The 115,343-nt window shown below is 56.1% G+C and carries 98 protein-coding genes and 7 pseudogenes (1 of these 105 only partly in view); 52 read left to right on the forward strand and 53 right to left on the reverse strand.

What is annotated here, in order from left to right; translation table 11 throughout:
* From ACOERD_RS12350 to ACOERD_RS12360, 3 genes are all read right to left on the reverse strand, one after another.
* A protein-coding gene (locus ACOERD_RS12350) for a LysR substrate-binding domain-containing protein (RefSeq protein ID WP_419739216.1) crosses the window boundary here: on the reverse strand, positions 1–431 show its 5' portion. The gene continues 73 nt to the left of window position 1, outside the view; 431 of the gene's 504 nt are visible here — the first part of the coding sequence; the start codon lies at positions 429–431; its stop codon lies off the left edge, out of view.
* Positions 428–736 (reverse strand): hypothetical protein, encoded by a 309-nt coding sequence (locus ACOERD_RS12355; protein ID WP_419739217.1) that lies wholly within the window; start codon positions 734–736, stop codon positions 428–430. The genes ACOERD_RS12350 and ACOERD_RS12355 overlap by 4 nt, the downstream gene beginning before the upstream one ends.
* Before the next feature lie 216 nt (positions 737–952).
* Positions 953–1,624 (reverse strand): recombinase family protein, encoded by a 672-nt coding sequence (locus ACOERD_RS12360; RefSeq protein WP_419739218.1) that lies wholly within the window; start codon positions 1,622–1,624, stop codon positions 953–955.
* 93 nt (positions 1,625–1,717) lie between these two features.
* Between ACOERD_RS12360 and ACOERD_RS12365 the strand changes: the two genes are divergently transcribed.
* From ACOERD_RS12365 to istB (ACOERD_RS12405), 9 genes and pseudogenes are all read left to right on the forward strand, one after another.
* Positions 1,718–2,416 (forward strand): hypothetical protein, encoded by a 699-nt coding sequence (locus ACOERD_RS12365; protein WP_419739219.1) that lies wholly within the window; start codon positions 1,718–1,720, stop codon positions 2,414–2,416.
* Positions 2,417–2,472: 56 nt separating this feature from the next.
* Entirely contained in the window at positions 2,473–3,729 is a 1,257-nt protein-coding gene (locus ACOERD_RS12370) for a hypothetical protein (protein ID WP_419739220.1), read from the forward strand.
* An 84-nt stretch (positions 3,730–3,813) separates the two neighbouring features.
* Positions 3,814–7,941 carry a hypothetical protein gene (locus ACOERD_RS12375; RefSeq protein WP_419739221.1) on the forward strand — a complete coding sequence of 1,376 codons (4,128 nt, stop codon included), beginning with the start codon at positions 3,814–3,816 and terminating at the stop codon, positions 7,939–7,941.
* Between the two features lie 544 nt (positions 7,942–8,485).
* Positions 8,486–9,913 (forward strand): TolC family protein, encoded by a 1,428-nt coding sequence (locus tag ACOERD_RS12380; protein WP_419739222.1) that lies wholly within the window; start codon positions 8,486–8,488, stop codon positions 9,911–9,913.
* Entirely contained in the window at positions 9,910–12,072 is a 2,163-nt protein-coding gene (locus tag ACOERD_RS12385) for an ATP-binding cassette domain-containing protein (RefSeq protein ID WP_419739223.1), read from the forward strand. The genes ACOERD_RS12380 and ACOERD_RS12385 overlap by 4 nt, the downstream gene beginning before the upstream one ends.
* Before the next feature lie 21 nt (positions 12,073–12,093).
* Complete coding sequence (locus ACOERD_RS12390; RefSeq protein WP_419739224.1) at positions 12,094–13,269, forward strand: HlyD family efflux transporter periplasmic adaptor subunit; 1,176 nt, start codon at positions 12,094–12,096, stop codon at positions 13,267–13,269.
* 423 nt (positions 13,270–13,692) lie between these two features.
* Positions 13,693–14,274 (forward strand): annotated as a pseudogene (locus ACOERD_RS12395) (IS6 family transposase); the annotation flags it as partial.
* 107 nt (positions 14,275–14,381) lie between these two features.
* A pseudogene (istA, locus tag ACOERD_RS12400) lies at positions 14,382–15,933 on the forward strand (IS21 family transposase).
* A gap of 24 nt (positions 15,934–15,957) precedes the next feature.
* The gene (istB, locus tag ACOERD_RS12405; protein ID WP_419739225.1) at positions 15,958–16,692 is read left to right on the forward strand and encodes an IS21-like element helper ATPase IstB; all 735 of its coding nucleotides are present in this window, start codon (positions 15,958–15,960) and stop codon (positions 16,690–16,692) included.
* 54 nt (positions 16,693–16,746) lie between these two features.
* Here istB (ACOERD_RS12405) and ACOERD_RS12410 read toward each other — a convergent pair whose 3' ends face one another.
* Positions 16,747–16,944: a hypothetical protein gene (locus tag ACOERD_RS12410; protein WP_419739226.1), complete on the reverse strand. Its 198-nt coding sequence runs from the start codon at positions 16,942–16,944 to the stop codon at positions 16,747–16,749.
* Between ACOERD_RS12410 and ACOERD_RS12415 the strand changes: the two genes are divergently transcribed.
* Together ACOERD_RS12415 and ACOERD_RS12420 are read left to right on the forward strand one after the other, a co-directional pair.
* Entirely contained in the window at positions 16,937–18,679 is a 1,743-nt protein-coding gene (locus ACOERD_RS12415) for an IS1634 family transposase (protein WP_419737624.1), read from the forward strand. The genes ACOERD_RS12410 and ACOERD_RS12415 overlap by 8 nt on opposite strands.
* Positions 18,680–18,870: 191 nt before the next feature.
* Positions 18,871–18,975: pseudogene (locus ACOERD_RS12420) on the forward strand (IS6 family transposase); the annotation flags it as partial.
* Positions 18,976–19,037: 62 nt separating this feature from the next.
* Here the strand turns inward: ACOERD_RS12420 and ACOERD_RS12425 are convergent.
* Positions 19,038–19,664 (reverse strand): recombinase family protein, encoded by a 627-nt coding sequence (locus ACOERD_RS12425; protein WP_419739227.1) that lies wholly within the window; start codon positions 19,662–19,664, stop codon positions 19,038–19,040.
* Between the two features lie 498 nt (positions 19,665–20,162).
* Between ACOERD_RS12425 and ACOERD_RS12430 the strand changes: the two are divergent.
* From ACOERD_RS12430 to istB (ACOERD_RS12440), 3 genes and pseudogenes are all read left to right on the forward strand, one after another.
* A pseudogene (locus ACOERD_RS12430) lies at positions 20,163–20,612 on the forward strand (IS6 family transposase); the annotation flags it as partial.
* Between the two features lie 109 nt (positions 20,613–20,721).
* Positions 20,722–22,230: an IS21 family transposase gene (gene istA, locus ACOERD_RS12435; RefSeq protein WP_419737605.1), complete on the forward strand. Its 1,509-nt coding sequence runs from the start codon at positions 20,722–20,724 to the stop codon at positions 22,228–22,230.
* On the forward strand, positions 22,217–22,948 hold the full coding sequence (istB, locus tag ACOERD_RS12440) for an IS21-like element helper ATPase IstB (RefSeq protein ID WP_419737606.1): 732 nt from the start codon (positions 22,217–22,219) through the stop codon (positions 22,946–22,948). The genes istA (ACOERD_RS12435) and istB (ACOERD_RS12440) overlap by 14 nt, the downstream gene beginning before the upstream one ends.
* 179 nt (positions 22,949–23,127) lie before the next feature.
* On the opposite strand, the gene ACOERD_RS12445 is transcribed toward istB (ACOERD_RS12440), so the two are convergent.
* The 10 genes from ACOERD_RS12445 to istA (ACOERD_RS12490) all read right to left on the reverse strand — a co-directional run bounded on the left by ACOERD_RS12445 (position 23,128) and on the right by istA (ACOERD_RS12490) (position 38,218).
* Positions 23,128–23,799: a type I restriction endonuclease gene (locus ACOERD_RS12445; protein ID WP_419739228.1), complete on the reverse strand. Its 672-nt coding sequence runs from the start codon at positions 23,797–23,799 to the stop codon at positions 23,128–23,130.
* Entirely contained in the window at positions 23,796–24,851 is a 1,056-nt protein-coding gene (locus ACOERD_RS12450; RefSeq protein WP_419739229.1) for a restriction endonuclease, read from the reverse strand. Before ACOERD_RS12450 ends, ACOERD_RS12445 begins: the two co-directional genes overlap by 4 nt.
* Entirely contained in the window at positions 24,848–26,191 is a 1,344-nt protein-coding gene (locus tag ACOERD_RS12455; RefSeq protein ID WP_419739230.1) for a restriction endonuclease subunit S, read from the reverse strand. The genes ACOERD_RS12450 and ACOERD_RS12455 overlap by 4 nt, the downstream gene beginning before the upstream one ends.
* Positions 26,188–28,197: a type I restriction-modification system subunit M gene (locus ACOERD_RS12460; RefSeq protein ID WP_419739231.1), complete on the reverse strand. Its 2,010-nt coding sequence runs from the start codon at positions 28,195–28,197 to the stop codon at positions 26,188–26,190. The genes ACOERD_RS12455 and ACOERD_RS12460 overlap by 4 nt, the downstream gene beginning before the upstream one ends.
* Positions 28,198–29,215: 1,018 nt before the next feature.
* Complete coding sequence (locus ACOERD_RS12465) at positions 29,216–30,055, reverse strand: DUF7281 domain-containing protein (RefSeq protein ID WP_419739232.1); 840 nt, start codon at positions 30,053–30,055, stop codon at positions 29,216–29,218.
* Positions 30,040–31,248, reverse strand: a complete 1,209-nt coding sequence (locus tag ACOERD_RS12470; RefSeq protein ID WP_419739233.1) for a hypothetical protein — start codon at positions 31,246–31,248, stop codon at positions 30,040–30,042. The genes ACOERD_RS12465 and ACOERD_RS12470 overlap by 16 nt, the downstream gene beginning before the upstream one ends.
* Positions 31,245–31,874 (reverse strand): condensin complex protein MksE, encoded by a 630-nt coding sequence (locus ACOERD_RS12475; protein WP_419739234.1) that lies wholly within the window; start codon positions 31,872–31,874, stop codon positions 31,245–31,247. The genes ACOERD_RS12470 and ACOERD_RS12475 overlap by 4 nt, the downstream gene beginning before the upstream one ends.
* 3 nt (positions 31,875–31,877) lie before the next feature.
* Entirely contained in the window at positions 31,878–35,600 is a 3,723-nt protein-coding gene (locus ACOERD_RS12480) for an ATP-binding protein (protein ID WP_419739235.1), read from the reverse strand.
* Positions 35,601–35,991: 391 nt separating this feature from the next.
* Entirely contained in the window at positions 35,992–36,723 is a 732-nt protein-coding gene (gene istB, locus ACOERD_RS12485) for an IS21-like element helper ATPase IstB (RefSeq protein ID WP_419737606.1), read from the reverse strand.
* The gene (istA, locus tag ACOERD_RS12490) at positions 36,710–38,218 is read right to left on the reverse strand and encodes an IS21 family transposase (RefSeq protein ID WP_419737605.1); all 1,509 of its coding nucleotides are present in this window, start codon (positions 38,216–38,218) and stop codon (positions 36,710–36,712) included. Before istA (ACOERD_RS12490) ends, istB (ACOERD_RS12485) begins: the two co-directional genes overlap by 14 nt.
* Before the next feature lie 232 nt (positions 38,219–38,450).
* On the opposite strand from istA (ACOERD_RS12490), the gene ACOERD_RS12495 reads away from it, so the two are divergent.
* The 9 genes from ACOERD_RS12495 to ACOERD_RS12535 all read left to right on the forward strand — a co-directional run bounded on the left by ACOERD_RS12495 (position 38,451) and on the right by ACOERD_RS12535 (position 48,652).
* Positions 38,451–39,908, forward strand: coding sequence for a sulfatase-like hydrolase/transferase (locus ACOERD_RS12495; RefSeq protein ID WP_419739236.1), 1,458 nt, complete (start codon positions 38,451–38,453; stop codon positions 39,906–39,908).
* Positions 39,905–40,810: a lysylphosphatidylglycerol synthase transmembrane domain-containing protein gene (locus ACOERD_RS12500; RefSeq protein ID WP_419739237.1), complete on the forward strand. Its 906-nt coding sequence runs from the start codon at positions 39,905–39,907 to the stop codon at positions 40,808–40,810. Before ACOERD_RS12495 ends, ACOERD_RS12500 begins: the two co-directional genes overlap by 4 nt.
* A complete protein-coding gene (locus ACOERD_RS12505) occupies positions 40,807–41,802 on the forward strand; it encodes an ABC transporter substrate-binding protein (protein WP_419739238.1) in 996 nt (331 codons plus the stop codon). Before ACOERD_RS12500 ends, ACOERD_RS12505 begins: the two co-directional genes overlap by 4 nt.
* A gap of 15 nt (positions 41,803–41,817) precedes the next feature.
* On the forward strand, positions 41,818–42,564 hold the full coding sequence (locus ACOERD_RS12510) for an ABC transporter ATP-binding protein (RefSeq protein ID WP_419739239.1): 747 nt from the start codon (positions 41,818–41,820) through the stop codon (positions 42,562–42,564).
* Positions 42,565–44,097: an ABC transporter permease gene (locus ACOERD_RS12515; protein ID WP_419739240.1), complete on the forward strand. Its 1,533-nt coding sequence runs from the start codon at positions 42,565–42,567 to the stop codon at positions 44,095–44,097.
* Positions 44,094–45,146, forward strand: coding sequence for a glycosyltransferase family 4 protein (locus ACOERD_RS12520; protein WP_419739241.1), 1,053 nt, complete (start codon positions 44,094–44,096; stop codon positions 45,144–45,146). The genes ACOERD_RS12515 and ACOERD_RS12520 overlap by 4 nt, the downstream gene beginning before the upstream one ends.
* A gap of 435 nt (positions 45,147–45,581) precedes the next feature.
* On the forward strand, positions 45,582–47,090 hold the full coding sequence (istA, locus tag ACOERD_RS12525) for an IS21 family transposase (protein ID WP_419739242.1): 1,509 nt from the start codon (positions 45,582–45,584) through the stop codon (positions 47,088–47,090).
* Entirely contained in the window at positions 47,077–47,808 is a 732-nt protein-coding gene (istB, locus tag ACOERD_RS12530; RefSeq protein ID WP_419737606.1) for an IS21-like element helper ATPase IstB, read from the forward strand. Before istA (ACOERD_RS12525) ends, istB (ACOERD_RS12530) begins: the two co-directional genes overlap by 14 nt.
* A gap of 445 nt (positions 47,809–48,253) precedes the next feature.
* Positions 48,254–48,652: a hypothetical protein gene (locus ACOERD_RS12535; protein ID WP_419739243.1), complete on the forward strand. Its 399-nt coding sequence runs from the start codon at positions 48,254–48,256 to the stop codon at positions 48,650–48,652.
* Between the two features lie 450 nt (positions 48,653–49,102).
* Here ACOERD_RS12535 and ACOERD_RS12540 read toward each other — a convergent pair whose 3' ends face one another.
* On the reverse strand, positions 49,103–50,089 hold the full coding sequence (locus tag ACOERD_RS12540) for a DNA polymerase (protein ID WP_419739244.1): 987 nt from the start codon (positions 50,087–50,089) through the stop codon (positions 49,103–49,105).
* Here ACOERD_RS12540 and ACOERD_RS12545 point away from each other — a divergent pair.
* Complete coding sequence (locus ACOERD_RS12545) at positions 50,082–51,824, forward strand: IS1634 family transposase (protein WP_419737624.1); 1,743 nt, start codon at positions 50,082–50,084, stop codon at positions 51,822–51,824. The two genes, ACOERD_RS12540 and ACOERD_RS12545, sit on opposite strands and share 8 nt — an antisense overlap.
* 107 nt (positions 51,825–51,931) lie before the next feature.
* Here the strand turns inward: ACOERD_RS12545 and ACOERD_RS12550 are convergent, their stop codons facing one another.
* Entirely contained in the window at positions 51,932–52,108 is a 177-nt protein-coding gene (locus ACOERD_RS12550; RefSeq protein ID WP_419739245.1) for a hypothetical protein, read from the reverse strand.
* Between ACOERD_RS12550 and ACOERD_RS12555 the strand changes: the two genes are divergently transcribed.
* The gene (locus ACOERD_RS12555; protein ID WP_419737624.1) at positions 52,101–53,843 is read left to right on the forward strand and encodes an IS1634 family transposase; all 1,743 of its coding nucleotides are present in this window, start codon (positions 52,101–52,103) and stop codon (positions 53,841–53,843) included. The genes ACOERD_RS12550 and ACOERD_RS12555 overlap by 8 nt on opposite strands.
* A gap of 85 nt (positions 53,844–53,928) precedes the next feature.
* Here ACOERD_RS12555 and ACOERD_RS12560 read toward each other — a convergent pair whose 3' ends face one another.
* The 9 genes and pseudogenes from ACOERD_RS12560 to ACOERD_RS12600 all read right to left on the reverse strand — a co-directional run.
* Complete coding sequence (locus tag ACOERD_RS12560) at positions 53,929–54,333, reverse strand: hypothetical protein (protein ID WP_419739246.1); 405 nt, start codon at positions 54,331–54,333, stop codon at positions 53,929–53,931.
* Positions 54,330–54,971, reverse strand: a complete 642-nt coding sequence (locus ACOERD_RS12565; RefSeq protein WP_419739247.1) for a hypothetical protein — start codon at positions 54,969–54,971, stop codon at positions 54,330–54,332. The genes ACOERD_RS12560 and ACOERD_RS12565 overlap by 4 nt, the downstream gene beginning before the upstream one ends.
* A 28-nt stretch (positions 54,972–54,999) precedes the next feature.
* Entirely contained in the window at positions 55,000–55,764 is a 765-nt protein-coding gene (locus tag ACOERD_RS12570; RefSeq protein ID WP_419739248.1) for a hypothetical protein, read from the reverse strand.
* A 21-nt stretch (positions 55,765–55,785) separates the two neighbouring features.
* Positions 55,786–56,817, reverse strand: coding sequence for an IS110 family transposase (locus ACOERD_RS12575; protein ID WP_419737613.1), 1,032 nt, complete (start codon positions 56,815–56,817; stop codon positions 55,786–55,788).
* 546 nt (positions 56,818–57,363) lie between these two features.
* Positions 57,364–57,642 (reverse strand): helix-turn-helix transcriptional regulator, encoded by a 279-nt coding sequence (locus ACOERD_RS12580; RefSeq protein ID WP_419739249.1) that lies wholly within the window; start codon positions 57,640–57,642, stop codon positions 57,364–57,366.
* 83 nt (positions 57,643–57,725) lie between these two features.
* The gene (locus ACOERD_RS12585; protein WP_419739250.1) at positions 57,726–58,352 is read right to left on the reverse strand and encodes a hypothetical protein; all 627 of its coding nucleotides are present in this window, start codon (positions 58,350–58,352) and stop codon (positions 57,726–57,728) included.
* The gene (locus tag ACOERD_RS12590; RefSeq protein WP_419739251.1) at positions 58,331–59,497 is read right to left on the reverse strand and encodes a tyrosine-type recombinase/integrase; all 1,167 of its coding nucleotides are present in this window, start codon (positions 59,495–59,497) and stop codon (positions 58,331–58,333) included. The genes ACOERD_RS12585 and ACOERD_RS12590 overlap by 22 nt, the downstream gene beginning before the upstream one ends.
* A gap of 363 nt (positions 59,498–59,860) precedes the next feature.
* Positions 59,861–60,477, reverse strand: a pseudogene (locus tag ACOERD_RS12595) (integrase).
* A 323-nt stretch (positions 60,478–60,800) separates the two neighbouring features.
* Positions 60,801–60,947: pseudogene (locus ACOERD_RS12600) on the reverse strand (ABC transporter ATP-binding protein); the annotation flags it as partial.
* 82 nt (positions 60,948–61,029) lie between these two features.
* On the opposite strand from ACOERD_RS12600, the gene ACOERD_RS12605 reads away from it, so the two are divergent.
* From ACOERD_RS12605 to ACOERD_RS12615, 3 genes are read left to right on the forward strand one after another with little or no spacing between them, the layout of a single operon-like run.
* A complete protein-coding gene (locus tag ACOERD_RS12605) occupies positions 61,030–61,959 on the forward strand; it encodes an IS1595 family transposase (RefSeq protein ID WP_419739252.1) in 930 nt (309 codons plus the stop codon).
* Between the two features lie 34 nt (positions 61,960–61,993).
* Complete coding sequence (locus tag ACOERD_RS12610) at positions 61,994–62,716, forward strand: DNA methyltransferase (RefSeq protein WP_419737677.1); 723 nt, start codon at positions 61,994–61,996, stop codon at positions 62,714–62,716.
* Between the two features lie 3 nt (positions 62,717–62,719).
* Positions 62,720–63,076, forward strand: coding sequence for a hypothetical protein (locus tag ACOERD_RS12615; protein WP_419739253.1), 357 nt, complete (start codon positions 62,720–62,722; stop codon positions 63,074–63,076).
* A 179-nt stretch (positions 63,077–63,255) separates the two neighbouring features.
* Here ACOERD_RS12615 and istB (ACOERD_RS12620) read toward each other — a convergent pair whose 3' ends face one another.
* Together istB (ACOERD_RS12620) and istA (ACOERD_RS12625) are read right to left on the reverse strand one after the other, a co-directional pair.
* Entirely contained in the window at positions 63,256–63,987 is a 732-nt protein-coding gene (gene istB / locus ACOERD_RS12620) for an IS21-like element helper ATPase IstB (protein WP_419737606.1), read from the reverse strand.
* A complete protein-coding gene (istA, locus tag ACOERD_RS12625) occupies positions 63,974–65,482 on the reverse strand; it encodes an IS21 family transposase (RefSeq protein ID WP_419737605.1) in 1,509 nt (502 codons plus the stop codon). Before istA (ACOERD_RS12625) ends, istB (ACOERD_RS12620) begins: the two co-directional genes overlap by 14 nt.
* 128 nt (positions 65,483–65,610) lie before the next feature.
* On the opposite strand from istA (ACOERD_RS12625), the gene ACOERD_RS12630 reads away from it, so the two are divergent.
* Positions 65,611–67,020 (forward strand): sulfatase-like hydrolase/transferase, encoded by a 1,410-nt coding sequence (locus ACOERD_RS12630; protein WP_419739412.1) that lies wholly within the window; start codon positions 65,611–65,613, stop codon positions 67,018–67,020.
* Positions 67,021–67,074: 54 nt separating this feature from the next.
* Here ACOERD_RS12630 and ACOERD_RS12635 read toward each other — a convergent pair whose 3' ends face one another.
* Positions 67,075–67,908, reverse strand: coding sequence for an IclR family transcriptional regulator (locus ACOERD_RS12635; protein ID WP_419739254.1), 834 nt, complete (start codon positions 67,906–67,908; stop codon positions 67,075–67,077).
* 246 nt (positions 67,909–68,154) lie between these two features.
* Between ACOERD_RS12635 and ACOERD_RS12640 the strand changes: the two genes are divergently transcribed.
* From ACOERD_RS12640 to ACOERD_RS12670, 7 genes are all read left to right on the forward strand, one after another.
* Positions 68,155–69,249, forward strand: coding sequence for a TRAP transporter substrate-binding protein (locus ACOERD_RS12640; protein WP_170380352.1), 1,095 nt, complete (start codon positions 68,155–68,157; stop codon positions 69,247–69,249).
* A gap of 82 nt (positions 69,250–69,331) precedes the next feature.
* Positions 69,332–69,940 carry a TRAP transporter small permease subunit gene (locus tag ACOERD_RS12645; protein WP_170380353.1) on the forward strand — a complete coding sequence of 203 codons (609 nt, stop codon included), beginning with the start codon at positions 69,332–69,334 and terminating at the stop codon, positions 69,938–69,940.
* Positions 69,933–71,297 (forward strand): TRAP transporter large permease subunit, encoded by a 1,365-nt coding sequence (locus ACOERD_RS12650; RefSeq protein WP_170380354.1) that lies wholly within the window; start codon positions 69,933–69,935, stop codon positions 71,295–71,297. The genes ACOERD_RS12645 and ACOERD_RS12650 overlap by 8 nt, the downstream gene beginning before the upstream one ends.
* Positions 71,294–72,637, forward strand: a complete 1,344-nt coding sequence (locus ACOERD_RS12655) for an amidase (RefSeq protein WP_419739255.1) — start codon at positions 71,294–71,296, stop codon at positions 72,635–72,637. Before ACOERD_RS12650 ends, ACOERD_RS12655 begins: the two co-directional genes overlap by 4 nt.
* Before the next feature lie 16 nt (positions 72,638–72,653).
* Positions 72,654–72,848, forward strand: a complete 195-nt coding sequence (locus ACOERD_RS12660) for a hypothetical protein (protein WP_170380356.1) — start codon at positions 72,654–72,656, stop codon at positions 72,846–72,848.
* A gap of 4 nt (positions 72,849–72,852) precedes the next feature.
* Complete coding sequence (locus ACOERD_RS12665; protein ID WP_419739256.1) at positions 72,853–73,815, forward strand: 2-hydroxyacid dehydrogenase; 963 nt, start codon at positions 72,853–72,855, stop codon at positions 73,813–73,815.
* A 15-nt stretch (positions 73,816–73,830) separates the two neighbouring features.
* Positions 73,831–74,703, forward strand: a complete 873-nt coding sequence (locus ACOERD_RS12670) for an NAD(P)-dependent oxidoreductase (protein WP_419739257.1) — start codon at positions 73,831–73,833, stop codon at positions 74,701–74,703.
* Between the two features lie 104 nt (positions 74,704–74,807).
* Here ACOERD_RS12670 and ACOERD_RS12675 read toward each other — a convergent pair whose 3' ends face one another.
* The 8 genes from ACOERD_RS12675 to ACOERD_RS12710 form a co-directional block, all read right to left on the reverse strand.
* On the reverse strand, positions 74,808–75,953 hold the full coding sequence (locus tag ACOERD_RS12675; RefSeq protein ID WP_419739258.1) for an ABC transporter permease: 1,146 nt from the start codon (positions 75,951–75,953) through the stop codon (positions 74,808–74,810).
* Complete coding sequence (locus ACOERD_RS12680; protein WP_419739259.1) at positions 75,950–76,876, reverse strand: ATP-binding cassette domain-containing protein; 927 nt, start codon at positions 76,874–76,876, stop codon at positions 75,950–75,952. The genes ACOERD_RS12675 and ACOERD_RS12680 overlap by 4 nt, the downstream gene beginning before the upstream one ends.
* Positions 76,873–77,835, reverse strand: coding sequence for an HlyD family secretion protein (locus tag ACOERD_RS12685; protein ID WP_419739260.1), 963 nt, complete (start codon positions 77,833–77,835; stop codon positions 76,873–76,875). The genes ACOERD_RS12680 and ACOERD_RS12685 overlap by 4 nt, the downstream gene beginning before the upstream one ends.
* Positions 77,836–78,048: 213 nt before the next feature.
* The gene (locus tag ACOERD_RS12690; RefSeq protein WP_419739261.1) at positions 78,049–78,303 is read right to left on the reverse strand and encodes a hypothetical protein; all 255 of its coding nucleotides are present in this window, start codon (positions 78,301–78,303) and stop codon (positions 78,049–78,051) included.
* A complete protein-coding gene (locus tag ACOERD_RS12695) occupies positions 78,300–78,653 on the reverse strand; it encodes a glycosyltransferase (protein WP_419739262.1) in 354 nt (117 codons plus the stop codon). The genes ACOERD_RS12690 and ACOERD_RS12695 overlap by 4 nt, the downstream gene beginning before the upstream one ends.
* 127 nt (positions 78,654–78,780) lie before the next feature.
* The gene (locus tag ACOERD_RS12700) at positions 78,781–79,962 is read right to left on the reverse strand and encodes an ISNCY family transposase (RefSeq protein WP_419737631.1); all 1,182 of its coding nucleotides are present in this window, start codon (positions 79,960–79,962) and stop codon (positions 78,781–78,783) included.
* A 44-nt stretch (positions 79,963–80,006) separates the two neighbouring features.
* Positions 80,007–80,390 carry a hypothetical protein gene (locus ACOERD_RS12705; protein ID WP_419739263.1) on the reverse strand — a complete coding sequence of 128 codons (384 nt, stop codon included), beginning with the start codon at positions 80,388–80,390 and terminating at the stop codon, positions 80,007–80,009.
* Complete coding sequence (locus ACOERD_RS12710) at positions 80,387–80,602, reverse strand: hypothetical protein (protein ID WP_419739264.1); 216 nt, start codon at positions 80,600–80,602, stop codon at positions 80,387–80,389. Before ACOERD_RS12710 ends, ACOERD_RS12705 begins: the two co-directional genes overlap by 4 nt.
* Between ACOERD_RS12710 and ACOERD_RS12715 the strand changes: the two genes are divergently transcribed.
* Both ACOERD_RS12715 and ACOERD_RS12720 read left to right on the forward strand, forming a co-directional pair.
* Positions 80,595–82,337: an IS1634 family transposase gene (locus ACOERD_RS12715; protein ID WP_419739265.1), complete on the forward strand. Its 1,743-nt coding sequence runs from the start codon at positions 80,595–80,597 to the stop codon at positions 82,335–82,337. The genes ACOERD_RS12710 and ACOERD_RS12715 overlap by 8 nt on opposite strands.
* Before the next feature lie 220 nt (positions 82,338–82,557).
* Positions 82,558–82,707: a hypothetical protein gene (locus tag ACOERD_RS12720; protein ID WP_419739266.1), complete on the forward strand. Its 150-nt coding sequence runs from the start codon at positions 82,558–82,560 to the stop codon at positions 82,705–82,707.
* On the opposite strand, the gene ACOERD_RS12725 is transcribed toward ACOERD_RS12720, so the two are convergent.
* The 4 genes from ACOERD_RS12725 to ACOERD_RS12740 all read right to left on the reverse strand — a co-directional run bounded on the left by ACOERD_RS12725 (position 82,704) and on the right by ACOERD_RS12740 (position 87,043).
* Positions 82,704–82,988: a hypothetical protein gene (locus ACOERD_RS12725; protein WP_170556028.1), complete on the reverse strand. Its 285-nt coding sequence runs from the start codon at positions 82,986–82,988 to the stop codon at positions 82,704–82,706. The two genes, ACOERD_RS12720 and ACOERD_RS12725, sit on opposite strands and share 4 nt — an antisense overlap.
* Positions 82,989–83,213: 225 nt before the next feature.
* Positions 83,214–84,341 (reverse strand): Hint domain-containing protein, encoded by a 1,128-nt coding sequence (locus ACOERD_RS12730; protein WP_170556029.1) that lies wholly within the window; start codon positions 84,339–84,341, stop codon positions 83,214–83,216.
* 214 nt (positions 84,342–84,555) lie between these two features.
* Positions 84,556–85,203, reverse strand: coding sequence for a LysR substrate-binding domain-containing protein (locus tag ACOERD_RS12735; protein WP_419739267.1), 648 nt, complete (start codon positions 85,201–85,203; stop codon positions 84,556–84,558).
* A gap of 97 nt (positions 85,204–85,300) precedes the next feature.
* The gene (locus ACOERD_RS12740; protein WP_419737624.1) at positions 85,301–87,043 is read right to left on the reverse strand and encodes an IS1634 family transposase; all 1,743 of its coding nucleotides are present in this window, start codon (positions 87,041–87,043) and stop codon (positions 85,301–85,303) included.
* On the opposite strand from ACOERD_RS12740, the gene ACOERD_RS12745 reads away from it, so the two are divergent.
* Positions 87,036–87,200 (forward strand): hypothetical protein, encoded by a 165-nt coding sequence (locus ACOERD_RS12745; protein WP_419739268.1) that lies wholly within the window; start codon positions 87,036–87,038, stop codon positions 87,198–87,200. The two genes, ACOERD_RS12740 and ACOERD_RS12745, sit on opposite strands and share 8 nt — an antisense overlap.
* A 107-nt stretch (positions 87,201–87,307) precedes the next feature.
* Here the strand turns inward: ACOERD_RS12745 and ACOERD_RS12750 are convergent, their stop codons facing one another.
* Entirely contained in the window at positions 87,308–89,050 is a 1,743-nt protein-coding gene (locus tag ACOERD_RS12750) for an IS1634 family transposase (protein WP_419737624.1), read from the reverse strand.
* A gap of 58 nt (positions 89,051–89,108) precedes the next feature.
* Entirely contained in the window at positions 89,109–89,354 is a 246-nt protein-coding gene (locus tag ACOERD_RS12755; protein WP_419739269.1) for a helix-turn-helix domain-containing protein, read from the reverse strand.
* Positions 89,355–89,444: 90 nt separating this feature from the next.
* Here ACOERD_RS12755 and ACOERD_RS12760 point away from each other — a divergent pair, with 90 nt between their 5' ends.
* The 3 genes and pseudogenes from ACOERD_RS12760 to ACOERD_RS12770 all read left to right on the forward strand — a co-directional run bounded on the left by ACOERD_RS12760 (position 89,445) and on the right by ACOERD_RS12770 (position 94,559).
* The gene (locus ACOERD_RS12760; protein ID WP_419739270.1) at positions 89,445–90,965 is read left to right on the forward strand and encodes a trimethylamine methyltransferase family protein; all 1,521 of its coding nucleotides are present in this window, start codon (positions 89,445–89,447) and stop codon (positions 90,963–90,965) included.
* 120 nt (positions 90,966–91,085) lie between these two features.
* Positions 91,086–93,554 (forward strand): annotated as a pseudogene (locus tag ACOERD_RS12765) (GcvT family protein).
* A gap of 15 nt (positions 93,555–93,569) precedes the next feature.
* Positions 93,570–94,559, forward strand: coding sequence for a GlxA family transcriptional regulator (locus ACOERD_RS12770; protein WP_419739271.1), 990 nt, complete (start codon positions 93,570–93,572; stop codon positions 94,557–94,559).
* A gap of 30 nt (positions 94,560–94,589) precedes the next feature.
* Here the strand turns inward: ACOERD_RS12770 and speB are convergent, their stop codons facing one another.
* From speB to ACOERD_RS12805, 7 genes are all read right to left on the reverse strand, one after another.
* Complete coding sequence (gene speB / locus ACOERD_RS12775) at positions 94,590–95,573, reverse strand: agmatinase (RefSeq protein WP_419739272.1); 984 nt, start codon at positions 95,571–95,573, stop codon at positions 94,590–94,592.
* 175 nt (positions 95,574–95,748) lie between these two features.
* Entirely contained in the window at positions 95,749–96,930 is a 1,182-nt protein-coding gene (locus ACOERD_RS12780) for an ISNCY family transposase (RefSeq protein WP_419737631.1), read from the reverse strand.
* Positions 96,931–97,085: 155 nt separating this feature from the next.
* Positions 97,086–98,564, reverse strand: coding sequence for an aldehyde dehydrogenase (locus tag ACOERD_RS12785; RefSeq protein ID WP_419739273.1), 1,479 nt, complete (start codon positions 98,562–98,564; stop codon positions 97,086–97,088).
* Positions 98,565–98,573: 9 nt separating this feature from the next.
* Positions 98,574–99,608, reverse strand: coding sequence for an LLM class flavin-dependent oxidoreductase (locus ACOERD_RS12790; RefSeq protein ID WP_419739413.1), 1,035 nt, complete (start codon positions 99,606–99,608; stop codon positions 98,574–98,576).
* A complete protein-coding gene (locus tag ACOERD_RS12795) occupies positions 99,608–100,528 on the reverse strand; it encodes a flavin reductase family protein (RefSeq protein ID WP_419739274.1) in 921 nt (306 codons plus the stop codon). The genes ACOERD_RS12790 and ACOERD_RS12795 overlap by 1 nt, the downstream gene beginning before the upstream one ends.
* Positions 100,525–101,313 carry an alpha/beta fold hydrolase gene (locus tag ACOERD_RS12800; protein ID WP_419739275.1) on the reverse strand — a complete coding sequence of 263 codons (789 nt, stop codon included), beginning with the start codon at positions 101,311–101,313 and terminating at the stop codon, positions 100,525–100,527. Before ACOERD_RS12800 ends, ACOERD_RS12795 begins: the two co-directional genes overlap by 4 nt.
* Positions 101,285–101,884: an amino acid synthesis family protein gene (locus tag ACOERD_RS12805; RefSeq protein ID WP_419739276.1), complete on the reverse strand. Its 600-nt coding sequence runs from the start codon at positions 101,882–101,884 to the stop codon at positions 101,285–101,287. The genes ACOERD_RS12800 and ACOERD_RS12805 overlap by 29 nt, the downstream gene beginning before the upstream one ends.
* Positions 101,885–101,990: 106 nt before the next feature.
* On the opposite strand from ACOERD_RS12805, the gene ACOERD_RS12810 reads away from it, so the two are divergent.
* From ACOERD_RS12810 to ACOERD_RS12850, 9 genes are all read left to right on the forward strand, one after another.
* Positions 101,991–102,830: a LysR family transcriptional regulator gene (locus tag ACOERD_RS12810; protein ID WP_419739277.1), complete on the forward strand. Its 840-nt coding sequence runs from the start codon at positions 101,991–101,993 to the stop codon at positions 102,828–102,830.
* Between the two features lie 64 nt (positions 102,831–102,894).
* Positions 102,895–103,938, forward strand: a complete 1,044-nt coding sequence (locus ACOERD_RS12815) for a pyridoxal-phosphate dependent enzyme (RefSeq protein WP_419739278.1) — start codon at positions 102,895–102,897, stop codon at positions 103,936–103,938.
* Positions 103,935–105,080, forward strand: a complete 1,146-nt coding sequence (locus ACOERD_RS12820; protein ID WP_419739279.1) for a M24 family metallopeptidase — start codon at positions 103,935–103,937, stop codon at positions 105,078–105,080. The genes ACOERD_RS12815 and ACOERD_RS12820 overlap by 4 nt, the downstream gene beginning before the upstream one ends.
* A complete protein-coding gene (locus ACOERD_RS12825; protein ID WP_170473727.1) occupies positions 105,077–105,787 on the forward strand; it encodes an aspartate/glutamate racemase family protein in 711 nt (236 codons plus the stop codon). The genes ACOERD_RS12820 and ACOERD_RS12825 overlap by 4 nt, the downstream gene beginning before the upstream one ends.
* A 136-nt stretch (positions 105,788–105,923) precedes the next feature.
* Positions 105,924–107,024: an ABC transporter ATP-binding protein gene (locus ACOERD_RS12830; protein ID WP_170380378.1), complete on the forward strand. Its 1,101-nt coding sequence runs from the start codon at positions 105,924–105,926 to the stop codon at positions 107,022–107,024.
* Positions 107,025–107,126: 102 nt separating this feature from the next.
* Positions 107,127–108,218: an extracellular solute-binding protein gene (locus ACOERD_RS12835; protein ID WP_419739280.1), complete on the forward strand. Its 1,092-nt coding sequence runs from the start codon at positions 107,127–107,129 to the stop codon at positions 108,216–108,218.
* Between the two features lie 100 nt (positions 108,219–108,318).
* Positions 108,319–109,563, forward strand: a complete 1,245-nt coding sequence (locus tag ACOERD_RS12840; protein ID WP_419739281.1) for an ABC transporter permease — start codon at positions 108,319–108,321, stop codon at positions 109,561–109,563.
* A gap of 5 nt (positions 109,564–109,568) precedes the next feature.
* Positions 109,569–110,780, forward strand: a complete 1,212-nt coding sequence (locus tag ACOERD_RS12845) for an ABC transporter permease (protein ID WP_170640181.1) — start codon at positions 109,569–109,571, stop codon at positions 110,778–110,780.
* Between the two features lie 160 nt (positions 110,781–110,940).
* Positions 110,941–112,152, forward strand: coding sequence for an aminopeptidase P family protein (locus ACOERD_RS12850; protein ID WP_419739282.1), 1,212 nt, complete (start codon positions 110,941–110,943; stop codon positions 112,150–112,152).
* A gap of 57 nt (positions 112,153–112,209) precedes the next feature.
* Here ACOERD_RS12850 and ACOERD_RS12855 read toward each other — a convergent pair whose 3' ends face one another.
* Positions 112,210–112,509, reverse strand: a complete 300-nt coding sequence (locus ACOERD_RS12855) for a hypothetical protein (RefSeq protein ID WP_419739283.1) — start codon at positions 112,507–112,509, stop codon at positions 112,210–112,212.
* A gap of 145 nt (positions 112,510–112,654) precedes the next feature.
* On the opposite strand from ACOERD_RS12855, the gene ACOERD_RS12860 reads away from it, so the two are divergent.
* Positions 112,655–113,818, forward strand: a complete 1,164-nt coding sequence (locus ACOERD_RS12860; protein WP_419739284.1) for a Hint domain-containing protein — start codon at positions 112,655–112,657, stop codon at positions 113,816–113,818.
* 92 nt (positions 113,819–113,910) lie between these two features.
* On the opposite strand, the gene ACOERD_RS12865 is transcribed toward ACOERD_RS12860, so the two are convergent.
* Together ACOERD_RS12865 and ACOERD_RS12870 are read right to left on the reverse strand one after the other, a co-directional pair.
* Positions 113,911–114,648, reverse strand: coding sequence for a hypothetical protein (locus ACOERD_RS12865; RefSeq protein ID WP_419739285.1), 738 nt, complete (start codon positions 114,646–114,648; stop codon positions 113,911–113,913).
* Positions 114,645–115,217, reverse strand: a complete 573-nt coding sequence (locus ACOERD_RS12870; protein WP_419739286.1) for an RNA polymerase sigma factor — start codon at positions 115,215–115,217, stop codon at positions 114,645–114,647. The genes ACOERD_RS12865 and ACOERD_RS12870 overlap by 4 nt, the downstream gene beginning before the upstream one ends.
* Between the last annotated feature and the right edge of the window lie 126 nt (positions 115,218–115,343).

Below are 115,343 nucleotides of genomic sequence, written 5' to 3' on the forward strand. Positions count from 1 at the left end.
ACAATGGGTAGAACGACATCAAGAGTATGGCGGCTCATTGTCAGACTAGGGTAAAGGGCCAGAATACGCTCGATTTCGGGTGAAACGATGGGGCGCACCATGACTTCGCCCCGCTCGTACTCCTGATAAACATTGCTCATCGGTAGTATTGCGACTCCATCGCCCTCAGCCGTAAAAGCGAGCAAACCTTCAGCTGTTTCCAGTTCGCGCGCAATTTTCATGGGAATCCCTTGTGCGGACAAGCTGGATTTCAGCAGCTTGCGGTAGTTGCCTTTGTGGGGCGTAAGCAAAGCCATCTGCCCTACTTCAGACAGCTGGCTTGGGGTCGAAACAGGGCCAAGCACCTCCTTAGTTCCGACGGCGTAAAGCGACTCTGACGCTAAGGGAACGCTTGCGTAAGCTGGCGAAAGATAGGGAGCATAGGTAATCATTGCACAATTTGCCCTGATTGCATCAATTCAGGAGCGCGATCTGTTCCCTCTTCAAGCACATGCAAAGTTATTTCCGGCAATGCGATTGCAAAGTTGCGATGCAAGACTGGGATCAACAAACGGCCCAGTCGCAAGGGGACCGACAATGTGAGTTGATCTGGTGCCGCTCCCTCAGTTTCGATAATCCGTTGTTGCGTTCGTTCAAAGTTGGCGAGGGTTTCTTGCGCAAACGAATGAAATTCAGCGCCAGCAGGAGTGAGTTCAACACCGTGCCCTGTGCGCCGCAACTGCCAGCCGGCCAACATCGACCTGCGCCAACGCCTCTGCGCGGTTCAACTCGCGCTCGCTCATCATCACCCAACCCATGTCCGCTCGTTCTCAATGATTTTTGAGGGTAGAGTGACATTCCCGAATTGCTAATGTGGGACATTTTAACTTTGCTGCTTCAGTCCCTTACCCGGAAAAATAAGTTATGTTCATAGCTCCTTTTGAACGCGATCAATCACGTAACCAAACGGAAATCAATTGGGTCTGGGCCAAGTAAGATCATCCAAGTCAGAGTACTTCTGAATATACCTATCCATTGTCCTCTTGGAAACGCCAAGCTCTTTGCAAAGCGCCTGTGTTTTATTTGGGTCCTTTTTAATTTCATTTATTGCATCTGCAATCTGTTCATCCGAAAGAGCTTTAGGCCGTCCCAGACTGATGCCCTTTGATCTTGCTACGCTAAGCCCAGCTTTTGTTCTCTCGCTGATCAGGCTACGCTCAAACTCCGAAAGTGCAGCCATAATGTGAAAAAATAGCATGCCAGAACTTGTCCTTGTATCAATCCCTTCGGTTAAGGACTGAAAATCTGTATTTTGATCCGCGAGTACTTCTACCAGATCGAGCAAACCGTTCAGTGAACGACCTAGTCGGTCCAGTCTCCAAACTACAAGTGTATTTCCTTTTGCAGCGCGAAGCGCTGCATCAAGACCCGGACGGTGCATTTGGGACCCCGAAATACCTTGATCTCGATAAATTTTTTTGCACCCTATATTCCTGAGAGCATCAATCTGCATATCAAGATTTTGATGATCAGTAGAAACACGCGCATACCCTATCAGATCACCCTCAAATACAGGCTTGTAAGAAGAACTAACGTTAGTTTTGCGACGCGTTGAGCGTTGTTGCTTAACCTTGATTTTTACCATTGACAAAAAGGTTCCTTTGTGGCTCTTTTACAACCAGCAGCAAGTTGAAGCCGGAAAATCTCAAGTAAATCCAAAGTATAAATGAGGAAGAAGATGTCAATTTTTGACGTGGCGGAACCCGTCCAAAAAAGTCACGTTTTTGCCTGGGCTAGTCATCATTGTTTGGCGAATAGCGCTCTCAAAGAAATTGCGACCGTTTTTCCGACGACCTTTTGTTCATCGCTGATAAGAAGATACCTAGGGGTATGTTGGTTAGATAGGGGTTGCTCCGAAAAGTATCCTTCTAGGTTGGTTCTGTATAAATTCGACCGATCGAGCGGTTCATCACAGCTTGGACGTATTCTAATTTTTGCATCGGTGGCTTCTGCTGACGTCAGAGAAGTGATTTGTATGCTCACGGATCGTGGTTTTGACGTGCAAGTTTGCGAGAATTTCGGTTGCTTGGCCTTATCAGCTGCTGGCTCAGCTGTTGGCAATGAAAGCCGGTTAGTCGTCGATGATTTCGATATGGTTTTCGTTGATTTGGCGCTGAGTGGAATGACTCATGACTTAGACGATTCAGTCGGTCTGCTATGTCGCTTTAGAGAATCCAATCCAAAGGTTAAAGTTATTGTTTTCTCTGATGAATTCAAATCAGACGATTTGGGTGTTGATCGGTTAGCGGCCACTGATGTTTCTATCCGCTTGCCGGTCGATGCAGACAGGCTTGCTCAAGGAGTAGTTCAAGCTGGCATAAATAATGTCGGGTGGAGGAATAGGCATCAGGCTTTGTGGGCGGATGGTACGGAATAAAATCAATAGGTGGTAGAAATTCTGATGCAATTATTGCGTGTTTACGGTAGCCATCAATGAAACTTATTGTATCGACTGGCGCGTCTGCGTCTCAATCCGTGATTGTATTCCCTGAAGGGGTTCAGGGTTTACTGGTTCCGCTTGGTCCGAACGTGATCGCACGCACCTTCCGGCAAGGTGATGACCTTGTGATTGTTTACCAGGATGGTCGCCAGGTTCAAATTGCCGGTTTTTTTGACACGGGTGATCGTGTTTTGGTCGCGCAGGCCTCGGAGAGCGGGGATCTGTTCGAGGTCAGCCTCGCGCCGGACGGTTCCCTGATCGGGGTTGAGCCGAGGTCCGTTGCGGATATTGCGGAGCTACTTGGCGCGACGCAGGAGGAGGTTGAGGCGCTGTCTGCAGCCCATGGGGCGGATGCGGATGCCGGGTTTGCCGACAACGATCACGTGACGCTTTCAACGCAATCCGGTGTCGAACTGGCCGCAATCAATCCGGGCCTGATCGCTGCGGGAATTCTCGGCGCAGGTGGGCTACTCGGGAAGAATACAATCCTCGGATCAATCTCAATCACAGCTCTTCCAACTAATAGTGATGTATTTGATTCGAAGGGTGATGAAAGAGATTTAGAGGCAGACAACGGTATCATGTCCGATTCCGATAACATTGATGAACAGACTAAATTGAATAGCTCGTCGGATGTTTCTTCGATGGGAGCGCTCGTTGCGAGCACGACGCCCGTTCAGGGACCTGACAGTGGTGATGGCGGGTCCCTGCCCGCTGTGCCCGACGGAGCCGGCGGCGGTGATACGGACGGTGACACTTCACTTAATGCGCAAACTGCGCGTCAGGATGCCTTGGAGGACATCGAGGCTTTTGCCGAGGATCAGAACAATCCTGCGCCGACAGTTGACACCTACGCCACGGCAGGTGCGTTGGGTGTGACGGATGCCAACCTCGCGGCGGTAAATGCGGGAATTGCATTGGAGGAAATGGCGACGATAAACAGCACCAATAAATTGAATTTAGTGATCGGTGGGATCATTCTTGAAAATTTTGCTTCATCGCAACAAACAATCTTAAATTATGCATTAGGCCAGACGCGCTTTGTGCCGACTGTTGAAACCTACATTGCAGCGGGGGCGTTTGGCGTAACAATTGGCAACCTCGAAGCGGCCAATAACGCGGTGATGTTTGCAAAAGAAACATTAGCTCAGGCGGCCTCACACTCACCGCTTGCTTTGGGTTTCGCAGTTCAAAAAACTTTGGACGACATGATGTCACAAGTAACTCGTGGCCAGTCAGAGATGTACTGAAAAAGGCACCACCTACAGTAGCTTTCCGCGTTCTGCGGAAAAAACTTAAAATACTCACACAAATCTTATGGAGACCCCCTCACCATGACCCAAGCACAACTTTCGACTGTATCGACTGGCGCGTCTGCGTCTCAATCCGTGATTGTATTCCCTGAAGGGGTTCAGGGTTTACTGGTTCCGCTTGGTCCGAACGTGATCGCACGCACCTTCCGGCAAGGTGATGACCTTGTGATTGTTTACCAGGATGGTCGCCAGGTTCAAATTGCCGGTTTTTTTGACACGGGTGATCGTGTTTTGGTCGCGCAGGACCCGGAGAGCGGGGATCTGTTCGAGATCAGCCTCGCGCCGGACGGTTCCCTGATCGAGGTTGAGCCGAGGTCCGTTGCGGATATTGCGGAGCTACTTGGCGCGACGCAGGAGGAGGTTGAGGCGCTGTCTGCAGCCCATGGGGCGGATGCGGATGCCGGGTTTGCCGACAACGATCACGTGACGCTTTCAACGCAATCCGGTGTCGAACTGGCCGCAATCAATCCGGGCCTGATCGCTGCGGGAATTCTCGGCGCAGGTGCAATCGCCGCCATTGCAACCAGTAGCGGTGGATCGAGTTCGAAGAGCGATGGCAACAACCAGACCTCACCAACAGATACAACATCGACAGAGACCACCGACCCGGGCACGACGCCCGCCCAGGGACCTGACACTGGAAATGGCGGCGGCACCCCACCTGCTGCCCCCGATGGACCCGGCGGTGGTGATGCGGATAGCGACGCTGCGACTGTGACGGCGATTGACCGCGAGAATGCCTTGGGCGACATCGCGGCCTATGCCGAGGATCAGAGCAATCCTGCGCCGACGGTTGATACCTACGCCACGGCGGGCGTGACGGGCGTGACGGCTGACAATCTCGACGAAGTGAATGCGGCGATTGCAGCGGATGATTTGGGCGGCGCGGCCACGCTTGAGGAACTGATCGAAGCGGGCGCGGATGGCATCGCTACGGCGACTGCAGTGGTTCAGGGCGTCGTGAACGCGGCGATATCCTCGTCGGCAACCGGTGATGGTACAGACCAGACCTCACCAACAGATACAACATCGACAGAGACCACCGACCCGGGCACGACGCCCGCCCAGGGACCTGACACTGGAAATGGCGGCGGCACCCCACCTGCTGCCCCCGATGGACCCGGCGGTGGTGATGCGGATAGCGACGCTGCGACTGTGACGGCGATTGACCGCGAGAATGCCTTGGGCGACATCGCGGCCTATGCCGAGGATCAGACCAATACTGCGCCGACGGTTGATACCTACGCCACGGCGGGCGTGACGGGCGTGACGGCTGACAATCTCGACGAAGTGAATGCGGCGATTGCAGCGGATGATTTGGGCGGCGCGGCCACGCTTGAGGAACTGATCGAAGCGGGCGCGGATGGCATCGCTACGGCGACTGCAGTGGTTCAGGGCGTCGTGAACGCGGCGATATCCTCGTCGGCAACCGGTGATGGTACAGACCAGACCTCACCAACAGATACAACATCGACAGAGACCACCGACCCGGGCACGACGCCCGCCCAGGGACCTGACACTGGAAATGGCGGCGGCACCCCACCTGCTGCCCCCGATGGACCCGGCGGTGGTGATGCGGATAGCGACGCTGCGACTGTGACGGCGATTGACCGCGAGAATGCCTTGGGCGACATCGCGGCCTATGCCGAGGATCAGACCAATACTGCGCCGACGGTTGATACCTACGCCACGGCGGGCGTGACGGGCGTGACGGCTGACAATCTCGACGAAGTGAATGCGGCGATTGCAGCGGATGATTTGGGCGGCGCGGCCACGCTTGAGGAACTGATCGAAGCGGGCGCGGATGGCATCGCTACGGCGACTGCAGTGGTTCAGGGCGTCGTGAACGCGGCGATATCCTCGTCGGCAACCGGTGATGGTACAGACCAGACCTCACCAACAGATACAACATCGACAGAGACCACCGACCCGGGCACGACGCCCGCCCAGGGACCTGACACTGGAAATGGCGGCGGCACCCCACCTGCTGCCCCCGATGGACCCGGCGGTGGTGATGCGGATAGCGACGCTGCGACTGTGACGGCGATTGACCGCGAGAATGCCTTGGGCGACATCGCGGCCTATGCCGAGGATCAGACCAATACTGCGCCGACGGTTGATACCTACGCCACGGCGGGCGTGACGGGCGTGACGGCTGACAATCTCGACGAAGTGAATGCGGCGATTGCAGCGGATGATTTGGGCGGCGCGGCCACGCTTGAGGAACTGATCGAAGCGGGCGCGGATGGCATCGCTACGGCGACTGCAGTGGTTCAGGGCGTCGTGAACGCGGCGATATCCTCGTCGGCAACCGGTGATGGTACAGACCAGACCTCACCAACAGATACAACATCGACAGAGACCACCGACCCGGGCACGACGCCCGCCCAGGGACCTGACACTGGAAATGGCGGCGGCACCCCACCTGCTGCCCCCGATGGACCCGGCGGTGGTGATGCGGATAGCGACGCTGCGACTGTGACGGCGATTGACCGCGAGAATGCCTTGGGCGACATCGCGGCCTATGCCGAGGATCAGACCAATACTGCGCCGACGGTTGATACCTACGCCACGGCGGGCGTGACGGGCGTGACGGCTGACAATCTCGACGAAGTGAATGCGGCGATTGCAGCGGATGATTTGGGCGGCGCGGCCACGCTTGAGGAACTGATCGAAGCGGGCGCGGATGGCATCGCTACGGCGACTGCAGTGGTTCAGGGCGTCGTGAACGCGGCGATATCCTCGTCGGCAACCGGTGATGGTACAGACCAGACCTCACCAACAGATACAACATCGACAGAGACCACCGACCCGGGCACGACGCCCGCCCAGGGACCTGACACTGGAAATGGCGGCGGCACCCCACCTGCTGCCCCCGATGGACCCGGCGGTGGTGATGCGGATAGCGACGCTGCGACTGTGACGGCGATTGACCGCGAGAATGCCTTGGGCGACATCGCGGCCTATGCCGAGGATCAGACCAATACTGCGCCGACGGTTGATACCTACGCCACGGCGGGCGTGACGGGCGTGACGGCTGACAATCTCGACGAAGTGAATGCGGCGATTGCAGCGGATGATTTGGGCGGCGCGGCCACGCTTGAGGAACTGATCGAAGCGGGCGCGGATGGCATCGCTACGGCGACTGCAGTGGTTCAGGGCGTCGTGAACGCGGCGATATCCTCGTCGGCAACCGGTGATGGTACAGACCAGACCTCACCAACAGATACAACATCGACAGAGACCACCGACCCGGGCACGACGCCCGCCCAGGGACCTGACACTGGAAATGGCGGCGGCACCCCACCTGCTGCCCCCGATGGACCCGGCGGTGGTGATGCGGATAGCGACGCTGCGACTGTGACGGCGATTGACCGCGAGAATGCCTTGGGCGACATCGCGGCCTATGCCGAGGATCAGACCAATACTGCGCCGACGGTTGATACCTACGCCACGGCGGGCGTGACGGGCGTGACGGCTGCCAACCTGGACAGGGTGAATGTGCGGGTTGCCGGTGCGGAGCGTGAGGGTGCGGACGAGGTGTCCGAACTGGATGCGCTGGTTACGCTGGCCAACGGCGATAAGTTTGAAACGGGCACTGACGGTGATGACTTCCTGGTCGGCGGTGCCGGCAATGACAGGCTTTCGGGCTTGGCCGGCGATGACGCTCTGACGGGCTTGGCCGGCGATGACATACTTTCGGGTGGTGCCGGGGGTGACGCTCTGATTGGTGGTGCCGGCGATGACGCTCTGACGGGCTTGGCCGGCGATGACATACTTTCGGGTGGTGCCGGGGGTGACGCTCTGATTGGCGGTGCCGGCGATGACACTCTGACCGGTGGGGCTGGTACGAACCGCTACCTGTTCCAGGGAGACGCGGAAGGGGATGATACCATCACCGATTTCGTGGGGGACGGGAATGATATTCTGGTCTTCGATGAAGAGGAATGGGGGGCTGGTGACGATGCGGCAGACCTGGAGGCACTGATCGCGGCTGTAGAGGTCAACGGTGACGGAGACCTTGTCATCACCCGGCCCGACAATAACGGCAGCATCACCCTGGAGGGGGATTATACACAAGATACAGATGTCTCAACTGTTCTGACCAACTCGACTGTCAACTTCGACCCGGAGGTGACGACTGTATGATGGCAGGCGAGGTAGCCGATGGTGCGCTCACCGGGGAGCATCGGGGAACACCCGATGCAGGGGAGAGAAGAGAGCGACCATCGGCGGCTACACTCGGTACGATACGGCAGATACTGGAACCAGTAAGACAACCTCAAACGTTCCAGGATGTGCTGTAAGCAAAGACGAAACTGCGAACGTCTTGTCGGTATCAGAATCAATTCTCAATACAGGAAAAAGAATTGTAAAATGAATACCATGTTGTGCCGAGTGTAGGCTCAAATGTTTTGTGCCTAAATTCAAAATATTTATTAAAAATACTGATCAATCGACCACCTCATGATCAGTATTGGGCTCCCGTCGTCAAGGCCTAAAAACGGCCACCGCTCACGAATGACGGGAGTCCATCAATCTAATTAATAGATCATCAAAAATATATTGTGACTCAGAAGTTTAGTGTAATGCTCACATCAGCTTCAAGAGACTTGAAGATACAAATGATGAAAATCTATTAAGTTAAGGTTAGCGAGTAGGTATCTTGAGAAATTATCATCGAGTGGTAGAAATGAACGCGAAACATTTCAAATCTCCAAGAAGCCAAAATAAGTTCTTAAAGATATTACCTTGTTCGAGATGTAAAATAGACAACTCGCATATACTAAATAGACAAAAAATATTCTCAAGAAAAGAAATCAAAGCGCTACTTTTGATATTTATCTCTGTTACAGCTTCTTGCACAAGCGGCCAACTAGAAAATCCAAACGAACTAAGCGCTGCTACAACACCAATTCGAAATGCTAATAAAACAAAAATTAGTGATTTAGAAATAAAACTACCTTTCCTCCGTGAAAATACTCTAGTTGAAAAACTAGCATATTCGGCCATTGTCACAAATGATCGTTTATCTCCTAGAATTGATTTAGTTTCGCAACGCAGACTCGAGAGTATTGCAACTGTTAGAAATCGTTGGCCACAAGTTGCCCCAATTGCAAATTATGACAATGAAGGCAAATTAAATGTGGGCGTCGGGGCGACTTATACTATGTACGATTTTGGGCGTTCTAAAGCACAACAGGCACAAGCTGAACGATTGATAGAAATGGCTCAATTAGAATTGTTGGAGGATCGCACCCGTAGTGTGAGTGATGTGCTAAAAAGTTTAATTGATGCCAGTGAATCAAATGAATTATTGTCTCATACATCCGCGTCTGTTCATTATATTTCTGAACTTAGAATATTGGCGGAAAAACGAGTTGTTCTTGGTGTTGTTGATAAATCAGAACAAAACTTGTTCGATTTGAGGCTCGCTGAATTACGTGATCAGGTAAACTCTGATAAATCGGCGTTGCAGTCAGCACTTGGGTCAATCATGTCAAAGACGGAAAAAGAACTAACTTCTAAGTCTGTCCCCACACTTAATGCTATTAGATTGTCATTTAAAGAAAAAGTAAAATATGGTCGATCGCCAGATTTAATCCGTGCACAACTTGAACTTGATATTGCAGAACATCAATTTGAATTAGTGGGAGCGCGCCGTTATCCTACATTGCTTTTGCGAGGTTCGCTATTGTCTGATGGTTACACCGTTTCTCCTAGTGCAACGATCGCACTAGAAACTTCGGATTTTCCTGGATTAGCAGTTCGTCCTGTATTTTTGGCTGCACGTTCCGCCGTATCATCAGCACGATCAAATATCGCGTATATTGAACGGAGTAATCAAATTGAATTGCAGCAGATATCACTGGAACGTGCTCGTCTGGAGACTAGGGTTCAATCGCTAAATGTATTGGTCAATGAAGCTCAGCATGCTGTAGAACTTTTTGAACAACAACAAACAGCAGGAAGAAGGTCATTGACCGATGGCATTACTGTATATCGTACACTGCTCGAGTCATCGCGTGACATCGTTATTGTCCGATCAGAATTATTGCGTCTTCGTTTACAAGAAGCAGTTTTACTCGGGACACTTGTATTTGAGGAGGTCAATCAATGAAAGCGGATTTGCTCTCATCTGTTAAAATGTCGATTGCTAAAGCGATTGGTGTGCAGGCAAGCGTCATTGGCGTCGGACTTGATTATCGTTCACTAATTGAATTCGGCGATAACATCAATGAGATAAGCTGGATGCTGCAGTCGAGCAAACTAAATGCTAAATTAATCCAACTGGGAAAAAATCTTGGTCAAAATTTACCATTGTGTCTCCAGCTCAAGTGCGGGGCCTGGGTAGTTGTCGTTTCTGTAGACGATGACAAGGTAACTTTACACGACCCAGAACATATTGGTGAAGGTCTTTGTTTTCCTCTTTCTGTGCTTCTTGATGAGCACAACGGGCGCGCCATAATATTACGTAAATCACTCGATAGAATTGCTTATGAACAAGATCTATACACTGCAAGTGGACACTGGCTGTGGTCAAGGATTAAATCGAAGTCAATCCATTTTGGCAGTATATTTGCAGCATCTTTGATTGCAAATCTGTTGGCCGCAGTGGTTTCTCTTTTTTCCCTTCAGGTTTACGATAGGGTTATTCCAAATCGTTCTGAGGATACACTGTGGGTGTTGCTGGCTGGTGTTGCGATTGCGATTTTCCTGGAAGCTCTGTTAAGGGTCGCTCGGGCAAGAGTAATGGATCGAGTTGGTCGTAAAATCGATATGGAAGCTTCGATCGATTTGCTGCGCCATGCAATGGCTATGAAGATCACTCCTACCACCCCTAGTGCAAGTAGGTTGGCGCAATTGATGCGTGAATTCGCGACATTGCGCGACTTTGTTACCGAAGCGGCTGTTGGAGCCATTGCTGATATTCCATTTGCGCTGGTTTTTGTTTTGCTTATTTTCTGGATAGCAGGACCAGTAGTAATTATTCCGATTGGCGGTATCTTTTGTATGCTTATTCCGCCTCTTTTATTTAAACGTCGGATGCTAAAAATTGTTGAATCTTCACTCGGAGCTCAAACATCGGCGGGACGTCTTTTTAACGAAGTTTCGTACGGACTGGAAACAGTTAAAGTCACACGTGCAGAAGCATTCTTTGCGGATCAGTGGTCTGACATAAACAATCTGATTTCGGATGCAGCATTACAGCAGCGGTCATTGTCGACTAAGTTAACGCAATGGGCCGCTAGTACTCAGCAGTCAGTATATGCCTTAGTTGTAACAGCGAGTGTTTACCAAGTGTTCCAAGGGAACATGACAATTGGTGCAATAATTGCTACGACACTTATGACTAGTCGCGCGACAGCGCCAATGGCTCGACTAAGTTCAGTACTTATGCGTTGGCATCAGATGAACACAGCAATGCGTGGTTTGGACGTCATTTTTAATAGTCCCTCCGATTTTAATGTCGATAGGAAAATGATCAAACGAGGTGCCCACCCGGGCAGATTGGAATTAAGGGGGGTTGGCTACCGATATTCACAGGAAGCGCATTCGGTGATTAATATTGATAGTTTGCGAATCCAACCCGGGGAACGCATTGCTATTCTTGGGTCCAACGGGTCGGGTAAATCTACGCTGCTGCGTTTGATTTCCGGTCTCTATACGCCCAGTTCGGGAAGCATTAGTCTTGATGACATGGACATAAATCAGATAGATGTACAGAATTTAAGGCATGCTGTTTCGTATCTTCCTCAGGATACGGTTCTTTTTCGAGGTACTTTGCGCGACAACCTCAAACTTGGACGTCAAGATTTGAGCGACGATGATCTTTTTTCTGCTGCCAAAAATGTTGGTATTGATAGCTTCATTAAGGAACATCCCAAAGGCTTGGATATGCAATTGTCTGATGGAGGAACGGGTTTATCTGTTGGCCAAAGGCAATCAGTCGGGTTGGCGCGGATACTACTCCTCAATTCTGGGACAGTGTTGCTCGACGAACCTACTTCGAGTTTAGACAACGCTTTTGAAGTCAAAATGATCCGTCAATTAAAAGTCTGGAGTCACAGAAAAACTTTGATTGTAGCTACTCACCGGATGCGAATAACCTCGATTGTTGATCGAGTGATCGTAATGCGCCGAGGCCAGATTATTTTAGATGGTCCAAGGGATGAGGTCTTAGCCAAGATTTTTAAAGCTCATACCGACGAAAAAAACAATATGCCAGAAGCTAGATTACAACTTGGTAATGCTCGAGTTCGGGCAGCGGATGCCTAGTCGAAGAGGATGTGCCAAACTATGGATATAGGACAATCGTTCGGGGATGAAAGTAGGGAAAAAAAAGACACGGCGATTATTTTGCTAAGTTTGGTCGCTGTTTTAGCATTTGTCGCATGGAGCAGTATAGCTGAAATGGCCCGTGTGGTGCGAGCAGATGGGCGGATAGTAACGGCAACCCGAACACAAATCGTGCAAAATCTTGAAGGAGGAATTATTGAGTCACTGAATGTGGAAGAAGGTGATCATGTAACAGCAAACCAAGAAATGTTAAGACTTGATCCTACACGGTTCGCGGCAAATGTAGACGAGCTTGAACAAAAGATTACCGCATTAGAGATTCGGCGGGTGCGTCTAGAGGCCGAAGCAACTGGGCAAAGAATGCTCTCAATACCTTCTGAGTTGACTAAACGCCGCCCAAAATTGTCAAAAAGTGAGATGCTTGTCTTTTATTCGCACGAACGGTTCCGGAACTTAACCAAAGCACAACTCGATAAAAGTATTGAGCTTCGCAAACAAGAAATTTCATTGATGGAGCCACTGGTGGGAACACGGGCAGTTTCAGAACTTCAACTAATCAATGCTAAACTTGAATTATCAAAGTTAGTGACTGAAAAGGTCCGTTTCGTCTCCAACCAAGAGCGCGAGATAGCAACGGATATTACTGAGATTGTCGCTGAAATCGACATTTTAAGCTCTACACTTAGATCCAAAAGACATCAATTGGATCGAACTCTGATCAAGTCTCCTACCGATGGCGTTGTCAATCAGTTGTTTTTTCCTAACGCAGGCGCTGTCGTTGGCCCGGGCGAACCAATTCTTGAAATTGTTCCAGCAGAAGACAGTTTACTTATTCAGGCGCGCGTAGAACCAAAAAACATTGGATTCGTAACCCTTGGGATGCGTGCGACCCTAAAGGTCACAGCCTATGACTACAGGGTCAATGGAACATTGTCTGGGCATGTTGTACGTATAGGTGCCGACACTGTACCAGACCAATTTGATCCAAGGTTGCCGCACGCTTTCATCGTGTCGATTGAAGTTGACCAGGCCGATAGGGAACGCTGGCTAAACGCAGGTTTAGAATTACGAAATGGCCTGCTCGTAAATGCAGAGCTTCAAGCGAAAAAAACGAGAGTAATTGACTATATTTTGAGACCGGTATTTCGCGCTAAAGCTGCGCTCTCAGAGTTGTAGTGCACATTTTGTACGTTAACAGATTGAGACTGGGTTTCCCATTCGGGAACGCACAGACCACACGGGTGCGGCGCTTGATCGACACTCCTTGTTGCGCTCCAAAAGAGCAGAAATGTCAGATTAAGTCGTGTGTTTTACAATTGATTCAATGGTTATCTGCGAATTCCAATGACGTCCGGCCACTGATTCCAACACATACGGCCGCCTTTGGTCTGCCGCTTAGAGGCGTCATGTGGCGACTACTTTAGCTGTCGTTGTTGGTTGTGTGTCATTGCGTGGTTTTTCGCATCGAATCTCCTTCCAGTTCGAGGTGGTAGGCTTCGTGGACGATGCGGGGTTGTGTCGCAAACTTTGAACTGAGATTGACGAGCCTCAGGTTTCGCAGTCTGTTCTCGTCGAATAGTTTTCGAACAGGTTTTAAGTATGATCTCTCTGAAAGGCTGCCACTTTCCCAAGGATGCAGTTCTTTATGCAGTATATTTCTATTTGCGGTACACAGTTTCGTACCGTGATTTGGAAGAGATCATGGCCGAACGCGGCGTGCAGGTGGATCACGCTACTCTCAATAGGTGGGTTGTTAAGTATTCGTCGATGATCGCCGCGAGAGCGCAATCGAACAAGCGCCCAACGCTGAGTTCCTGGCGCATGGACGAAACCTATCTCCGTGTGCGCGGCAAGTGGATGTATCTTTATCGAGCAGTGGACAAAGCGGGAAACACCCTTGATTTCATGCTGTCTGAGCGACGAAATCGTCCAGCAGCCACCAGGTTCTTTGCCAAAGCAATGTCATCAAACGGGATCCCAAACAAAATCGTCATAGACAAGAGTGGCGCAAATGCAGCCGGCATTCGAGAAGTGAACAGGATCCTGAAGCGGTTCGGTTGCCCAGCCAAAGTACAGACGATCAGGTCCAAATTTTTGAACAACATGATCGAACAGGATCATCGGTTCTTAAAGCGGCGTGTTCGGCACATGCGTGGGTTTAAGTCGTTCGAATCCGCTTCATGCGGGTTTCACTAATTACGGGACACCCCCGTGAGAGATTTCATAGCTGGTCATCGCCTCTGCTGCGGCACTACTCGGAACCGATCTTCAAAAGACCGGGAGGAAGTATGCCGCGGCGCAAGCAAAAGAGGCACATGACGGTGCAAGACATTCGAACGATGCTCAGATTGAAGCATGAGCAGAGGCTTTCGATACGCGAGATTGCGCAACGTTTGAAGCTGAGCAAGACAACGGTTGCAACCTATCTGCACCGTGCGCAGGAAGCGGATCTGAACACCTGGCCTCTTCCTGGGGGTCGCGATGACGATGCCACACTAAAGGCCACCTTGTTCCAGCGTGCCGGACGCCCACCCGACGATGCGACAGAACCGAACTGGGCCTATGTTGCCGCAGAGCTGAAGCGCAAGAGTATGACGCTGTACGTGCTTTGGGAAGAATACCGCGCCGACCATCCCGACGGATACGGGTACGTGGTTTTGCACTCGGTTCAAGGAATTTGATCGCCGGGTGAACCCACGGTTTCGCAATACCCATAAAGCGGGTGCGGTCATGCAGACCGACTATGCCGGGCACACCGTTCCCGTTTTCGACCCGATTTCGGGACAGTCGCAGGCAGCACAGATATTCGTCGCTGTTTTGGGGGCCTCCAACTATACATTTGCTTGCGCATCTCTGACCCAGAGGCCGCCGGACTGGGTTGATGCCCAAACGCGGGCCATGACGTTCTTCGGGGGTGTTTCCAAAGCCATTGTATGCGACAATCTCAAAGCAGCTGTGACAAAGCCGGTTTGGTTTGATCCGACCCTGACCGCAACATTCGAAGCGATGGCGGCGCATTACGATACGACCATTTTACCTACTCGACCGCGCAAGCCTCGGGACAAGGTTAAGGTGGAAGGTGCGGTCCTGATCGTCGAACGCTGGATACTTGCCCGACTACGGAATCAGAAGTTTTTCTCGATTGAAGCGCTGAACGTGGCAATTGCGGAGTTGCTGGAAGATTTGAACAACCGCCCGATGCGGCGGCTCGGACGATCCCGCAAGGACCTGTATGACGCGATTGAACGTCCGGCTCTGCAGCCGCTGCCCGACACCCCGTTTGAATATGCCGAATGGAAGCAGGCCAAGGTTCATCCCGACTATCATATCGAGGTCCTGCGTAATTTCTATTCAGTGCCCTACAAGCTGATCGGCAAACAGGTCGAGGTCCGCTTAACCCTCAGAATAGTTGAGGTATTCCACAAGCACGAGCGCGTTGCTGTGCATCGCCGCCGGTCAGATCGGAACGGACATTCCACGGTCAAGGCGCATATGCCAAAGGCCCATCAGCGCCATGGCACCACAACTCCTGAGACACTCATCAAACGGGCGGCCAAGGTTGGCTACCATACCGCTGTTCTCGTTGAACGCCTGATGCGGGATCGGCCCCATCCCGAGCAAGGCTATCGTTCTGCTATGGGTGTTCTGAGCCTGCAGCGTCGGTTCGGACCCGATCGCCTGGAAGCTGCCTGTGAACGCGCGCTGCACGTCGACACGATCAGCTACAAATCCGTCCAGTCCATTCTCGCCAAGGGTCTCGACAAGGCACCCCCTTCTCGAGCTCCCGCTGGCCCAACACCACACCATGAGAATATCCGTGGTGCGGGCTATTACCACTAATCAGCACCAAAATCGGAGGAAAAAATGCTGACACACCCCACCCTTGATCAGATGACAGCCCTTGGTTTGACAGGCATGGCCCAGACCTGGAAGGATCTGGAAGAACAGGATCAGAACCAAAGCCTGGACCGCAATGAATGGCTCGGCCTTATGCTGGATCGAGAAGCAACCATGCGAGCTGACAAGCGCTTTGCCAATCGGATACGCAACGCTAAGATGCGATTTCCAGACGCCTGCATTGAGGACGCCAAATTCACATCCGACCGCGGCCTCGATCGACGCCAAATTCTCTCCCTTGCACAAGGTGACTGGATCAAAGCCCATGAGCAAATCATTCTGACAGGCCAAACAGGCACAGGCAAAACCTGGCTGGCGTGCGCGTTCGGACATCAGGCGGCCAGACTCGACCATTCCGTATTCTATGTCAGAATACCAAGACTCTTCGAAGACATGGCCATGGCCAGGCTCGATGGCAGGTTTCCGAAACTGGTCGACAAGCTCGCCCGCGTACAGGTGCTGATCCTCGACGACTGGGGGACCCACAGTCTCACCGATCAACAACGCCTCGATCTGCTCGAACTCTTCGAGGAACGCTACCAGCGCCGGTCAACCATCATTACTGCTCAACTCCCCGTATCAGGATGGCATGAGATGATCGGAGAACCAACAATCGCAGACGCCATACTCGACCGTATAATCCACAACGCGTATCGCCTCAATCTAAAAGGCGAAAGCCTGCGCCGTAAAGACAAAACTTGACCTCAAAACCAGAACAGGAAATCATCTCAAAACCAAACTGAAACAGGTGATGGATCAGCCGTGATGAAACTGTCCCGTAATTAGTGAAATCACTGTCCGGTAATTCTCCTGACTTCCGACCTTTTTGTTGATCTGACTGGGTTTTTGGTTTGTTTTCAGGTGTGGTTGCTCAGAGGCGCGTTGTAGTGCCCCATTATTATAAAAAGTATTGACATGGGCCTTCAGATGGCTAACCTCTTCGCCCATGTTCATCCGCACCAAACATGACGCAAAGCTCAACCGCACACGGATCCAGATCGTTGAATCCGTCCGCACCGGCTCCAAGGTACGCCAGAAGATCCTGCGCCATGTGGGTGTGGCCCATAACGACAGCGAGATTGAGGATATCAAGCGTCTGGCGGGCCGCTTGATGGAGCAATTACGCATTGATCGCTCGCCGCAAATGGAACTGTTCACGCCCACGGAATATGCCGATCTGCAGGCGCTGGTGCGCCGCGCTCCGCGGCCGGACAAGCTTGGCGTTGATCTTGCCGAGTGCCGTGAGGAGGCGCGGGTCTCTCTGGGTCTGCGGGATGTCATGGGGACGATGTATGACCAACTGGGTTGGGGGGCCCTTCTGGGGGCGGCGCGTAAAAGTGCCAATCGCATTGTGAAAGAGCTGGTTATGGCGCGGATCGCACAGCCCGAGAGCAAGCGCGCGACCGTGGAGGCGTTGGAGAACCAGGCAGGCATCACGCTCAATCTGGACGTGGTCTATCGGAGCATGGATTACATCAATACGCCGGTGATAGACGGGATTTGCAAAACCTCTCACGCGGCGGCAGAGAAGTTGCTGGGCGGGCCAGTGACCGTGCTGTTCTACGATTGCACGACCCTGGCCTTTGACACCGAGCGCGAGGACCCGGCCGAGGATGCGGACGGGGTCGAGCAGGATCATCTTCTGGCCAAGGGCTTCAGCAAGGATGGCAAGCATCACCGCGCTCAGGTCATGCTGGCGCTGATCGTCACCTCCGATGGGCTGCCTGTGGGCTATGAACTCTTCCCGGGAAACACCTGGGAAGGTCATACGCTGGAAGCTGCGCTGAAGGCGTTGGAGGGACGCTTCGACGTGGCCAGGGTCACGTTCGTGGCCGATGCCGCCATGCTCAGCAAGGACAACCAGCAGATGTTGCAGAACAAGGGTCTGCCCTACATCCTCGGCTATCGCATGAAGTCCGCCCCGGCCGCCGTGAAGGCGAACATTTTGAGCCCGGAGGGACGCCAGCCTTGGGCTGGACACGGTTCTGAAGAGGCAACCGAGAAGGGCTGGTACAAGGTGATCGACCAGGAGGGAGCGCGGGTCATTGTGACCTGGTCACCCACCCGGGCACGCAATGATGCCCACAAGCGCGACAAGGCAATCGAAAAGCTGCACAAGAAGCTCAAGCGCTCTCGCAAACCCGGCAGCTTCAGCAGCCGGGGATATGGCCGCTTCCTGGCCTTCCCCGACAGCGGGGACGTCACGCTGGATGATGCAAAGATCAAGGCAGCGGCACAATGGGACGGGCTGCATGCCATTGTTGTTCATGGTGCGGACGAACTGGAGGCACAGGACGTCATTGCCCGCTATCACCAGTTGTGGGAGATCGAAGCCTGCTTCCGCACCAACAAGCACGATCTGAAAATCCGGCCCATCTATCACTGGTCGCCGCGTCGGGTCCGGGCCCATATCGCCATCTGCTACATGGCCTTCTGCTGCCTGCAGCACCTGCGCAAGCATCTGGACCTGCTCGGACACCCGATGAGCCCGGCTCGTATCCGCAACGAGTTGAACGCATTGCAGCTCTCGATCCTGCGCCACAAAGGCACCCCTGACCGCTACGGCATGCCAAGCCATGCCACGGTCGATGCCAGACGCATCCTCACCTGCGTCGGCCTGACCTGGAACGAAGCCCCTTTCAAGATACCCCCCGGGCGCACCCGAAAAACTGGCCAGACCAAAGCCTGAGCTCCCTCAACACTCCGAAACAATCGCTGGCGAAAAAAGTCCGTGTAGTGCCTTTTGGCAACCAAGGCATAATAATATCAATGACTTATACGAAAAAATGTCGGAAGTCAGGAAACAGGTGATGGATCAGCCGTGATGAAACTGTCCCGTAATTAGTGAAATCACTGTCCGGTAATTCTGAAATACGCACTTCAGCCACATTGGACGGCATCGAGGTCGCCAACATGATCCGGAAGCAGCAATTCCCTAGTGATACGACTTCCGGCTTTCGGGTGTTTGCTGAGATCGCAGGATAACTGTGTCCGGCATATCGCTGGCTTTGGTCGCTCCAAAAGTTTGCGACACTACCGAGCAAACTCTACATCACAACGAGGGAAGTTTCGGGGGGTAGGTCAAGTACGCTACAGGTTTTGGGTCGGGTAGTGTAGCCATTTTTCGATTCAATAAATCTTCGAAATGTCCGCTCAGAGAAATCATACTCGCTGCAGATTGTCGTCAATGGCTTCTCGGTTAGCAACAAATCTCTATAGGCTAATTCCAATCTTTCTTCAGTAATTTTCCGTGGTCTTCCCAATTGTTTTCCTCGTGACCGCGCAGCAGCCAATCCAGCTTTCGTTCGTTCGCTAATCAAATTGCGTTCGAATTCCGCAAGTGCGGCCATCATATGGAAACATAGTTTACCTGTAGAGGAAACAGTATCTATCGCTTCTGTTAATGAACGAAATCCTATGTTTCTATCGAGTAGTGTCATTACTACTTCGACAAGCCCACACAAAGACCTTCCCAAACGATCGAGCCGCCAAACTACAATGATATCACCTCGCTCTGCAGAATTAATTGCGGTTTCTAATCCTGGCCTATTCATTTTTGCACCCGATATTCCGATATCACTATATATATTTTTACACCCACATTCTCGAAGAGCGGCAGTTTGTAAGTCAATATTTTGGTCTTCAGTAGAAACTCGTGCATATCCAATTAGCATACTCAATTCCCCAATTTAGGCTCTCACTTGAAAATTTCAGAACAGACTTTAGGGCTTCATTGGTTCTCCGAAACAGGAATGGCTAACCCCACGCTCCTCCTACTGTCTTATTACCTGTATAGTTTCTTACACAACTCAACTAAATGGAGAAAGGGTTGGGCATTCAACAAAGGGTAACATTTGATTTATGATTCGGTGATGGCCGGTGACCTAGCACCCCGATGCGGTTCTGGACGAGTTGTCTGATCGGACGGCTCAGATCAAGTTCTTCTTCTACTTTGAAGACTGGTTCTCGGGTGCGTGTTGTCTTCGCGGTCTGCATCTGCCCCCGCATGATGTAGCTTCGCGAGGAGAGCCTTCCAAAGGTAGACGACGCACTCAGCTCATCCGGTGGTGCAACACCTGCAGCGGTTGTGTCGCAAACTTTGAACTGAGATTGACGAGCCCTCAGGTTTCGCAGTCTGTTCTCGTCGAATAGTTTTCGAACAGGTTTTAAGTATGATCTCTCTGAAAGGCTGCCACTTTCCCAAGGATGCAGTTCTTTATGCAGTATATTTCTATTTGCGGTACACAGTTTCGTACCGTGATTTGGAAGAGATCATGGCCGAACGCGGCGTGCAGGTGGATCACGCTACTCTCAATAGGTGGGTTGTTAAGTATTCGTCGATGATCGCCGCGAGAGCGCAATCGAACAAGCGCCCAACGCTGAGTTCCTGGCGCATGGACGAAACCTATCTCCGTGTGCGCGGCAAGTGGATGTATCTTTATCGAGCAGTGGACAAAGCGGGAAACACCCTTGATTTCATGCTGTCTGAGCGACGAAATCGTCCAGCAGCCACCAGGTTCTTTGCCAAAGCAATGTCATCAAACGGGATCCCAAACAAAATCGTCATAGACAAGAGTGGCGCAAATGCAGCCGGCATTCGAGAAGTGAACAGGATTGTAGAAAAGCGTGCAATTTTGACCCCCTAAGCGGGGAAATCGGCGTCCAAATTTGACCCCTCCCTATGGTTGTAGACATCCTTTTCATTGAGCAGTCGATGGAGAGGCAAGCGGGATGATTTGCGTGGAAACTATTAGAAAAGTGCGTCGCTTACACCTGATCGAAAAAAAGAGCATCAAGGAAATTTGCCGTTCGCTCAATTTGAGCCGTGCAACGGTTCGAAAGATAATCCGATCGGGAGTGACGGAGTTCAAATATGAGCGCAAATCGCAGCCATACCCGGTGCTCGGGCCTTGGCGCGCGCGTCTGGATGAAACGCTTGAGGAGAACGAGGCGCTTCCGAAGAAACACCGCAAGCGGATGACCAAAATCTGGAAGGAACTCTCCGATGATGGTTTTGGCGGCGGGTATGACAGTGTTCGACGCTACACAAAGAATTGGCGCATTGCGCACGGCCGACAACAGGCGCAGGCGTTCATCCCGCTGATCTTTGATCCTGGGGAGGCGTACCAGTTCGACTGGAGTGTGGAGACGGTTTTGATGGACGGTGCACTCACGACCGTGAAGGTTGCCCATTTCAAACTTTGCCATAGCCGCATGCCATTCTCCATTGCCTATCCGCGCGAGACGCAGGAGATGGTCTTTGATGCCCACGACGAGGCCTTCAAATTCTTTGGTGGAGGCTGCATCAACGGGATCTACGATAACATGACGACCGCCGTCGATGCGATCCTGTCGGGCAAGGAAAGAAAGTTCAACAAGGCATTCTCCCGGATGTGTTCTCATCATCTGGTGAACCCGATCGCCTGTACGCGCGCGGCCGGTTGGGAGAAGGGTCAGGTTGAGAATCTGGTCAAGGAGAGCCGCGCCTATAGTTTTACACCGCGTCTGGAGGTGGCCGACTTCGATGAATTGAATGCCCGGCTGCAAAAAGACGCGATCAAACGCGCAAAAGAACTGCGGCATCCGGAAAACCTGGAGGTGACGGTCTGGGAGGAGTTCCAGCAGGAAAAGCCGCTGCTGACGCATCTGCAGAAGCCCTTCGTCGGGTTCCGTGAAAAGACGGTCGCCGTGAGCCGAACCTGCCTGATCAACTTCGAAAGAAACAAATACAGCGTTGAGGCAAGAGCTGTTGGACGTCAGGTCCAGTTGCAGGTCTACGCCACGCGGATTGTCCTGCGCCAAGACGGTGAGATTGTCGGAGAGCACGAACGGTGCTTCGGCCGAGGAAAAACGATCTTCAACCCTTGGCACTATGTGCCCGTCCTCAAGCGCAAGCCTGGCGCTCTGCGCAATGGAGCACCGTTCCGTGACTGGGACCTACCACCGGCAATGACGCAGATCTGGACCCATCTGCGGGGCACATCCGACGGAGACCGGCAACTTGCCGATATTCTTTTCGCTGCTTACCAGCACGACATTGATGTGGTCGAGGCTGCCTGCGAAGAAGCTCTAAAATCTGGCCTGCGCAAGGCCGATGCGATCCTGAACATTGTCTCTCGGCGCACCAATCCCCCGCCGCCAAAGGCGATTGAGCCGCCTGCCCACCTGCAGCTGAAAATGGCACCGATCGCGGATTGCGCTCGCTATGACAGGCTTGGAGGCTCCCATGCAACTGCGTAAGGAAATTCTCGAACTTGCCCGTCAACTGAAGTTGCCAGGCATCGTCAACTGCTTTGACGAAGTGATGCAGGCCGCAGCCAAAAACAACTGGCGGCCCCAACAGGTCGTGGCCGAACTCCTCACGGCCGAACTGGCCGAAAAGACTGCGCGCTCGATCCGGTATCAGATGGGTGCCGCAAAGTTCCCGGTCTGCAAGTCCTTACCTGAGTTCGACTTCACGGTCAGCCCCGTCAACGAGGAAGTCGTGCGCAATCTTCATGACGGCGATTTTATGGACCAGGCCAGGAATGGCGTGCTGGTCGGTGGAACCGGATCGGGCAAAACGCATCTCGCAACAGCGATCGGGGGCCACGCGGTCAATAACCGCCGGCGGGTCAGGTTCTTCAGCGCTGTGGATCTCGCGAACAAGCTGGAGGCTGAACATCGCGAAGGCAACGCCGGGCGGCTCAGCGAGCAGCTGATCCGCGTCGACCTCGTGATTATAGACGAACTCGGTTATCTGCCGTTCGCAGAGTCTGGTGGACGATTACTCTTCCATCTCATCAGCAAACTGTACGAGCGAACGTCTATTCTGCTAACAACCAACCTCGCATTTGCTGAATGGCCGAGTGTGTTCACAGATGCCAAAATGACCACTGCTCTCCTGGATCGACTGACACACCATTGCGATATCATCGAAACCGGGAACGAAAGCTGGCGAATTAACCACCGCGACTAACCTCGAAATCGGGGAATAAATTCAAAACAGACAGCAGGTCAAACCTTCAGTCGAGCTACGCTCTCTTTTCGGTTTGACCTGCTGTCCACCCCCTCCTGAATCAACCTAAACACGACCCCCTCAACGCCCCTCTTAGCTCCAAGGGGGGTCAAATTTGGACGCCGATGGGGGGTCATTATTCAATGCCGATTGACAAACCGTGTCTTACCGTTCGCAAGCCGCGTCGTCATCGACACGTTGTCTTCGTCAAATGCGAAGTGAACCAATGCGCCACGCTTGAACGTCAGAAGCGGTTCACCAGCTGGCGACCGGTCCGACTTGTACTGCTTCTCGGCATGTTTGAACGAGGTGCCTGTTAGAGTGTTCTTGGCTTCGAGCGTTACAATTGGGAGGCCGTTAACGAAGAGCACGATGTCAATCCGGTTGCCGTGCCTCTCGCTGTACTCGACCTCCTTGATCACACTGAGGATGTTAGCCTCGTACTCAGCGACCCGTTGTGGTGACAGAGCGCTCGCGGGACGGAAGAAGCAGAGCGAGAACTTGATGCCAGGAACAATCTTGATGCCGTTCCGCAAGACATCGAGTGCACCGCGTGTCTTCAGTTCCTTCTCAAGCTGCTTAAACAGCGTCTCTTCCGCAGATGTCGAATATTGCGCGACCAGCTTGTCCCACTCATCGCTCTGCGTTGCTCGGAGGAACTGAACAAGTAGTTCGGTGTCCATAGCGCGCTTACGGTCGTAGTTGGCCTGCGAATCGCGCTCGAAGTAGCCTTCACCGCTGACCAACTCATCGATCAGGTGCTGTTGAACGACGAACTCTCTGTGTGACGCCTGTGCTGAGTGGGTGGTCATCCGGCGTCCTCGTCGTCTTCTGGAACCAACGTCCAGATGCGCTTGAGAGGCAAGGCTGCACGGATGTCCTCTGGCAAGTCATCGTAGACACTCAACAAGGCGTCGATCAGTTCGTCGCGCCCCCAGAACCGAACACGGAAGTATTGGCGGTTCGTCTCCTTGCGTACAGTGTGCTTGAAGCCCGACCAGCTCACGATCAGCCCATGATCTGCGCTTGCATCTTGGATGAGACCGTTGAGGCTCTGCAATGTCGGGTGATCAACGACGATGTTGCCCGACTTCACTTGCACAACGAGGCGTGGTGCATCGAACCCAAGCGCGCCACGGCCCGCGACGATGTCGTAGCCGCCGTCTGGGCCGGGTGGTGACACGTGAGTTACGTACCCTTGCGCTTCAAGGATCGCAGCGACAAGTGCCGTCAGTTCATGTCCCGTGAAGATGCTGGATATCCGCGCTTCAATTTGATTGCGCGCGATCTCAGACAGATCGACGGCTTGTGTACTTGCTTCTCCACCGTTCTCCTCTGCCTGTGTTGCTGGCACCGGCAGGTCTGGTGTCGCACCGTGACCGGGGTCGACACCTCCGTTGGCTACGCTCAGCACGCGGTTCAACGCATCGTTACGGCTCACTTCACAAACCGTTTGGATCGCACCGAAGCTGTAGAGAAGATCTTGCTTGAACGTGTCGCGTGGCACATCGGTGCGAAGCCACTTCACAGGTCGCATCGGACCAGTAGACGAGCCGTCGTAAACATACGGCCCGGTGACCTCGGCAATTGCGATGCCGCCCTGCTTCTTGAGTGGCGACACGACTATGTCACCAACCTGTATGCGATTGACGAACTGGTTCACCTGCGCCGCGTAATTGCGTTGTGTGCCCATCTTCGCGTTAGGATGCACAGACACAATGTACTCAAGTATTGCGTCACGGTCCTTGGCTGCGGTCAAGTCGCTGGTTAGGCCAAACCCGATGCCCAGCATATTGTTCTCAAGGGCCGCATCTTCTCGTTCGCCATGTCGTCCGAGACGCACCAGCCATAGGCGCTTCGTCATGCCGACATCTCCTCTTCGATCTGATCGAGGCGACGGTCGCTGCTGCCTTGCTTGCCCCAGGTTGCGAGATTGATTTGACCAGTGACCGCGGCGGTGATCAGTGCTGCGCGGAACTCTTGCAGCCGCTCAATACTCTCCATCGTTCGCGAGAAGATTGCGTCGTTCCGATTGTTGTGAGCGTCGATATGGTCGGCAATAGCAACCTGCTCTTCAACCTTGAGCCTCGGTAGATGTACCTTGCGGAAGTGACTGAAGTTCATGTCTTGCCCGTCGCGCACGAAGTTCGACGTCAACCTCAGAGCTTGTATGTACATGCTCGATTTGAGCAACGAGCCATAGTAGCGCCCATCAACGTTGGGTCCGGGCTTCAGCACCGAGTATGACGATCGAACGGAGCCGACTGCATGCGCTCGCTCTAGCCCTCCATCCATGCTGCGCATGCTGATCACGAAGTCGCCGATCTCAACATGTTTGCGGAGTTCTAGATTTGCGACTGCAAGTGTCACTTGTCGCTGCTCCATCCGCTCGAACTCAGCCAATGGTATAACGCCGTACTTCTGCGTTGCTGACAGGAGTTGATCTCCTTCGCGGGCGCGTTCCTTGCTGTGCTTGAACAACGAAGTGGCGGGAACAACGTCCCAATGCGCAGGTATGTCGCCCAGCCAATCAAGGCCCGACGCCTTCATCGGGACACTTCGGTCGATACCGTTTGTCGTTACGGTAGCAATCAAGGCGTCGCGCTTCTCCGCTAGAACTCGGGTGAACGCCCGCTTCTTCTCGATCAACTGATCAATGCGCACTGTCTCGCGGTCGAGGAAGTCTGCGATGGTCTTCTGTGTGTCGAGGTCTGGGAGCGACACATCACTATCGAACAATGCAGTATCGTCCAAATTTTGTATGCCGGTGTTCTGCTTGATGAACTGGTGGGAGTATCCCGACATGTACAGAGACGCCAGAACGTATAGAAGGAAGCGATCGTTGATATGCGACTTCGCTCGTATGCGCGCGACGAAGTTCGAAGTTACCGCGACTTCGTTATCACCGTACTGGACCACCCGCCCGACTGGAGTCTTCTCTCCTCCGCCAGACTTCTCAATCAGGATGTCTCCTGGCCTCAGCTTGAGGCGTCTAAGTTGAGCGACAGGGAACGAACGAACTGTAGGATTGCTCAAATCAACTGCCAATCGTTGCCAGTTGAAGTCAGCGACACGGACGCAAACGGCATCTGCATCGTCAGTTCCCGCCTCTCCGCCCCAAGCACCGTTCTTGACGCCTTCGACGCAGAAGCGAAGCCGCGTCCTAGTCCAACTGCCCAAACTGAGTGATTGCTCAGAACTCACGCGGCGACCTCCTTCAACAACCCAGCAATCTCTGCTTCCAGCGCCTTCAGTTCCGCGTCGATCTCTTCCAACTGTCGCGGGCGCACATACTTGTAGAAGTAACGATTGAAGTTGATCTCGTAGCCGACACGCCCGACTTCGCCGTCGCTTGCGTCAACATGCGCTTCATCAACCCAGGCATCCGGCACGAACGGTGTGACCTCACGTGCCATGTAGTCCTGCCAGTCTTCGCTGAGCGGCACGAGTTCGTAGTCACGCAAGTCACCGTCGGCCTCGGCCTTGCCCTTCGTGTCGGTACAGACTTCTGCATCTTCGTCACGCTCAGACAATGCTGACAAGATCGCCTTCTTCACCGGCGCACCGATCTTGATGCCCGCCGCCTTGAGCGTCTGGGTCAGACCCGTATCGAACCGGGAACGGTTTGTAATCAGTGCATCGGGCATGCCTCGTAGAGCAGCCTCAATCGCGTCGCGCTCATGCTGTTCCAACTTTATGAACGCCTTCTCTTCAGCAAGGCGTACAATGCGTTCATCCGAAGCTTGGAAGTTCAGCTTCAATGGACGTTCGACACGTACTTCGCGGTAACCGAAGTCCGTGGCATCAAACACCTTCGACACTTCTTCGTCCGCTTCCGAGAACGCGGAGTAGATGCGCACGATCTCGTCGCGTGCCTCATCGGGTATCTCGCGACGCTTCGACCCAAGTGACTTACGCATCGACTTCCAGAACGTCTCACTACTGGCGTCAATCAGTTGCACCTTGCCTTGACGCGCAGAAGGTTTGCGGTTGGTCAGAAGCCACACGTACGTCTGGATGCCAGTGTTGTAGAACAGGTCAGTCGGCAGTGCGACAATGGCCTCGACCCAATCGTTCTCAAGCATCCACCGTCGTATCTCGCTTTCGCCGGAACCAGCGCCACCAGTGAACAGGGGCGATCCGTTCATGACGATGCCGATGCGCGATCCGGCTTCATCATCCCGCATCTTGCTGATCATGTGTTGCAGGAACAGCAACTGGCCGTCCGAGACGCGCGGCAGTCCCGCACCGAACCGACCTTCGTGGCCCTGTTCCGCGTGCTCGTCCTTGATCGCGTCCTGATACTTCTTCCAATCGACACCGTATGGCGGATTGCTGAGCATATAATGGAAGCGCTTCGGGCTGTGTGCGTCCTGTGTCAGCGTATTGCCAAACGCAATCTGTTCCGGGTCATGGCCTGTGACGAGCATATCAGACTTGCAGATGCCGTAACTCTCACCATTGAGTTCCTGCCCGAAGAGTTCGACACGGATCGACGGGTTGAACTCCTTCAACGCCTCTTCAGTCAGCGCGAGCATGCCGCCTGTTCCGCAAGCCGGGTCGTACACTTGTCGGATGATGCCGCGCCCCGTCAGCTTCGCGTCGTCGTTCGCGATCATCAGGTCGACGATGAGTCGGATGACCTCGCGAGGCGTGAAGTGCTCACCCGCTGTTTCGTTACTGATCTCGGAGAAGCGACGGATGAGTTCTTCAAACAAGTACCCCATCTCAATGTTCGACACGGTGTCGGGGTGCAGGTCGATCTCGGTGAAGCGTTCGAACACATTCCAGAGGATGCCGCCGTCGTTCAGCCGCTTCAGTTGGTCAGTGAAGAGGAACTTGTCGAGGAAGATGTCGCGGACGTTCGCTGAGAACTTGGTGACGTAGTCGATTAGGTTCGCATGGAGTTGACCCGGATCTTGGCCCTTCAGCTTCTCGAACGTGAATCGCGACAGGTTGTACACCTTCACGTCGCCACCAACCGATCCGAACAGCACCATGTCACGTGTCGCATCGTCGACACCTTCTGGCAGGCCCGCCTCTGCATCGAGTACGGCTTGCTTGCTGTCCGCGAGGATGCAGTCGAGGCGTCGCAAGACCACGAACGGAAGCACGACCTTGCCGTACTCTGACTGCTTGAAGTCGCCGCGCAGTATCTCTGCGATTGACCATACGAACGAACTGAGACTGCTCACCTTGGGATCGGCCATCGATCCTCCTTACTGTCATGTATTGTTGTGCTGTGCCTGCGCAAACACCGCAGAGTTGTGCATAGATTACACATGTTGCGTAGAGTGACCAGTTGCATGGCTACGATTAGATTGTCGCAGTGCACACTGGTGGCGCGTGCATACAGGGGGACGACCGACATCTGCCCCGGAGCCGCGCATTGTAGTATCCCCCTGTTTGGATTTGGGCGGGGGAGTGCTGCAACAATAGAGCAGCGCCGCAGCTAGCCTTGGATGTCAGCAACATGACCCTCCCGCCAAGGCCACCGATGCATCGGTCGAAGGTTTGGCAACCTCAATCTCAGGTGTGTAGTCACTCTCTCGTCACTCTGGTCACTCGCATGACACCACCGGAATGCGCATTGTCTAACATCAATGGCACACACTGTTGAACACACTCACGCAGCGTGCGACACTGTAATCGTCAATGTAGCAAGGGCCGCGCACCGTCGTGCAGTCGACGTGTAGTGACAGACACCGGATGACAGAAGCATGCAATATATGGGTGTGCACTGTCTTCGGGAGGCAGGGGTCGGAGGTTCGAATCCTCTCACTCCGACCAATAAAATCAATAACTTACGCGATGGAGGCCAAGAGCCTTGTGTGCTCCAGCCCACACCCAGCCCACATGGGAGTCTAAATTAGGCCCTTTCGGCGAGCCTTCGCATGATCTCCGCCCGGGCCGTCAGGCACCGCGCAGCTAAGGTCCGCTTGGAGCCCGGAGCTGACTTCGTCGAAGTCCGCAGCATCGGTCGTCAATTGCGGATCAAAGGCATTCTCTGCGGCTGCAAAGCCAACTGATCAATTGAGCTAAAGCTGACACTTAATTTTCCGGAGATCCATGTTCAGCTCTGTGTCGCGGAATGACAGAAACCACGCTTTCAATCCTCCACGGTGGGTGTCCAAATACTCCGTATTAGAAATTGGCCCTCAATAGGAAAAAACTGAGCGCCAGTGCCGATCTCCACGAAGGGCAAGGGCTCAAGTTGAAGGTCACAAATCAAAACCGTATAAATTCTTCCTGTGGAACTCCACGGCCGAACTTTTTGATTAGAGACCAGTACGCTTTGACATCAGTCGGAACTTCACCTTCAAGAACTCGCTCCGATCCCGCCAATTGTGAAGTATAGCGCTCACTCAAACCACGACCTGCGCACAATAAGCTCTCGATTTCTTCAATAGGAGGCAGCATTACCCCAGCAAAACCTGGCGTCTCAAGCGCAATGCGTAAGCCTGCTGGGTCAACATCGGGAAATACAAAAACGGGATTGCTCAGCACCCGTAGAAACGTTCGCGCAGCGTCAATAGTATAGCCGCCAGGTTGCCCGCGGTAGACGACTAAAGCGTCGCGAAGATCCGCTGGGACTTCGAAAGAGAGTTGATGGATATGTTCGAAAGCTTCCCAGTTCTCCACCAAAACTGCAAAAACGTGATCAGAGAAATCCGCGGCGGCGTTGACAGGAACATCTAGATTTACACCGTCAGGCAAGATGACATTCTTTTCTCCCATTCGAATCGAACCGCCACTAAAGGACTTCAGCGCCACGCGACCTCTCCGAACAGAAATCGACGACGCTTTTTCGTTTGAGCCTAGCGAAAGAGCTTCTGCGCGGCTTTTGCCTTTCCAAGCGTCCACCTTAGTTCCCGGAGGAACCTGGAAATCTCGCTCCAGAGCCCGCACCAACTCTTCCCGTGCTTGCGTCCCCATAAGAATGTTTGATCCACTGTGCGTTACAAAAATGTTGTTGTCGCGCAAATAGGACAGTAGCTCTTTCGATGCGCGGATTGATCCTGGTTCGGACAAGGCGCGCAATCCCGCTTTGATCAAGTTCTGCGACATAGACGAATATCCTCTAAGCGTTGGTTCGCCATGTGAGCGGATACACTTGCGTCCAGATCATAGCTTGCTTCATACGGCAGGTTTTCCTCCTCGGTCGTTAGCCAGCTCACTACGTGCTCTAAGAAAACCTTTTCCTCAATGTCCTCTCTCTGCGCGCACCAGCTCGAAACGGATACCCAACCTCCTGCGTAATCGACATGGTTCAAAAGATATGTGAGCGCCAGTTCCTCAACGGCATCTTCTTCCTCCGTTTCGGCTTCCTGCTCTAGTATAATTCGTTGACCAGCTTCTCTTTCTGGCGCGCGCTTTTCCTCAATTGGTTTCAGATCCACGCATAAATGCGCAAGGCTTCGTTGACCTCGATCTGAGTAAATGTCCAACCATTCCTTATCTCCGCTGGACGGCTTGCGCATCAGGAAGTCACAAAGTGGCGTTTCCTGTTCGATACGCTCTAAGTCCACTTCCCCACCTTCTGACAAGAACTTAGCAAAAGCTCTAACCTTCCTAGTGTGATGTTCGATTTTGCGAAACGAAAACATGTAGCTATTAAAGACCTCAGAGATCTCAAGCAGACTTTGTGACCAATTCCCCATCCTGCCTGAGATGGAGCTTTGGTACACATTCCCAGCCCGCGAGATATCCTTACGATTAAATCGATCATGCATATCGGTGCGGTTGAGGCGGTTTAGGGCTTTGCGTAAGCGGTCCGCGCGTTCGAGATAATGCGCGTTGTGGCGCATTTTCTCATCGTTAGAAGACACGTCTGAGAACTTACTCGCCATCACTTGGTGAAACTGAAGAATATCTGCATCCACCAGTTCGCATACATCGTATAGGCTTTGGACAAGATCCTCAGTGTTGCGGTCTATATCTTCGTGCCGTCCTTCCACTGCAGCGGCCTCAAGCTCGGTCAGAAGTTTTTCAAGACGATCGATTTCCTCTCCGATATTGCCTTTAATCGCAAATCGCTTCTGTCGTTGGGTCAAATCATCCAGAACGTCGCGAAGAGAACGTGTCAGGCCATATCTGCCTTCTTGGCGAGGTGTTAACACCCGTTCTTTGTGAAGAGCGTCAACAGCATTGCCATTCTCTTCGGTTCTTAGAACCTCTCCTGCATGGTAGACATCTTCAATGACCTCTCCGTGACGGGAGAGAAGGCTAAGAAACCTCTGAATGTCGCTTGTGATACTCACAACAAGCTTTCCTGCTGGATAAATTCGTCTACGCTCTCCTGCGCCTCCGGCGTGTTCGCGATCAGGAAATCCACAAGATCATGGAAGGCGTCGACCATCCCCGTCGCTTCATAGTAGCTCCGGTCGCCCTCATAGTCTGTTTCTTTCATATACCCGCGATGTTCGAGGTTTTTCAAAACCGCTTTCAGCATATCCGCGGCGTCCTTTTTGCCGGTGCTTCTGCTGAGTTTTGGATAGAGCGTTTTCAGATCCGAAAAGAGCTTCGAGCTGGCTTCAATCCTGGAAGCATATTGGCCTGGGTATATTCGGTCTCCAGGACGTAGGACACTGTCGGTCTGTCCAACGGCAAGACAGAGCGCCAGGAAATCAATCATAGGCCGCACGTCTCCCATTATTTTTCGGTGCATGGAGGACAAATTCGCGCCTGTCGCCTCGCCAGGTTTATCTGGAACTAGAAAGTATCCCGACTTGTTGTGTGTGGCCACGACGCGCCAGCCGATTTGGCGCACATAGGTGTTGATGCGTTCTCGTTTGTCTGCGTCCGAGAGGTGGTCAAACAACTCAGGCTCAGTGACGTGGCAAATGACACGGCCATCCATCAAGGCGTTTACAGCTTCAGCAAACATGGATCATCCTTCTCCGCCAACAGAAACGGACTGTGAAGGAAGGGTCTGCTCTTTCTGGGTTTCCTTCGACCAAACCAGGCTATGGGAGGGTTTCGCCGCACCGCGGACTTCCATCAAGCGAGGGCCAAGGTTCTTGTCCTTCACAATCCGCAAGCGTTGTGCAAATCGCTCTCGAACACCCAGATCGGCGTTTGGTGTGGCCGAAATGAGATTGATCCCATTGTCGTTCAGCATCTTTAGTAGGTTACGAACATTTCTGCTGTCGATATTTCCCAACTCGTCGAGAGCCCAGACCATCTGAACTGGTTTTTTCCCTCGCACGATATTGATGAAGCCAACTAGGATCGTTGTAAGGATGAGGTACGACACGCCATTGGAGGAAATGTCCGCAAGGTCGGTTGAAGCGTGGAAATCCCGCTTTATCCCGTTTTCAACTACATGCCCTCTCAATCTGATTTGCTGACGCAAGTCCGCGGTTATGCCGTCGTTACCACTCCAATACTCCAGGAGGTCGCTCAGCGCCTCAGTAAACACGTTCGGCGGTAAATCTTCACCGGACCGCGTCCAGTCCTCGTGTAGCTCGGAGATCCGTTCAAGAGCGGGTAGGAACTCCAGCTCTTTGATGCCGGATTCGATCTTAATTTGAATATCCTCAACAACGTCTGTCGCGATGTTCTGGCTTAGGCTGCGCTGCAACAAGCGGTTCTCTTCAGTGATCCGTTCGTCGGTGCGCTTGAGCATCTGATACTTGTTCTTGAACTCTTCAGCGTGGAAATGCGCGTCGTTGCGCAAGGTGTCCCGATGCTGCTCATGCAGCTCGTTGAACCAATCTTCAAACGCTGGCAACCATTCAGGCCCCTCAGCAAAGGACTGAAAAGCCTGCCTGCGGAGCTGGATGTGCTGTTCCGGCGGGCTGCCCGGCTCAGCCATGAAGACCCGCGCCACGTCTTTTACGCCATTTCTGATTTCCTGAGTCAGCGTGTTGCTCTCGCGCTCCGCATCGTTCAAGGCGCTCAAAAGCGCATCCACCGTCCTTGACGTGCTTACGGGTTCCAGCCTTTCTTCGGCGTTTTGCTGCAGACGGATTTCCAGCTTTGACCTATTTTCCCGCAGGGCAGATAAGTCCTTCTCGGTCTGATCGATCTCGCGCTTAAGCCCTATGCGTTTGCGCGTCCAACCCTCAATCAGCTGCTCCAACGCCTGGCTCAGCCGTCCGACGGTCACCTTGTGATTTTCCGCCTCCGCTCGGCAAGCATCCACCCGGGACCAGTCATCGGCAAGGAAACTGCGCCATGCCACGACCGTTTTTTCCATCGCCCGCACGCGAGCTAGTGCGTCGCGGTGCGTCTTTGCACTTTTTTCGAGATCCTGCAGGGTTCGCGGGTCGACGCCCTTGTCGCGGAGGGCCTTTGCGCGTTCCTCATCGAGTTCCTTCAGATCCGCGTCGCATGAATTGCGGATCCGTGTCTCCCATTCGAACAGCGCCTGTGTGGTACGCATGATCTCTTCTTCAAGCGCCTCCGACTCCTCACGGTGCTGCAGGTCATATCCGGCAAGGTCCTTTGCACGCTCCGCCTCTAGGTTCGTCTTTTCGCGCTCTGCCCGGGCCTGTGCCTCCTTAGCTTCCTGCAACCGCGTGATGGCTGCCTCGCGAGCAGCTTCTAAGGCAGTATCATTCGCTGCATGACAGTTTGTCAGGTGCCCTCTAGCATGCTTTAACTTGCGCGCCAGAATGCCAGTATTAACTTCAAGTTCACTGGATTTGCGCCGAATCCCTCTCAGACGGCTAGAGACTTCATCGCGTTTCCTTTTGGCGGTCGCAATGTTCTGCTGCACCTCTCCAATATCCGCCATACAGCGGTCAATGTTGAGTTCAATCACGCTTAGATCCGCCTGCTGCAGAGGGGCTACGTCTTCCAGATCAAGGTCGAGCCCAAAAACACTCCCTTCTGCCCCGAGATCCTTTGGACTGAGATCTGTCCGACTGAGCAGATCTTCTCTTAGCACACGCCCTAAGGTATCGCCCCAATCCGGTCGCTGGCGACGCAGGAACGCAAGCAGGGTTCCATCAGAGGGGGCTTTAGAAGCCTCCAGCTTTTCGCGCGTTTTTTCCAGACGCAGTTTGGATTGTGAGAGGCGTTCGATCTCACCGTCAACTTTTGCAACGTCAGACTTGGCCGCAGTTTCTTGGGCTTGCAGAGGCGCCTTTTGTTCAACGACCGCGTTATAGGCCGCCTGATGCGTATCGACTTCCTTTTGCGCTTCGGTGACGCGCTCTAGGACTTCGCTGTCGACAGTGGGGTTTTTAGCGGCTTCCTCTCCTGCTCCGACAGCCGCCGCCGCAGCTTTTAGTTTGTCCGATGCCGCCATCATTTGCGGCGCATAATCTTCTTCAGCGCGCCTGCGGCTCTCCTGCCTGCGCGTTTCAATCGCCTCGCGTTTGGCCCGGCGTCCGTCCTCTGACCTCTTACGGTCAAGCGCGATCTCTCTAAGGGCGTTATCAGCCGCCTCCCGCCGTGCCTCTTTGAGTGTGTCATAGCTGCTCGTGAGTTCTGACAATTCGCTCTTGAGAGCGGTCAGGCGTTCCGAGACTTGCCGGGCCGCGTCTTCCAACTCAGACAGGCGCGCAAATTCCGCCACCTTGGCCTCGATGTTGTCATCCATGAACCTCGCATGTTTCTCTGTTAGTCGCTTCACTTCAGCTGACGCCGTGTTGAGTTTGACCTCAATCTCCGCCAGGGCCTTTCGAGCTGCTTCCCGCTCAACCGCATGGGCATTTTCCGCCTCCTGGAAAGCCAGCTCTTGCCGAGGCAGGGTTCTCGACAGAGTCTCAAGCTGCTCTTCGAGATCATTAAGCAGCCCACGCATTTCTGACAGGGCCTCTTTGCGGCGCCGGTGGGCTTCTTCCAGAACTGTATTCTTGGCGACAAGACGCAAAACATCATCTTCTTTTGCCATGACGTCACGATAGGACCGAAAGCGTTTTGGCCAACTGGCAAGGCTTTCGCGCTTCCCGCCCAGTTTGATGCGCCGCTCGCCTCTAAGTACCTGTTCGGCCACCATGTCTTCCAATGCGCGCAAGCTGCCGTCTTTTTTGAGCATGGAGAAAATGACATTCTCAACATTTCTGAGAGGCGTACGCGGCGGAGCCAACGCGTAATCCGCTTGTAGTTGCACGACGTCGTTCCGGCGTGGGTTTTCTATGGGCAAGCCTTGAATGATTGTCTGGTATTCAACCTGAGTCGTGATTTGACGCGATGCGATCTGATAGCCCTGGTCGCGTAAATGTTTGGCGAGATCGCTGAACTCGACGAATTTGCCATCGTTTGTCACGAACATATTTTCATAAAGCTCAGAACGTACAAACCGGTAGACCAGCTTTTCCTCAGTGGTGGCGAGATGCATGATAACCGCGCGTTTGGAGCCAGCGCGGTTGCGATATTCAAATGCGACATACGAGGTCGTTCGCGGCAGATAATGACCGAAGAAAGTTTTGTCCTGTGCCTTGCGAGAAAGCTTATGTGGGGGAAGGCCAAAACCCAAGGGAAGTGCTTGAATGACGGACGTCTTGCCCGCGGCATTTGTACCTGTGATCAACACGTTGCCGTCCAGTGGCACTTCTCCGATCACACCTTTGAAGATATTCGTGTCCACCAAAAGCATTCGAGTGAAACCCGGAGGCTCAGCGTCGAGTTCATTGTGCTGTGGCGTCAAAGAGACGTTCATTCCGATAAACCCTCCCTTAAGCCCGCGCACTTCAATTGGGAAAACTTTAAAACGAGCGACAACATAAGAACTCGTAGTATCTGATTTATATTGATTTATCTATCCTTGCTTCAGATGCTGAATTGGCAAATGAGGTCTCAAAAAGCTATCTATACGCAGCGAAGCTAGGTGCTAATGAAACAAGTCGCTGCGCAACTGTCAATCGGCATTGAATAATGACCCCCCATCGGCGTCCAAATTTGACCCCCCTTGGAGCTAAGAGGGGCGTTGAGGGGGTCGTGTTTAGGTTGATTCAGGAGGGGGTGGACAGCAGGTCAAACCGAAAAGAGAGCGTAGCTCGACTGAAGGTTTGACCTGCTGTCTGTTTTGAATTTATTCCCCGATTTCGAGGTTAGTCGCGGTGGTTAATTCGCCAGCTTTCGTTCCCGGTTTCGATGATATCGCAATGGTGTGTCAGTCGATCCAGGAGAGCAGTGGTCATTTTGGCATCTGTGAACACACTCGGCCATTCAGCAAATGCGAGGTTGGTTGTTAGCAGAATAGACGTTCGCTCGTACAGTTTGCTGATGAGATGGAAGAGTAATCGTCCACCAGACTCTGCGAACGGCAGATAACCGAGTTCGTCTATAATCACGAGGTCGACGCGGATCAGCTGCTCGCTGAGCCGCCCGGCGTTGCCTTCGCGATGTTCAGCCTCCAGCTTGTTCGCGAGATCCACAGCGCTGAAGAACCTGACCCGCCGGCGGTTATTGACCGCGTGGCCCCCGATCGCTGTTGCGAGATGCGTTTTGCCCGATCCGGTTCCACCGACCAGCACGCCATTCCTGGCCTGGTCCATAAAATCGCCGTCATGAAGATTGCGCACGACTTCCTCGTTGACGGGGCTGACCGTGAAGTCGAACTCAGGTAAGGACTTGCAGACCGGGAACTTTGCGGCACCCATCTGATACCGGATCGAGCGCGCAGTCTTTTCGGCCAGTTCGGCCGTGAGGAGTTCGGCCACGACCTGTTGGGGCCGCCAGTTGTTTTTGGCTGCGGCCTGCATCACTTCGTCAAAGCAGTTGACGATGCCTGGCAACTTCAGTTGACGGGCAAGTTCGAGAATTTCCTTACGCAGTTGCATGGGAGCCTCCAAGCCTGTCATAGCGAGCGCAATCCGCGATCGGTGCCATTTTCAGCTGCAGGTGGGCAGGCGGCTCAATCGCCTTTGGCGGCGGGGGATTGGTGCGCCGAGAGACAATGTTCAGGATCGCATCGGCCTTGCGCAGGCCAGATTTTAGAGCTTCTTCGCAGGCAGCCTCGACCACATCAATGTCGTGCTGGTAAGCAGCGAAAAGAATATCGGCAAGTTGCCGGTCTCCGTCGGATGTGCCCCGCAGATGGGTCCAGATCTGCGTCATTGCCGGTGGTAGGTCCCAGTCACGGAACGGTGCTCCATTGCGCAGAGCGCCAGGCTTGCGCTTGAGGACGGGCACATAGTGCCAAGGGTTGAAGATCGTTTTTCCTCGGCCGAAGCACCGTTCGTGCTCTCCGACAATCTCACCGTCTTGGCGCAGGACAATCCGCGTGGCGTAGACCTGCAACTGGACCTGACGTCCAACAGCTCTTGCCTCAACGCTGTATTTGTTTCTTTCGAAGTTGATCAGGCAGGTTCGGCTCACGGCGACCGTCTTTTCACGGAACCCGACGAAGGGCTTCTGCAGATGCGTCAGCAGCGGCTTTTCCTGCTGGAACTCCTCCCAGACCGTCACCTCCAGGTTTTCCGGATGCCGCAGTTCTTTTGCGCGTTTGATCGCGTCTTTTTGCAGCCGGGCATTCAATTCATCGAAGTCGGCCACCTCCAGACGCGGTGTAAAACTATAGGCGCGGCTCTCCTTGACCAGATTCTCAACCTGACCCTTCTCCCAACCGGCCGCGCGCGTACAGGCGATCGGGTTCACCAGATGATGAGAACACATCCGGGAGAATGCCTTGTTGAACTTTCTTTCCTTGCCCGACAGGATCGCATCGACGGCGGTCGTCATGTTATCGTAGATCCCGTTGATGCAGCCTCCACCAAAGAATTTGAAGGCCTCGTCGTGGGCATCAAAGACCATCTCCTGCGTCTCGCGCGGATAGGCAATGGAGAATGGCATGCGGCTATGGCAAAGTTTGAAATGGGCAACCTTCACGGTCGTGAGTGCACCGTCCATCAAAACCGTCTCCACACTCCAGTCGAACTGGTACGCCTCCCCAGGATCAAAGATCAGCGGGATGAACGCCTGCGCCTGTTGTCGGCCGTGCGCAATGCGCCAATTCTTTGTGTAGCGTCGAACACTGTCATACCCGCCGCCAAAACCATCATCGGAGAGTTCCTTCCAGATTTTGGTCATCCGCTTGCGGTGTTTCTTCGGAAGCGCCTCGTTCTCCTCAAGCGTTTCATCCAGACGCGCGCGCCAAGGCCCGAGCACCGGGTATGGCTGCGATTTGCGCTCATATTTGAACTCCGTCACTCCCGATCGGATTATCTTTCGAACCGTTGCACGGCTCAAATTGAGCGAACGGCAAATTTCCTTGATGCTCTTTTTTTCGATCAGGTGTAAGCGACGCACTTTTCTAATAGTTTCCACGCAAATCATCCCGCTTGCCTCTCCATCGACTGCTCAATGAAAAGGATGTCTACAACCATAGGGAGGGGTCAAATTTGGACGCCGATTTCCCCGCTTAGGGGGTCAAAATTGCACGCTTTTCTACATCTTTGCCGTTCTAGCCCTGCCAAACCATCCAAGCGCTTTTGGGTGGAGCGCGGTGTTGCGCTGGCCTCTCGAGCTGCCCGTGATACTATTTCTAATGATGGTGCTAGGTCGGCGCTTGATCATCGTACACGCGGTCGCGCTAGCTTTGTTGGCTGTCGCTGTTTTGAAGCTCGCCGACTATGCAATGTTTAGCGCTTTTGACCGGTCGTTTAATCCGGTCGTTGATATGCCCTTGATCGCTGCAGGCTTCTCATTCACCCGTGATAGCCTTGGTTTGGTTGTTTTTGTTTTTGCAGTGTCATCGGCCATTTTGTTGCTGGCCCTGCTTTACGCTTTAATAGTCCAGGGCTTTGCCGCTTGGGCGTCACTTGGGCGAAATGCAAAAACAGGATTGGCAGCAGCTTTGATCGGCGCCGGCTTCACTGGATGGGCTGTCGCGGATGCGGGTCATCACCTCAGCTTCTGGAAATTGGAAAACAGCCCGCCGGGGACCACCTGGACCTCTCGCTTAGCAATAAATCGCGTTGAGGAAATACAGAGAACAACCAGGGATTTGGCCGAGTTTCGTGAGGCTGCAGGTTTAGATACCTATGCCAATCAGTTCGGATTGTTGAACAAGCTTGATGGGCGGGATGTGTTTTTGATCTGGATTGAAAGCTACGGTCGCGCGAGCTTCGACAACCCGCTGTACGCGCCAACGCATCTTGCAACGCTGCGGTCTGCTCAGGCGGAAATCGCGGGTTCGGGCCTTGCCATGAAAAGCGGTTGGTTGATCTCGCCAACGGTAGGCGGACAAAGCTGGTTGGCACATGGGACCCTGGGGTCCGGCTTGTGGACCGCCGATAACGGGCGCTATCAAGCGATGATCGACAGTGGGCGCAAATGGCTATCTCATATCGCGCAAGCGGCTGGGTATCGGACAGCCGCTGTCATGCCTGCAATCACAAAGGATTGGCCTGAAAGTCGAGCGATGGGATTTGAGCTTGTTTTCGACAAGGCCGAAATCCCCTATGCGGGCGAGAGTTTTCGCTGGGTCACTATGCCCGACCAATTCACCTTGGCTGCGTATCCTGATCTTTTGCCGCCGGACCCGAGACCTGATTTTGTCCAGATCGCCTTGATCTCTTCACATGCCCCTTGGACACCAATCGCAGACGTAATCCCGTGGCAGGACGTAGGCGACGGCACCGTCTTCAATGAGATGGCCTTACGGGGACCGACACCTGAAGTGTTGTGGAAAGACCGGGATGCCGTGCGGGACGCGTATCGCAGATCGGTAGACTATGTTTTGCAGGTAGTCTTTTCTCATGTTCTTCAACTGGCCGACGATGCACCACTGGTCATTGTCGCAGGGGACCATCAGGCCGCTGGATTTGTATCAGGCAGTGACAGCAAGGATGTAGCTGTTCATATAATCGGACCCCCGCAAGTCTTGGATCATATCGAGCATTGGCGTTGGACCGAAGGGCTTGTCCCCGCATCCGACGTACCTGTTCGCCGAATGGACAGTTTTAGGGACAACTTTATCGCGGCCTTTTCTGACAAGACCTCAACCGCAATGGTGTTGCAATGAAGCGGTATTGGGTCAGGTTGGTCGTATCGATCACGTTGATTGTCGCGTTGCTTTGGTGGACGGATTTGGCGCGTGTCGCTGATCATCTGCGGATGCTTAGCCTGGAATGGGTTGGGCTTTCGATTGTTGCTACAATTGCCGCAACCTTCTCGATGGCATTCCGATGGCAACTTACAGCGCACGCGTTGGATATTCGGTTTGATTACTCTTTTGCCCTGCGCGAGTACTATATCGCGCAGCTGGTGAATATGATTCTGCCCGGCGGTGTTCCTGGGGATCTGACCCGTGCGGTTCGGGCGAGGAAGAAAGCAGACCTCAAACGTTCAGCTCAATCTGTGTTCGCGGAACGGCTGTTGGGGCAAATCGCAATCATGGCAGCCCTTTTTCTGGGCGTCTGTGCTGCGCTAGTGTGGCCCGCAGGCTTCGATCATCCTGAACTGAGCATGACGGTTCTTGCTGTGTTGCTATCCGCTCTAGTCGTGGTGAGCCTTATATCACTTGCCCTTCCATCAATTGGGAGGTTCGTTGTCTTTTTGATCAGGCTACAACGTCAAACGGCCTTTGTTTTTCTTGGCTTAGTCAGCTCTACATGTCTGATACTGGGATTCTACGCGTCAGCAAGGGCTGTAGGGGTTGTCATACCATCAGGCGGCTTGCTTATCATTATTCCTCTGGTTTTGACCGCCATGCTGATCCCTATGTCGATTGGTGGTTGGGGTTGGAGGGAAGGAGCCGCTGCTGCCTTATTTCCAATAATCGGGGCGTCATCCAGTGCGGGCGTTGCTTCGGGTGTCACCTATGGTGCCGTTATCCTGATCGCCGCGCTGCCAGCAGTTGCAATTCTGCTGTGGCCAAGATCGCTTGAACCGCAACTAACAACAGGGAAAAGAGATTCACTATGACACAGCCCGCCCATCTTACGCGCCGTTTTTTTCTTCAAACCGGCGCAGCCGGTTTTGCCGCCTCTGCATCAGGGTTGCCGGCACTAGCGGCTAACTTACAACCTGTAAATTTCCAGCTGTCGTGGCTGCATTCCGTTCAGTTTGGCGGAAGTTACATTGCGAAAAACAAAGGGTATTGGTCCGATCTAGGTTTGGATGTCTCACTTGCCCAAGGCGGTCCAAACGCGCCTGTCGAGCCGCCCGTGGTTTCAGGAACTGCTTTGGTTGGGATATCAGCTGCGGACTATACCGCCGCCGCTGTGGCGCAAGGCGCGCCGTTCAAAATTATCGCCGTTGCAATGCAAAAGAATCCGTTCGCGATTGCATCGCTTGCGGCCACCCCGGTAAACGAACCCGCAGACCTTATCGGCAAGAAGATTGGTATGGCTGTCGCGAATACGCCCGTCTTGCATGCCTTGTGCACATTGAACGGGATAGACATAGACCAAATTGAAATTGTCCCCACCCAATATGACCCGGCGCCGTTAGTCAGCGGCCAGGTGGATTGCTTGCTTTGCTGGGAAACAGATTTGCCCGTCGCCATGACTGTGCAGGGCGTTGACAACACCACAATGCTAATGGCCGACTACGGTTATGCCGTGCATTCTCAAACCTATATCGCCACCCAAGACTCTCTTGCCCAAAGACGCGCAGAGCTTGTGTCTTTACTGAAGGGCGAAGTCATGGGGTGGAAGGATTATCACAAAGACACCGACGCCGCCGCCGAGTTGACGCTAGAAATGTTCCCTGATGCAGGTCTGGATCTCGCCGCGCAAAGACTGCAAGCCGCGCGGCAAGTGCCGCTGATGTTCTCGGACTTAACCGCCGAGTTTGGGTTCGGGTGGTTCACCGAGGAGACTGTTGCGGCGAATGTCGAAACACTAGCGCTGTTGGGTCGAACCGTCACTCCTGACCTCTGGGACAGATCGCTGCTGGAAGAGGTGTATGGCTGACGCGAGGGTTGACGCGTGACTACAGCCGGAATTTCGTGCAACAGAATCCGAAAGAGTTTTGATCGCACTGAGGCGGTCTCAGAGCTTTCGATTGAATTTCAGTCCGGACAGACGACGGCATTGGTTGGCCCGTCTGGCTGCGGGAAATCAACCGTTCTGCGAATGATAGCAGGGCTGGAAACGCCCGACATGGGGCACATCGCAATTGGCCATGAAACACCAAAGCAGGTCGCCCGTCGCGGGGGGCTTGCCATGGCGTTTCAAGATGCATCGCTGCTGCCATGGCGTACCTTAAGATCCAACATCGCATTGGGCGCGGAACTCGCTCGCAAACCGGTGGATCGCGTAGATGACCTGATCAATCTTGTCGGGCTGGACGGGTTTGCCGAGCATCGGCCTGCTGAATTGTCAGGTGGTATGCGCCAACGCGCCGCAATCGCGCGCAGCCTGATATCTGAGCCAGAGGTTCTGCTGTTGGACGAACCTTTTGGGGCCGTCGATGCGATCACGCGACGTCGATTGAATCAAGAGCTCCCGCCATTGTGGCGCGAGCGCCAAACGACAACACTTCTCGTTACGCATTCCGTGGAAGAGGCGGTTTTGCTATCAGATCGCGTGATCGTGCTGTCATCTCGTCCTGCGCGTATCCTAGCGGATATACAGGTCGACATTAACAGAGACTGCACGTTTTCACCCGTAACTTCACCAGACGTTCGCGCTTTTGTGACGCAAGTACTGACCGCGTTGGAGGAGGATGAGTAGGTGGCACCCGAACGTATCATGCTGGGCGTCTTGCTTATGCTTCTAGTCTGGGAAGGCTTGGCGCAAGTTCAGCCAGACAGCATGTTGATCAGTGGACCATTTGATATCGCGGAGTATATCAACGATCATTCTGGGCTACTTTTCAGGGCAGCGACCGAAACCTTAAGGAATGCCGCGCTCGGGTTCTTTTGGGGGAACCTTGCGGCGGTGGCCTTGGCCTGTTTCGTGATCTTGGTCCCGAAGTCAGAATGGGTAATTTCGGCGCTCGCGCTTCTAGTGTTCTGCATTCCGCTGATCGCGAGCGGCCCGATTTTACGGGTCCTGTTCGGGCCCGGAGCTGGCCCACAGATCGCTTTGGCGGCACTGGCTGTTTACTACACCACATTCCTGGCCTTGGTAGTGGGTCTTCGGGCGATCTCACAAAGCTGGACAGATTTGATGACTGTTTACGGCCGGGGCTGCCTGTCGACTCTGTTCGTTGTGCGATTCAGAGCCAGCTTGCCTTACCTGTTTGTGGGATTGCAGATCGCGGCGCCAGCTGCCTTTCTGGGTGCGATGATTGGAGAATTCACAGGCGCCGAGCGAGGACTAGGTGTTTTGACCTTGCGGGCCATGCGCGGTCTTCAAACGGATGCGACCTGGGCGCTGGCGGCTATTTCCGCATCACTGGCTATGCTCGGGTATGCGTGCGTTGGTCTGCTCAAAAGCAAACTGACGCCACATGCACCGACAATCCTACTATCGACACCCAGAGTTGGTCAAAAGCGCGCGCTCTCTACTCATATACTCGGTATCGTTTTTCTGTCTTCCATGGTTTTGGTTCTGTGGCAGGGACTGATGGATTTGTTCAACCTGAACTCGTTCTTCGCGAAGCGACCAGCGGATATTTGGACCTTCGTTTCCAACACTACGAACCTGAACACATTGCTAACTGCGCTTGGCGAAACCCTGGCTTATGCGATACCCGGATATCTCGCCGGTTTGGCCCTTGGTGCGGGGCTGGCCGTGATTTTAACGCTTTGGCCACCAGTGGCGCGGGCGATTATGCCGACCGCCATTTCATTGCGCGCCGTGCCTATCATCACAACTGCGCCTTTGCTGGTTCTGGCATTTGGGCGCGGCTTGACCGGAACCGTTGCAATTGTCGCTGTAATGGTTTTCTTCCCAACTCTTGTTGCCTGCCTACAGGGTTTACGGCAGGCTCCAACGCAAATCGTGGATCTTTTTGAAAGCTATGGTGCCGGCCGTTTGAAGCTACTGCGATGCGCCCAAATCCCGGCCATGTTGCCCGCTTTATTCGCGTCTGCCCGCATGGCAGTGCCAGCCGCGCTATTGGCTGTCACTACAGCTGAGTGGCTGGCAACCGGGCGCGGCATAGGCGTGTTGATGGCACTGACCGCGAGTACATCAAACTACAATATGCTGTGGTCTTGCGTTGTCCTTTTGTGTCTTGCGGCAGTCACAGCATACGCTGGAGTTGCATGGTGCGAAAAGCGGGTTCTGCGCGTTTACGCGAGCGAGCAAGTGGTATGACAGAAGCTGTTTTTGCAATCCCCGGTGACAAAGACCGGCGCACCGGCGGATTCATCTACGAAGCCACCGTATTGCGGGTTCTTAACGAGATCGGTTGCAAGACCGAACACCTGAAACTACCGCGTCGATTTCCCGACCCAACGCAGGACGATATGGCAGTGGCACTGAACGCCCTGCGCGCCGTACCCGAGAAACGCCCGGTTATCCTTGATGGATTGGTTTTTGGCTCCATCGACCCAGAGGGTTTGGCGCAGGTGAGCGCCCCTATAATCGCGATGATACACCACCCCCTTGGACTAGAAACTGGTTTGCCGACGGAACGGGCTAAATTTCTGCTCAAAAACGAAGCCGCAGCTCTTCGGCACGCCGCACATATTGTCGTTCCAAGTCCAGAAACTGCGCGCGTGCTGGTCAACCAATTCGCTGCAAAACCGGATATAATAACCGTCGCACCCCCAGGTTTTGATCGTCCGGTTGTCTGTAAACAGCCGAAGCGTCCGCCTTTGATTTTGTCAGTTGGCCTGTTGGCCCGCCGCAAAGGGCATGACACTCTTCTAAGTGCGCTTGAGACAATCAAGGACTTGGAATGGCAGGCTGTTGTAGTTGGCAAGGAACACGACGAAAACACTGCGCTTGAGCTTTACTCTCAGGCCAAAGCCCTCGGTCTAACCGAGCGCGTGACCTTCACCGGAGAGTTGGACCGAGCCCCGTTGAACGATTTGTTCAACTCGGCGACCCTTTTCGCGCTTGCGACGCGGTACGAAGGCTACGGAATGGTTCTTAGCGAAGCAATGATGTTCGGACTTCCAATCGTTTCCTGCGACGTGGGTGCTGTCCCTGAAACAGTCGGTGACGCGGGGATTCTGCTGCCACCAGAGGACGCTCTGACCTTTGGAGCTACTCTACGTTTGCTTCTCAAAGACCAAGGAACACGAGCACGCTTGGGAAGACTGTCAGACTTGAAGTCACAGTCTCTACCAACGTGGCGTGAAACCGCGGGAACATTCGCCTGCGTAATCAAATCACTCGCCGAGAAAACCAAATCATAGAGCTTTTAAGCAAGGGCTTCACCAAGATTTTTTTTGGCCACACTGTCTTGGCGGTCAGATCAGCGGCAAAAGACGTGCTTACCCGTAAACACCTTAAAGATTTCATCCAGCACGGCATCGAAGCCTAGAGGCGCAAGATCGCTGGTTTGTGTTGGACCTACTTAGCAGGGGTTCGCTGACGCATAGTGACTGTGCATTCTCGCTAGTGGCGAGCAGTTGCCCGACCTCCCATCTTTGGCCTGAAAGGAGATAACCGATGCTCGATACATATACCATTCGCCAAGACGACATGCCTCAAGAAATGCGGTTTCTCTTGGACTGTAGAAAAGCGTGCAATTTTGACCCCCTAAGCGGGGAAATCGGCGTCCAAATTTGACCCCTCCCTATGGTTGTAGACATCCTTTTCATTGAGCAGTCGATGGAGAGGCAAGCGGGATGATTTGCGTGGAAACTATTAGAAAAGTGCGTCGCTTACACCTGATCGAAAAAAAGAGCATCAAGGAAATTTGCCGTTCGCTCAATTTGAGCCGTGCAACGGTTCGAAAGATAATCCGATCGGGAGTGACGGAGTTCAAATATGAGCGCAAATCGCAGCCATACCCGGTGCTCGGGCCTTGGCGCGCGCGTCTGGATGAAACGCTTGAGGAGAACGAGGCGCTTCCGAAGAAACACCGCAAGCGGATGACCAAAATCTGGAAGGAACTCTCCGATGATGGTTTTGGCGGCGGGTATGACAGTGTTCGACGCTACACAAAGAATTGGCGCATTGCGCACGGCCGACAACAGGCGCAGGCGTTCATCCCGCTGATCTTTGATCCTGGGGAGGCGTACCAGTTCGACTGGAGTGTGGAGACGGTTTTGATGGACGGTGCACTCACGACCGTGAAGGTTGCCCATTTCAAACTTTGCCATAGCCGCATGCCATTCTCCATTGCCTATCCGCGCGAGACGCAGGAGATGGTCTTTGATGCCCACGACGAGGCCTTCAAATTCTTTGGTGGAGGCTGCATCAACGGGATCTACGATAACATGACGACCGCCGTCGATGCGATCCTGTCGGGCAAGGAAAGAAAGTTCAACAAGGCATTCTCCCGGATGTGTTCTCATCATCTGGTGAACCCGATCGCCTGTACGCGCGCGGCCGGTTGGGAGAAGGGTCAGGTTGAGAATCTGGTCAAGGAGAGCCGCGCCTATAGTTTTACACCGCGTCTGGAGGTGGCCGACTTCGATGAATTGAATGCCCGGCTGCAAAAAGACGCGATCAAACGCGCAAAAGAACTGCGGCATCCGGAAAACCTGGAGGTGACGGTCTGGGAGGAGTTCCAGCAGGAAAAGCCGCTGCTGACGCATCTGCAGAAGCCCTTCGTCGGGTTCCGTGAAAAGACGGTCGCCGTGAGCCGAACCTGCCTGATCAACTTCGAAAGAAACAAATACAGCGTTGAGGCAAGAGCTGTTGGACGTCAGGTCCAGTTGCAGGTCTACGCCACGCGGATTGTCCTGCGCCAAGACGGTGAGATTGTCGGAGAGCACGAACGGTGCTTCGGCCGAGGAAAACCGATCTTCAACCCTTGGCACTATGTGCCCGTCCTCAAGCGCAAGCCTGGCGCTCTGCGCAATGGAGCACCGTTCCGTGACTGGGACCTACCACCGGCAATGACGCAGATCTGGACCCATCTGCGGGGCACATCCGACGGAGACCGGCAACTTGCCGATATTCTTTTCGCTGCTTACCAGCACGACATTGATGTGGTCGAGGCTGCCTGCGAAGAAGCTCTAAAATCTGGCCTGCGCAAGGCCGATGCGATCCTGAACATTGTCTCTCGGCGCACCAATCCCCCGCCGCCAAAGGCGATTGAGCCGCCTGCCCACCTGCAGCTGAAAATGGCACCGATCGCGGATTGCGCTCGCTATGACAGGCTTGGAGGCTCCCATGCAACTGCGTAAGGAAATTCTCGAACTTGCCCGTCAACTGAAGTTGCCAGGCATCGTCAACTGCTTTGACGAAGTGATGCAGGCCGCAGCCAAAAACAACTGGCGGCCCCAACAGGTCGTGGCCGAACTCCTCACGGCCGAACTGGCCGAAAAGACTGCGCGCTCGATCCGGTATCAGATGGGTGCCGCAAAGTTCCCGGTCTGCAAGTCCTTACCTGAGTTCGACTTCACGGTCAGCCCCGTCAACGAGGAAGTCGTGCGCAATCTTCATGACGGCGATTTTATGGACCAGGCCAGGAATGGCGTGCTGGTCGGTGGAACCGGATCGGGCAAAACGCATCTCGCAACAGCGATCGGGGGCCACGCGGTCAATAACCGCCGGCGGGTCAGGTTCTTCAGCGCTGTGGATCTCGCGAACAAGCTGGAGGCTGAACATCGCGAAGGCAACGCCGGGCGGCTCAGCGAGCAGCTGATCCGCGTCGACCTCGTGATTATAGACGAACTCGGTTATCTGCCGTTCGCAGAGTCTGGTGGACGATTACTCTTCCATCTCATCAGCAAACTGTACGAGCGAACGTCTATTCTGCTAACAACCAACCTCGCATTTGCTGAATGGCCGAGTGTGTTCACAGATGCCAAAATGACCACTGCTCTCCTGGATCGACTGACACACCATTGCGATATCATCGAAACCGGGAACGAAAGCTGGCGAATTAACCACCGCGACTAACCTCGAAATCGGGGAATAAATTCAAAACAGACAGCAGGTCAAACCTTCAGTCGAGCTACGCTCTCTTTTCGGTTTGACCTGCTGTCCACCCCCTCCTGAATCAACCTAAACACGACCCCCTCAACGCCCCTCTTAGCTCCAAGGGGGGTCAAATTTGGACGCCGATGGGGGGTCATTATTCAATGCCGATTGACAGACAGCTGATGTTGGAACTCACACGGAAGTCTGAGATTTCCTCGTTGCAAGGTCTGACCACACTTGGCGCAGACGATCCGCCCCTCACGCTCGGCGAACGGGCTGTGACACGCGAACACTTCGGCGTCGGCCCAGTGATGGTCCGGATCGTGATCTCGCGAGCGATGTTGCGGCTCGGGCAGTGTCTGGTCTCAGTAGTGGTCGCCGCCATGGTCGGTCTCTCTTGGTTGAGAGGCGCTGGGCGTACGACTTGGCGGGCGGGATCGTCGCTTCCATGGGGACGATCCCATTGGTGACTATACTTGCGGGCGTGCATCGGTCGTTCGCCTGTCACGCGCTCTATCTCGGCGAATGCCTCGTCAACGGTCAGGTCCCGCAAATCCACGAGGAAGATCATCAGCACGAGGCCCGGGTGCGGGTGCGCTTTGCCTGTGCGCCGCTGTGCCTTCTTCAGGGCACGCGACCACTGCAGCTTTGTGATGCCGAACTGGCGCTGGATGCGTGCAACCTCTGTCATTTCGGCTTACCGTTCTGGACCCGCTTCGGCCCGGGCTTCTTCAACCGGACGCGCGTGGTGCGTGTCCCCTCACGCTTCACCTCGATCACTCCACGGCTGAACAGCGTGTTGACGGCCTTCCAACGGACTTGACGGCTCTTCAACCCAGCCCGGCCGTAGAGGCTCATCGACAGTCGGAACCAACCCCCTTCCTCTGGCGACCAAGCGCGGTAGGCATAGTGGAGGGCGAGCAGTAGGCGTTCGGGTGGGCGGAAGCTGGACCAAACCTCTTGGGGGACAAGAGCGTATTCGATCCGGTCGGGCTTCTCGTATCCGACCAGTTCTGAGAACGGGACAACCTCAGCTTTGAACTCTTCTTCGGGGACGTCTGGATGCTGCCAATTGATGGATCCGTCGTGATTTCGCCACGGCTCTTTCATGACGGACACCTGGGCGTTGGAGATGGCACGGGTCTTGGTCTCTCTAATGCCAATAAAACATAATAAAGATTGACCGGTGTCACCTGACAGGTGACAGTTTTGTTCAAACAGGTGACAGTGCTGTCACCTAGTAGGTGACAGTTTCTAGGGGGTGTTTTCACCCTCATATCTCGCCCCCTTCTTGGTGCTGATAAGGGGGCAGGCCCACCGACTTCATGACCGAGTTCCACATCTTCAGACCTCGGTCCAAATCCATGAACCGATCTGGCGATTTGATGACATCCGCATCCACCCGGCAGGTCTTCCCGCGCATCACATGGCGGCAAGCCTGCTGCATGATCTCGGTGGTCCTCGCGACTTCACTGTCGATGCGATCAAGGGGCGCTTCGATCAATACTGCGTCGTGGATCGGTCCACATAACCAGGCACCGGCTTGGTGGAGGTGGACACTGGTTAGTCTGAGGATCTCCGCGCCCCCCGCCTGCATCGGCCAGTTGAGGGCTGATCGCGGGTTGGCTTCGTCGGCGTGACCGATCCGGTATTGCCACCCCATCGGTGTCGTCAGAGTGCCCCCAGCCAGTGCCGTGTCCACGTTGTTCTCCGCCCACGACCAGAACACGTGATAGGTCTCGCGATGTAACTGAAGCAGTTCTCGCGCCTCGGCCAAATGGATGCCCGCCCGGTTCGCCATCGAGTGGTAGCTCATGCCGTAGGACACCCCGAGCACGATAGCCTTGCACTGATTGCGAACCGCATTGTGCGTCTCCTTTGTTGCTTTCGAGGGGGCGAGCCCGGCGTCTTTCGCAAACTGGAGATAGGGATCTCCAGACTGGTACGCGGACCACAGCTTGTCATCGCCAGACAATGCGCCGGCGATTGCGTGCTCCTGTGAACTGAAATCTAAGTAGGCCACCGCCGTACCCTCGGTCGGTTTGATGAGGCCGCGTATCCATGTCGCCGCCCCAAACACATACTTCGCGTTGCTGGGTTGGTTCCGACCAGTTTCCTGACTTCCGACCTTTTTGTTGATCTGACTGGGTTTTTGGTTTGTTTTCAGGTGTGGTTGCTCAGAGGCGCGTTGTAGTGCCCCATTATTATAAAAAGTATTGACATGGGCCTTCAGATGGCTAACCTCTTCGCCCATGTTCATCCGCACCAAACATGACGCAAAGCTCAACCGCACACGGATCCAGATCGTTGAATCCGTCCGCACCGGCTCCAAGGTACGCCAGAAGATCCTGCGCCATGTGGGTGTGGCCCATAACGACAGCGAGATTGAGGATATCAAGCGTCTGGCGGGCCGCTTGATGGAGCAATTACGCATTGATCGCTCGCCGCAAATGGAACTGTTCACGCCCACGGAATATGCCGATCTGCAGGCGCTGGTGCGCCGCGCTCCGCGGCCGGACAAGCTTGGCGTTGATCTTGCCGAGTGCCGTGAGGAGGCGCGGGTCTCTCTGGGTCTGCGGGATGTCATGGGGACGATGTATGACCAACTGGGTTGGGGGGCCCTTCTGGGGGCGGCGCGTAAAAGTGCCAATCGCATTGTGAAAGAGCTGGTTATGGCGCGGATCGCACAGCCCGAGAGCAAGCGCGCGACCGTGGAGGCGTTGGAGAACCAGGCAGGCATCACGCTCAATCTGGACGTGGTCTATCGGAGCATGGATTACATCAATACGCCGGTGATAGACGGGATTTGCAAAACCTCTCACGCGGCGGCAGAGAAGTTGCTGGGCGGGCCAGTGACCGTGCTGTTCTACGATTGCACGACCCTGGCCTTTGACACCGAGCGCGAGGACCCGGCCGAGGATGCGGACGGGGTCGAGCAGGATCATCTTCTGGCCAAGGGCTTCAGCAAGGATGGCAAGCATCACCGCGCTCAGGTCATGCTGGCGCTGATCGTCACCTCCGATGGGCTGCCTGTGGGCTATGAACTCTTCCCGGGAAACACCTGGGAAGGTCATACGCTGGAAGCTGCGCTGAAGGCGTTGGAGGGACGCTTCGACGTGGCCAGGGTCACGTTCGTGGCCGATGCCGCCATGCTCAGCAAGGACAACCAGCAGATGTTGCAGAACAAGGGTCTGCCCTACATCCTCGGCTATCGCATGAAGTCCGCCCCGGCCGCCGTGAAGGCGAACATTTTGAGCCCGGAGGGACGCCAGCCTTGGGCTGGACACGGTTCTGAAGAGGCAACCGAGAAGGGCTGGTACAAGGTGATCGACCAGGAGGGAGCGCGGGTCATTGTGACCTGGTCACCCACCCGGGCACGCAATGATGCCCACAAGCGCGACAAGGCAATCGAAAAGCTGCACAAGAAGCTCAAGCGCTCTCGCAAACCCGGCAGCTTCAGCAGCCGGGGATATGGCCGCTTCCTGGCCTTCCCCGACAGCGGGGACGTCACGCTGGATGATGCAAAGATCAAGGCAGCGGCACAATGGGACGGGCTGCATGCCATTGTTGTTCATGGTGCGGACGAACTGGAGGCACAGGACGTCATTGCCCGCTATCACCAGTTGTGGGAGATCGAAGCCTGCTTCCGCACCAACAAGCACGATCTGAAAATCCGGCCCATCTATCACTGGTCGCCGCGTCGGGTCCGGGCCCATATCGCCATCTGCTACATGGCCTTCTGCTGCCTGCAGCACCTGCGCAAGCATCTGGACCTGCTCGGACACCCGATGAGCCCGGCTCGTATCCGCAACGAGTTGAACGCATTGCAGCTCTCGATCCTGCGCCACAAAGGCACCCCTGACCGCTACGGCATGCCAAGCCATGCCACGGTCGATGCCAGACGCATCCTCACCTGCGTCGGCCTGACCTGGAACGAAGCCCCTTTCAAGATACCCCCCGGGCGCACCCGAAAAACTGGCCAGACCAAAGCCTGAGCTCCCTCAACACTCCGAAACAATCGCTGGCGAAAAAAGTCCGTGTAGTGCCTTTTGGCAACCAAGGCATAATAATATCAATGACTTATACGAAAAAATGTCGGAAGTCAGGGGCCACCGCCGTACCCTCGGTCGGTTTCCTGACTTCCGACCTTTTTGTTGATCTGACTGGGTTTTTGGTTTGTTTTCAGGTGTGGTTGCTCAGAGGCGCGTTGTAGTGCCCCATTATTATAAAAAGTATTGACATGGGCCTTCAGATGGCTAACCTCTTCGCCCATGTTCATCCGCACCAAACATGACGCAAAGCTCAACCGCACACGGATCCAGATCGTTGAATCCGTCCGCACCGGCTCCAAGGTACGCCAGAAGATCCTGCGCCATGTGGGTGTGGCCCATAACGACAGCGAGATTGAGGATATCAAGCGTCTGGCGGGCCGCTTGATGGAGCAATTACGCATTGATCGCTCGCCGCAAATGGAACTGTTCACGCCCACGGAATATGCCGATCTGCAGGCGCTGGTGCGCCGCGCTCCGCGGCCGGACAAGCTTGGCGTTGATCTTGCCGAGTGCCGTGAGGAGGCGCGGGTCTCTCTGGGTCTGCGGGATGTCATGGGGACGATGTATGACCAACTGGGTTGGGGGGCCCTTCTGGGGGCGGCGCGTAAAAGTGCCAATCGCATTGTGAAAGAGCTGGTTATGGCGCGGATCGCACAGCCCGAGAGCAAGCGCGCGACCGTGGAGGCGTTGGAGAACCAGGCAGGCATCACGCTCAATCTGGACGTGGTCTATCGGAGCATGGATTACATCAATACGCCGGTGATAGACGGGATTTGCAAAACCTCTCACGCGGCGGCAGAGAAGTTGCTGGGCGGGCCAGTGACCGTGCTGTTCTACGATTGCACGACCCTGGCCTTTGACACCGAGCGCGAGGACCCGGCCGAGGATGCGGACGGGGTCGAGCAGGATCATCTTCTGGCCAAGGGCTTCAGCAAGGATGGCAAGCATCACCGCGCTCAGGTCATGCTGGCGCTGATCGTCACCTCCGATGGGCTGCCTGTGGGCTATGAACTCTTCCCGGGAAACACCTGGGAAGGTCATACGCTGGAAGCTGCGCTGAAGGCGTTGGAGGGACGCTTCGACGTGGCCAGGGTCACGTTCGTGGCCGATGCCGCCATGCTCAGCAAGGACAACCAGCAGATGTTGCAGAACAAGGGTCTGCCCTACATCCTCGGCTATCGCATGAAGTCCGCCCCGGCCGCCGTGAAGGCGAACATTTTGAGCCCGGAGGGACGCCAGCCTTGGGCTGGACACGGTTCTGAAGAGGCAACCGAGAAGGGCTGGTACAAGGTGATCGACCAGGAGGGAGCGCGGGTCATTGTGACCTGGTCACCCACCCGGGCACGCAATGATGCCCACAAGCGCGACAAGGCAATCGAAAAGCTGCACAAGAAGCTCAAGCGCTCTCGCAAACCCGGCAGCTTCAGCAGCCGGGGATATGGCCGCTTCCTGGCCTTCCCCGACAGCGGGGACGTCACGCTGGATGATGCAAAGATCAAGGCAGCGGCACAATGGGACGGGCTGCATGCCATTGTTGTTCATGGTGCGGACGAACTGGAGGCACAGGACGTCATTGCCCGCTATCACCAGTTGTGGGAGATCGAAGCCTGCTTCCGCACCAACAAGCACGATCTGAAAATCCGGCCCATCTATCACTGGTCGCCGCGTCGGGTCCGGGCCCATATCGCCATCTGCTACATGGCCTTCTGCTGCCTGCAGCACCTGCGCAAGCATCTGGACCTGCTCGGACACCCGATGAGCCCGGCTCGTATCCGCAACGAGTTGAACGCATTGCAGCTCTCGATCCTGCGCCACAAAGGCACCCCTGACCGCTACGGCATGCCAAGCCATGCCACGGTCGATGCCAGACGCATCCTCACCTGCGTCGGCCTGACCTGGAACGAAGCCCCTTTCAAGATACCCCCCGGGCGCACCCGAAAAACTGGCCAGACCAAAGCCTGAGCTCCCTCAACACTCCGAAACAATCGCTGGCGAAAAAAGTCCGTGTAGTGCCTTTTGGCAACCAAGGCATAATAATATCAATGACTTATACGAAAAAATGTCGGAAGTCAGGGGCCACCGCCGTACCCTCGGTCGGTTTGATGAGGCCGCGTATCCATGTCGCCGCCCCAAACACATACTTCGCGTTGCTGGGTTGGTTCCGACCAGTTTTGGAGCGGAACGGTGACAGCAGTGTCCGATTACGCCCATCCGCTCCAACGGCTAGGCTATTCAGCCGCAACTCTCCCAGCGCATGCCGTAGTTCGCGCAAGGGCTGGATCTGGGGATAGTTGCGGGCTTGGTCTTTAAAGGTGTCGTCATCGAGAGCCAGCGCGCCGGTTTCCAACCGGGGCCACCACATGTGGTTCCGTGCCAGATAGTCTTCGAACCTGCTCGTCTTGAAAGTGCGCCCGTCGTAGACACCGAAATCTGCATCAACCTCGGTGATCAAGTCTTGCTGAATGTCTTCCCACCGGTCCCGCAATATGCCCAACGTCTCGGTATCGATGGGGATCCCCCGGTACTCCATGTTTGCGACGGCTGACATGTACCGACCGCGCCAAATGCTGTCCCCAAACGAGTGGGCTTGGCCGCGAAGTGGGGAGCCATGGCTTCGAACAGAGGGCGCAAGAGTTCCACGTCTGACGCGCAGTAGTCGAGAATGTCCGCGCGTTCCTGTGCAGTCCACGGACCTCCCGCGAGGACCAACTCCCGCATGACCTCCTTTTCTTCGGCGTTGATAGACGGCACGTCGAAATAGGCGGCGGCTCCCAAGATCCCTCGCCCCCGCGGCAATTTGCACCCGTTGGTTATCACCCGAAACTCGGCGAATAGATCGAGGGTGTTTATGGGGTGGGGCCAACCCAACGCCTCGAAACATCCCGCCTCGGCTGACGCAAAATAGGCGACCATCACACTGTTCGGGCCGGTGTCGAAGGGAGCTGCATCAAGCCCCAGCAATTCGTCCTCCCACATGCGGATCTGACGCCCGCTCCAGTACTCTTCGGCCACCATACAAACGGGCCGCTGGGTCTCCCCCTCATCGGCCACAAACTCGAAATCGGCCAGCCAGATTTCGCGGAATGGCAAGTCGGGACCTTCAAGGGAGAGACACATCTTATTCCCCCAGCAACTGCTTCACGACCGGGTGCTTCGTGCTGTCGATCAGCTTGCCGTCGCCGAAAGCAATTCGAACAAGATCTTGGAAGGGCGTGTCGGTCCACGTTGGGTCGCCGATGTGGGAGCTTGTGACCACGTCATAGCTACCGCTGTGCATGTTCGCCTGCATGCGGACCCACTTGGTCTCACCCAACTCTGCGGCCTTGCGCGCGGAGATATTCCGCGGGTTCTCCCGGGCCCCATCCTCGGCCAGCTTCAGCGGCCACAAGGCCACACCGCCGTGCCGGGTTTGGTAGGTCACCAGTTTCACCAGCTTCGTCTCGCCCGGTAGAAGGGGCCAGACGGCCTTGGTGACCAGATAGACTTCCCGCTCAGCTTTCAGTTCCAGAACCCGGGCGACGAGGTGGTATTTCGGGTTCGGGTGGACTCGGAAGAAGTCCTGGGGGTTGGGCTTTGTGACCGGGACAACCAAGATGGGGCGCTCAATCCCGAGGTCCTCCATTGACGTGCCATCGACGGTCAGGTTGTCGAGCGCGAAGGGGTCATCATCGGCCTCCTCCTGATGGTCGAGGGAGCTTTCCTTAGAACCGTTCCCCATCACTTTCTCGGCAGTGATGGGCGGCTCGTAGCCGTTCAGTACGTAGGCGTTGATCCTCTCGACGGCCTCGTTGTGCTTTACGCCTGCTGCTTCTTTCACAGCGTCGATCAGACCTTTGTCGGTACCGGCTTTCTTGGCCTCGGCGTTTAGGGGTGTAGTTGCCATGTCTCTCTCCTATGATGATTGTCAAGCAGGGCATTGATTTTGTTTGATTTTAAATTCGGCAAAATCGTCGAAGACCCAGCCGTTCTTGAGCGTGTCATAGATGATCTTGAGCAGCTTGCGGGCCGTGGCTATGATCGCCTTGCCCGCGCCACGGCGTTCCTTGATGCGCCGATAATAACTGTTGAGATATCCCGAATAGCGGATCGCGATGAGCGTACATTGCACCAGCGTGGTGCGCATGAGCTTGTTGCCGCGCTTCGTGATCCGCCCGTGATGTTCGGTTTCGTTCGAGTTACTCACCTTGGGCACGATGCCGACATAGGCGGCCAGCTTGTCCGCGTCGGAGAAGTCTTCAACCCTGCCGATCCCCGCCAGCAGGACCGCGGCAGATCGCGCACCGATCCCCTTGATGCTGGTGAGCCCCTCAAAGCCTTTCATGGCCGAGGCGGCCTCCTCGATGGCCTTGTCGATACGGTTCAGGGTCTCGGTCAGGCCGAGCGCCTGGTCCCGCAATGCCGCCAGTTCGACCTGCTCAAGCGGTGTGAAGCGGCTGAGATCCAGGTCGCGCAGGCGCTTCTTGCTGGACAACCCTTCCTTCTTCAGCTTCATGCCGTGACGGACAAACATCGCGTGGATGCCGTTCAGCAGCATGGTGCGCTGTTTGACCAGCATGTCACGCGTCCGGGTCAGCGAGGCCAGTTCGCTTTCCTGAGTGGACTTGAGCCGGGTTTCCGGCAGCATGTCCTTCGACAGGAAGAAGGCCAAAGCGCGCGCATCGTTCTTGTCGGTCTTTTTCACCGATGTGCGGATCACTTTAAACTGGCGCGGGTTGACCACAACGATCCGGCCGACACAGGGTTCCACCTCACCGCAGAACCAGGCCGTGTTGCCGGTGGCCTCGACCGCCAGTTCGTCATCCGCATCAAGGCTCTGACAGAACCGCTCAAGCGCCTGCGCGGACAGATGAAAGGTTTGGAATGTTTCCGATCCGTCCGTCTCACGCCGACAGATCGTGAAGGAATTCGTATGAAGATCGACACCTATGTAAGCCATGGCTATACTCCCTGCTCAAGGAGGCGGAGCCCCCAATGGGGCGTGAACGGCCAAACCAAGCTCCTATGCAGGATCACCGGCCAAAACCGGGCCCTATGGGGGCTGTTCGGAAACAGGCGAAAGCTAAGCTCCTCAACAGGGTCACAATGCCCTAAGACACAATTCAGCCTGAGACCTATCCGCCTCCCCGAATCCTCTAACAGATTCAGGGCGTTTGGCCGATCACAAATCATTCATACCCCCTCCTCAATGGCGTTGGGCACGCTGCGGGTCAGCGCGGAGTTTGCGAAGGGAGCGCCAATCACTGGGCGACCCGAGTGTGAACAGTGCGGGGAGGTGCGGGTGGACCAGCTTCAGGTGGCCGTTCCGCGTGTTCTGAACCGACCGATCAAAGCTGCGGGCGAGCTTCTGCACGTCTCGTAGGCGGCGGTTCATCGGGTGCCCCCGTTGAGATCGAGCGGTCGTTGGGATAATACTTGCAGCATGATGGGGGCTCCTTTTGGTCGAGGGGTTCTCTCAATGGCAAAAAAGCCTCGGCCTGATCTCTCAGGTCGGGGCATTTTGTTTCTGGATCCACGCGATGACATCAGCGTAGCGGTAGCGAACTGCGTCCCCGATTTTCGTGACCTTCGGACCACGGCCATTGGCACGCCATCCTCCGATTGTCCGTGGGGAAAATTGGAGGAGAGCTCCAAGCTGGGCGGTGTCCAGCATCTGGTCAGGCGACGGGGCTTCGGGGGTTACAGCGAGCTCGGCATCGATCTCGGTCTGCAGGCGGATGATAGCTTCAACGAGGAAGTTGGGGGCTTTTGTCGGGGCGTTCATCGCAGTGTCGATCCTCGATTTCAGGTTCGACACATATTTGTACGAAAGCGGCCTTCCCCATCTACAGGGCCAAAAGGGGAAGGCTATTCTTCCAGCGCTTCGCGGACGTTATCCGCACGTTGGATGAAGCGTTGTAGGTTGTCACACAAGGCCTGTCCGATAGCCGTCGGCGTTTGCGCGGTTGCTCTGCGGGCGACGTAGTCAGGAATACTTTTGGCCAAGTGGTCGTACCCGACGCCGCGACCTTCCTTAGCGTACTCGCGCCCGCCCTGCGCCCAGTTGGCTACAACCTTCGCCGTCAAGGGGCTGCCAGTGCCCGACGTCCAATTGGACACCTTCTTGAACGACGATTGTCGAGTTATTTTGAAGTTCTTGTGAAGGTAGTCGGCTGTCGCGCCAGCGAGCATCTTCGTCATCTCCCCCGGCATTCGCTCGTTGTTGCCTCCCCAGCGCAAAGGGTCGGTTAGTGCAGCGTCTCGTTGAACGCCAAACAGGGCGGCGGCCCCGTCGAAGTCGCCCCGACTGACAGCTTTCGGGACGACACGTGTCGCCATTCGCATCAGGATTTCTGCTTCACGCAAACTGCGTTCTCGACCTCGGGGGACGTTTTGTAGTTTACGAAGATCTTCTTCGACCAAGGTCCGAATGTCGGCGAGCAGGTGCTCCTCAAAGTCTTCAGGGGGTTTGTTCATAGGATTACCCCCATCCATGCTTCTTCCAACTTTTCCTGCGCCTCGCGTCGGAGATCGCTCAATTCACTGAGATCGTAACGCGCCTCCAGATCCTCGCGACTATGGGCCACCATCAGTTCGGCGACATCTCGATCCGTGCGGAGTTCGGTCAGGGCGGTTCGATACCCGCGACGGAGGCCATGTAGCTGGACAGGCAGGTCGATGGTCCTACGGGCTCGGGGTAGGCGTTTCGACCAACCTGAGAGAACCACGCCGCCGCGCCCCGGGAATACCAGTTCGCTGTCGGTGGTCGGGATCGAGCGTAGCACCTCTTGCAGGAGGGGGCCGATGTAGACCTGATGCGGACGACCCGACTTTGTGTGCACCGCAGGGATCGTCCAGATGCCGGTGTTCAGATCAACGTCTTTCCAGCGGGCAAGTGCTGCCTCTGACCTACGGAGGCCACTTTCGGCAAGCGCGCGGAGGTAAGCTCTCCAAGTCGGATCCTCCAGTTTGGCGGTCCCTTCCCAGAAGGCGCGCCAGTCTTCCTGCCGCAATGTCCACCGATCCGCAGTCCGAGTGGCGGCTTCGGCTTTTTCTGCAATGGAGGCCTTGGGGGAAACGACCCGCATCGCCGGGAGGTTCTCGGCGATACCCTCATCGTCGGCCCAGCGCGCCATGGCCCGAACCCACTGGGCGTCTGCCTGCGCCGCCGACAAGCTGTTTCGCTTACGGGTGCGGCCCACCGCTTCTGCCCATTGGGCCTTGGTGACTGTCTGGGCGGGTTGGCGGGTAAGTCCTGCGCAAACGCGACGTAGGCACCGTTCGATTTTATCGAGGGTCACCGTGCGGCGCTGCCGGTGGTAGTTCAGAAATAGGTCGATCAAATCACCCACAGCGATTTCACCGTCACGGTCGGCCCGTGGATCTTCGCCGCTTTGCATGCGTGCTAAGGCGATCTTGGCGCGCGTTCGGGCTTCTCCGAGCGTGAGTGCATCAGTCGACCCTAGGGTCATGTCGATGACAGGTCGGGTGCGCCCGCCGCATATTCGTCCGCGAACGACATAGCTTTTGGCACCGCTCGGTTGGACGACGAGGTGCAGGCCGATGACATCCGCGTCGGCGATGCGTCGCCGGGTCTTCCCGGGCCTGGCGCTCTCGACGCGGTTCTGGGTGAGCTTCACTCGTTCAGCGCGGTGACGTGTTTTATGTTCGGGGGGTCGGTGCTGGTCCAGTCGGACCACGTTGGTCTAGTCGGTCATGACGTTCTCTTTCAATGGCAAGTTTGAAGGTGGCACGGTTCGGGCTGGAGGGTCAACCAGCCCACACCCAGCCCACACGAAGTTCACGTAGCAGAACGTATCTGGGCGTAGTAGTCTTCGGGTTATCTCTGTTTTTTATTGGTTTTCGGCGCAGTCGCGCGGACAGGTGCGTAATGGGAGCACTGTCTTCGGGAGGCAGGGGTCGGAGGTTCGAATCCTCTCACTCCGACCAATTAAATCAATGACTTGCGTTGATTCTCAGCCCCTCAAAAACACGATTTTTCCTCACACGTGAGTGATTGCGGTAACAATCGCAGTCGTTAGCCCTCTAACCGTGCCGTCCATCTTCGTCTGCACAAGAAGCAACTGCACGGCGCGCAGGTTGCCAGTCTACGTGTAGGTCTGGATGACTTTCGTTCGTCGCATCGAATGCGTGCCGTATGCGTTTGCTTCTAGGCGGATGGAAGTGACCGAATCCCTACGATCCGCGTGTATTGACGTGTCGAAATGTGCAAACGCTCATGAAATCGGCCCGGCCAAAGATACTCCTAGCTAGTCGTGAGTTCATCCTCCATCCACTTTTCGATTGAAGCACGCGTACACCCATAAATCTCGAATCGGACCTGTTTATGAATTTTGCTTTGCAGGACGAAAGCGCGTTCTTTGATTTACCCTGATACCATCACGCCGACGACCTTCATCTTCACAAGATCGCAGCCGCGAAGTTTACTGTCGATTGCCATATTAAACAGACCGAGGTCGCGATAGTTCTCTGCCAGTTCAAGCCGAAGTCGGATCGCGCAGACGTGCTTTAGCTTCATCGTTTGTTTCTGGCCAACGATACGTCCATCGTTCCAGGCTGGGCGAAGCGTGCAAATGGTCGGTAAGTTTCGTGCTTCCATGCTGATCCTCCGATCCGCCATGTCCTCCCAAAGCAACAACCCGACGTTGACCGACGCACTCTAGTATAACATGCTGCGCCACTTCCGAGGTCTGGAGAGAGCCCCTGCCGGCCATTGGTTGTTTGCGTAGGCGGCAGGTCGCTAACGTCGCAACCAGGCATTCACAGCCCCGCGTGTGATGGTTTCTTCGCGGACGAAGCAGCCATCCCATCCGGGCGAAGCAATCTGGTTCGCTATTTGACAGCTATTTTGATTTTGCGTCGACCATCAAAAACGGATTAGTGGCTGCGTGGTAGCTATCAAGGCTTGGGCATTTGTACCACCTACACGCCGAGATGCCGCTGGCTGATTTCACTATCCAGATCGTCCATTGCGCCTGACCAGACCGATCTGCCTCGCTCAAGGATGGTCGCGCGATCACAGACCGCACGCAACTCGCTAAGCGATTTGTCGATTACCAGAATTGAAAGGGAATTATATACTTAAGTAACATTTATGATTGACGGACTCCGACGCATTTGTTACATTTTAATAACATTCAGGAGTGTAAAAATGACAAAAGCACCGGGAAAATCAAACCGCAAGGGCCTGACCTTCCTACAGGTTGCTGCAATGTTCGGTAATGAAGAAAAGTCGCGTAAGTGGATTGAGGAACTACATTGGCCAGATGGTCCGTTTTGCCCGCATTGCGGTTCTTTCAACGTGCAGTCAGGCATCAGGCATCCAAGCATGACGCACAGGTGTCGTGAGTGCTCCAAAAAACCCATGTTTACGGTTCGGGTCGGCACGATCCTTGAGAATACCCGGCTACCATATCGCACATGGGCCATTGGTATTTACTTGTTCACAACTAACCTTAAGGGCGTATCTTCGATGAAGTTGCACCGTGAGCTTGGTGTTACGCAGAAGTCCGCGTGGTTCATGCTGCATCGTCTTCGGGCTGCAATGGAGGCAAACATGCCTTGGTTTAATGGCCCAGTCGAAGCAGATGAAACCTACATAGGCGGCAAGGAAGGCAACAAACACGCGAAGAAGAAACTCAAGGCTGGACGTGGCGCTGTTGGCAAGGCTGCTGTTGCTGGTATCAGGGATCGCGAAACGGGTCAGGTTGTTGCCAAAGTGGTAGAGAGCACAGACAAAGAGACCTTGCAGGGGTTTGTGAACGAGCATGCCGTCGAAGGAGCAACACTCTATACCGATGAGGCTAGTGCCTACAAGGGCATTGACAGGCCGCATGAGGTGGTAAAGCACTCAGTGGGTGAATATGTCCGCGATCAGGCGCACACCAACGGGCTGGAAAGCTTTTGGGCTCCTATGAAGCGGGGTTATAATGGCGTCTATCACAAGATGTCGCCCAAGCATCTGAACGCTATGTGGACGAGTTTCAGCACCGTCACAACAACAGGCCAAAGGATACAATCGACCAAATGGGCGGCGTTGTGCATGGGATGGCTGGAAAGAACCTGCCTTACAAGAAGCTAATCGAGGATAACGGATTGAATAGCGGAGCGCGGTCATGAGCGTCGGAACTTCGCAAAGTACTGCCGGGGTATTTTCCAACACGCGCACGGTGACCGTGCCAAAGCTGGTGCTTCCCGATGTCCTTAAGCCCAACACGCGCCTTAAGATGGACGGTCTTGAGTTCCTTTCCGCTATACCTGCGGACGCAGTTCCAGTCGCATTCTTCGATCCCCAATACCGTGGCGTGCTTGAAAAGCTGGCATATGGGAACGAAGGCAAAGTTCGTGGAAAACGCCGCAGCGCCCTACAGCAAATGCCGGAGGAGGCCATCGCCAATTTTATTCGCGGAATAGATCGTACGCTTATCCCATCAGGCCATCTCTTTTTATGGGTGGATAAGTTTCACCTTTGCCAAGGTATTCACCCGTGGCTGGACGGAACGAGGCTGGACATTGTGGATCTTTTAACGTGGAACAAGGGTACATTTGGTATGGGCTATCGCACTCGGCGCAGAGGAGAATACTGCATAGTACTACAGAAACAGCCGCGTAAGGCAAAAGGCGTGTGGAAAATACATAACATTCCAGATGTAATTCAAGAACAAGTATCCCAGCGGGATCACCCACATTCCAAACCAATAGACATACAAGGTCAACTCATGGCCGCCGTGAGCCACGAAGGCGATTTTGTAATTGATCCGGCTGCCGGGTCGTTTTCGGTTCTGCAAGCGGCACGAAACCATGGCCGCACCTTCCTTGGTTGCGACTTGAACGGTTAGATTATGGCACGATTACGGGATGCCAAACCAAAGAACACATCTGGTTCTTACGCCCGGTTGTTTGGGAATGAAGCGTTAGGTGAATTGGCCAGCAAGATACAGTCAGCTGTAATCTCATCGGGGTCAGAACTGGAATCGATGATCGTGGAAGCTGTTCCCAACATCCCTAATCTGGACACCTTTTTGGAACAAGAAATCATGCCTGAGGGCGTGTTGCTTGCCCGAAAACGTGAAATTAAACGAAGTCGGACCTTGGATTTTTCGGGATCAGAGCCTGACTTTATGGTTTTCAAGCGCCGAAAAGGCGAGCAAAACTGCCATATAGTTGAGTTGAAGGACGGTCATGTCAATCGGCATTGAATAATGACCCCCCATCGGCGTCCAAATTTGACCCCCCTTGGAGCTAAGAGGGGCGTTGAGGGGGTCGTGTTTAGGTTGATTCAGGAGGGGGTGGACAGCAGGTCAAACCGAAAAGAGAGCGTAGCTCGACTGAAGGTTTGACCTGCTGTCTGTTTTGAATTTATTCCCCGATTTCGAGGTTAGTCGCGGTGGTTAATTCGCCAGCTTTCGTTCCCGGTTTCGATGATATCGCAATGGTGTGTCAGTCGATCCAGGAGAGCAGTGGTCATTTTGGCATCTGTGAACACACTCGGCCATTCAGCAAATGCGAGGTTGGTTGTTAGCAGAATAGACGTTCGCTCGTACAGTTTGCTGATGAGATGGAAGAGTAATCGTCCACCAGACTCTGCGAACGGCAGATAACCGAGTTCGTCTATAATCACGAGGTCGACGCGGATCAGCTGCTCGCTGAGCCGCCCGGCGTTGCCTTCGCGATGTTCAGCCTCCAGCTTGTTCGCGAGATCCACAGCGCTGAAGAACCTGACCCGCCGGCGGTTATTGACCGCGTGGCCCCCGATCGCTGTTGCGAGATGCGTTTTGCCCGATCCGGTTCCACCGACCAGCACGCCATTCCTGGCCTGGTCCATAAAATCGCCGTCATGAAGATTGCGCACGACTTCCTCGTTGACGGGGCTGACCGTGAAGTCGAACTCAGGTAAGGACTTGCAGACCGGGAACTTTGCGGCACCCATCTGATACCGGATCGAGCGCGCAGTCTTTTCGGCCAGTTCGGCCGTGAGGAGTTCGGCCACGACCTGTTGGGGCCGCCAGTTGTTTTTGGCTGCGGCCTGCATCACTTCGTCAAAGCAGTTGACGATGCCTGGCAACTTCAGTTGACGGGCAAGTTCGAGAATTTCCTTACGCAGTTGCATGGGAGCCTCCAAGCCTGTCATAGCGAGCGCAATCCGCGATCGGTGCCATTTTCAGCTGCAGGTGGGCAGGCGGCTCAATCGCCTTTGGCGGCGGGGGATTGGTGCGCCGAGAGACAATGTTCAGGATCGCATCGGCCTTGCGCAGGCCAGATTTTAGAGCTTCTTCGCAGGCAGCCTCGACCACATCAATGTCGTGCTGGTAAGCAGCGAAAAGAATATCGGCAAGTTGCCGGTCTCCGTCGGATGTGCCCCGCAGATGGGTCCAGATCTGCGTCATTGCCGGTGGTAGGTCCCAGTCACGGAACGGTGCTCCATTGCGCAGAGCGCCAGGCTTGCGCTTGAGGACGGGCACATAGTGCCAAGGGTTGAAGATCGTTTTTCCTCGGCCGAAGCACCGTTCGTGCTCTCCGACAATCTCACCGTCTTGGCGCAGGACAATCCGCGTGGCGTAGACCTGCAACTGGACCTGACGTCCAACAGCTCTTGCCTCAACGCTGTATTTGTTTCTTTCGAAGTTGATCAGGCAGGTTCGGCTCACGGCGACCGTCTTTTCACGGAACCCGACGAAGGGCTTCTGCAGATGCGTCAGCAGCGGCTTTTCCTGCTGGAACTCCTCCCAGACCGTCACCTCCAGGTTTTCCGGATGCCGCAGTTCTTTTGCGCGTTTGATCGCGTCTTTTTGCAGCCGGGCATTCAATTCATCGAAGTCGGCCACCTCCAGACGCGGTGTAAAACTATAGGCGCGGCTCTCCTTGACCAGATTCTCAACCTGACCCTTCTCCCAACCGGCCGCGCGCGTACAGGCGATCGGGTTCACCAGATGATGAGAACACATCCGGGAGAATGCCTTGTTGAACTTTCTTTCCTTGCCCGACAGGATCGCATCGACGGCGGTCGTCATGTTATCGTAGATCCCGTTGATGCAGCCTCCACCAAAGAATTTGAAGGCCTCGTCGTGGGCATCAAAGACCATCTCCTGCGTCTCGCGCGGATAGGCAATGGAGAATGGCATGCGGCTATGGCAAAGTTTGAAATGGGCAACCTTCACGGTCGTGAGTGCACCGTCCATCAAAACCGTCTCCACACTCCAGTCGAACTGGTACGCCTCCCCAGGATCAAAGATCAGCGGGATGAACGCCTGCGCCTGTTGTCGGCCGTGCGCAATGCGCCAATTCTTTGTGTAGCGTCGAACACTGTCATACCCGCCGCCAAAACCATCATCGGAGAGTTCCTTCCAGATTTTGGTCATCCGCTTGCGGTGTTTCTTCGGAAGCGCCTCGTTCTCCTCAAGCGTTTCATCCAGACGCGCGCGCCAAGGCCCGAGCACCGGGTATGGCTGCGATTTGCGCTCATATTTGAACTCCGTCACTCCCGATCGGATTATCTTTCGAACCGTTGCACGGCTCAAATTGAGCGAACGGCAAATTTCCTTGATGCTCTTTTTTTCGATCAGGTGTAAGCGACGCACTTTTCTAATAGTTTCCACGCAAATCATCCCGCTTGCCTCTCCATCGACTGCTCAATGAAAAGGATGTCTACAACCATAGGGAGGGGTCAAATTTGGACGCCGATTTCCCCGCTTAGGGGGTCAAAATTGCACGCTTTTCTACACCGCGCAATTTTCTGTTCATCGTCATCGATCAGTTCCGCGCGGACCTTCTGACGGGCGCTTTGGGCCAGTATGTGCCGCTGCCCAACATTCGCGCTCTGGCCGCGCAATCGGTGCATTTCCGCAACCATCATACGGTTGTGGTGCCTTGCGGTCCGGCCCGTGCAAGCTTGCTCACGGGCCAATACGCCATGCACCATGGATCGGTTCAGAACGGCGTTCCGCTGCGGCGCGATATCCCCAACCTTGCAACGGCGCTGCGCTCCATCGGGCGAGAGCTGTTGCTGTTCGGCTATACGGATACGCAGCCTGATCCCAGAGGCTTGCACCCGAATGACCCGGCGCATCTGTCCTACACAGGGCCGATTCCGGGGATCACCGAGGTCACCGAGATGCGCGAGGAAGCGTGGGAGTGGCTCGCCCATCTCAGATCGCGTGGCTATGACGTGCCGGATGCGAGCGACCTGAATGCGCTCTACAAACCTCAGAACGACATTCTCGGAGGGCCAGCGCTCTATGAGGCGCAGGACAGTGATACCGCGTACCTGACCGATCGGGTTTTAGCGCATCTTGACGTTCGCAAATCACAGCCATGGTCTGCCATGGTCACCTATATCCGGCCGCATCCCCCGTTTGTTGCCCCTGCGCCGTATAACGATTTGATCAACCCACAGGACATCCCGCCACCGGTTGAGGCCACTTTTGAGCATCCGTTCTTTGAAGCCTATCATTCCCGCCGAAGCGGCACGGATATGTTCTGGGGTTTTGACGGACAGCAAGATGCCATGACGCCGGAGCAGATCGCGCTTTGCCGATCCACCTACCTTGGGCTTGCTGCTGAAGTTGATCATCACATCGGTCGGATTTTTGAATGGTTGCGAAATGTGGGTCAGTTGGACGACACGCTGATCGTGTTGACTGCTGATCACGGAGAGATGCTGGGTGATCTTGGTCTTTGGGGAAAACAGACCCCGTTCCGCGCTGCGTCCCACGTGCCCCTGATGATCGGGCATCCTGATCTTGAGCCTGAAGATATCGACGCATTGACCCAGTCGATTGACGTGGCCCCGACGGTTCTGTCGGCGCTTGGAGCTGCACCGCCCTCCGAGATGCAGGGCTGTAACCTCTTGGCGCCCGACCGACCCTACGGGCACGAGGCCATGGTCGAGCTTGAGCTTGGATCAGAGAACGGCAAGGGGCGCTTTGAAACCGCATGGCAATGCCCGCCCGATCATTGCCGCGCCCTTGCGTTTGAGAAAGACGGGTACCGGCTTGCGCATTTCGCGACGGATATCGAGCCGATGCTGTTTGATGTCGAAAACGATCCCGATTGCACCCGGAATCTCGCGCGGGAAGATCTGCCCCGACTGCATCACCTGCGGGCTGAGGTGCTGTCACACAGAATGAGAAAAGGCTCGGTCTGAGGTGACCTCAGGACCTGACCCCCGAAGCTCAATACGGTTGAAAAAGCAAAGAAATTAACTCTGAGGTGGGGAACTCCGGAGTTTTTCAGAGATGCTTGCCGCAGTCTCAACAACTGACGCAGCCAAGGTTTCAAGCTTGTTGTCGGGGAATCTGGTGATGGGCCCGGATACTGAAACGCCAGCGACGACATTCTCCAACGAATCGAAGACAGGCGCCGCGATACAGCGTAGGCCTGGAAAACGCTCTTCATCGTCGATTGCCCATCCTCTTTGCCGGGATGTCTGCAGCTCGTTTTTGAGCTGTTGTTTGTCCGTAATCGAGTTGGGAGTCTGCTGGACCAGTGTCAGAGGGGACAACAGCTTTTCAAGCTCTGCTTCGTCCATATACGCCATGATGGCTTTGCCGACACCGGATGTGTGAAAGTAAGCTGCGGTGCCATTTTTGATCGAGGCGCGGATCGGATTTTCGGATTCGACCTGGATCAGGTAAAGTAGCTGCCCACCTTCCTCGATGGCAAGGTTCACGGTCTCTCCGGTTTCCTTGGAAAGCCTGCGCATCGCCGCTGGAGCGACCTCCAGCAAATTCGAGGCTTCCTCAAACGTGTTGCCGATCCGATAGGCCTGCGGTCCGACGCGCCACTTACCATGTTCGGCATCGTTGACCACCATTCCCCGCTGTTGAAGCGTAGTCAGTAGCCGGTGCGCCGTCGCCGTTGGAATGCCTGTCGTTCGTGCGATGTCTACAAGCGTCGCGCCCCGCGCATCCGCGACTGCAATCAGGACACGAATCCCACGATCCAGCGCCCCGACCAGAGAACCTGCGGGCTTTTCTTCATTCGCTTTCAGGCGCGGGCGCCCGCGTCTTGCAACTGTCTTTGGTTCGTTCATTTTTGGCGCGTTTGTCATCTGGCTGGTTGTGAAAAGAGTCTAGCTTGTTCGCAAGTGCAAAAAAATGAAAATAATAATTTAAGCAAAAACAATTATTTGCGTGCATTTTGACGCTCAAAATGAAAGAGTTTCCAAAATATTTTGAAAAATCGCGAATCTGGCTTATCGTAGATTCTATCCGCTGGAGGGCGGGTTTGGTGCCAATGCCGAAGGGATATCGGCGACGGCCCAGTCTAGGGAGGAAACATGACAAAATCTTTGAACCGCAGAAACTTTCTGCGTGGGTCCGCTGTTGTAGGTGCTGGTGCGCTTGCTGCTCCGGCTGTCCATGCGCAGGAAGGAACGACAATGAAGATGCAGGCAGCCTGGGGCGGCGGCATCTTTCTTGAGAACGCGCAATCCTACGTCAACCGCGTCAATGAAATGTCCGGTGGCAAACTGACGATCGAACTTCTGCCTGTGAATTCGGTCGTGAAAACCAGCCAGATGCAGGACGCGGTCCACCGCGGGGTTCTTGACGCGGCGCATTACGTTCCGGCCTACTGGTACTCGAAATCCAAGACAGCATCGCTGTTCGGGACGGGTCCGTGCTTTGGCTGGTCCAGCCAAGAGGTTCTGGGCTGGGTGAACTATGGCGGCGGTCAGGAACTGTTTGACGAGTTGATGGGCATCCTTGGCCTGAACGTTGTTTCGTTCTTCAACTCGCCCATGCCCGCACAGCCACTGGGTTGGTTCAAAGAGGAAATCACAAGCTCGGATCAGATGAACGGTCTGAAGTACCGCACAGTTGGTCTTGCGGCAGATGTTCTGCTTGAGATGGGCATGTCCGTTGTGCAGCTGCCCGGGGGCGAGATCCAGCCCGCAATGAAGTCCGGCCTGATTGATGCGGCGGAGTTCAACAACCCCACATCCGACCGCGACTTTGGTATGCAGGACGTGTCCAAACACTATCATCTGGCCTCGTTCCACCAGAGCCAGGAGTTCTTCGAGGTCACGTTCAACAAAGACAAGTTCAACGCGCTTGCGCCCGAGCTTCAGGCGATCCTGAAATACGCGTCCGAGGCCGAGAACTCGAACTTCTACTGGAACAACACCAAGCGCTACGCTGACGATCTGGTGACGCTGGCCGAAGAGCAGGGTGTCAACGTGTATCGCACGCCTGACAGCGTGATGCAGGCCCAGCTTGAGGCTTGGGATGTTGTGGTCGAAAGGATCTCGAACGAAGATCCGTTCTTTGCCAAGGTTGTCGACAGCCAGAAGGCCTATGCGAAGACTGTCATGAACTACCTCAATCTCAACCAGCCTGACTACAAGCTGGCGTATAAGCACTACTTCGGCTGAGACCTGACAACTCTTTGAAAACGGAAGGTCGCGCCGGCGCGCGGCTTTCTGAACTGCGGGCGGAACAGGCGAGGAACTGACCTTGATCAAGACAATCCACGCCATCGAAGGGCTAAGCCAATGGGTCGGCAAAGCCTTCGGTTGGTGCATCCTAATTCTGACACTTTCGGTGTCCTACGAAGTGTTCGTCCGGTATGTGCTGAACAAGCCGACCGTCTGGGCGTTCGATATGATGGTACAGATGTATGGCGCCCTGTTCCTGATGGCCGGGGCATATGCGCTGGCGCAAGACGCGCATGTGCGCGGCGACGTGCTGTACCGCCTTTTCTCGGTCCGCTGGCAGGCGCGGGTCGATTTCGTTCTGTATATTATCTTTTTCTTCCCCGGCATGTTTGCCCTGTTCTGGTACGGCTGGGAAATCGCCAAGGACAGTTGGCGCTATGAAGAAGTCAGCTGGAACAGCCCCGCCAGAATTCAGATCTATTTCTTCAAAACGCTGATCCCGGTCGCCGGTGTTTTGCTGATGCTGCAAGGGCTTGCCGAGATGGCAAGATGCTGGCTGGCGATGAGAAATGGCGTCTGGCTCGACCGTCTGGATGACGTGCGCGAGACCGAAGACATGCTGATGGAATCAACCGTTGACCGAATTCATACAACAGGCACCAAGCAAGGAGGTCGCAGCGATGACTGACCCACAAGTCGCCATCCTGATGCTCAGCCTCTTTATTGTGCTGGTGCTGTTGGGCTTTCCGATTGCGTTCACACTGCTCGCCATGGGCGTCGCGTTCGGGTACTACGCCTATTACCAGTCCGCGCCCGAGAGCATTGCGGACATCTTCAATAACAACATCTTCTACCTGCTGAACCAGAATACCTATTCGGTGATGGAGAATGACACGCTTGTTGCCATCCCCTTGTTCCTGTTCATGGGCTACGTGGTCGAAAGGGCGAATATCGTCGACCGGTTGTTCTTTTCGCTCTACATGGCAGCCCGTAACCTACCCGGATCTCTGGCGATTGCGGCTCTGCTGACCTGCGCGGTGTTCTCGACGGCGTCGGGCATCGTGGGCGCGGTTGTCACCCTGATGGGTTTGCTGGCCTATCCGGCAATGGCCAACGCGGGATATCAGCGTAGCTTTGCCTCGGGCGTGATCTGTGCCGGTGGCACCTTGGGTATCCTGATCCCGCCGTCGATCATGTTGATCGTCTACGCCGCCATTGCCGAGCTTTCTCCTCTGCGCCTCTATGCAGCGGCGGTCTTTCCGGGCCTCATGCTGGCGGGTCTCTACATCGTCTACGTCATGGTGCGTGTCTGGTTGAACCCGTCGCTGGCCCCCAAGCCGCAGGAGGATGATGTTCCGCCAAAACGGCAGATCTACATGGACCTCCTGATTTCGTTCGTGCCGTTGACCGTTTTGATCCTGCTGGTGCTTGGATCAATCCTCGGCGGTCTTGCAACGCCGGCCGAAGCGGCGGCGATGGGTGCCTTGGGCGGGCTTGTGCTGGCCGTGCTCTACCGGTCGCTCACCTGGGACAAGGTCAAGCAAAGTGTCTTCCTCACGGCCAAGGCCACCGCCATGGTGTGCTGGTTATTCGTGGGCTCGTGGACCTTTGCGTCGATCTTTTCGTATCTCGGCGGGCATGACGTGATCGAGCATTGGGTTGTTGGTATGAACCTTCAGCCCTGGCAGTTCCTGGTGCTTGCACAGTTGATCATCTTCCTGCTGGGCTGGCCGCTTGAATGGTCCGAGATTCTGATCATCTTCGTGCCGATCTTCCTGCCCATGCTCGAGACGTTTGGCGTCAACCCGTATTTCTTCGCGATGCTGGTGGCTCTGAACTTGCAGACCTCGTTCCTGACACCACCGATGGCCATGTCGGCCTACTATTTGAAGGGGGTCCTCAAGAACCAGATCCAGCTGATGGAGATCTTCCGAGGTCTGATGCCCTATCTGGCCATCGTGATCCTGTGCATGGTGCTGATGTATCAGTTCCCGGGCATCGCGCTGTGGCTGCCTGACTACCTGTTCGGGGTCTGGGTGCCATGACCAAACACGATCTGTCATTGTTCTCGGCGGTTCAATCCGCCGAGGGCATTCGGGACGGGCGTATCTCTTCCGAAGCGCTGGTTGAGGACTGTCTCAAACGCATCGAAGAGACCGACAGCACCATCCGCGCCTGGGCTTACCTGGATGCGGGCGTCGCGCTGGATCAGGCGCGCGAGCTTGATCGCATTCGCAAGGCCGGGCGGGCAACAGGCCCCTTGCACGGCGTGCCCATCGGGCTAAAGGACATTGTCGATACAAAAGACATGCCCACGCAGCGGGGCACACCGATCTTTTCGGGTCGGCAGCCGGTGGCAGATGCAAGGCTGGTCGAATGCCTGCGCGAGGCTGGTGCCGTCATTATGGGCAAGACCAAGACGACCGAGTTTGCCTTCATGCATCCTACTGACACAACCAACCCTTTTGATGCGACCAGAACACCAGGGGGGTCGTCCAGCGGATCGGCAGCGGCCGTTGCGGCAAGACATGTGCCTCTGGCCATCGGCACGCAGACCGGGGGCTCCATTATCCGTCCGGCCTCATACTGCGGCGTCTATGGTTTCAAACCCACGCGCGGAATGATCTCGCGACATGGGGTTTTCAGAACCTCGGTTTCTTTGGACCATGTTGGGGGTTTCGCCAACGCGCTGGAAGACATCGCTTTGTTGACAAATGTGGTGTCTGGATATGACCAGCGCGATCCCGCCAGCTTTGCCCGGCCGCGAGCAGATATGCTAGCCGGTGCGCAGGCGGAGGTTCCGGTCGAACCGAACATTGCCTGGCTGGATTTTCCGTTCAACGACCGCCTTGATGAAGATGCCCTTGAGGGGCTGAACGCTGTCATTGAAGGGCTTGGTGGAAGGGTCGAGCGTTTTTCGGTATCGCCTCAACTGGCCGATCTGATCACCGTTCACAAAACGATCTATGACTACGAAATTCGCCAGAACATGGCCGAAATCTCAAACGCGCATTGGCCGGAGCTCAGCCCTGAGATGCAATCCGCAATCACCCGCGGCGGAGATATCAGTGACGCCCAATATGAAGACGCCTTGGCCGTCATGGCCTCCGCTCAAGGCTTTTTCGCCGAGTATTTCAATGAATTCGACGCAATCCTGGCCCCGGCAGCAACCGGCGAAGCCGTGCCGCTGAGCGCGGGCCATACCGGAGATTCTGTTTTCTGCCTCACCTGGACGTTGGCGGGATTGCCCTGCCTCACGCTGCCTTTGTTGGTGGGGCGGAATGACTTGCCCATTGGTGTCCAGCTGATCGGCGCGGTCGAAGAAGACGATCGGCTTCTTCGCACAGCTTCATGGGTTCAAAGAACCCTCAGAACGCAAGAATAAAAGGGAGAGCAATCCTATGTCACGACTGACAAATATTCTCATGGGCCTCATCGGTACCGGCCTGATGATGGTGTTCGTCCTCGGGCTTGCCCACAGTATCTCGACCGGTTTCGCCGGGTTCTGGGGCGGGTTTCCGTTCTTGTGTATTGCGGTCTTCGTCATAGCCCTGGCGCTGTACAATTTCTGGGAAGACGCGATCAAAAAGGACTGACCCCATGAGCGATAGACCCGTTCTCTGGCTACCGCGTCGGGTGTCCGATGCCACGATTGCGCGCGCGCGACAAGGCTATGACGTGATTCTGAACGAGGCCGACACGCCGGGCACGGCGGACGAGATCATCGCCATGAGCGCAAGGGTCGACGCGATGATGCCCTGTCACTCGGAACATTTCTCGGCCGAGGTCGTCTCAAAGCTTGATCCACGGCTGAAGATCGTGGCGAACCATTCAGTGGGCGTAGATCATTGTGACCTTCCGGCACTGGCTGCGAAGGGGATTGTCGTGACAAACACGCCCGACGTCCTGTCGGACGCCACGGCTGAGCTTGCGATGTTGCTGATGCTGGGTGCCGCGCGGCATGCGGTCCGAGGGGACCGCCTGATGCGCACCGGTGCCTGGGACAGCTGGAGCCCGTCTTTCATGGTCGGCAAACAGCTCACCGGTGCTCGGCTTGGGATTGTCGGTATGGGCCGTGTGGGTCGCGCGTTCGCAGAAAAGGCGCGCGGTTTTGATATGGAGGTTCACTATTTCAACCGCACCCGCCTGTCGCCTGAACAAGAGCAAGGCGCGACATATCACGAAAGCATCGACACGTTGTTGACGGTCGCGGATTTCCTGTCGCTGCATTGTCCCGCAACACCGGATACTACGAACCTGATGGACGCCGAAAATCTGGCAAAGTTGCCTGACGGCGCGGTTCTGGTGAATTCGGCGAGGGGTGCGCTTGTTGACGAAGACGCGTTTCTGCACGCGATCGAAAGCGGCAAGCTGGCCGCTGCCGGGCTTGATTGTTTCAAGACCGAACCGGGTGGAAACCCAAAATTCGCAGCGCATGAAAACATCTTCATGCTGCCGCATATAGGCAGTGCTACAACCAAAACCCGAGACGCTATGGGCTTTCGAGCGTTGGACAATCTGGATGCTTTTTTTGCGGGTCAAACACCGCGAGACCTTTTGTAGTAGAGGACATAAGTAATGGCTAAACTTGCTTTTCTCGGCCTGGGCGTGATGGGCTATCCGATGGCAGGCCACCTACAGGCTGCAGGCCACGACGTGACGGTTTTCAACCGGACGGCAGCCAAAGCCGAAGTCTGGGTTGCCGAACATGGTGGCTCGATGGCCGCAACCCCGCGCGAGGCGGCTGAGGGGGCAAAATTTGTCATGACCTGTGTGGGGAATGACGATGACCTGCGCAGCGTTTGCACGGGTGCAGACGGAGCGTTTTCCGGGATGTCGCAAAGCATCACGCTCGTGGACCACACAACCGTTTCGGCGAAAGTCACGCGCGAGTTGAATGCGGCGGCGAAGGATCAGGGCTTGGGCTTTGTAGACGCGCCGATTTCGGGCGGTCAGGCTGGGGCCGAAAACGGTGTCCTTTCGATCATGTGCGGCGGGGATCAGTCTGTTTACGACGCGGCCGAGCCAATCATGCAGGTCTATTCGAAGATCTGCCGTAGGATTGGCGAAAGCGGTGCGGGTCAGATGACAAAGATGAGCAACCAGATTGCGATCGCCGGTCTGGTTCAGGGCTTGAGCGAGGCCCTGCACTTTGCCGAGAAAGCCGGTCTGGACGGGCGCGCGGTCGTCGAGGTTATCAGCCAGGGCGCAGCCGGAAGCTGGCAGATGGCCAACAGGTACGAGACGATGCTGGACGACCACTTTGACCACGGGTTTGCCGTGGACTGGATGCGCAAAGATCTGGGGATTTGTCTTGATACTGCAAATGAAACAGGGGCAAGCCTTCCGGTGACTGCGCTGGTCGATCAGTTTTACAAAGATGTTCAGAAACTCGGCGGCGGCCGCTGGGATACCTCGTCTTTGCTAAAAAGACTTCGGGCCTTGGATTGAACAACTCGCCTGCGATTTCCACGCCTCCCGGCTGAGCGCTTGCAAAGCGAACCGAGGTAGGGCGGCGATTTGCCTGACATGCCGTTCAAGCGCCGGATAGTTCGTTAGCCCAAACGCTTTTTGAACCTCAGTGTTGCTGCCAGAAGCCCGAAAATGGCAAAGCCTATCATCCACAGGATCTCCGAGCGCAGATCATAGAGAGACGCATCTCGCAGAACCACGCCGCGGATCATCTCCATGAAATGCGTGGCTGGCAGCACCTGTGCGATGATCTGAACGGGTTGAGGCATGCCGTCGAACGGAAACATGAACCCCGACATCAGGATAGATGGCAGTAGGATAAAGAGGTTCATCTGCATCGACTGAAGCTGGTTCTGCGCCAGAGTGGAAATCACCAGTCCCAGCGACAGGCTGGCGATGATGAACAGCAGCGTCACCACCAGCAATGTGCCCAGCCCTCCGTTTATGGGGACGTCAAACAGCAGATGACCGAGCCCCAGAATGATCGCGACCTGGATCAGGCCCAGGAAGATGTAGGGGATGATCTTTCCCAGCATCAATTCGATCGACTTGATCGGCGTGTTGATCAGCATCTCCATATTGCCGCGTTCGCGTTCCCGAACGATCGCGGCCGAGGTGAACAGGATCATCGTCATGGTCAGGATCACCCCAACAAGACCCGGCACGATATTGACCGCAGATCGCTGTTCGGGGTTGAAGTATAGCGTCACTTCAAATGTCGGAACCTGCCGGTTGGCAGGCAGCCTCAGCAATTCGGTCAAGGGCATCGCCCGCAGGGATTTGATCGCGCTTGCCACCATCGTGTCCGAGCCATCGACGATCCAATGCGCAACGGGTCGACTGCTGGTTTGATCTGTTGAATTGGGCAAACCCAGCCCGACAGAGGGGCTGCGGGCAAGGCGTTGGCTGACGTCCGGGGGGATGATCAGTGCGGCCCGCACGCGGGATTGTGTGATCGCGCGCTCGGCCTCTTGTGGGGTGGTCAGTTGTTCTGTGACGGTCACGACCTGTGTGGCCTGAACCATCTGCGTCAACATGCGGGATAGCTCGGTTTGGGATTGATCGACAACAGCCACAGGCACGTGGCGCAGGTTAGTGTTGATCGCATATCCGAACAATAAAAGCTGGATCAGCGGGATCATGATGACCATGGCGAAGGTCATTCTGTCCCGCCGCAGTTGCAACAGCTCTTTCCTGAGGACGGCTGCGATCCGGCGGACCGAGATCATTGGTCTTCCCCCCGCGTGGCGCTGACAAAGACGTCCTCAAGATTTGGCCTCTGAGGTGTCAGGGACAGATCGGAGAACCCCTCGAGTCGGACGCGCAGCATGTCCACCGGCTGGGGTTCGGACTTGTCCACCAGAACCCGTAAGCGAGAGCCGACCTGAGCGGTCGACAGTATCTTTGGCGTGCCGTCCAGCTCATGTTTGACCTTGCGCAGATCCGGACCTTCAACCTCGACAACGTCGGCTTGAAGATCATTCATAAGCTGGCGCGGTGATCCGTCCGCTTTCTTGACACCATGCTGAAGGATGGCCAGACGGTGGCAGCGCTCGGCCTCATCCATAAAATGGGTGGAAACGATCATGGTGGCACCCTGATCGACCAGATCGAACAATTGCTCCCAGAATGTGCGGCGTGTTTCGGGATCAACGGCTGAGGTCGGCTCGTCCAGAAAAAGTAGTTTTGGCCGGTGAAGGATCGTGGCCGCAAGGGCCAGCTTTTGCCGCTGCCCTCCGCTCATGCTGCCGCTGAGTTGATTTACGTTGGTCGTCAGGTCGTAAGTGTGTAGCAGCTCGTCGATCCGATCTTTCGCTGCTTTTACCGGGATACCGTAGATTTCCGCCGCGAACCTGAGGTTTTCCAGCACGGTCAGGTCGCGGTAGTAGGAGAAGATCTGGGTCATGTACCCGATCTCATTCTTCAGCGGTTCTGCTGCCTCGGGCATGGATCGACCAAGAACCGAGATGGATCCGCTGGTCGGTGTCAGTAGCCCGGTCAACATGCGCATGGTCGTGGTTTTGCCGCAGCCGTTGGGGCCGAGAAACCCGTAGATCTGGCCTGTTCTGATCTCAAGATCCAGATCGTTGACGGCGGTGTTTGTTCCGAATTGCCGGGTCAGGCCGCGTGTCGACACAACGACATCTGTCATGGCATGGGAACCTGCACTGGAACGCCGGCAGGCAGGTCCGGCGACGCGGTGGGCAGATCAATTTCGGCTAGATAGACAAGCCGCGTCCGGTCATCTTGGTTCAAACCATAGTAAGGGGTGAAGGACGCGTCGTCGCTGATCCACCGGACCACGCCGTCCAGCGGGGCATCCAGCCCATCGACATTCACCTCCAGCGTATCGCCGGGTTTCAGTTTCACGCGATGCGGTTCGGGTACATAGACGCGGGCATAGGGTGTCTGGCCCGTGACCAGAACGGCCACAGGGCTGCCGGTTGTCACCCGTTCACCAAGGTTCCATGGCAGCGAGTCCAGCACGCCGTCGCGTGTCGCGACAACTCTCAGATTCTCCAAGACGGTCTGTTCCGCGTCAACCGACGCTTCGGCTGCACGGACGTTTGCTTCGGCAACGGCGAGATCTTCGGGGCGAGTGCCGTTCTGAAGCTCTTTCAACGTTTCCTGAGCACCGACCAATTCGGCCCGCGCCGAGTCCCGCAAGGCCAGATCATTTGCAACCTGCGCCTCGGTCACGACCGAGTTTTCCACCAAACGGGCATTGCGTTCATAGATTGCTTCAGCATCGGCCAATCGCGCGGTAGCCCCGGCGACCTTGGCTTGGGCAATCGCGATCTCTTCCTCGCGCGGTCCGACCTGCAGTTTCAAAAGGGTGGCTTTTGCTTTTTCCAGTTCGGCCTGCGCCAGGTTCAGCTTTGCGTTTTGCAAGGTGGGGTCTAGTTGCACCAGCGTGTCTCCGGCCATGACGACCGAGCCTTCGGCAACTGGCAAATCGACGATGATTTCGCTGGCCGTCGCAGTCAATGCGACGCGGTCGCGTGCCAGAACACCTAGGGCCACGCTCGTATCCGAGGCAGAGCATCGGTCCAGAACCGCAGGCAGCATTGCCGCCAATATCAAGGGTATGGGGATCGACAAATTCAGCACGGGGTCCCTCCGGGTGTTAACCTCTGGTCGCGTTGGATGGTTTGTTGAACCATACAATCATGAAATCGGAATTGTATATGTTGTCTAGCCTTTCGCGAAGACCGCACCGATCATGCGATGCGTTGTGCCGGTTTCAAACCTTAAGCTTGTCCTGACACACCATTTACCTGCCATGCCTTCGGCAGTGTTGGATCAATGGGGTTCTCAAAAGCATCAAAAGTCAAAACGCGCGCTGTCATAGCGGGCGAAAAGAACATCGCAGTCATCAGACTCCTGACGAATGGGTTTGGGGAAATCCAGAATTTCAAACCCGTTCTGACCCATGAAAGAGACGAGCTCTGAGAACCTGTATCCACCCACATAACGCCGTTTTACATTCGCTTCGGCCAACACAAAGAGCGCTCTTTTTGCGCGAGATCTACCCTCAGCCCGCACAGTTGGCAAAGGATCAGACGAGGTATCGATCATGTCATGGGCCAGTCTGGTTGGTGTTCAAGAAGGGTGTTCATCAGCTTGTGGCTTATCACCTCGGGCGAGTGCATTTGCGCATGGTTCAAACAGGCCTGTCGCAGCCTCTGATACTCTGAGGTTTCAATCTGCAGCGATCGAATCATGGCCCGGACCAACCCTCGGGGCAAGCTTCGGTCATAGAGTTTTGTCTCATGCAGTTCCGGCGGCGTGATTTCTTTCATTTCACGCAAGGCAGGGCCGATGATCGGTAATCCGAAACTTAAGGCTAGTGAAACAGTGCCCGAGCTGAAAAGCTCGGAATAGGGGGCTAGAAAGAAATGCGCGTTCGAAAAGACTGTCGAGAACATTCTGAATTGTCCGGTGTAGGTAACATGCCAATTGTCCGCTTCAGTTGATTGCGCGGTGGCCCAATTCGGAGGGAGCCGTAGGCGACCGTAGATTTGGGCCACCGCGTTCGCGCCACGTCGAAGCGGGTCACGCGACTTTGTGTTTGCTATCCTCCTGTGTGATGGGTGATCCGTCAGGCTGGTAGCGGCCAATGCATCTCGGGCCGTGGAAGATGACCAGTTGACCATCGGGGTATTCGTGGACCCTGACCTTCGCCTTGACGAAATGATGACGGTGCCTGTCTGCCGCGATCTGCATGACCAGGCCCTTGTAGCGCACCGTATTGTCGTTGCCGACGACGCGGTCTTCCTGCACACACAGGGTGTCGCGCACATTGCCTGTAAACGGCACGAAGGCCGAGGTCGTATCCTCCGGCTCCTTTGCAAACAGGGCATTGTGTTCGGGAAGATAGACCTCTTTCAGGAACTGATTGGCCTCTTCAATGGTTGTGATCCCATGGGACCGCAGTTCCTGCGGCAATCGGTTCTGGAACGTGCCAAACATGCGTTCAGACCGTCCACGGGCCTGCGGTGAATAGGCCGGGATCAGCTCAATGCCGAGTTGCTGCAAGGCGCGCCCGACCTGGGTCAGATTGTCCTTGTCCACTTTGCCGCCCGCTTCGGGCGTATGCCAGTAATGAGAGCCCCGATCGGCATAGAGCGAGCAAAACAGACCTTGCGCCTCGATCACCTCTGTCAGCCCCTGAAAACTGCTCATCGTCCCTTCTTCCTCGACAAAGAATGCCGAATAAACCCGGTTGGTGGCATCGTCCATGGTGACGATCAGATCCCACCACTGACCCGGAACCCATTCATGGCTGGAGCCGTCCTGATGCAACATCATGCCAACCATCGGACGGCGGGGCCGCTTGCGCCGATGGGCACCTCGTCGGGGTGCTGCCTGAACCCGGCCGTGGCGCTGCAGTGTAAGCCGCACCCAGTTGTAGCTCTGTGTGAAACCATGGTGGGCCACCAGCTTCTCGTGGAAATGCTTCGGCGTGTAATCCCAGTACTTGGTATCAAACAGTTCAAGCATCTCCATGACCTTATCCGTGGCAACACGATTGTTGGCCAGTTTGCCAAGCCGACGGTCGTACAGACCTTCTGCACCATCCGCCTCAAATCGATCCTCCCAACGCCTGACGGTGCGCACGGATACACCCAGTATCTCAGCCGCCTGTTCTTGCGTCAGCTTGTTCGCGCTTCGCCGCGAATACACATCTTCAAACTTCATCAGTCGAACTTCCTGTAACACTTCTGCTCGGTTCATAACGCCTCCTCTCAGAGACAGAATAGAACCGGACAGATCGCATGTTACATACACCGGACATATCGCGTGTTAGCGACATGCGCGTTCGAAAAGACTTGGGGGATCTCCTCATCCGGGATACGGTCGGTTCCGAGCGATATGTTCTCATTCCAGCCGAGGCGCCTCAGCAACCGTCTTTGGCTGCTGAAAGCCTTGCCATACATGTTCAGACGATCGTCATAGTCCCGCTTTGTCAGCTTGGCGGCGGCGTCCCGGATGCGCTCTGCCCCTTTTTCTCCTCGAAACATTCCGAAGAACAAAAACTCGTTTGGGCTGCGATCCGGCATGGGGCGCGCCAGCGTGATGTCTTGCGACTCATACGACCCGAGGTAGCTTGGATGGGAAATCACATGAATACGGCTCGCGTCGGCCCCGTATTCCGAGATCATGTGATCGCGGGCATGGGGGGCGTGAACGTGGATGGCGTCGGCCCGTTTGACTGGCGATTGGCGGGCTCCTGACTTCCGACCTTTTTGTTGATCTGACTGGGTTTTTGGTTTGTTTTCAGGTGTGGTTGCTCAGAGGCGCGTTGTAGTGCCCCATTATTATAAAAAGTATTGACATGGGCCTTCAGATGGCTAACCTCTTCGCCCATGTTCATCCGCACCAAACATGACGCAAAGCTCAACCGCACACGGATCCAGATCGTTGAATCCGTCCGCACCGGCTCCAAGGTACGCCAGAAGATCCTGCGCCATGTGGGTGTGGCCCATAACGACAGCGAGATTGAGGATATCAAGCGTCTGGCGGGCCGCTTGATGGAGCAATTACGCATTGATCGCTCGCCGCAAATGGAACTGTTCACGCCCACGGAATATGCCGATCTGCAGGCGCTGGTGCGCCGCGCTCCGCGGCCGGACAAGCTTGGCGTTGATCTTGCCGAGTGCCGTGAGGAGGCGCGGGTCTCTCTGGGTCTGCGGGATGTCATGGGGACGATGTATGACCAACTGGGTTGGGGGGGCCTTCTGGGGGCGGCGCGTAAAAGTGCCAATCGCATTGTGAAAGAGCTGGTTATGGCGCGGATCGCACAGCCCGAGAGCAAGCGCGCGACCGTGGAGGCGTTGGAGAACCAGGCAGGCATCACGCTCAATCTGGACGTGGTCTATCGGAGCATGGATTACATCAATACGCCGGTGATAGACGGGATTTGCAAAACCTCTCACGCGGCGGCAGAGAAGTTGCTGGGCGGGCCAGTGACCGTGCTGTTCTACGATTGCACGACCCTGGCCTTTGACACCGAGCGCGAGGACCCGGCCGAGGATGCGGACGGGGTCGAGCAGGATCATCTTCTGGCCAAGGGCTTCAGCAAGGATGGCAAGCATCACCGCGCTCAGGTCATGCTGGCGCTGATCGTCACCTCCGATGGGCTGCCTGTGGGCTATGAACTCTTCCCGGGAAACACCTGGGAAGGTCATACGCTGGAAGCTGCGCTGAAGGCGTTGGAGGGACGCTTCGACGTGGCCAGGGTCACGTTCGTGGCCGATGCCGCCATGCTCAGCAAGGACAACCAGCAGATGTTGCAGAACAAGGGTCTGCCCTACATCCTCGGCTATCGCATGAAGTCCGCCCCGGCCGCCGTGAAGGCGAACATTTTGAGCCCGGAGGGACGCCAGCCTTGGGCTGGACACGGTTCTGAAGAGGCAACCGAGAAGGGCTGGTACAAGGTGATCGACCAGGAGGGAGCGCGGGTCATTGTGACCTGGTCACCCACCCGGGCACGCAATGATGCCCACAAGCGCGACAAGGCAATCGAAAAGCTGCACAAGAAGCTCAAGCGCTCTCGCAAACCCGGCAGCTTCAGCAGCCGGGGATATGGCCGCTTCCTGGCCTTCCCCGACAGCGGGGACGTCACGCTGGATGATGCAAAGATCAAGGCAGCGGCACAATGGGACGGGCTGCATGCCATTGTTGTTCATGGTGCGGACGAACTGGAGGCACAGGACGTCATTGCCCGCTATCACCAGTTGTGGGAGATCGAAGCCTGCTTCCGCACCAACAAGCACGATCTGAAAATCCGGCCCATCTATCACTGGTCGCCGCGTCGGGTCCGGGCCCATATCGCCATCTGCTACATGGCCTTCTGCTGCCTGCAGCACCTGCGCAAGCATCTGGACCTGCTCGGACACCCGATGAGCCCGGCTCGTATCCGCAACGAGTTGAACGCATTGCAGCTCTCGATCCTGCGCCACAAAGGCACCCCTGACCGCTACGGCATGCCAAGCCATGCCACGGTCGATGCCAGACGCATCCTCACCTGCGTCGGCCTGACCTGGAACGAAGCCCCTTTCAAGATACCCCCCGGGCGCACCCGAAAAACTGGCCAGACCAAAGCCTGAGCTCCCTCAACACTCCGAAACAATCGCTGGCGAAAAAAGTCCGTGTAGTGCCTTTTGGCAACCAAGGCATAATAATATCAATGACTTATACGAAAAAATGTCGGAAGTCAGGAAACATTCCGAAGAACAAAAACTCGTTTGGGCTGCGATCCGGCATGGGGCGCGCCAGCGTGATGTCTTGCGACTCATACGACCCGAGGTAGCTTGGATGGGAAATCACATGAATACGGCTCGCGTCGGCCCCGTATTCCGAGATCATGTGATCGCGGGCATGGGGGGCGTGAACGTGGATGGCGTCGGCCCGTTTGACTGGCGATTGGCGGGCTGGCGAAAACCGTCAAGGCTGATCACCTTGGCGGGCGGGCGTTAGACCAACCGACCACCGTGCGCGCGGTAGTTTTCAATCGACAGTTCCGCTTTGTGCAAAAGGTCCGTATTGTTTTGCGCATCTGCGTCACGGCCAAAGATCCGGTCATCCCAATGTAGATGGGTTACGGGGTGTTTGGCCGCATCCAAACCCAGAAGAGCACCTTTGCCGCCGCCCACAAACTCGACCCTGTCTGTCGCGCAGCGATACATCAGATCACGCTGATAGGGGTTTCCGTCGGCGGTCGGAATGTTGAGGACCTGCACCGGATTTCCGCCGTTCACAAGGACCCGCCGATTTCGTCTTGGGCGGTTTTTATTCTGGGGTTCGGCGAAATTGTCACTTGGCTCATATCTGCCCAGATCAAAGGGTCTGTTATCGACTGCATCCAACGAAATTGAATGCTCGGCGTTTGCAGGCTTGCTTGATGATTGGGGTGATAGCAACCCTTTTCTGCCAGCAACCCCGGCCTGGGCCAAGCGCGTGGTTGCCGGGGCAGGGGTCCCTGCTCAGTTATGGGCAGCCTGACCGTCGAACAGGGGTTTGCGGTTCCCAAGGTGACGCTCGACAAGCTTCGAAATTCGCTTGCCCTTTCCTGGCACCAACCTTGCCGTTAGCGGTCGAAAATCAATCGTCGCGCATTCTGGGAACAGCTCTTTGATCTCTTGCCGCGCTTCGGGCGAGATGGCCTGCATGGTCAGTGGCCCCAGAAAGAGGCTTTCCGTAGGCGTGCCGTTGGACCAGATGATCTCATGCTGATCGAACAGGATGTGGTGATACCGAACTCCACCAGACAGGTCGTCCAAAACATCGACACCGCTCAACGGCAGCAGTTTCTTCGCGGGCAGCAGGACATCCTGACAGTCGAACATCCGCTCAGCGATGGCGGACGAAACCAAAATCCGGTGCTGTGGCGACACGATCAGATCGCGCTGCGGATAGCCAGGACCCAGCGCATTCGCCCTGATCACAATGGGTTTGAGATGCGGCTTGTCCTCAAGTTGGTATTGGCTCAGGTAACGAGAGCCAATCCAGCAAACCGGCCGCAGTCCATTGTCATATGTCAGGACCTGATCACCGACCTTCAGGTCCTCGACCCGGATAAACCCCTCGGATGTTTCGATCAGTGTTCCTGATGCAAAACAGGGTACATCCTCGAATTCACCGCTCGCATTGGTCGGGCCGGTCACGACCTGATCGATTTCGATGGTGTTGTCACCATCCTCGTTCCAGGCGGCGGCGATTGCGTCGGTGTTGACGGTTAGGCCGTTGAACAATTCCAGCGGAACAAGCGCGCCATCGTTGGACTTCACGCCGAACAGGGCAATGGTCCCGTCCGGGTTCACCTCGAGCCGGACAACAGGATCAGTGTCCGAGTTTTGAAGCTGCCATACGGCAGGCGTATTCACCTCGTATCGATCACCATCTGCAAATCGCACGGTTTGACCGGAGGTCCCGCTAATCTGGAACTGTAGCTCATTGGGTGCTCCGGCGGGGCCGCCGACAAAAAGATCAACACCGTTGATCTGCACGCTGAAGCTGTTGTCGAGCAGCCTGAAGTCGATGACAAACCCCCCGCCGGGGGTTGTGTCCGTAAATGTGGTGGATGCGCCGCCGACGATGCTGAAATCTGGCATTCAAGTCTCGTTTCAACCTGTAACCTGTTTTCCTTCCGTAGACGCGTAAACCCTTGCTTCTTCAAGACAGAAATTCGTTCATTTTGTGAAAAATTCGCCCCTGACGTCAGGTCCATTTGTTTTGGTTTTGCCCTAGACTGACGTGGGAATCCGCGGGCAGCGTCCTGACGCATATTTGGGGCGGGAGCGCGCGCCTCTCAATGGCGTGTCGTGCTCAGGCAGCCTCGTCCAGAGTGCGCAAAATCCAATCTCTTACCTTTCGCGCATCATCGGACAGAGGGGTTTTCTTGGACCAAACCAGATAGAACCCTTTACCCGTCGTCCATTGCCAATCGGATCGGGCGGCCAGAAGACCCTGATCGACCAGACGGTCGGTCAGGTGTTTCCAGCCGAAGGCAAAACCCTCACCGGCCATGGCCGCCTGCAGGACAAGCGCATAGTCATTCAATCGCAGCCCCGTGTTCGGAACTGCCGTCCTGATCGAGAAATTGGCGAACCAATCGCTCCAACTCGGACGCTGACGAATGGGTTCTTCCAGATGAATGAGGCGTTGGGACAGGAGATTCGGCAGGCTTCGCAGATCAACTGCGGCGGCCATGACGCGGGGCGAGGCGACGGGATAGATCGCCTCGGGCGCGATCAGGGCGCTTTCGCAATCCGCCCAGTTTCCATCCCCCAGACGCACCGCAAGGCTGATGTTTTCCGCGTCGATATCCGGTTCCCGGTCACTGGATTGCAGGCGTAAGTCGATCTTCGGATGCTGGCTTTGCAGATCGGCAAGTCGCGGCATGATCCAATAGTTGTTGAAGGCCGTTGATGCGCTGAGGGTGACATAGCCCGCCTGTTTCCTGACTTCCGACATTTTTTCGTATAAGTCATTGATATTATTATGCCTTGGTTGCCAAAAGGCACTACACGGACTTTTTTCGCCAGCGATTGTTTCGGAGTGTTGAGGGAGCTCAGGCTTTGGTCTGGCCAGTTTTTCGGGTGCGCCCGGGGGGTATCTTGAAAGGGGCTTCGTTCCAGGTCAGGCCGACGCAGGTGAGGATGCGTCTGGCATCGACCGTGGCATGGCTTGGCATGCCGTAGCGGTCAGGGGTGCCTTTGTGGCGCAGGATCGAGAGCTGCAATGCGTTCAACTCGTTGCGGATACGAGCCGGGCTCATCGGGTGTCCGAGCAGGTCCAGATGCTTGCGCAGGTGCTGCAGGCAGCAGAAGGCCATGTAGCAGATGGCGATATGGGCCCGGACCCGACGCGGCGACCAGTGATAGATGGGCCGGATTTTCAGATCGTGCTTGTTGGTGCGGAAGCAGGCTTCGATCTCCCACAACTGGTGATAGCGGGCAATGACGTCCTGTGCCTCCAGTTCGTCCGCACCATGAACAACAATGGCATGCAGCCCGTCCCATTGTGCCGCTGCCTTGATCTTTGCATCATCCAGCGTGACGTCCCCGCTGTCGGGGAAGGCCAGGAAGCGGCCATATCCCCGGCTGCTGAAGCTGCCGGGTTTGCGAGAGCGCTTGAGCTTCTTGTGCAGCTTTTCGATTGCCTTGTCGCGCTTGTGGGCATCATTGCGTGCCCGGGTGGGTGACCAGGTCACAATGACCCGCGCTCCCTCCTGGTCGATCACCTTGTACCAGCCCTTCTCGGTTGCCTCTTCAGAACCGTGTCCAGCCCAAGGCTGGCGTCCCTCCGGGCTCAAAATGTTCGCCTTCACGGCGGCCGGGGCGGACTTCATGCGATAGCCGAGGATGTAGGGCAGACCCTTGTTCTGCAACATCTGCTGGTTGTCCTTGCTGAGCATGGCGGCATCGGCCACGAACGTGACCCTGGCCACGTCGAAGCGTCCCTCCAACGCCTTCAGCGCAGCTTCCAGCGTATGACCTTCCCAGGTGTTTCCCGGGAAGAGTTCATAGCCCACAGGCAGCCCATCGGAGGTGACGATCAGCGCCAGCATGACCTGAGCGCGGTGATGCTTGCCATCCTTGCTGAAGCCCTTGGCCAGAAGATGATCCTGCTCGACCCCGTCCGCATCCTCGGCCGGGTCCTCGCGCTCGGTGTCAAAGGCCAGGGTCGTGCAATCGTAGAACAGCACGGTCACTGGCCCGCCCAGCAACTTCTCTGCCGCCGCGTGAGAGGTTTTGCAAATCCCGTCTATCACCGGCGTATTGATGTAATCCATGCTCCGATAGACCACGTCCAGATTGAGCGTGATGCCTGCCTGGTTCTCCAACGCCTCCACGGTCGCGCGCTTGCTCTCGGGCTGTGCGATCCGCGCCATAACCAGCTCTTTCACAATGCGATTGGCACTTTTACGCGCCGCCCCCAGAAGGGCCCCCCAACCCAGTTGGTCATACATCGTCCCCATGACATCCCGCAGACCCAGAGAGACCCGCGCCTCCTCACGGCACTCGGCAAGATCAACGCCAAGCTTGTCCGGCCGCGGAGCGCGGCGCACCAGCGCCTGCAGATCGGCATATTCCGTGGGCGTGAACAGTTCCATTTGCGGCGAGCGATCAATGCGTAATTGCTCCATCAAGCGGCCCGCCAGACGCTTGATATCCTCAATCTCGCTGTCGTTATGGGCCACACCCACATGGCGCAGGATCTTCTGGCGTACCTTGGAGCCGGTGCGGACGGATTCAACGATCTGGATCCGTGTGCGGTTGAGCTTTGCGTCATGTTTGGTGCGGATGAACATGGGCGAAGAGGTTAGCCATCTGAAGGCCCATGTCAATACTTTTTATAATAATGGGGCACTACAACGCGCCTCTGAGCAACCACACCTGAAAACAAACCAAAAACCCAGTCAGATCAACAAAAAGGTCGGAAGTCAGGAATGCTGTCGGCTTTCCTGACTTCCGACATTTTTTCGTATAAGTCATTGATATTATTATGCCTTGGTTGCCAAAAGGCACTACACGGACTTTTTTCGCCAGCGATTGTTTCGGAGTGTTGAGGGAGCTCAGGCTTTGGTCTGGCCAGTTTTTCGGGTGCGCCCGGGGGGTATCTTGAAAGGGGCTTCGTTCCAGGTCAGGCCGACGCAGGTGAGGATGCGTCTGGCATCGACCGTGGCATGGCTTGGCATGCCGTAGCGGTCAGGGGTGCCTTTGTGGCGCAGGATCGAGAGCTGCAATGCGTTCAACTCGTTGCGGATACGAGCCGGGCTCATCGGGTGTCCGAGCAGGTCCAGATGCTTGCGCAGGTGCTGCAGGCAGCAGAAGGCCATGTAGCAGATGGCGATATGGGCCCGGACCCGACGCGGCGACCAGTGATAGATGGGCCGGATTTTCAGATCGTGCTTGTTGGTGCGGAAGCAGGCTTCGATCTCCCACAACTGGTGATAGCGGGCAATGACGTCCTGTGCCTCCAGTTCGTCCGCACCATGAACAACAATGGCATGCAGCCCGTCCCATTGTGCCGCTGCCTTGATCTTTGCATCATCCAGCGTGACGTCCCCGCTGTCGGGGAAGGCCAGGAAGCGGCCATATCCCCGGCTGCTGAAGCTGCCGGGTTTGCGAGAGCGCTTGAGCTTCTTGTGCAGCTTTTCGATTGCCTTGTCGCGCTTGTGGGCATCATTGCGTGCCCGGGTGGGTGACCAGGTCACAATGACCCGCGCTCCCTCCTGGTCGATCACCTTGTACCAGCCCTTCTCGGTTGCCTCTTCAGAACCGTGTCCAGCCCAAGGCTGGCGTCCCTCCGGGCTCAAAATGTTCGCCTTCACGGCGGCCGGGGCGGACTTCATGCGATAGCCGAGGATGTAGGGCAGACCCTTGTTCTGCAACATCTGCTGGTTGTCCTTGCTGAGCATGGCGGCATCGGCCACGAACGTGACCCTGGCCACGTCGAAGCGTCCCTCCAACGCCTTCAGCGCAGCTTCCAGCGTATGACCTTCCCAGGTGTTTCCCGGGAAGAGTTCATAGCCCACAGGCAGCCCATCGGAGGTGACGATCAGCGCCAGCATGACCTGAGCGCGGTGATGCTTGCCATCCTTGCTGAAGCCCTTGGCCAGAAGATGATCCTGCTCGACCCCGTCCGCATCCTCGGCCGGGTCCTCGCGCTCGGTGTCAAAGGCCAGGGTCGTGCAATCGTAGAACAGCACGGTCACTGGCCCGCCCAGCAACTTCTCTGCCGCCGCGTGAGAGGTTTTGCAAATCCCGTCTATCACCGGCGTATTGATGTAATCCATGCTCCGATAGACCACGTCCAGATTGAGCGTGATGCCTGCCTGGTTCTCCAACGCCTCCACGGTCGCGCGCTTGCTCTCGGGCTGTGCGATCCGCGCCATAACCAGCTCTTTCACAATGCGATTGGCACTTTTACGCGCCGCCCCCAGAAGGGCCCCCCAACCCAGTTGGTCATACATCGTCCCCATGACATCCCGCAGACCCAGAGAGACCCGCGCCTCCTCACGGCACTCGGCAAGATCAACGCCAAGCTTGTCCGGCCGCGGAGCGCGGCGCACCAGCGCCTGCAGATCGGCATATTCCGTGGGCGTGAACAGTTCCATTTGCGGCGAGCGATCAATGCGTAATTGCTCCATCAAGCGGCCCGCCAGACGCTTGATATCCTCAATCTCGCTGTCGTTATGGGCCACACCCACATGGCGCAGGATCTTCTGGCGTACCTTGGAGCCGGTGCGGACGGATTCAACGATCTGGATCCGTGTGCGGTTGAGCTTTGCGTCATGTTTGGTGCGGATGAACATGGGCGAAGAGGTTAGCCATCTGAAGGCCCATGTCAATACTTTTTATAATAATGGGGCACTACAACGCGCCTCTGAGCAACCACACCTGAAAACAAACCAAAAACCCAGTCAGATCAACAAAAAGGTCGGAAGTCAGGAAAAGAGGCGTTCCCAAGCCTTCTTCCAGCCTGCGAATGGCAACGCTGACGGCGGGTTGTTGCACGTTCAGCTCCTGCGCGGCGCGGGTAAAGGACTGAAGACGGGCAGCAGCCTCGAATACGACCAGATTGCGGGGGGAGCCAAGCTGTTTCCAGAGTTCTTGCATAATCTGTGTTTATGCTAAGCATTCAATTTTTCAAGCGTCACATACGTTTTCTTGGTGATTAATATGCACCCAAAAAATGGAGTGCTATTAATGGCTCGGCGCGCACGTCAATCCCGTTCCCGCGGTTCCGAGGCCGGTTCTGTCCCGGCCTCCCCTTATATCCAACGAAAGTTGCCGTTCTTTGATCCTCTGAACGAGGAAGATCTGGCCCGTCTTGAGGCTCAGGTCGACTGGATTTTCCAGGACGTGGGAATCGCCTTCCGCGACGACCCCGAAGCGCTGGAGCTGTGGCGCCGCGAAGGGGCGCGGGTCGAAGGTGATGTCGTGAGGGCCGACGCACAATGGATTCGCAGCCTGTGTGCCAATGCACCCAAAAGCTTCACGCAGGTGGCGCGCAACCCAGACCGTTCGGTCGTGATCGGTGACGGTAACCAGGTTTTCGCGCCTGTCTACGGCGCACCTTTCGTGCGTGATCTAGAAGGCGGTCGCCGCTACGGAGATATCAAGTCATTCGAAAAGCTGGTGAAATTGACCTACCTGCACCCGAACCTGCACCATGGCGGTTTCGTGACCTGCGAACCCTGCGACGTGCCGGTCAGCAAGCGTCACCTCGACATGATGTTTGCGCACATGACCCTCAGTGACAAACCGCATCTGGGTGCCATCACCGAAATGAGCCGCGCGCAAGACAGTGTCGACATGGCCGAGATCGTCTTCGGTGCGGATTTCATGGAAGACAACTGCGTCATCATGGGCAACGTCAACACGAATTCTCCGCTGCTGGTCGACCGCGTTGTCACCGAAGCAGCGCGGGTCTATTCATCGCGCGGCCAAGGCATGATCGTGGTTCCATTCATCTTATCTGGTGCTATGGGTCCGGTCAGCACCGCCGCCAGTGTCGCACAGGCAATGGCCGAGGCGATGATGGTTTGTGCTTACGTCCAACTGCTGCGCCCCGGAGCGCCTTTTGTTCTGGGCAACTTCCTGTCGTCCATGTCGCTGAAATCCGGCGCACCGACCTTTGGTATGCCCGAACCAGTGATCTCGAACTACGCCATCGGCCAACTGGCCCGCCGTGCCGGTCTGCCGCTGCGTTGCGGTGGCTCTCTGACTGCCTCCAAGATCGAAGACGCGCAGGCTGCGTATGAATCGGCGGATTCGATGCATTCGACCATGTTGGCCGGTGCAAACTTCGTTCTGCACTCGGCCGGTTGGCTCGAGGGCGGCCTTTGTACTGGATTTGAAAAGCTGATCATGGATGCGGACCGTCTTGGCTCATACCAGAAGGTCCTCAGCCAGGGACTGGACACCAGCGACGACGCCTTCGCCCGTGACGCCTATGAAGAGGTCGACGCAGGCGGTCACTTTCTGGGCTGTGCCCACACCATGCGCAACTACCAAACCGCATTCTACGAACCCAAGCTCAGCGACAGCGAAAACGTCGAAAGCTGGGAAGAGGGCGGTTCCAAGGACATGCGCCGCCGCGCCTATGAGCGCTGGAACCAGATGCTGAACGAATACCAGCCCCCCGCGATGGACGAGGCCAAGAAAGAAGAACTGGCCGCCTATGTGTCCAAACGCAAAGAAGAAATTCCGGACGCCTGGTACTGACGAAGGCGATCCCTTCATCTGGCCAGAAATATCTTCGGGGGTGAATTGAGCCGCAGGCTCAAGAGGGGGCAAACAACCTCCTTCCCCCATCACCACAAGAAAACGACACAGGAAACTCCCATGCCTGAGATTCGAAAAGACGAAACCACGTCTGGCAAAAAGCTGCCCTCCCACGCCAAGGTCGTTGTCGTCGGCGGCGGTGTTGTCGGCTGTTCGATCCTCTTTCACCTGGCCAAGTTTGGCTGGAAAGACGTTGTCCTGCTGGAACGTGACGAACTGACATCCGGCTCCAGTTGGCACGCGGCGGGTCAGATCCACACGATCAGTTCGGATCCCAACATCTCGCGCCTGCAGAGCTATACCATTGATCTCTATAAAGAGATTGAAGAAACCTCGGGTCATTCGGTCGGCATGCACATCACCGGCGGTTTCTACGCGGCGTCGACCAAGGAGTGGTACGACTACCTCAAGCGTGAACGCTCGAAAGCGCGCTACATGGGCCTGCATCAGGAATTCATCAGCCCGCAGGAACTGGCCGAGCGTCACCCGCTGATCGACCCCAAACACTATCACGCCGCGCTCTGGGACGAACAAGACGGCGACGTGGACCCCTCAGGCGCAACCTACGCCTTCGCGAAATCCGCCCGTCACCACGGTGCGCAATACTTCACCCATTGCGGTGTAACCTCGATGAGCCAGCGCCCCGATGGCAGCTGGGATCTGACCACACCCAAAGGTGTCATCAACGCTGAGCAGGTTGTGAACTGCGGCGGCCTCTGGGCACGCGAAGTGGGCCATATGTCGGGCATCCATCTGCCCGTACAGCCGATGGAGCACCACTATCTGATCACCGACGCGATCCCGATGATCAAGGATCGCATGGAAAGCATGGGCGAAGCCGGTCGTCTGCCCGCGGGCATCGACTATGAGGCCAACATCTACTTCCGTCAGGAACGCCACGGCATGCTTCTGGGCACCTACGAACCCAAATCGACCCCGTGGAAAGTCGATGGCACACCATGGGATTTCGGCCATGAGCTGCTGCAACCCGATCTGGACCGCATCGCCGACCGTCTGGAAATGTCGTTCGAGCGTATCCCGGCCATTGGTGAATCCGGCATCAAGGACACGATCAACGGCCCGTTCACCTTCGGCCCCGATGGCAACCCGATGATCGGCCCGGTTCCGGGCATGAAGAATTACTGGGTCGCCGTGGGCGTCATGGCGGGCTTCTGTCAGGGCGGCGGCGTTGGTCTGACCATGGCCGAATGGATGATCGACGGCGAGCCTTCGATCGACGTCTGGGCGATGGACGTGGCCCGCTTTGGCGAGTTCGCAACGCCGGACTGGGGCACCATCAAATCCTCGGAAAACTACGAGCGTCGCTTCGTGATGACCTTCCCGAACGAAACGCTGCCCAAAGGCCGGATGCAGAAAACCACTGCGCTCTATGACCGTCTGGTCGAAAAGGGCGCCGTGATGGGGCAGGGCTTTGGTCTGGAAAACGCCCTGTGGTTTGCCGACAACGCCGAAGACGCGCATGAAACCCCGACCTTTGAGCGGAACCGCAGCCACGACTACGTGGCGCGCGAAGTCAAAGCCGTGCAAGAGGCCGTCGGCGGTATCGAAATCGCCAACTTTGCCAAGCATGAGTTCAAGGGTGCCGGTGCGCGAGACTACCTGAACCGCACTCTGGCGGGTTACATCCCGAAACCGGGCCGTCTGGCGCTGACCCCGATGCTGACCAAAAAAGGCCGCCTCTATGGGGACCTGACCGTGGCTTGTCTGGGCGACGACCACTTCATGCTGTTCGGATCGGGCGCGATGCAGGATGCGCACCGCCGCTGGTTCGAAAGGGACCTGCCTGCGGATGTTAGCTATGCCAATGTCTCGGATGACTGGCACGGGATCGCCCTGTCTGGCCCCAAATCACGCGAGCTGCTGGCACGTATCACCCGCGACGACGTCAGCGCCGATGCGCTGAAGTTCCGCGATCTGCGTCAGACCTTTGTGGGCGGCGTGCCGGTGATCCTGAACCGTATCTCGTTCTCGGGCGAGCTGGGCTTTGAGATCTACTGCAAGCCGATGTACCTGCTGCGTCTGGCCGAGGCGATCGAAGAGGCCGGGGCCGATCTGGGTTAAAGCTGGTACGGTGCACGCGCGCTGATGTCGCTGCGCCTTGAAAAAGGCTGGGGCGTCTGGACCACCGATTTCCGTCCTGACTTCAACGCGGTCGAATCCGGCATGGATGTCTTCATCAACAGGAAGAAGGACTTTGTCGGCAAGGATGCGACGCTGAAGTTCAAGGAAGATGGCGGTGCCCGCAAGCTGGTTACCATGACCATCGACGTGGACGGCATCGATGTCTCGAATGACGAGGCGATCCTGAAAGATGGCGAAGCGGTCGGTTATGTCTCTTCCGGCGGCTACGGCCACCGCGTCGGGAAGTCGATGGCGATGGGCTACGTCGCAACCGAGAGCGCCGCACCGGGAACCAAGCTGCAGGTGGAAATCCTGGGTGATTTCTACGACGCCGAAGTTCTGGGTGCGCCCGCCTATGACGCCAATGGCGCCAATATGCGGACGTAAGAAAGGAAAGCTGGAATGGGTCGTCCCGAGATCAATTTTGCAGATGCAAGCACACGGGTGAATGAGCTGAACCGCTTCATTTTCCTGCTGACGCCGGGGTTCTCTGCTTTGGACCTTGGGGCCGGGATCGACTCATTGGGGGCGGCGAATGCCGCCTCCGAGCAGGCTATTTTTGAATGGAATATCGTCAGCGAAACCGGCGAGGCGGTGACCTCATCCTCGGGGATGACGGTTGCTGTTGATGACGGTTTGATCAAGACCCGCCGGGGCGATTGCATTGTCATTTGCGGGCCGATGACCGTGGATCGGTCGATCTCGAATGAGTTGAAATCCTGGTTGCGGCAGGGGCGTCGGTTCGGCGTTCAGCTTTGCGGCATCGGGGGTGGGTCCGGTATTCTGGCCATGGCCGGAGTGGCCAGCGGCCAGAGCCTGAGCGCGCATTGGAAACAGCAACCCGTGATGGTTGAGCTGTTCCCGACCGTGGAATCCAACTGCTCGGTCTTTGTGGATGAAGGCCCGATTGCGACCTGCGGTGGAGGTGTCACCACGCTCGATCTGTTCTCATCGCTGATCGGTCAGGCCTGTGGTCAGACTGTTGCCTCCCGCGTGGCGGATCAATTGCTATATGCGTCGGTGCGTCCAAAGGACGGCAGGCAAACGCAGACGGATTTGTTCCGCTTTGGCCGCCGTCATGAGAAACTGGCGACCGCCATCATGATCATGCGCGAAAACCTTGAAAACCCATTGTCACCCAGTGTCGTGGCCGAAAGCGCGGGCCTCTCGACCCGACAGCTTGAGCGCCTGTTTCAACGCTACGTCGGCACGAGCCCGAAGAACTATATGACCCGTCTGAGGCTCGAGCGTGCGCGCACACTGTTGCAGCAAACCGATATGCGGGTGCTGGATGTGGCCATCGCCTGCGGATTTGGCTCAGCCAGCTATTTCTCCAAATGCTTCCGCCGGTATTTCGGAACCTCTCCGCATATGCAGCAGAAGTCGGTCTGAAAGACCGAGCTTTAGTCCGAAAACCTGCTCTTACCGCGCGTTGGGCGAACCTTTGTGGTGCAGAATACGCCCAATTGTGTTCATGAGGATTTGTGCCGCCAGAATGGCGGTGCTGCCCGTGTGATCATAATCTGGGGCCACTTCGACCAGATCCAACCCCACCACATCACCGCGCTGGGTCAGACCGTCGAGCAGTTCCAGCACTTCGTAATACAGGAAACCACCGTGGCTGGGCGTGCCGGTACCAGGCGCGATGGAGGGATCGAAACCGTCAATGTCTATGGTGACATAGTACCTGGCGCCCTCCGGTATCCGGTCCAGAACGGCCTCGGTCCCCAGTTCGCGCAATTGCCGGACGGACAGGATGTCTGACCCCATACGACGGGCGTCCTCATAGCCCTCTTTTGCGGTCGACGAGACGTTGCGGATGCCGATCTGTGTCAGTCCCGAGACATAGGGTTTTTCCGCCGCACGCCGCATTGGGTTTCCATGCCCGAACCGAACCCCGTGCCGTTCATCCACGAAATCCAGATGCGCGTCGATCTGAACAATGTGAATGGGGCCGTTCTTTTCGCAATCCGCAGCAAAGGCATCAATGCAGGGGATGTTGACCGAATGATCTCCGCCCAGAACCACGGGCAGAGCCCCGGCCTCAAGGCATTTTTCGACACCGAACTTGATGTTCTGATGGCTTTTTTCGGTGCTGGTATGCACGATATCCGCGTCGCCCAGATCCACGATATGGGTGGTTTCCGCAGGCAGGTAGGTGATGTCATCTTCATGGTCGTATGCACCGCCATGCCCGAAGGAAAACAAGGTCGAGGCTTCGCGGATGGCGCGCGGGCCGAACCGCGCGCCGGGCCGGAATTGAGTGCCAAAATCGAACGGAGCGCCAAGGATCGCGACATCAGCTTCGATCGCATCCCAGTCGCTGACATAGGGATATTTGCCAAAGGTCGAGATCCCGACGAAGGGCAAGTTTAACCGACCGCCTTCATATCCATGTGCGCTCATTCTTCAGTCTCCAACCGCTATTCTTGCGCCATAGTGTGTCGAGAACATTCTGAATTGTCCGGTGTAGGTAACATGCCAATTGTCCGCTTCAGTTGATTGCGCGGTGGCCCAATTCGGAGGGAGCCGTAGGCGACCGTAGATTTGGGCCACCGCGTTCGCGCCACGTCGAAGCGGGTCACGCGACTTTGTGTTTGCTATCCTCCTGTGTGATGGGTGATCCGTCAGGCTGGTAGCGGCCAATGCATCTCGGGCCGTGGAAGATGACCAGTTGACCATCGGGGTATTCGTGGACCCTGACCTTCGCCTTGACGAAATGATGACGGTGCCTGTCTGCCGCGATCTGCATGACCAGGCCCTTGTAGCGCACCGTATTGTCGTTGCCGACGACGCGGTCTTCCTGCACACACAGGGTGTCGCGCACATTGCCTGTAAACGGCACGAAGGCCGAGGTCGTATCCTCCGGCTCCTTTGCAAACAGGGCATTGTGTTCGGGAAGATAGACCTCTTTCAGGAACTGATTGGCCTCTTCAATGGTTGTGATCCCATGGGACCGCAGTTCCTGCGGCAATCGGTTCTGGAACGTGCCAAACATGCGTTCAGACCGTCCACGGGCCTGCGGTGAATAGGCCGGGATCAGCTCAATGCCGAGTTGCTGCAAGGCGCGCCCGACCTGGGTCAGATTGTCCTTGTCCACTTTGCCGCCCGCTTCGGGCGTATGCCAGTAATGAGAGCCCCGATCGGCATAGAGCGAGCAAAACAGACCTTGCGCCTCGATCACCTCTGTCAGCCCCTGAAAACTGCTCATCGTCCCTTCTTCCTCGACAAAGAATGCCGAATAAACCCGGTTGGTGGCATCGTCCATGGTGACGATCAGATCCCACCACTGACCCGGAACCCATTCATGGCTGGAGCCGTCCTGATGCAACATCATGCCAACCATCGGACGGCGGGGCCGCTTGCGCCGATGGGCACCTCGTCGGGGTGCTGCCTGAACCCGGCCGTGGCGCTGCAGTGTAAGCCGCACCCAGTTGTAGCTCTGTGTGAAACCATGGTGGGCCACCAGCTTCTCGTGGAAATGCTTCGGCGTGTAATCCCAGTACTTGGTATCAAACAGTTCAAGCATCTCCATGACCTTATCCGTGGCAACACGATTGTTGGCCAGTTTGCCAAGCCGACGGTCGTACAGACCTTCTGCACCATCCGCCTCAAATCGATCCTCCCAACGCCTGACGGTGCGCACGGATACACCCAGTATCTCAGCCGCCTGTTCTTGCGTCAGCTTGTTCGCGCTTCGCCGCGAATACACATCTTCAAACTTCATCAGTCGAACTTCCTGTAACACTTCTGCTCGGTTCATAACGCCTCCTCTCAGAGACAGAATAGAACCGGACAGATCGCATGTTACATACACCGGACATATCGCGTGTTAGCGACATTCTTGCGCCATAGTGTGGGATATTTATGCGAAGGGCCATAGGGTTGTGATGAAGGAGGCGAAATCTATCGCCCCCCTCAGCGCATCACAAACGGGTTCGACATGGGTTGATCAGAGGTGTTCAGCCACACGGTCTTGGTGCGCGTGTAGTCCTGAATGGCCTCGATCCCCGCTTCGCGGCCATAGCCGGACTGGTTGTAGCCGCCAAACGGCGCGATAGGGGACACCGCTCGATAGGTGTTGATCCAGCAAATACCGGCCTTCAATCGGGACGACACGCGATGCGCGCGGGCGACATTTTCGGTGAACACGCCCGATCCCAATCCGAACGGGGTATCGTTGGCCAGAGCGATTGCTTCTTCTTCGGTGTCGAAGGGCAACAGGGACATGACGGGCCCGAACATCTCCACCTTCATGGTCTCGGTCTCGGGTGATGCACACTCGATCAGAGTGGGTGCCATGAAGTTTCCGGGTCGGTCAAGCGGCGCGCCGCCAAACCGGATGCGCGCGCCTTGATCGGATGATTTTGCCAGTACCGTCTTGATATTGGCGATCTGTGCATTGGTGCAAAGCGGCCCGATATGGGTTGCAGCGTTCAACGGGTCACCCACGGTGACGTCTTTCATTTTCTCTTCGATCCTGGCTGCCAAGGCCTCCAGAATTGGGCGATGTATCAAACCACGAGATCCGGCGACGCAGCTTTGTCCGGAGGCTCCGAAATTGCCTGCGATCAACCCATTGGCGGCTCCGTCCAGATTGGCATCGTCAAATACCAAAATCGGGGATTTTCCCCCAAGCTCCAGCGTGGTTACGGCGAAGTTTTCGGCCGAGTTGCGAACCACATGGCGCGCGGTTTCCGGGCCGCCGGTGAAGGCGATGCGATCCACGTCGGGGTGTCGAGTCAGGGGGATGGCGCAGTTTTCTGCATCGCCCGTGATGACCGAGACGACGCCGGGCGGGAAACCGGCCTCCTCGACCAGACGCGCGAATTCCAGCATCGGCGCGGGCGCAATCTCAGAGGCCTTCAGCACCACCGAACACCCGGCGGCAAGGGCTGGCCCCAGCTTGGTTGCCGTCAGGAACATCTGCGCGTTCCAGGGTACGATCGCGACGACAACGCCGATCGGTTCGCGGCGGGTAAAGACATGCAGGTTGGGCTTGTCGATCGGAAGCACCGCACCTTCGATCTTGTCGGCCAACCCGGCATAGTAGCGATAGTAGTCGCCGACATAGGCCGTCTGGCTTGCCGTTTCGGCCAGGAGCTTTCCGCTGTCTTTCGTCTCAATCTCGCCGAGGCGCTTGGCATTTTGTTCAATCAGCTCTGCAAGCCTGAACAACAGTTTGCCACGCTCGGTCTGCGTCAGATCCCGCCAAGCCGGGTCATTCAGGGATCGACGCGCCGCCGTGATGGCGCGATCCACATCCTCGGGCGCGGCGCAGGCGAAACTGGCCCAGGCCTCGCCCGTAGCAGGGTTTTGCGAGGTCAAGACCTGCCCGTTGGCGCCCTCGGTCCAGGTTCCGTCGACGAAAAGCTGATAGTGTGGGTTCTGTTGCATCACGGGTCCTTATTGAAACTTTGGCATCACGTCGTCGATGAACCGGGCCAGCGAAGCGCGCTTGCGCTCAAAGCTCATGCCGCTGTCGATCCAGAACGAGTATTCATCATAGCCAAGGTCTTGATAGTGCTTCAGGCGATCCGTGACCTGCCCAGCCGTGCCAACCGTCAGATCGCGGGCCATGTTTTCAGGTGCCATCATGGTGTTGGCGGCCATTTCCTCATCGGTCAGAGTTTGGATCAGCCCCTGATGTACGGGGCGCTTGTTCTGGAACCACGCGCCAAAATAGTTGTAAAAACGAGAAAGCTTTTGCGTGGCCTGATCCACATCAGCGGCGTCCTGTCCGACATAGGTGTGGTGAAGCAGCATGATCTTGGGGCGCGGCCCGTCATACTTGGCGCAGGCATCATTGAAGCGGCCCATCAAACTCTCAATCTCTGCGTTACCTTGCCAGAGCGGTGTGACTTGAATGTTGAATCCATTCTGGACACCGAATTCATGGCTATTCGGGTCGCGGGCCGCGATCCAGATCGGAGGTCCTCCGTCCTGAACGGGTTTCGGCGCAGAGGTGGTGGCGGGGAATTGGAAATACTCTCCCTCATGGGCGCAATCGCCTTCCCACAGTTTGGGCAATAGGGGAGCGATTTCCCGCATGCGTTGGCCCGCGTCCCAGGCATCCATACCAGGGATCAATCGCTCATATTCATAGGAATAGGCCCCGCGTGCGATACCCAGTTCGATGCGCCCTCCGGTCATCAGGTCGGCCGCGGCTGTTTCACCGGCCAATTTGATCGGGTGCCAGAACGGGGCGATGACCGTGCCCGTGCCAAGGCGGATGTTTTTGGTGTGATGCGCGATATCGACGAGGGACATCAATGGATTGGGCGCGATGGTGAAATCCATCCCGTGATGCTCGCCCGTCCACACCGCTCGCATACCGGCGTCATCCGCCATTTTGCACAGCTCGATAAACTCTTCATACAGTTTCTCATGAGGCTGTTCGGGATTGAGCCGCTCCATATGAGCAAAGAGGGAAAACTCCATCATTCAGTCCTTTCCGAGAGAGTATGTACATCGCCCCGCTGTGCGTCGCCGAGGTATAGGGAAAAGTCGCGGGTCAGGCTTTCAAACGCAAAGCGGGACATCATGGTGGCGATGGCCGGGGTTGCGAAAGTCAGGTTTGCAAGGTTTTCGATGGCAACCGCTTCAAGGCCACTGTCGTTGGGCAGAGTCGATGCCGACGCGAGCGTGTAGACATGGTGGGTCGTGGCATCGTCGTAGACAGAATAGACCGCATCTAACTGCGCTGTGATCCCGCGCGCTGCCAAGTCTTGCTGCAGGCTTTCGCGCAGGGCTTGATGATCCGACAAGCTGATCTGCGGCGGGCGGTATCCGGATTCGGTTTTCTCCAATAGCACCTTTCCGTCGCATTCGATGATTGCTCCGCAAACCACGGATCGACCCGTGGCCTCCAACGCGCCGCGTTCCAGACCAAGGCTGAAATACTGCCCGTTTGCGTATCCGAGGCCTCGGGTTTCTGTGTAGGAATAGGCCTCAACCTCTCCGATCAGAACGCAGTGATCTCCAGCCTCGATGGCTTGATGGGCCCGACAGGAAAACGTCGCAACTGCACCATCCAGAAGAGGGACGCCATTGGCGTCCAACTGATGCCCGGTTTTGGCAAACCGATCCCCTTTGAACCCTGCGAAGGTGTTTGAGACATCCTCTTGCCCCTCAGCCAAAATGTTCACCGCGAAATGCGCGCAGCTCGCGAAGGCATCGTAGGAGGACAGGTTCTTGCCCGGGCAAACCAGCAAAAGCGGCGGGTCCAGAGACACGGATGAGAAGGAATTGGCAGTGAACCCCAACGGAACGCCCGCGGCATCGCGCGTCGTCACAACTGTGACGCCGGTCATGAAGCTGCCAAAGGCGCGCCGCAGGTCGCGAGGATCGAGACTGGTCATTGTTGCACCTCATTCAGAAAGGTTGAAAGGGCTGCGTTAACTTCTGCGGCATGGGTCATCGGCATCATATGAGCGGCGCCCTTGATGATCTGCGCCCGCCCGCTTGGAACAAGTTCCGCCATGGCGCGTGACATGTCCGGGGTCGAGTTGGGTTCAAGATCGCCCGTTATAAACAAGGCGGGGCAGGTGAGCGTCTTCAAATCGTCCCGGCGCGGGATCGGACTGTTGGCAAACACTGTATAGGCTTGCTTGTAGGCCGCAGGATCTGTCGCGGTCAACCAAGTCCGGCAGGCAGCGCATTCGTGCGGATCAGTATCACCAAACCAACGCTGCAGAGTGCCCGTCGGATCACTTGGTGTTTGACCGTCAAGCGCTGCGGCTCGGGTTGTGACGGCCTGTGTGGCCTCGGCACTGCGTTCGAAAATGGCGTTCAGTGCAACGACGCCGGCGACATGTTGCGGTGCCTTGGCCGCAAGATTGAGCGCGATCATTGCGCCCATGGAATGACCAACAACTACGGTTAGTCCGCCCAGTTGATCCAGAACGCGCAATGTAGCTTCGGTGTATCCCGACAGTTCTGCGCGCGTATTGCCTATTGGGCTTTCGCCATGACCGGGCATGTCCGGTGCGGTCAGACGCGCCACGGATGCCAGCGCGTCCAATTGGGCGCCCCAGGCCTCGGCGCGCAAACCGACACCATGCAGCAACAGGACATTCGGTCCCGCGCCGGTCTGGATTGCTGCGAGCCCGCCGATCTCAGACCGCGGCCGGGTTGTCCACGTCATGGCCCAAATCCTTGAGGTCCTGATAGCGGTCGCCAATGCGGTGATGCGGCCGACCCGAGGTCGCCGCGCCAAGCACAACAACGATCTCGTCGTCGCGTGGCGCGTCGGGGATCGCAAACTGGATGGTCAGATAGTGCGAGCGCCGCCCGGCGTCGTTCTTGTCCATCAGCGGCACCATGATCGGAGCGTTCGCGGGCCCTCGGGTATTGGTAAAGGCCAGATATGACTTTGCGTCGACGGCCTGCCGGTAGTGATTGCCAAAGCGCAGAGTGTGAATGAGGCCCGAGGCATGCTCGACCTCGCCATTCAGACCAACCACTGCGGCCTTGCCATAGGCCTCGATCGCATCCCCGCTGCCAGCCAGCGCAATCATACGCTCGGTCATCATTTCACCCAGAACGGGACCGTAGGCCTGAATCTCGGGTTTCAAATCTTCGACATATCGCCCGGCCCACGGGTTGGTGACCACAGCGGCCACTGCAAACATGCGCCAAGGGGTCTTTGCGGGGCGAAACCCCTCGACCAAAACTTCTTCGTCATAGGTTACGATTTTGCGTATTTCCGGCTGCATAAAACCTCTCCTGTCGCGCGGGCCGACGTTAGAAACGGGGCTGGTTTTTGACAAATGATAGAACTATGTGCTTTGACATTAAAAAGACTAATGACTGGCTTGGCCTATGGCAAAATCACTTCCTCCTCTGACCTGGTTTCGATCCTTTGAGGCCGCCGCCCGCACGCTTAGCTTTACCGCGGCGGCCGAGGAAATAGGTCTGACGCAATCGGCGGTTAGCCAGCAGGTGAAATCACTTGAATTGCGATTGGGCGCACCCCTTTTCGTGCGCCATCCGCGCAGTCTGGCGCTGACGGATGTGGGGAGAAAGCTGTTGCCCGAGGTCGGCAAGGCGCTTGAGGCGCTGGCTGTTGCCGCCGGGCAGGTCGACACCAACGCGTCCGGAGACGTTCTGACGGTCGCGACCTCGGTCAGTATCGCGCAATGGGTCATCGCCCCACATCTGCCCGTGTTTGCCCGTCAGCACCCGGACATTCGCGTACGGCTGCTCAGCGCGATTTGGCCGGACGATTTCAATGCATCCCAGGCGGATGTGCAGGTGCGGTTCGGATCGAAGAAACAGGTGGGGCAGGGGACTGTTCGTCTGATGCCTGACCGGCTTGTGCCTTTTAAATCTCCGGCCCTGTTGGGGGATATATCGGACTTGCCTCTGATTGAGGCCGTAGGGACTTCAGGCGGGTGGGGTCGATGGTTGGAAAGCCAAGGGTTACAAAGCCGGCCCACTGTTTTTGTGGATACTTTTGGCATGGCGCTTCAATTGGCTGCGCATGAGGGGGGCGTGGCTCTGGTGAGCGAGCTTTTGGCAAAACACGCGCTTGATACGGGCGTGGTCGAGCGCGCGCATGACGGCTCAATCGACAGCAATGAGGGGTATTTTCTATCCGCGAATAGCTCGAACCCGGCGGCGGGGTTGTTTCATGACTGGCTGTTGGATCAGGTCGGTTAACGATCAGAAGAGTTGACAGATCAAGGGCGATCGGATCACGTCAGGCAAAATGGCGGGGAGATACATGAAGATCGTTGCGAATACACACCGGGCAGGTCCCAAACTTGCGCCCTCGGCCCCTTATCCGTCGACAGATGCGGCCCGCGTTGCGGCCTTGTTGTCCATGTGCCCGGCGGCGAAGGAGACCCTGTTGGTGGATGCGGCAGGCCTCGCCCCGGTTGCGCAGCTTTGGGTAAAGGATGAACGCGCGCGTATGAATCTGGGCTCGTTCAAAGCCCTAGGCGCGGCCTATGTGATTGCGCGCCACGCTGCCGAAGCCTCGGACGCGCCGGGTGCAGACACATTGGCAGGGTCAACCTACGTGACCGCCAGTGCCGGGAATCACGGGATGAGCGTCGCGGCGGGCGCGCGGATGTTTGGCGCAAAAGCTGTAGTTTATATTGCCGAGACGGTGCCCGAGAGCTTTGCCGCACGGTTGAATGGCCAAGGTGCTGATGTGGTTCGCAGTGGCTCTGACTATGCGGCCAGCATGCAAGCGGCAAGCGCGGCGGCTGAGGAGAACGGGTGGATACTTCTCTCGGACAGTTCGTGGGACGGGTATTATGAACTGCCGTGGACCCTGATGGAGGGGTATCTGCAAATGGCGGCCGAATCGGTCGACCAATGCCCCGAAGTTCCGACTCACATCATGTTGCAGGCCGGTGTTGGTGGTCTGGCCGGGGCTGTCGCTGCCTATGCGCGCAAAGCCTGGGGTGACGCGCCGAAAATAGTCGTGGTCGAACCTGAAGCCGCGCCCGCCCTGCAGGCCAGTATTGAGGCGGGGTCATGCGTGTTCGCCGATGGGCCGGATAGCATCATGGGGCGACTGGACTGCAAGGAGCCGTCGTTGATCGCGCTGAACGGATTGGCGCGCGACGCCGACTTGTTCCTGACACTTTCGGATGAGGACGTATCCGAGAAACTGCCCGCCATGGCCGCAGCGGGGTTGGAGACAACAGCCTCGGGCGGCGCTGGGCTTGCCGCGGTTCTGAATGACCAGGCACGGACCGAATTGGGAATGACTGAGGCCTCACGTGTGCTGTGCATCCTCTCCGAGACCGCAGAATGAGGGGGTTTGCGCCATCCGAGTTTGAAGCGCGTACCAAGCGCGCACAGCAGTTGATGGATGCCGCGGATCTTTCGGCGCTTTTGCTGGCAACCGAGACGGATCTACGCTATTTCACCGGATTTCTGACCCGGTTCTGGGAAAGCCCGACCCGCCCGTGGTTCCTCATCCTGCCAGCCGCGGGCAAACCGATCGCGGTGATCCCGTCGATCGGGGCAGCCCTCATGGCGCAGACATGGATCGATGATATCCGCACGTGGAGTGCGCCTGATCTGAAAGATGACGGTGTCTCCCTGCTGCGCGACGCGCTGGTCGAAGTGACACCCGAAGAGGGGCGAATTGGGATACCGGATGGGCATGAGACGCACCTCCGCATGCCTTTGGCAGACCTTGATCGTTTGCGCGGCCTGCTTGGAACTCGGACGCTGACAGGCGACAGGGGCATTCTGCGCCAGTTGCGCATGGTCAAGTCCGAGGCCGAGATTGCCAAGATCGAAACCGCCTGCAGCATTGCCGGTCGGGCCTTCGCCCGTGTCCCTGAGATCGCGGGGGAGGGGATGCCATTGGATGAAGTGTTCCGCCGCTTTCAGATGTTGTGCCTAGAGGAGGGCGCCGATTGGGTGCCTTATCTTGCCGGCGGGGCAGAGCAGGGCGGCTACGCGGATGTGATTTCACCAGCCTCTGGCGAACCGCTGGCGCTTGGTGATGTGTTGATGTTGGACACCGGATTGGTTTGGGACGGGTATTTCTGCGACTTCGACAGAAACTGGTCAATCGGCCCGCCTCGGCCTGATGTGGCAAACGCCCATGCCCGGTTGATCGAAGCCTCGGATGCTGCGTTCGATATCGCCAGGCCGGGCGCAACCGCAGCGGATTTGTTTCATGCTATGAACACCGTTCTCACGGCGGATGCAGAGGGTACGGATGCGGGTCGTCTGGGCCATGGTTTGGGAATGTCACTGACCGAATGGCCCTCTCTGATCCCGACGGACAATACAGTTCTGGAACCGGGCATGGTTTTGACACTGGAACCGGGCATCGCCGTTGGTGCCAAAATTCTGGTGCATGAGGAAAACATCGTCATCACTGACAGCGCCCCACGGTTTATCAGCCCTAGGATCGGGCCGGAGATGATGCAGCTATGACCCATGTCCCTTACACTCTGGACGAAGACGATCCAAACGCCTCGCCGCTTGGGCTGATCGTTTTGCAGGTCGATGAGACGCTTGAGCCTGAGTTCGGCGCATACTTCGCGGATCGTAAATACCCCCTTCACGTCACGCGCATTCCCAGCGGTATTGAGGTTACGACCGAAAGCCTTGCCGAGATGGAGAAGGCGCTGCCTGCGGCGGCGGAATTACTTCCCAATGCGCGACCCTACAAGGTTGTGGGTTATGGCTGCACCTCGGCCAGTTCGGTGATCGGGTCAGAGCGCGTCGCGGAACTGGTCAAGCAGACATGCAATACCCGTGAAGTCACGAATCCTCTGCGCGCGGCGATTGCCTGCGCTGCCGACCTCGGTGTTTCGAAATTTGCTCTGCTGTCGCCTTACATCGAGGAGGTCAACATACCTCTGCGTACCGCGTTTCAGGCTAGCGGTATAAGCATGGATGTGTTCGCAAGTTTCGGGGAGGCTGAGGAGGCCAAGGTGGCGCGGATCTCGACGGAATCCGTGGTCGAAGCTGCCTCCGAACTGGGAGCAGATTCAGCGGTCGAGGCGGTGTTCCTGAGTTGTACCAACCTGCGAACTCTCGACGCGATACCGAAAATCCAAGAGCGGATCGGAAAACCTGTTTTGTCGAGTAATCAAAGCCTTGCGTGGCATATGAGGCGCTTAAACGCTGTGCATTGACAGGTAAGTGTGAACTCAATTTTGGCAAAAGCACCATAACTTGTTGCCAAGTGCGTATCGCTTGGTCTTAACTGTGGATCACAGATCAATGAAATCCGAAAGCCTCGGGTAATCATTTGACGAAACAGGGGGTCTTGTGACCGGTACAACGAACGACGCCGCGTTTGTCGAATTTCAACGCGTTCAGAAGTCTTATGATGGCGAGAATCTCGTCGTTAAAGATCTCAACCTTGCAATGCCGAAGGGCGAGTTTCTGACAATGCTTGGGCCGTCAGGCTCAGGCAAGACAACATGCCTTATGATGCTCGCCGGGTTTGAAACCGCTACCCATGGTGAAATCCTGCTGGATGGAAATCCAATCAACAATATCCCGCCGCACAAACGTGGGATTGGCATGGTGTTTCAGAATTACGCTCTGTTCCCGCACATGACGGTGGCCGAAAACCTTTCGTTTCCTCTGGAAGTTCGCAAGCTGGGCAAGTCCGAGCGTGACGAAAAGGTCAAACGCGCTCTGGACATGGTGCAGATGGGTGCCTTTGGCGGGCGTCGTCCGGCGCAGCTTTCCGGTGGTCAGCAACAGCGGATCGCTCTGGCACGGGCCCTGGTGTTCGAGCCGGAACTGGTTTTGATGGACGAGCCGCTGGGCGCGCTGGACAAACAGCTGCGTGAGCATATGCAGTTCGAAATCACCCGACTGGCGCATGAGCTGGGCATTACCACCGTGTATGTGACCCACGACCAGACCGAAGCTCTGACGATGTCAGACCGTGTCGCCGTGTTCGACGATGGACGCATTCAGCAGCTGGCCCCGCCGGATCAACTCTATGAAGAGCCCGACAACAGCTTTGTCGCGCAGTTCATCGGCGAGAACAACACGCTGGAAGGTGTGGTCAAATCCATCGACGGCGACGGCTGTGTGGTGCAGCTGGATGACGGATCAGAAATTGATGCGGTGCCGATCAATGTGCACAATCCGGGCGAACGGACCAAGGTTTCGATCCGGCCGGAACGTGTCGAATTCAACAAGGATCGTCTGCATGCCGACGCGCATACGCTGAAGGCGACGGTTAAGGAATTCATCTATATGGGCGACGTGTTCCGCTTCCGCATGTCTGTAGCGGGCAATGACGAGTTCATCGTCAAGACACGGAACGCCCCCGATGCCATTCGCCTGCAACCCGGTCAAGAGATCGATATCGGTTGGCTGGCAAAGGATTGTCGTGCGCTTGACGCATAGACCAAGCCGCGCGGCACAAGCGCGGTTACACTGAGGGACCGGCTGGCGAAAACCCGTGCGTCGGCTGACCATACAACAAACGGGAAATACTGGGAGTTTTACATGAAACCAACAAAGACACTGCTGACTGCAGCGGCTCTGGCAACAGCGGCCGGTGGCGTTTCCGCCGAAGAGATGACTATCGTCTCTTGGGGGGGAGCCTATTCCAAATCGCAGCTTAAGGCCTATCACGAGCCCTATTCGGAAAAGACTGGCGTCACCATCCTGAACGATGACAGCTCGGCCGAAGCGGTTGCCAAGCTGCGCGCTATGAATGAAGCCGGGAACATCACCTGGGACGTCGTTGACGTTGTTGCGGCGGACGCGATCCGTCTCTGCGACGAAGGTCTGGCGATGGAAATCGATCCCGACACCATGCTGGCCCCGGCACCTGATGGCACGCCCGCATCCGAAGACTTCGGTGACCTGCTGGTTAGCGACTGCTTTATCCCGCAGATCGTTTACTCGACCACATTCGGCTATCGCACCGACCTGGTTGGTGACACACCGCCGACAGACGTCTGCGCCGTGTTTGATCTGGAAAACTATCCGGGCAAGCGTTCGCTGGAAAAGCGTCCGATCAACAACATGGAATGGGCTCTGATCTGTGACGGCGTTGCCAAGGGCGACGTTTATGACGTGCTGGCGACTGCAGAGGGTCAGGATCAGGCTCTAGCCAAGCTCGACACCATCAAGGACAGCGTTGTCTGGTGGTCGGCAGGTGCCGACACGCCCCAGCTGCTGGCTGATGGCGAGGTCATCATGGGCTCGACCTACAACGGTCGTCTGTTCAGCGTGATCGAAGAGCAGAACCAGCCCGTTGCCATGCTGTGGGATGCGCAGGTGTTCGATCTGGACGGTTGGATCATCCCGGCCGGTCTGAGCGAAGAGCGTCAGGCACGCGCACTGGACTACATCATGTTCGCGACCGACACTCAGCGTCTTGCGGATCAGGCCAAGTACATCTCGTACGGTCCGGCCCGTGCCTCGTCGGCTCCGCTGGTGGGTCAGCATGCCGATCTGGGTATCGACATGGCGCCGCACATGCCGACCGATCCGAACAACGCCAAGAACACGTTCCTGTATAACTACGAGTTCTGGGCTGACTACCGCGACGACATCGACGCCAAGTTCCAGGCGTGGTTGGCGCAATAAGCGTCTGATTTCATGACAAAGTCGGGGGCGGCGCGCCGCCCCCGGACCAAAGAAAACCCAAGGGGCACTGATGACTGACGCAAGCCAAAACGCCGGACCTATGCTGGCAGCGGATGGAACGCCGCTCAAGCAATCGCTGGCACGTTCGTTGAGGCGACAAAAGCTGCGGGCGCTGATGCTGGTGGCCCCTCTCCTATTGTTCGTGCTGTTCTCGTTCATCGTGCCGATTGCATCGATGCTTTTCCGGTCGGTGGAAAACAGCATTGTGCAGCAAACCCTGCCCCTGACGGTCGAAGCCTTGCAAAGCTGGGACGAAAACAGTGGCGAACTGCCTGACGAGGCCGTCTATGACGCCTTTGTCCGCGACATGGTCGTGGCGGTCGACAACAAGACACATACCCGACTGGGCTCGCGCCTGAACTACGAAGAGACAGGCATGTCCTCGATGTTCCGCCGCTCGGGTCGGAAAATGGGTAAGCTGGATCCCGAAACAGATGGGCCGTTCAAGGATCAGGTGATCGAAATCCATGAGGGCTGGGGCGAACCGCAGACTTGGGCGGTGATCAAGACTCACTCGCCCGCCGTAACGAATGGCTACTTTCTGAACGCGGTCGATATGCGCCGCACTCCCGAAGGCGCGCAGGCGCAGCCTGAGGACAAGCAGATTCTGATCAAGCTGTTCGGGCGCACCTTGTTCATGTCGCTGGTGATTACCGCGTCCTGTATCTTGTTGGCCTATCCGGTCAGTTACCTGCTGGCGACCCTACCGATGAGGGTGTCAAACCTGCTGATGATCCTAGTTTTGTTACCCTTCTGGACCTCGCTATTGGTGCGAACGTCTGCGTGGAAGGTCATGCTGCAACAACAGGGTGTGATCAACGAAACGCTGGTTTGGCTTGGGTTGGTGGCCGATGACGCCCGACTTGTCATCATAAACAACCAGATCGGTACGATCATCGCGATGACGCATATTCTGCTGCCGTTTATGATCCTGCCGATGTACTCGGTGATGCAAACAATACCCGAGTCCTACACCCGCGCCGCGAAATCCATGGGCGCGACGAATTGGACGACCTTCTGGCGCATCTATTTCCCGCAATCCATTCCGGGCATCGGCGCTGGATCGATTCTTGTATTCATTCTGGCCATCGGCTACTACATCACGCCCGAGATCGTGGGCGGCACCAAGGGCGTCTTCATCTCGAACCGGATTGCCTACCACATCTCGTCCTCGCTGAACTGGGGGCTGGCCGCGGCGCTGGGTACGATCCTACTAGCCGTCGTGCTGTTGCTCTACTGGTGTTACGACAAGATCGTCGGCATTGATAACGTGAAGCTGGGATAATCGACATGGCCGCACTTACTCCGATTTCCCGCAAACCAATGTCCATGGTCCTGCCAAGCGTTGCGCTGGCAGGGGCCTTCGCCGGTGTCTTCGTTGGCGCAGGTAATGGTTCGATCCTTCTGGGCATCATTGGCGGAGCCGCCCTGATCGCGGCACTGGCTTGGATCTACATCGCTGTTCTAAAGAATGAGAATCTGGCCCGCTGGATCACCATTTTGGGCTTCGGCATCGCCGGGTTTCTGATTTCGGGTCCCATGGGCGGCGTTCTGGGCCTGCTGGGCGGCTGGTTCTTCGCATGGTTCATCTACTGGCTATATGAGGGCCGTTATCGCCGTAAATTACTGCCGTATCTGACTGCGAAGCAGGTGTTCTATCACTACCTGTTCCGAGTGATCTGCGGTGCAATCTTCGTCTTCCTGATCACGCCCATCCTTGTGGTTCTGCCACTATCGTTCAACGCGCAGGACTTCTTTACCTTCACGCCCGAGATGTTGCGACTGGACCCCGAGGGGTATTCGCTGAAGCATTACCGCGACTTCTTCACCAACAATGAATGGCAGCGCAGCTTCAAGAACTCACTGATCATCGCGCCAATTGCCACGGTGATCTCTGTCTCGCTTGGCACGCTCGCGGCCATCGGCCTGAGCCAGAGCCATGTTCCCGGCCGCCGTGCCATCATGGGTATCCTGATCTCACCCATGATCGTGCCACTGATCATCTCGGCCACTGGCATGTTCTTTTTCTACAGCGATATCGGCCGCTTCATGGAAGGCACGCTGGGTATGAACAAGAACTTCGTGGGCTATGTGAAGGTCATCCTCGCGCACGCCGTTCTAGGCATCCCGTTCGTCATCATCACCGTGACCGCCACGCTGGTCGGCTTTGACCGCTCGCTGACGCGAGCGGCGGCGAATATGGGCGCAGGGCCGGTGCGGACCTTCTTCAAGATCCAGATGCCGCTGATCCTGCCGGGCGTGATCTCAGGTGGTTTGTTTGCCTTCATCACCTCGTTTGATGAGGTGGTCGTTGTGCTGTTTGTCGGCTCGGCCAGCCAGAAAACCCTGCCATGGCAGATGTTCACTGGTTTGCGCGAACAGATTAGCCCGACCATTCTGGCGGTGGCGACGATCCTTGTGGTGATTTCGATCGCGCTGTTGACAACGGTTGAATTGCTACGCCGCCGGTCCGAGCGTCTGCGGGGGCTTTCCCCCGCTTGACGCAAGCGCGCGCCTGATCTAACGATTCACCTGTTCATCCCAGCCGCGATGGCGTCGCGGGCGCACTGGGATGATCGGCTCTCGGACCCCGAGACCGCCTGTCCTGAACGCCGGGACAAGTGGCCGGGTTTGCCGCCCGGCAAAGATGAGAGACCTGAACATGACAAATCGCCCCGAATTCTTCACCTGCCACAATGGCGACAAAGCCCCCCTGCCGTTCAGCAAAGGCGAATACGACCGCCGTCTAGGCAAACTGCGCGCTATCATGGCCGCGCGGGATATTCCCGTGGTGCTGCTGACGTCGATGCAGAACATCGCCTATTACTCGGGCTTTTTGTACTGCGCATTTGGCCGGCCCTATGGCTGCGTTGTCACGCAGGACGCCTGCACGACCGTTTCGGCCAATATCGACGCGGGTCAACCGTGGCGCCGCTCGGTCGAAGACAACGTAATCTATACCGATTGGAAGCGCGACAATTACTGGCGCGCGGTGGCCAGCCTGATCGGTGGCGCGAAACGGATCGGGGTCGAGAGCGATCACATGACTCTGGCCGCGCGCGATACGGCTTTGGCGATGCTGGGCCAGCCTGAACTGGTCGACATCGCGCCCGACACCATGGCGGCCCGTATGGTAAAATCCGCCGAAGAGATCGAGTTGATCAAAGGTGGTGCCCGAACCGCTGACGTGGGCGGAGCCGCCATTCACGCCGCCATCCGCGAAGGCGCAACCGAAATCGAGATCGCCATGGCCGGTCGCGACGCGATGGAGGCGGAGATCGCCCGCGCTTATCCCGACGCAGAATACCGTGACACTTGGGTCTGGTTCCAGTCCGGCCTCAACACCGATGGCGCGCATAACCCGGTCACTAAACGGGCGCTGCAAAAGGGCGATATCCTGTCGCTGAACACCTTCCCGATGATTTCGGGGTATTACACGGCACTGGAGCGCACCCTGTTTCTGGGCGAACCCGACGCTGAGAGCTTGCGCATCTGGAAGGCTAACGTCGCCGCGCATGAGCTTGGCCTGAGCCTGATCAAACCCGGTGCGACCTGTTCCGGCATCACCGCTGAGATCAACCGTTTCTTCGAAGATGAGGGCCTGCTGCAATACCGCTCCTTCGGCTATGGGCATTCCTTCGGTGTGCTCAGCCACTACTATGGGCGCGAGGCTGGTCTGGAACTGCGCGAGGATATCGTCACGGTTCTGGAACCCGGCATGGTCGTGTCCATCGAACCGATGCTGTGGATTCCCGAAGGCCAACCCGGAGCCGGAGGCTACCGTGAACATGACATTCTGGTGGTCGAAGAAGACGGGGCCGAGAACATCACCGGCTTCCCCTACGGTCCCGGCCACAACATCATCAACGCGTGATGGTAAGGGGGGTGGGGTGCATACCTCACCCTTTGCCACAAACACGCAGAGTGCGGTCTAGGCTTGATAAAACGGATCCAGCTTGGCTTTGGCTTTTTCGTTCACGATTGGGATATAGTTCAGGCGATCCCCGGCTGATTGTGGAATAGCTAGCTTTAGAGCCTCAAGGTCCCGCACTGCCAAAATGACAGCATCGCCGGTTTCTCCGCCAAAACCCGCGATCTCTTTTTCGCTGAAACCGATCAGTTGAACGACGTCTTTGGCCAGAAACATTTTGACCTCAACAGATTGCGATAGCTTGAGAATTTCGTCCTTCAGCCGCTGGGCTGTTTGCGCAGGCATGGTAACGACGGCCATTTTTGGTCCTGGTTGATTGGGTTCCGCTGTATTTGATCACACTACAGGAAAAAGATTCTAGGGTTGTCACTTTAAGGATGCATTAATACGCACGAGATAGAATATCGTTATTCTATGCAGTTTAAGTGGTTTGGGAGAAGCAGTAGTGCCATTCCTGTTTGATTGGTCAATTCTGGGCAGTGCGAACAGTTCGACCGTGCTGACAGACGGTTCGAACTCGTCGACGCTAACCGTGGCCTCTGATCCAGGGGTATTCTTCAATGGGTTTCTTGGTGGAAACCTGTTTGTCTCGGGCATCCCGGGCCCTGCGACATCAGAGGTGACGTTTTCAACCGCTGTTAAAAACGTGACGTTCGAAATTCTGGATCTGGACAGCAACGAATTCTCTTTCGACGATAGAGTGACGGTTCTGGCGTTTGATGTGAACGACAATCCGGTCCCGGTTGTTTTCTCCAACCTCAGCCCATTTCACGTCCAGACCGGCAACACGGTCGAAGCCAACGGGAATGTGTCTCCGGGTGTCGAAGGACCGGGCGCGCCAGGTTCGCTGACCGTTTCAATTGCAGGCCCGGTGTCCCGTATTGAGGTCATCTTTGAAGGGGGTCTGTCTTCGGGTGCAAATACCGGTGCAATCGGCTTTGGTGATATCTCCGGCGATATTCTGTGTTTGTGCGCGGGAACCATGATTGAAACGCCGAACGGCCCAACCGCTGTTGAAGACTTGTCTGTGGGGGATGTCGTTCTGACTAAGGGAAATGGCCCGCAGCGGTTGCGGTGGGTTGGTTCCAAGACGGTGGACTTTGCGGCCCAAGGTGTAGCTGCGGAAAAACTACGACCTGTCCGTATCTCTGCCGGCGCGCTTGGGCAGGGGCTTCCGGCAAAAGACCTGCTGGTGTCCAGACAACACCGCATGTTGGTGTCTTCCAAAGTGTCCGAGCGTATGTTCGGCAGTCCCGATGTCCTTGTGTCGGCAATAAAGCTGGCCGCGTTACCTGGGATCTACGTGGATGAAGACATAACCGAGGTCGTCTATTTCCACCTTCTCTTCGATCAACACGAGGTCATTTTCGCCGATGGTGCTCCTTCGGAGAGTTTGTTTACAGGCCCCGAAGCAATCAAGACAATATCGGAAGAGGCCCGAGAAGAAATCTTTATCCTCTTCCCGGAAGTGCAACGTCAGGGCTACGCCCCGGAAACGGCATATCCTGTACCAGCCGGTCGCTTGCAGAAGAAATTCGTCGAGCGGCATCTCAAGAACGGAAAGCTGGTTCTCGACGACGCGTCCACGCCATCGAACCGCCTGCATTAATTGTTCACAACTCGGTCATTTCGCTATTCGTTTCGAAAGTCCGATTTGGTGTAGTCTTCAACCTCCGCGATTGGCCAAGGCCCAGGCGCATTTTAGCTGGAAATTGCCTCGGAAAATGCGGTCAGGCGATCGCTCAGATCGCTCTGCCCATCGGCGCCGATGATCATGTAGCCATAGCCGTCTTCCGCCCAAGTGGCCGTTGCCAACCCGCTGAGAACGGCAAGGTTCACATCCTTGTCCGGTGCCCCTGGCCCTTGACGGATCACGCAAAAGGCAAAGGGCCGCCCCTGATCATCCGCAAAGACGACCTGAACCAGTGGCTTTCCCTTGAAAGACAGAACCTGAGCGCGTTTCAGCTCTGCACCCGGTAAGACGCTCAGGGCTTCGCGATTCAGGGACCGGCCTAGCGTGGCCTCGGCCTGAGCAAACTGGGCCTCAAGCGCCTCGGGTGCGGTGTCTAGTGTGGCAATTGTTTCAGGTGCATAGAGCGATTGGTAGATCGCCGCCTGTTGCGCCCAGCCCAACGGCGCGGGTCGTGTCGCCCACAACGTCGCCGAAACCGCCACAATCGCGACCGAGGCCGCGACGGCCAGCAATCGAAAAGGTTGAGACGCGGGCTGAGACCTCGCGCGATCCGGCAAGGTGATCTGAGGCGCATCCTGCGGAACATCCTTGAAGACCGAATGCACAACGGGTGCAAACGGATCAAGTGCCATTAGGCGCTGTTCCAGTTCTGGATCGGCTTGGACCGCGCTCTCGATCTCTTGCGCGTCAGTCTCGTCCAGATTTCCATTCAGATACGCCAGCAGCGTTTCATCGGAAAACGTCATTTGCCACCCCGTCGAACGGCGTCCACAGCCTCGTGCTGCATCACGGTTTTCAGTTTCTGCCGAGCCGTAGAGAGTCGGCTCATGATTGTTCCAATCGGCACCTCAAGCAAGGCTGCTGCCTCGCGATAGCTATACCCTTCCACGAAGACAAGCATCACGGTCTCGCGCTGCGCTTCTGGTAGGTGCATCACTTGAGTAAACACTTCAGCCGCGAAAATATTCGTTTCTGAATCCGGTCCTGTTGCAATTAATTCGGTTTCGGGGGTCACAGACAAGGCCTGCGCCTTGCGAACCGAACGCGCGCGCACCTCATTCAGCCAGATCGAGCGGCAGATCGTCATCAACCAGCTGTCCAGCCTGTCATGGGATGTCACCTGATGGTGACGCTCAAGCGCGCGCAGGCATGTGGATTGCAAAAGGTCGTCGGCCACATCCGAGGCGCCCGACAGGGCAAGCCCGAACCGCCACACGCGTTTCGAATGCGTCTGGATCGCGCCGCGCACGGCCTGTTCAGAGCTGATTTCACCACTCATCGAATAAATCGCGACCTGTGTGTGTTTGTCTTTCACGGACCGGGCCCGCGGGGTCAGAAATTACATAACCTGAGGAGGGGGTATGAATGATTTGTGATCGGCCAAACGCCCTGAATCTGTTAGAGGATTCGGGGAGGCGGATAGGTCTCAGGCTGAATTGTG

Source organism: Ruegeria sp. (assembly GCF_965199275.1).
GTDB lineage: Bacteria > Pseudomonadota > Alphaproteobacteria > Rhodobacterales > Rhodobacteraceae > Ruegeria.

Bases quoted from the DNA above. Each gene is read 5' to 3' on its own strand.
- ACOERD_RS12355 (WP_419739217.1), bottom strand. From the start codon at position 736: ATGTTGGCCGGCTGGCAGTTGCGGCGCACAGGGCACGGTGTTGAACTC.
- ACOERD_RS12360 (WP_419739218.1), bottom strand. From the start codon at position 1,624: ATGGTAAAAATCAAGGTTAAGCAACAACGCTCAACGCGTCGCAAAACT.
- ACOERD_RS12365 (WP_419739219.1), top strand. From the start codon at position 1,718: ATGTCAATTTTTGACGTGGCGGAACCCGTCCAAAAAAGTCACGTTTTT.
- ACOERD_RS12370 (WP_419739220.1), top strand. From the start codon at position 2,473: ATGAAACTTATTGTATCGACTGGCGCGTCTGCGTCTCAATCCGTGATT.
- ACOERD_RS12375 (WP_419739221.1), top strand. From the start codon at position 3,814: ATGACCCAAGCACAACTTTCGACTGTATCGACTGGCGCGTCTGCGTCT.
- ACOERD_RS12380 (WP_419739222.1), top strand. From the start codon at position 8,486: ATGAACGCGAAACATTTCAAATCTCCAAGAAGCCAAAATAAGTTCTTA.
- ACOERD_RS12385 (WP_419739223.1), top strand. From the start codon at position 9,910: ATGAAAGCGGATTTGCTCTCATCTGTTAAAATGTCGATTGCTAAAGCG.
- ACOERD_RS12390 (WP_419739224.1), top strand. From the start codon at position 12,094: ATGGATATAGGACAATCGTTCGGGGATGAAAGTAGGGAAAAAAAAGAC.
- istB (WP_419739225.1), top strand. From the start codon at position 15,958: ATGCTGACACACCCCACCCTTGATCAGATGACAGCCCTTGGTTTGACA.
- ACOERD_RS12415 (WP_419737624.1), top strand. From the start codon at position 16,937: ATGTTCATCCGCACCAAACATGACGCAAAGCTCAACCGCACACGGATC.
- ACOERD_RS12410 (WP_419739226.1), bottom strand. From the start codon at position 16,944: ATGAACATGGGCGAAGAGGTTAGCCATCTGAAGGCCCATGTCAATACT.
- ACOERD_RS12425 (WP_419739227.1), bottom strand. From the start codon at position 19,664: ATGCTAATTGGATATGCACGAGTTTCTACTGAAGACCAAAATATTGAC.
- istA (WP_419737605.1), top strand. From the start codon at position 20,722: ATGATTTGCGTGGAAACTATTAGAAAAGTGCGTCGCTTACACCTGATC.
- istB (WP_419737606.1), top strand. From the start codon at position 22,217: ATGCAACTGCGTAAGGAAATTCTCGAACTTGCCCGTCAACTGAAGTTG.
- ACOERD_RS12445 (WP_419739228.1), bottom strand. From the start codon at position 23,799: ATGACCACCCACTCAGCACAGGCGTCACACAGAGAGTTCGTCGTTCAA.
- ACOERD_RS12450 (WP_419739229.1), bottom strand. From the start codon at position 24,851: ATGACGAAGCGCCTATGGCTGGTGCGTCTCGGACGACATGGCGAACGA.
- ACOERD_RS12460 (WP_419739231.1), bottom strand. From the start codon at position 28,197: ATGGCCGATCCCAAGGTGAGCAGTCTCAGTTCGTTCGTATGGTCAATC.
- ACOERD_RS12465 (WP_419739232.1), bottom strand. From the start codon at position 30,055: ATGTCGCAGAACTTGATCAAAGCGGGATTGCGCGCCTTGTCCGAACCA.
- ACOERD_RS12475 (WP_419739234.1), bottom strand. From the start codon at position 31,874: ATGTTTGCTGAAGCTGTAAACGCCTTGATGGATGGCCGTGTCATTTGC.
- ACOERD_RS12480 (WP_419739235.1), bottom strand. From the start codon at position 35,600: ATGAACGTCTCTTTGACGCCACAGCACAATGAACTCGACGCTGAGCCT.
- istB (WP_419737606.1), bottom strand. From the start codon at position 36,723: ATGCAACTGCGTAAGGAAATTCTCGAACTTGCCCGTCAACTGAAGTTG.
- istA (WP_419737605.1), bottom strand. From the start codon at position 38,218: ATGATTTGCGTGGAAACTATTAGAAAAGTGCGTCGCTTACACCTGATC.
- ACOERD_RS12500 (WP_419739237.1), top strand. From the start codon at position 39,905: ATGAAGCGGTATTGGGTCAGGTTGGTCGTATCGATCACGTTGATTGTC.
- ACOERD_RS12505 (WP_419739238.1), top strand. From the start codon at position 40,807: ATGACACAGCCCGCCCATCTTACGCGCCGTTTTTTTCTTCAAACCGGC.
- ACOERD_RS12520 (WP_419739241.1), top strand. From the start codon at position 44,094: ATGACAGAAGCTGTTTTTGCAATCCCCGGTGACAAAGACCGGCGCACC.
- istA (WP_419739242.1), top strand. From the start codon at position 45,582: ATGATTTGCGTGGAAACTATTAGAAAAGTGCGTCGCTTACACCTGATC.
- istB (WP_419737606.1), top strand. From the start codon at position 47,077: ATGCAACTGCGTAAGGAAATTCTCGAACTTGCCCGTCAACTGAAGTTG.
- ACOERD_RS12545 (WP_419737624.1), top strand. From the start codon at position 50,082: ATGTTCATCCGCACCAAACATGACGCAAAGCTCAACCGCACACGGATC.
- ACOERD_RS12540 (WP_419739244.1), bottom strand. From the start codon at position 50,089: ATGAACATGGGCGAAGAGGTTAGCCATCTGAAGGCCCATGTCAATACT.
- ACOERD_RS12555 (WP_419737624.1), top strand. From the start codon at position 52,101: ATGTTCATCCGCACCAAACATGACGCAAAGCTCAACCGCACACGGATC.
- ACOERD_RS12550 (WP_419739245.1), bottom strand. From the start codon at position 52,108: ATGAACATGGGCGAAGAGGTTAGCCATCTGAAGGCCCATGTCAATACT.
- ACOERD_RS12570 (WP_419739248.1), bottom strand. From the start codon at position 55,764: ATGGCAACTACACCCCTAAACGCCGAGGCCAAGAAAGCCGGTACCGAC.
- ACOERD_RS12575 (WP_419737613.1), bottom strand. From the start codon at position 56,817: ATGGCTTACATAGGTGTCGATCTTCATACGAATTCCTTCACGATCTGT.
- ACOERD_RS12580 (WP_419739249.1), bottom strand. From the start codon at position 57,642: ATGAACGCCCCGACAAAAGCCCCCAACTTCCTCGTTGAAGCTATCATC.
- ACOERD_RS12585 (WP_419739250.1), bottom strand. From the start codon at position 58,352: ATGGATGGGGGTAATCCTATGAACAAACCCCCTGAAGACTTTGAGGAG.
- ACOERD_RS12605 (WP_419739252.1), top strand. From the start codon at position 61,030: ATGACAAAAGCACCGGGAAAATCAAACCGCAAGGGCCTGACCTTCCTA.
- ACOERD_RS12610 (WP_419737677.1), top strand. From the start codon at position 61,994: ATGAGCGTCGGAACTTCGCAAAGTACTGCCGGGGTATTTTCCAACACG.
- ACOERD_RS12615 (WP_419739253.1), top strand. From the start codon at position 62,720: ATGGCACGATTACGGGATGCCAAACCAAAGAACACATCTGGTTCTTAC.
- istB (WP_419737606.1), bottom strand. From the start codon at position 63,987: ATGCAACTGCGTAAGGAAATTCTCGAACTTGCCCGTCAACTGAAGTTG.
- istA (WP_419737605.1), bottom strand. From the start codon at position 65,482: ATGATTTGCGTGGAAACTATTAGAAAAGTGCGTCGCTTACACCTGATC.
- ACOERD_RS12635 (WP_419739254.1), bottom strand. From the start codon at position 67,908: ATGAACGAACCAAAGACAGTTGCAAGACGCGGGCGCCCGCGCCTGAAA.
- ACOERD_RS12640 (WP_170380352.1), top strand. From the start codon at position 68,155: ATGACAAAATCTTTGAACCGCAGAAACTTTCTGCGTGGGTCCGCTGTT.
- ACOERD_RS12650 (WP_170380354.1), top strand. From the start codon at position 69,933: ATGACTGACCCACAAGTCGCCATCCTGATGCTCAGCCTCTTTATTGTG.
- ACOERD_RS12655 (WP_419739255.1), top strand. From the start codon at position 71,294: ATGACCAAACACGATCTGTCATTGTTCTCGGCGGTTCAATCCGCCGAG.
- ACOERD_RS12660 (WP_170380356.1), top strand. From the start codon at position 72,654: ATGTCACGACTGACAAATATTCTCATGGGCCTCATCGGTACCGGCCTG.
- ACOERD_RS12665 (WP_419739256.1), top strand. From the start codon at position 72,853: ATGAGCGATAGACCCGTTCTCTGGCTACCGCGTCGGGTGTCCGATGCC.
- ACOERD_RS12670 (WP_419739257.1), top strand. From the start codon at position 73,831: ATGGCTAAACTTGCTTTTCTCGGCCTGGGCGTGATGGGCTATCCGATG.
- ACOERD_RS12675 (WP_419739258.1), bottom strand. From the start codon at position 75,953: ATGATCTCGGTCCGCCGGATCGCAGCCGTCCTCAGGAAAGAGCTGTTG.
- ACOERD_RS12680 (WP_419739259.1), bottom strand. From the start codon at position 76,876: ATGACAGATGTCGTTGTGTCGACACGCGGCCTGACCCGGCAATTCGGA.
- ACOERD_RS12690 (WP_419739261.1), bottom strand. From the start codon at position 78,303: ATGATCGATACCTCGTCTGATCCTTTGCCAACTGTGCGGGCTGAGGGT.
- ACOERD_RS12695 (WP_419739262.1), bottom strand. From the start codon at position 78,653: ATGTTCTCGACAGTCTTTTCGAACGCGCATTTCTTTCTAGCCCCCTAT.
- ACOERD_RS12700 (WP_419737631.1), bottom strand. From the start codon at position 79,962: ATGAACCGAGCAGAAGTGTTACAGGAAGTTCGACTGATGAAGTTTGAA.
- ACOERD_RS12705 (WP_419739263.1), bottom strand. From the start codon at position 80,390: ATGATCTCGGAATACGGGGCCGACGCGAGCCGTATTCATGTGATTTCC.
- ACOERD_RS12715 (WP_419739265.1), top strand. From the start codon at position 80,595: ATGTTCATCCGCACCAAACATGACGCAAAGCTCAACCGCACACGGATC.
- ACOERD_RS12710 (WP_419739264.1), bottom strand. From the start codon at position 80,602: ATGAACATGGGCGAAGAGGTTAGCCATCTGAAGGCCCATGTCAATACT.
- ACOERD_RS12720 (WP_419739266.1), top strand. From the start codon at position 82,558: ATGAATACGGCTCGCGTCGGCCCCGTATTCCGAGATCATGTGATCGCG.
- ACOERD_RS12730 (WP_170556029.1), bottom strand. From the start codon at position 84,341: ATGCCAGATTTCAGCATCGTCGGCGGCGCATCCACCACATTTACGGAC.
- ACOERD_RS12735 (WP_419739267.1), bottom strand. From the start codon at position 85,203: ATGTCGGAAGTCAGGAAACAGGCGGGCTATGTCACCCTCAGCGCATCA.
- ACOERD_RS12745 (WP_419739268.1), top strand. From the start codon at position 87,036: ATGAACATGGGCGAAGAGGTTAGCCATCTGAAGGCCCATGTCAATACT.
- ACOERD_RS12740 (WP_419737624.1), bottom strand. From the start codon at position 87,043: ATGTTCATCCGCACCAAACATGACGCAAAGCTCAACCGCACACGGATC.
- ACOERD_RS12750 (WP_419737624.1), bottom strand. From the start codon at position 89,050: ATGTTCATCCGCACCAAACATGACGCAAAGCTCAACCGCACACGGATC.
- ACOERD_RS12755 (WP_419739269.1), bottom strand. From the start codon at position 89,354: ATGCAAGAACTCTGGAAACAGCTTGGCTCCCCCCGCAATCTGGTCGTA.
- ACOERD_RS12760 (WP_419739270.1), top strand. From the start codon at position 89,445: ATGGCTCGGCGCGCACGTCAATCCCGTTCCCGCGGTTCCGAGGCCGGT.
- ACOERD_RS12770 (WP_419739271.1), top strand. From the start codon at position 93,570: ATGGGTCGTCCCGAGATCAATTTTGCAGATGCAAGCACACGGGTGAAT.
- speB (WP_419739272.1), bottom strand. From the start codon at position 95,573: ATGAGCGCACATGGATATGAAGGCGGTCGGTTAAACTTGCCCTTCGTC.
- ACOERD_RS12780 (WP_419737631.1), bottom strand. From the start codon at position 96,930: ATGAACCGAGCAGAAGTGTTACAGGAAGTTCGACTGATGAAGTTTGAA.
- ACOERD_RS12785 (WP_419739273.1), bottom strand. From the start codon at position 98,564: ATGCAACAGAACCCACACTATCAGCTTTTCGTCGACGGAACCTGGACC.
- ACOERD_RS12790 (WP_419739413.1), bottom strand. From the start codon at position 99,608: ATGGAGTTTTCCCTCTTTGCTCATATGGAGCGGCTCAATCCCGAACAG.
- ACOERD_RS12795 (WP_419739274.1), bottom strand. From the start codon at position 100,528: ATGACCAGTCTCGATCCTCGCGACCTGCGGCGCGCCTTTGGCAGCTTC.
- ACOERD_RS12800 (WP_419739275.1), bottom strand. From the start codon at position 101,313: ATGACGTGGACAACCCGGCCGCGGTCTGAGATCGGCGGGCTCGCAGCA.
- ACOERD_RS12805 (WP_419739276.1), bottom strand. From the start codon at position 101,884: ATGCAGCCGGAAATACGCAAAATCGTAACCTATGACGAAGAAGTTTTG.
- ACOERD_RS12810 (WP_419739277.1), top strand. From the start codon at position 101,991: ATGGCAAAATCACTTCCTCCTCTGACCTGGTTTCGATCCTTTGAGGCC.
- ACOERD_RS12815 (WP_419739278.1), top strand. From the start codon at position 102,895: ATGAAGATCGTTGCGAATACACACCGGGCAGGTCCCAAACTTGCGCCC.
- ACOERD_RS12820 (WP_419739279.1), top strand. From the start codon at position 103,935: ATGAGGGGGTTTGCGCCATCCGAGTTTGAAGCGCGTACCAAGCGCGCA.
- ACOERD_RS12825 (WP_170473727.1), top strand. From the start codon at position 105,077: ATGACCCATGTCCCTTACACTCTGGACGAAGACGATCCAAACGCCTCG.
- ACOERD_RS12835 (WP_419739280.1), top strand. From the start codon at position 107,127: ATGAAACCAACAAAGACACTGCTGACTGCAGCGGCTCTGGCAACAGCG.
- ACOERD_RS12840 (WP_419739281.1), top strand. From the start codon at position 108,319: ATGCTGGCAGCGGATGGAACGCCGCTCAAGCAATCGCTGGCACGTTCG.
- ACOERD_RS12845 (WP_170640181.1), top strand. From the start codon at position 109,569: ATGGCCGCACTTACTCCGATTTCCCGCAAACCAATGTCCATGGTCCTG.
- ACOERD_RS12850 (WP_419739282.1), top strand. From the start codon at position 110,941: ATGACAAATCGCCCCGAATTCTTCACCTGCCACAATGGCGACAAAGCC.
- ACOERD_RS12855 (WP_419739283.1), bottom strand. From the start codon at position 112,509: ATGGCCGTCGTTACCATGCCTGCGCAAACAGCCCAGCGGCTGAAGGAC.
- ACOERD_RS12865 (WP_419739285.1), bottom strand. From the start codon at position 114,648: ATGACGTTTTCCGATGAAACGCTGCTGGCGTATCTGAATGGAAATCTG.